This is a genomic window from Bacillus sp. FJAT-25509 (assembly GCF_001420605.1).
GTDB lineage: Bacteria > Bacillota > Bacilli > Bacillales > Bacillaceae_G > Gottfriedia.
This window is the reverse complement of record NZ_LJIZ01000013.1, coordinates 288,358-379,254: the sequence shown is the minus strand read 5'-3', so window position 1 is coordinate 379,254 and position 90,897 is coordinate 288,358. Positions and strand designations below refer to the sequence as shown.

Here is a 90,897-nt window from a genome sequence, read left to right as displayed (position 1 = left end):
TAAGCAGCTAAAGAGAAATTGTTGTTTTTGCCAGTTATTGGCTTTTGCGTTTTAACGAGGCCGACCCCTCGACTCGCGACTTAAGCTCGAACTACCCCTGTCGAATCCGTAACGCCCCCATATAAAATGCTCACATAACTTATTCAGATATGTTCGCTATGAGTGACTTACGAAGCATAAAGCAAAGGCTTCATAATTTATAAAAACTGCACATCGTGCAATTTGTGTTGCTGATTAACTTACAAACTTATTATAGCATATCCAACTCAAGTTGCAATTAACAATTGTTTCTAAAAGAAAAACAGAATTCCAATGCTTCAACAATTATCCAATTAAATTCGTTGACGATCCCTGAATGCACGTTCTACTTCACGTTTTGCTTCTTTTTTCTTTAAATCATCACGTTTATCGTATTGTTTCTTACCTTTACCTAATCCAAGCAATAGCTTAGCATAGCCATTTTTCAAGTAAATTTTTAAAGGTACTAACGTATAACCTGTTTCCTTTGTATAACCAATTAACTTCACGATTTCTCTATTATGTAGTAGTAATTTTCTAGTTCGTAATGGTTCGTGATTATAACGATTTCCTTGTTCATATGGACTAATATGCATATTATGAAGCCATACTTCTCCGCCCTGAACACGTGCAAAGGAATCCTTTAGATTAGCTTTTCCAGCTCGTAATGATTTTATTTCAGTACCTTGTAAAACGATGCCAGTTTCATACGTTTCTTCAATAAAGTAATCATGATACGCTTTTTTATTTTGAGCAATTACTTTCCCTTCACCTTTTGGCATAAATAACACCTCTCTATCTTTACTTATTTTACCATAATTTATGTTTGTATACATAAAGCAGTGGACAAATTTATCCACTGCTTTTTACTTACTATCGTTTTTTATTACCTTTTGCTACTTTTTCGTAAAAAGGCTTGTTCTTTTTACTCTTGCTTTTGCTTTTCGTTGGATTAAAACGATCATCGCGTTTATTTCTCGATGATTTACCACCACGTCCGCTTTCTTTCTCTTCATTTCGAGGTGAACTATCGCCTCGTCTTCCACGAGAACGGCCACTGCGAGAGCTGTCTCCATTTTGATCTGAAGAACCTCTTCCGCGTCCACCTCTTCCTCTGCCGCCACCAGAGCCACCGCCAAGATTAACCGGCCCTCTACCGCCGCTTCTACGAGGTTTGTTCGATTTCATGCCAACAATTTCAAAATCGATTGCTCGTTCCTCTTTATTAACATTCACTACTCGAACAGAAACTTCATCACCGATTCTGAAAATTTTCCCTGTTCTTTCACCAATCATAGCGTACGTACGCTCGTCATAGTTATAGTAGTCATCTGATAAATCAGCAACTCGAACTAATCCTTCAATTGTATTTGGCAGTTCAATAAACATACCGAAATTTGTTACAGAGCTGATAATACCTTCATACTCTTCACCAATTTTATCAAGCATGTACTCTGCTTTTTTCAAATCATCGGTTTCTCTTTCTGCTTCAACTGAGCGACGCTCCATATTTGATGCATGCTCTGCGATTGCAGGTAATTTATCATCCCACTCACGTTTTGTCTCATTATCCATTTTTCCTTCGATTAAATATTTACGAATTAATCGATGAACAATTAAGTCCGGATATCGACGAATCGGTGATGTGAAATGAGTATAATATTCCGCTGCCAAGCCAAAATGGCCAAGATTATCAGCCTCATATTTCGCTTGTTTCATTGAACGAAGCATAACTGTTGAAATGACTGTCTCCTCTGGTTGCCCATGAACCATATCTAGAACTTGTTGCAACGCTCTCGGGTGAATTTCATTTCCAGCACCTTTTACTGTATAACCAAATGATGCAATAAATTCAAAGAATCGTTGTAACTTTTCTTCTTTTGGATCCTCATGAACACGATACATGAACGGTACATTTAACCAATGGAAATGCTCAGCAACTGTTTCATTCGCTACTAGCATAAATTCTTCAATTAGTTTTTCTGCAGTTGAACGCTCGCGTATGACGACATCAGTTGGATGACCATCTTCATCAACTAATACTTTCGATTCTTTAAAATCAAAATCGATTGCTCCACGAGTCATACGTCTATTACGTAAGATTTTCGCTAACTTAGCCATTTCCTCAAACATTGGGACTAACGGTTCGTAACGTTCACGTAATTCAGCATCTTGCTCATCTAATATTTTATTAACATCGCTATATGTCATTCGTTCAGTTGTTTTAATGATACTTTCAAAAATTTCATGCTTAACAACTTCACCTTTTTGGTCAATTTCCATTTCACATGAAAGTGTAAATCGATTTACTTTTGGATTTAATGAACAAATTCCATTAGACAAACGGTGCGGAATCATCGGTATAACTCGGTCAACTAAGTATATACTTGTTCCACGATCATGTGCTTCTTGATCAATCGGTGAGCTATCTGTCACATAGTAAGTAACGTCTGCAATATGTACTCCTAACTTGTAATGACCATTTTCAAGCGCTGTTACTGTAACGGCATCATCTAAGTCCTTTGCATCTGCTCCATCTATCGTTACAATTTGTTCACCACGAAGATCGCGACGAGTGCCAATAGCTGATTCATCAATCTCATCCGGTACTGCATTTGCTTGATCCATTACTTCCTTAGGGAATTCTTGAGGTAAATCAAACTTATGAATAACCGATAGAATATCAACACCAGGATCATTTTTATGTCCAAGTACTTGGACTACAATTCCTTCTGCACTTTTCCCATTCTCTGGAAATTGAGTAAGTTCTACAACAACTTTATGACCTTCTACAGCACCTTGAGAATTGCTCTTTGTAATAAAAATATCGCTTCCGAATCGTTTATCATCAGGAACTACGAAGCCAAAACTTTTCTGAGCCTGGTATGTACCTACCATTTTCGTTTGACCACGTTCAATAATTTTTACAATTGTCCCTTCTCTACGTGCATCACTTTTTTCTTTTGTAATACGAGCTAAAACGATGTCTCCATGTAAAGCACCATTTAAATCTGACGGCGAAATAAATACATCTTCTGCCCCTGCTTCTTCTGGAATGACAAACGCAAAGCCTTTAGCATGGCCAGTTAATTTACCTCTTACTAAATGAGATTGATCAGGTAAGCTGTATTTATTATTTCGAGAACGTACAATATAACCCTCATCTTCTAAAATAACGAGCGTTTTTACTACTTCTCGAAAGTCACTTGCTTCAGTCAGCTCCATAGCCTCTTCAATACCTTGAATATTTAAAGGCTTATAGTCTTCACTTTTCATCAATTCTAATAATTTTTCTTTCCATTGTTGATTCATAATTTTCCCTCCTTTTTTCTAACTCTTAAAGGATATTTAGTTTAAGTTTGTCCAGAAAGATTTCATTCTACCATTCCAATTCATTAAGAAATGCTAGTACATCTTCATGTAACATGTCTTTTTCCTGTCCAAGCGTAATAACATGTGTTGAATTTTCGTACCACTTTAATTTTTTCTGATCAGATTGCACTTCATTATAAATAATATTTGCGCTGTCAGTATTAATCATCTCGTCTACAGTAGATTGTACGACAAACGTTGGTGCATATACTGTATCAACATTTTCACGCACTTCTTTAATTAAACCTTGAAGAGCCTTTAATGTATTCATCGGAGTTTTTTTAAACTCTTCCATTTCTACTTCAATTTGTTCAGGAGATTTCCCTTCACGTTTTTTAAACTCTCTTGTGTAAGCTAAGACACCTTCATACATAATTTCTTCACTTTTTATATACATCGGCGAACACATTGTGACAATACCATTCAAAGGAACAGTATAACCTAGCTTTAGTGCAAATACTCCTCCTAAAGATAGACCTACCGCCGCAATTTTTTGATGTCCTTTATCCTTTAAAAACTGATAAGCTTCCATTACATCCTTCCACCAGTCTTCTGGTCCAGTATGAACAAGCTCATCTGGTGGTACACCATGTCCTTTATAGTGCGGTGCATGACAAGTATAACCTTGTTTTTCTAAAAAACGGCCAAGCATTCGTACATCCGCAGAATGTCCTGTAAATCCATGTAATAATAATACTGCTCGATCTCCACCTTCAAACGTAAATGGCTTCGGCATTGTTACTCTCATATATACTCACTCCAAAACTTTTCTATCCATTTTTCTTTCGTTACTTTTATATTATCTAAAATGATTTTGTTTATTTAAATTAATAATCGATATCTTCAATATAATTAATTGATAATAATATTTAACTAATTTTACGTAAAGAAATTGTTCTTTTATTTTACCTTTCAATTCAATAATTTACCAATAAACAGTTTTTTTAATTAACTAGTTATGATTTAATGAAAGGTGTGGTAATAATAATGTTGGTAATTTAACCAACAAAAGGAGGATACGTTATGTTTAATAATGTTGAAGAATTTATTACTGAATGGAAAATGGAAGAAGCAAACACAATCAAGTTACTAAATGCTATGACAGATGAGTCACTTGATCAATCAATTGGTGAAGATTTTAGCTCTTTAGGAGAATTAGCTTGGCATATAACTACAGCAATTAAAGCGATCATTTCACAATCAGGATTACAATTCGAAGCATCCATGAGCAAGGAAGAGATGCCAGCAACTGCGAAGGAAATTACTGAAAAATACGCAGAAGCAGGTAAAGCAATGGTTGAAGCAGCAGAAAAAGAATGGAAAGAAAAAGACTTAAATCAAATCATTAATGCTTTTGGATTCCTTGAAATGCCTATCCATGCATTACTACGTATGGCAATTTCACATCAAACGCATCACCGCGGCCAAATGACTGTATTAATGCGACAAGCAGGATTAGCTATTCCTGGAATGTACGGTCCAAGTAAAGAAGAATGGGCTGCAATGAAGGGATAATTTTTTGTGGCTAATTGTGGGACGACCTGGTTTTTAGGTTGTCTTTTTTATTACTCCAAATCGAACTACATAGTTTACAATTTTAGAAAAATAAAAAAGCCACCTTTTTGGTAGCTTGTTTTATTACAGTTTAAAATACGTTACAGCAATTGTTAGAATGAAGAATAAAACCGCTACAACAACTGTGATTCGTTGTAAAACTAATTCGAAACCACGAGCTTTTTGCTTGCCAAACAGTTGCTCAGCACCACCAGAGATCGCACCTGATAGGCCGTTACTTTTACTAGATTGAAGTAGAACTAAAACAATCATAAGTACTGAAACAATAATTAATAGTACAGATAAAAACGTATGCATTTCTTCACCTCCACAGTAAAATACTGTTACTTCCTATTCTACTATGAAGAATACTATACTTCAATATGAGAGTACAACACTTATTTAATGTTTTAAGATCGTTTCTTCAATCCAAGTTTTTACATCCTGATGTACTTCATCTTTATTTGTTTCATGAAGCATCTCATGGCGACCTTCTTCATATAATTTCAACTTTACATTTGAACATCCAATATCTTTATATAACCCATATACCTTCTTTACACCTTCACCATTTTGACCAACTGGATCTTTATCTCCTGAAAAAATATAAATTGGCAATGAAGTTGGTGTCTTCGTTACTTCCTCTTTACGATGTATAATTCCGATCCCTTTCAACAGTTCGCGATAATAGCTTGCAGAACAAATAAAACCACAATATGGATCTTTTATATAGCGATCAATCTCAGCTTCATCTCTTGTTAACCAATCATATTTTGTTTTAGGAAACTTAAAATGATTATTGAAGTTTCCAAAGGTTAAAAAGTCTAAAACCTTACTTCTCTTACTAGCTCCAATTAAAAATGCTTCTGCGCTTGAAATAAAAACTCCTAATTTTCTTAGTATTCCTGGATCGCATCCAGTTCCAGAAATAATTAGCCCATCGTATAGTCCCCCATTTAATTGAACAACTCGTCTGCTCAAATAAGATCCCATACTATGCCCAAATAGAATTAAAGGAATATCTTTCAGTTCTTTTCTGATCATCTTACTTATAAAAATGATATCATTAGCAACTTCATCCCAACCGATTTCTTCACCAAAAAAACCTAAATCATCCTCAATAGCCGCTGTTTTTCCATGACCTCTTTGATCATGAACAAAGACTGCAAACTGATTATGAACTAAATATTCAATAAATTTTTCATAAGCTCCACCATGCTCTGCCATTCCATGTACAATTTGAATCACAGCAATTGGTTCAGCAGGAATATATTTTCGCAAATAGATTTTTGTTCGATCCTTCGCCGAAATTAATCCTTCCCAATTATTCATTTTTATGCCCCTTCATCTCATATGTTGTAAAAGATACTAATAAGAAAAAACAAGTGAAATAGATTATTTCTAATCGTATGTAATTAAATGTAAATTCATCACCTAATAGTCTCCAAAAAACAATTACTATTGTAACAATAACAATCATAAATGGAAGTAAATATGTTTTTATAGTATACCAAAGAAAATCTTTTAAGTATGCGAAAAATTTCATAATTATCCTCCCAACTAATTGCCATTCTTATCCATAATTCAATACTAATCCATATTTCCTAATTCTATAGTTTAATTTTTAACAATTTATCATCAATTTGGTGAACTTTTTATGTCAAAGTTAAGCTCATATTTAGGATTTTAAACTAAGCATGTTTTGTATTGAAGTTTGAATTGAGATAAATACAGAATGAATGGGGGATTCGAAATGAAAAGAGGCATTCAAACATTTTTAAGCATTTTCTTTGCTATTCTAATGCTTGTCTTATTCGTCATATTTTTCATAAAAGACGATTCTTATCGCTATCCAATCGCACTAGGTGGCCTCGTTTGTGCACTCGTGCCACTCATATTAGATAAATTTTTTAAAATTCGATTTGCATTTTCGTTTATTCTCTCTTATTTTGCTTTTTTAATAGGGTCCCTATGTCTTGGTTCAATGCTTAGATTTTATAGCTTAGGCTGGTGGGATACGTTTTTACATTTTCTAAGTGGAACACTAGTCGCATTTTTAGCAATTGATTTATTGGGAAAATTGACAACGAAACAGTCTCAAAGCGCAATGTCAGCTGGATTCATTTTTCTATTTGTATTTGCATTCGGAGTATTTTGTGGAGCCTTATGGGAAATTTGGGAATTCAGTAGCGACCAATTTTTTGGAACTAATACCCAAGGCGGTGGTAATTTTGATACGATGACAGATATAATCGCAGACTCAATTGGAGCACTCATTATCGCAATTGGGTTTGCTAGAAGGTCGAGAAAAAATAAGTAGATAGTTTCATTTCATTAAAGAACAGACATAAACTTCATAAAAAGGCCCACAAGATTATTAAATGCTTGTGGGTCTTTATAATATCCTATTCCCTGCTTTTTCTGTCCTTTAAAATGATTTGAATCCTAATCCTACTCTTAATTAGTTACTATTTGGGTCTGTATTATCAAGATAAGTTGAACACTCAGTCTGTGATTACTCTTCATCATCCCACACATTATAAGCCAAATTAAACAATTCACTTTGACTATTATATTTCTCATTTCCAGTACTTTTTACATACTGATATACCCCATTTTCATCTTGCTCACGTGCTTTTGCAGTATCGAAGAGCATCATAAGTAAGATACTCATAATTCGCTTTTTTAGATGATCAGCGAAAATTGGAAAAAAGATTTCAACTCGTTTTTCCATATTACGTGTCATTAAATCAGCAGATGATAAAAAGATTTTCTGCTCCCCATTATGATAAAAATAATAGATTCGACTATGCTCTAAAAATCGCCCAACGATACTAATGACACGAATATTTTCACTCACACCTTTTATTTGAGGACGCAAGCAGCAAGTTCCGCGAACAATTAAGTCAATCTTTACCCCAGCTTTAGATGCTTCATATAGCTTCATAATAATTTGCTTATCAGTTAAAGAATTCATTTTGGCGATGATTCTTCCATTTCCATATTGTTTATGAAAAGCAATTTCCTCATCAATCATTCGAATAAAATCATGACGAATACTATACGGAGCGACAGATAAATGCCTAAAGTCAGGCTTTTCCATAAACCCACTTAAGAAGTTAAAAAAATTTGTAGCATCTACTCCGATTTGTCGATTAGCAGTCATTAGTCCCATATCTGTATAAATTTTTGCTGTTGCATCATTATAGTTGCCAGTGCCCAAGTGGACAAATCGTTCAATTCTTCCATTCTTTTTACGAACAACGAGTGTGATTTTACTATGTGTTTTTAAATGAGTCATTCCATAAATAACATGGCAGCCCTCTTTTTCTAATTCCTTTGCCCAATGTACATTGTTTTCTTCGTCAAAACGAGCTTTTAACTCTACAAGAACAGTTACTTGTTTACCATTTTCTGCTGCACGCTTTAACGCCTCAATTATAGGAGAATCACCACTTACTCGATACAAAGTTTGTTTAATCGCTAAGACGTCAGGATCATTTGCTGCATCTAATACAAAATCTAATACCGGCTCAAATGATTCGTACGGATGATGAAGCAATATATCTTGTTCCAATATTTTTTCAAATATATCCTCATCAGTTTCAAGATCTTGTGGTGGCTGTGGGATTAATGTTTCATATACTAAATGCTCTTTATATTGTTCTAATTCCTTATAAAAACTAAATAAAAAGGTTAAATCTAGTGGACCATCAAGCTTATATACATCCTTACCGTGTACATCAAGCTCATCTAATAAATAGTTTAAAATGTAATCACTCGCGCCAGACTGTCCAATTTCAAGTCGAACCGCCGAACCCCATTTTCGTTTTTTTAACTCTATTTCTATTTCACGAAGTAAGTCCCTCGCACCTTCTTCATGAATCGTCAAATCAGCATTTCTTGTAATTCTAAACTGCGCTACTTCTCGTACGATAAAACCTCGGAACAAAAGATGTATATAAGCAGTAATAGCATCTTCCAATAAAATATAACAATGCTTTTCATCAAGTGTAGGTATTGATATAAATCTTTTTAACAAAGAAGGGACTTGTACAATTGCAAATTTATTGCGCTTTTCTTCCTCCCCTGTCATATCTTCTAAATAAACTGCCAAATTTAAGCTTTTATTTAATAGCATTGGAAATGGTCTATACGCATCGATTGCCATTGGTGTTAATACGGGAAGTACTTGCTCTTCAAAGTAATTTTCTAAATAATCTTTTTGACGATCACTAAGCTCATGATATTTTACTAGATGAACATTCTCCTCTTTTAATTTTGGAATTAATGTTTCTGTAAATGTTTTATATTGTAAATTTACAAGTTCATGACCAACTGTTGAAATTTGTGAAAGTTGCTGTTTTGGTGTTAAACCAGCCTTATTTTCTGGCTTATTAAAACCTGCTTTTACTTGATCCTTTAGGCCAGCAAAACGTACCATAAAAAACTCATCTAAATTCGAACTAAATATTGCCAAAAATTTCAAACGTTCAAGCAAAGGATTATGTACGTCTAAGGCCTCTTCTAAAACACGTTCATTAAAAGCAAGCCAACTTAATTCTCGATTATTATAATATTGTGGATCTGCTAACTCTATTTTTCTACCACTATACTCTTTTGTCGCTATCATCATTTACACCCTTTTTGAACATATTCTAGAAATACGATCTCTTTATTTTTTAATTAATATCTACTCCATAATCCTACAATAATAAAATTTACCCATTATTAACGCCATGTTAATAAATTGTAAATATATGAAAAAATTGTTAATTAATGACAATTTTTAATTAAAATAAAAAAGCACAATCTGATTACTCAGATTTGTGCTTTTCAAAATGGATATATGTTGTTTTATTAAATAGTTTTTCTAATTGCTTTATCTGTTTTTCAGATTCAATTTCTTCAACTGTTGAATCGTCTATACATTTAAGTTGTACGATCAAGTCATCATTGTTTAATTTAAATTCAATATTCTTTACTACTTCTCTTTTCGATGCGTTTAGACTATTAGCAAACTTTAAAAGGATCCCTAAAAAGCGTAGTTTCTTAAGCTCATCCGCTGTAAACCACTCAAGAAACGGTTTAACATATTGCTTAAAGCTATTTTTATTTTTATATGAAGCCATTAAGGCAATTTTTATGCGATCATTATGGCTTAATCCTTCAATTGTACGATTAGATAATAAATAGAAAGTATGCTGACTACTTGATTCTTCGTCTATGTATTGTCCAAGATTATAGACCCGAGTTGCTAGATTTATGTCTAATATATCTCCATACTTTATTTGATATAAATTGTATAAATTTATTTGCTCTACTAATTGGTTTACTAAAACCTTAATATGATTTACGTGATTTATATTTACATCATAATCTTTCTCTAAATCACTAAAACTTTTGTCTAATACATCAGGAAGTAACTTTTCTCCGTTTAATATACACTCTTCCATAAAGATACCATCTCTCAGGCCTTTATTACTGAAAATAAAGCTCTTTGCATTAACAATTGAATAAAGCTCTTTAAAGACCTCAATTGCAGGAAGAATGATATCAGCACGATCTTTTGATAGACCTTCCGTTCTTAAAATATGGTCAAACTCTAATGATGAAAGATGTTTTTTTATGAAGTTTATCTCTTCAAAATTCATCTCATATTGATGTATACCTGTAATCGGGTAATTAACCAAACTTTGATGGATTTGTACTACATTTCGAGCACTTCCCCCAACTGCGACAATCGGAACTTGCTTTTCTCTAAGCCAATCTAAAGATTCAAATTGCTTTTGTATAAATTGAGTAAGTTGCTTCATTTCTTCAGCAGTTGGAATATTGCTTGATATAAAATCCTGCTTTAAAGATAATGCTCCAAATGGAAAACTATGAAAATGGATCATTTCACGATTCTTAAAATAAGTTACCTCTGTGCTACCTCCACCAATATCAATTGTAACTCCCTCTTGTATTGGAGTAGAATTTACAACGGCAAGAAATCCATAAAACGCTTCATCATAACCCGATAAAATTTGTAATGTAAAATCAGTTTTTTCGGCCACTAGTTGAATCAATTCGTCTCGATTAATGGACTGTCTAATCGTTGCAGTCGCTACACATTTAACTTCACTAATTTTATGATGACGAGTGATTTCCTGAAACATCAGAAGTGTTTTAAGTAATATATTCTTTCCTTCAGTATTCAAAACTTCTTGATCATTTAAATATTTACGTAAACGAGCTACCGTTTTAATATTCTCAATTTCTTTTATACGCCCGCTTTTACTTTTTTCATATATAACAAGTCTGATTGTATTTGAACCTATATCAATGATGCCGTATTTCTCTTTCAAACTTCTCATCCTTTATTTAAATATTTAGTAAAATTTCTAGTTCCTCCATTATATCAATAGATAGGCAATAAATAATCCTTTCTTGTTGAATAGGTACTTTTGTCATACTATCAAATAAATTATCTATTCGACTAATTTACCAAGACTCTTTAATATTCAATTTTATTTTAAATTCACACTTGGATTTCAATGGTTATATACTCCTCGAAAGTCACAATAAAAAACCCGATTACTCTTAACGAATAATCAGGCTTTAATTAATAGTTTTCTGATTTTGCCTCAACTATGACATTCTTCATAATCTTGAACATTGGTACCATAATGATGATTCCAATAACAAATAATAATGCTGAAACTTGATAAATAGAGACTAAAGAAAAATGCTCCTTTAAAATCCCTGCCAAGCTCATTGTAATGACCATAGCCCCCATAAATAATGGTGTTAATATACCGTTTACCCTACCTACAAACTTTTCATCAGTATTTTTTAAGATGATTGTATTAATACCAATATGCAATGCAGGCATAAATAATCCGATAAAGAATTCAGCAACTAACGTTAGCCAGAACATCTCAGACCAACCTATTACAAATATTCCAATCGCATTGACCGCCATACCGATTAATAATAAAACATGCGGTGCCAACTTATTAGATATTACCATTATTAGGCCACCACCTATAATCATAGCGGCTCCATTTGCAGCAAATATCCATTGTAAATATTCCTTATCCAATCCTAGTCGCTCAGTTACTAAAAAAATCGCTAATGGATGTATAAGGCCTATACCTAATCCTGCTGCTGCAAATACTCCACCTAAATAAATGAGAATTTTACGAGACCAAACGTATTGGAATCCTGACTTCATCTCTTCCATTAATGATGTTGTATGTTCTGCCTTTTCTTCTTCTTGATCTTTAGGTAACCTTGTTAATACTAGAGCTGACATAAGAAAAGCAATACCTACAATTGCCATCGAGACATGCATTCCAGCTTGTTGAAATACGAACGTACCTAATACTGGGCCTAAAATCATAAAGACTGCCATCATTGTTTGAAATATAGACATACCTGCTTGCATTTGCTCACCTGGTACATGAACTTTAAATAATTTCATATTGGAAGGCTGAGAAAACTGGGACAAGATTGCTGAAACTAATGTAGCAAAAAACACAAACTTCCATGTTCCATATAATAGTGCTAACAAAATAACAAATATCGATACAGCACTTAAAAGATCGCACCAAATCATTGTACGCTTTGGTTTCCAGCGATCGGCAAAAGTTCCACCGATAAAAGAAAATATAAAAATCGGCGCAAATTCAGCAACTGAAATCAGTGATACGGCAGTTGCATCACCATTTGTCTTTTCCACAACAAATAATAATATTGCAAAATTACGAATCCAAATACCAACTTGAATAAACAAACCTGCTGAAAGAATCGTCTGGATAAAAGGATTTTTTAACAAAGAAGCCATTGAAGGATTTGAAGCTGTTGGAGTAGATGTAGACATTTTTTCCCCTCTCTTATTTTTAATTCATTCCGAATTAATCTCAATCAAACACAAGAACTAATGTTCGCGTATTCTTATTTTAACATTAGGATTCTTTAATAATCAATCCTAATTATTACAAATACAAAAATTATCTAACGGATCAATTAAATAGATGATGACACCACTTACATTAAATTTAAACTCATTGAAGAAAGAAAGGAAATTAATATCTGACCAGCAGCCTTACTCATTTTGTATGTATCAATTATTAGTAACCTAATAGATTTCACAGAAACAATTTATTCAACTCATTAATATTGACTTTTTATTGTTACAATTATATTATTACCTCTTTTATACTAAAACTTATCTTCTAACATGCTTTCACCTCTTTTTCTCACCACTCCATAATTTAATAATTTATTTCCTAATTAGACTTTACTTCGATACATTTTCTTAATCTTTTCATACTTGTTTCTAGATAATTAGTAATTAATTTAAGCAATGTACTACTCATTTATCTAGCTTTATTTTGATAGATTTGTGAACGCTTTTTATTGAGGTTTAAATCTTAATAATAATGACCACTTATATTATTAAACATCTTACTAATAAGGGAGGTTATATTTTTTATGAACAACAATAGAAAAAAAGTTTCTCAGTATTTGGAGAATATAGAAGAAAAAAAAAGATTCATAGTTGAAAAGTTTCTCGAAGATAATAAAAACTTTCTATTATTTGTATCATATCTAGAACATCCAGATATAGAAAAACAAAGAATTATAGATTCTTCTTTTAAAAAGTTTTTATTTGAATTTAGAAAGAAAAGTTACTTTAAAAGTCTAATACGCTATAAATCTATAGATTTCGATAAGCGAATAAATAAATTGAATAACAGAAATATATTATCAATAGATAAACCTATAAAACTGGACGTAATAAGTATAAAGAACAATATTATCGTTAATGAAAATCCTAATATCTATAGTAGCTTGGATTCTTTTGAACAAATAGAAAACGATGTCTTAAGAAGTGCAATAAAAACTTTAACACCAAAGCAGCAACAAATTATTAAATTAATATATTTTCATCATTTATCACAAACTGAAGCTGCTAGGATGACAAACTCTTCTCCCCAAAATATCAATAGAATTCATAAAAAAGCTATTGAACAAATTAAGTCTAAATTTAATTCATAAATGTTTGGAGTTGTGCTTTAATGCCTAGTCACGAGGATTTTCAAACTTTATTAGACGATCTCAAATTTTATATTAACAGCCATGTTAGGAAAGTAACTTATGCCAATCAAGAAGATTTAGCGCAGGAAATTAAAATATTAATCTACGAGAAATTTTTAAATATCAATAATATTATCTCTGAACCACCTGGTTTTTTTGAGTTTATAAACGAGCAAAAAATTGACAATGAAAAATAATATAAAGGAGAAAAAGATGCCTGAGATAATACCTAATATTACATTTGTGATTTTCCAATAGTAGTACTTATTTAACTATTATATTGGTTTAAAAAAAGTAGAATTACTAGCACATTTAAAGCAATTAAAGGTAATTATAAACAAAAAGAATTAAGGAGTTAAATTAAATGAAAACTACTAAAACCTCCGAGTTTAGAACTCTATACAAAAAGTTTCAACCAATTTTTTTAAGTTATAACGATATTCAAGACCTATATCATGTATATACAAAGCAACCTCACAATACTAGAGATATAGTAGAAGATTTTGAATCTTTTGGGGAAGAAAGAATCTTACAGATATTATCTGAAACACTCGGAGCAAAATGTAACTTTACAATGTTTCAAGAAATAAATTTATTTAATATTGATGGTATAAAATCAATTTTTTACCATACTCTGAAAGATATAAAAATATATGAGATTTTAAATTTGTTAAAGAAAAAAGGAAAACTAAAATATGTTTTATATGTTTATAATCTTGATTTAAAAAATGGTAATAAGACCGAATTCGAACAAACTATACAAATAGCATATATCTGGTAAGGGTAAGGTATTCATACTAAAAATTTTAGATCCTTATTTAATTAATAAGGTTTTTTTGTTTGTTTACTTTAAAATTAACCTGACTTAAGAAACCCTCAACTATATCTACAACTTCATTATGCGTATTTTTAAATGAACCCAAATCTAGAAACTCTTTTATCTTTCCTCCTGCGGTTACAATCTTTACTAAAATTTTATCTTTTCCATAAATCATTATCGTTGTAACTAATTTACAACCTAAATTAATAGAAAACTTTTCAAGTATAAAAATAACCCCGTCGCTTAGTGCAACTTTTTCGATAATGTTAAAATTTTTAGCTCGAATGCATTCTTCCACATTCTTAAAATTAATATCTTTAAAACAATTAATACTCATAAACTCTTTCTCATATTTCCTCATTATAATACCTCCTATTTATTGTAATTTATATTATTATTTTACTTGATTTTACTAAAGTAATTTAACATCAAAAGTTACAAAAAAATGTCATTGATGTTAATCAATGACATTTTTTACTATTAGATGAATTGTGCAGTTTGTTTTGTTGTATAGCTCCATGCATTACCAGATGCAGAACCTGTAAATGTCTTATAAACCGCAGTTTTTATTCTTAAGTATTTATAGGTTCCACTTTTAAGCTTTGACATATTAGAAGTATATTTTGCATTATCAAGCGCCTTTTTAACACCATCTGCTACCCCTAATAATGTTATTGCAATACCTGCTACTGCATAGATAGCTGCTGCAAAAAATACTCCTATTATCGTTACTACTATACCTGCCCCACCGAGACTTATAGCAGTTACAATATCTTTATAGCCTCCTGAATTTTTTCGAATAAATTCATCATTTAATTGTTTATATGTCTTATCAACATTACTTAAGTTTTTAACAAAAAAAATTTCTCCAGGAACTGGCATTCGAATCTCTCCTATTAATTTAATTTTTTAAAACAAAACATCAAAACCGGTATTTGTGTTTGTATATATAAGTGAAAGATTCAAGGATTTTTTCAACCTATGTGCAATAAATTAAAAAAATTTAAAATTAATCAATAAAAAAAAGAGAAGGTGACGATCCTTCTCTTTTTAACGTGTCTATAATGGATTATGTTTTTTTTGTTAATGCACTTAGTTTTGATTCAATTATTTTCTTAAGTTGTAGAAAGATTTTAATCCTTGGTATACCGCGCTTTCGCCTAACTCGTCTTGAATACGTAATAATTGGTTGTATTTAGCGATACGGTCTGTACGAGAAGCAGAACCTGTTTTAATTTGACCAGCATTTGTAGCAACAGCGATATCAGCGATTGTGCTATCTTCAGTTTCACCAGAACGGTGAGAAACTACTGCTGTGTAACCAGCACGTTTAGCCATTTCGATTGCATCGAAAGTTTCAGTTAATGTACCGATTTGGTTAACTTTGATAAGGATTGAGTTTGCGATACCTTTTTCAATACCTTCAGCTAACTTTTTAGTGTTTGTAACGAATAAATCGTCACCTACTAATTGTACTCGGCTACCTAAACGTTCAGTTAATAATTTGTGACCATCCCAGTCGTTTTCATCTAAACCATCTTCAATTGAAAGGATTGGGAAATCATTGCAAAGTTGCTCGTAGAAATCAACCATTTCAGCTGAAGATACACCAGTGCGTCCTTCACCTGCAAGATCGTATTTACCAGTCTCTTTGTTAAAGAATTCAGAAGAAGCAACGTCCATTCCTAAGAATACTTGCTCTCCAGCTTTATAACCAGATTTATCAATTGCTTCCATGATTACTTCTAAAGCTTCACGGTTTGAACCAAGGTTTGGAGCGAATCCACCTTCGTCACCTACAGCTGTGTTTAAACCTTTATCATGTAATACTGCTTTAAGGTTGTGGAAAATTTCAGTACCCATACGAATTGCTTCTTTAAAGCTTTCAGCACCTACAGGTAAGATCATGAATTCTTGGAAGTCTACGTTATTATCAGCGTGAGAACCACCGTTGATGATGTTCATCATTGGAACTGGTAATTGTTTCGCGTTAAATCCACCAAGGTATTGGTATAATGGTAAACCTAATTCATCAGCTGCTGCACGAGCTACTGCCATAGATACACCTAGGATTGCGTTAGCACCTAATTTACCTTTGTTTTCAGTACCGTCTACTTCAATCATACGACGGTCAATTGAAACTTGATCAGTTACTTCGTATCCAACGATTTCTTCAGCTAAAATATCATTAACGTTAGATACAGCTTTCTCAACACCTTTACCAAGGTAACGAGATTTGTCTCCATCACGTAATTCAACAGCTTCGTATTCACCAGTTGAAGCACCACTTGGTACTAATGCACGGCCAAAGCCGCCATCTTCTGTATAAACTTCTACTTCTACAGTAGGGTTACCACGAGAATCTAATACTTCGCGAGCATAAACATCAATAATCATTGACATAATAAAATCTCTCCTTTTAGTTGCGTTATACGCTTAATTAAAAACTTTTTTATATTAACTGTTCACTTATTTAATAAGTGATTTACCAGTCATTTCTTTTGGTTGTTCTACTTTTAATAAATCAAGAACTGTTGGAGCTAAATCACCTAAAATACCATCTTCACGTAACGTAACACCTTCTTCAGTTACAATAACTGGTACAGGGTTAGTCGTATGAGCTGTCATAGGTTCACCCTCAGGTGTAATTTCTTCATCAGCATTTCCATGGTCAGCAGTAATGATCGCTTTTCCGCCTTTTGCTAGAATTGCATCAACTACTTCTCCTAAACATTCATCAACTGCTTCAATTGCTTTAATTGTCGGCTCAAGTTTTCCTGAATGTCCTACCATATCTGGATTTGCAAAGTTCAAGATGATTACATCATGCTTGTCTGCAGCAATCTCTTTAAGTAATGCATCTTTAACTTCATAAGCACTCATTTCAGGTTGCAGGTCGTATGTTGCAACTTTTGGCGAGTTAATCAAAATACGTTCTTCACCTGGGAACTCTGCTTCACGGCCTCCACTAAAGAAAAATGTAACATGTGGATATTTTTCCGTTTCAGCAATTCGTAATTGATTTAACTTATTTTGAGCAAGTACTTCACCTAATGTGTTATCCAAGTTAGTTGGTTTAAATGCAACATAACCTTGTACTGTTTCACTAAAGTGTGTTAAGCAAACGAAATGAAGATTTTTCGGGAACTTACTTCCACGATCAAAGTCACGGAAATCATCGTTTGTAAATACATTTGAAATTTGTATTGCACGGTCAGGTCGGAAGTTGTAGAAGATAATTGAATCTTCATCACTTATTGTTGCAACTGGAGTTCCATCTTCTTTTACCATTACAGAAGGTAAAACGAATTCATCATGGATACCATTCGCATACGAGTCTTCAATTAATTCATACGGACTTGTATAAGTTGGTCCTTCTCCATATACCATTGCACAATAGCATTTTTCTACGCGATCCCAACGTTTGTCACGGTCCATGGAATAATAACGGCCAGAAATTGTTGCAAATTCTCCGACACCATATTCTTTAAATTTTGCTTCTGTTTGATCGATATATTTTTTAGCTGTAGTTGGACCAACATCTCGTCCATCAAGGAAAGCATGTAAATATACCTTTTTCATACCTTCTTCAGCAGCTAATTTTAATAAAGCAAACATGTGATTAATATGGCTGTGAATACCACCATCAGACAGTAAACCAAAAATATGTAATGCTTTATCTTTTTCTTTTGCACTTTTAATTGCATCGATGAATGTATCATTTTTTTCGAATTCGCCTTCACGAATAGCCTTATTTACACGCGTTAAGCTTTGATAAACAATTCGGCCCGCTCCAATATTCAAATGACCAACTTCAGAATTACCCATTTGTCCTTCAGGTAGCCCTACTGCTTCACCGCTAGCAGTTAATTGCGCATGAGGATATTTATTCCAATATCTATCATAATTTGGTTTCTTCGCTTGTGCAACAGCATTTCCAAATGTTTCATCGCGCAAACCAAATCCATCAAGGATAATTAACGCTACTGGTTGTTTACTCATTACTTAACAGCCTCCAATAATGCAAGGAAAGAAGCTGGTTCTAAACTTGCTCCACCTACTAACGCACCGTCAATATCAGGTTGAGCCATATATTCTTTAATATTTTCAGGTTTTACACTGCCACCATATTGAACACGTACAGATTCTGCAACAGTTTCATCATAAAGACTTGCTACAACATCACGAACAAATTTACATGAATCTTGTGCATCTTTTTCTGTAGCAGATTTTCCTGTTCCAATTGCCCAAATCGGTTCATATGCAATTACTAAATTCTTTACTTGCTCATCTGTAAGACCTGCAAGATCAACTGTTAATTGAGTACGAATAACTTCCTCAAATTTACCGCCTTCACGTTCTTCAAGCGTTTCACCACAGCAAAGTATTGGCGTAAGACCGTGTTCGAAAGCTTTTTTTGTTTTACTATTAATAAACTCATCTGTTTCGCCATAATATTCACGACGCTCAGAATGTCCGATAATCGCATAAGTTACGCCTAAATCTTTAAGTGCTACTGGGCTAATTTCTCCAGTATAAGCACCACTATCTTGATCACTTACATTTTGAGAACCAATTTTTAATTCAGTTCCTTTTGTACCGTATAACATAGGTGCAATAAATAATGCAGGAGCACAAACTGCTGAATCTACTTTATCAGATGATGGAATGCTATTTTTTACTTCTTCAACAAATGTCATCGCTTCGTTAAGCGTCTTATTCATTTTCCAGTTACCTGCGATAATTGGTTTACGCATGAGAAACACCTTCCTACAATTGGTAAGACATAACATCTTACTCTATTTCAATTACTAAATATTGTAAAGCTTTAAGACTTATTTATCGTTTAATACCGCAACTCCAGGAAGCTCTTTACCTTCCATAAATTCTAATGAAGCACCACCACCAGTAGAAATGTGGCTCATTTTATCTGCTAAACCGAATTTTTCAGCAGCAGCAGCTGAGTCTCCACCACCGATAATTGAGTACGCATCAGAATCTGCTAATGCTTGTGCTACTCCTTTAGTACCTTGAGCAAATTTATCGATTTCAAATACACCCATAGGTCCATTCCAAATGACTAATTTAGAGCTATTAATGACATCTGCATAAAGAGCAGTTGTTTTTGGTCCAATATCAAGAGCTTGCCAATCCGCTGGAATACCATCAATATCAACCTGTTGTGTATTAGCATCTTCACCGAATTTGTCAGCAATAATTGCATCAATTGGCATATAAAATTTAACGCCTTTAGCTTCGGCTTTTTGCATAAATTCATTTGCTAAATCAATTTTATCTTCTTCTAAAAGAGATTGACCGATTTCATAGCCTTTAGCTTTTAAGAATGTATAAGCTAGACCTCCACCAATAATTAAGTTATCTACTTTTTCTAATAAGTTTTCAATTACACTAATTTTATCTCGAACTTTCGCTCCACCGATAATAGCTGTAAATGGGCGCTCTGGATTAGAAAGTGCTTTACCTAAAACGCTTATTTCTTTTTCCATTAAGAATCCAGCTACCGCAGGAATAAATTTAGCAATACCAGCAGTTGTAGCATGTGCACGGTGTGCAGCACCAAAAGCATCATTTACATATACATCAGCTAAAGAAGCAAATTCTTTTGCTAGAGCTTCATCATTTTTCTCTTCGCCTGGGTAGAAACGAACGTTTTCTAATAATAAAACATCGCCTTCATTCATTTTGCTAATTGCTTCTTGAACTTTAGGTCCGTATGCTTCATCAGTTTTAATAACGTTTTTACCTAATTTTTCGCTTAAACGTGTAGCAACTGCATTTAAACGCATGTCTTCATTTACTTGTCCTTTTGGACGTCCTAAGTGAGATGCTAAAATAACTTTTGCTCCGTTTTCTATTAAATACTGAATCGTAGGAAGAGCAGCACGAATACGAGTATCATCAGTTACTTCTCCGTTTGCCATCGGTACGTTAAAATCTACACGGCAAAAAACGCGTTTCCCTTTTACATCAATGTCATGTAATGACTTTTTGTTCATAGTAGGTGCCTCCAGTACTGTTTTTATTCATCCATTCAATTTCACTGGTCGATCCGTCTCATACAAAGTCGTATCTATTCTGTGATATTGTCACCGCAATTTTAACAGATTATGTACATCAATTGGAATTTATTTCTAGAGTATTTTTTTATATTGTGTTGGATTAGTGACAAAAGAGGATTTTTATCAAACAAAAGAGGGGAGGAAATTCCCCTCACCCTCATATTAATTTTTATTAAAAATTATAGACCTTTTGAAGCGATGTGAGCTACTAAGTCAACTACACGAGTTGAGTAACCAGTTTCATTATCGTACCAAGAAAGGATTTTAACCATGTTGCCTTCCATAGTCATTGTAGATAATGCATCGATTGTAGAAGAGTTTGTGCAACCGTTATAGTCGATTGATACTAATGGCTCTTCAGAATATCCTAAGATACCTTTTAATTCACCTTCAGAAGCAGCTTTAAATGCAGCATTTACTTCTTCAGCAGTTACTTCAGCGTTTAATTCTACTACTAAGTCAACTAAAGATACGTTAGCAGTTGGTACACGTACAGCACCACCGTTTAATTTACCTTTTAATTGAGGTAATACTAATGAAACTGCTTTAGCAGCACCAGTAGTTGTTGGAATCATGCTCATTGCAGCAGCACGTGCACGACGTAAATCTTTGTGTGGTAAATCTAGAATTTGTTGGTCATTTGTGTATGAGTGAACAGTTGTCATCATACCACGTTTGATACCGAATTTTTCGTCTAATACTTTAGCAAATGGAGCTAAACAGTTAGTTGTACAAGAAGCATTAGAAATTACATTGTGGCTAGCTGCATCGTATTTGTCATCATTTACACCCATTACGATCGTGATATCTTCATTAGAAGCTGGTGCAGAGATGATTACTTTTTTAACTGATCCACCTAAGTGTTTTTCAGCGTCTTTTTTATCTGTGAAACGACCAGTAGATTCTACTACAACTTCTACTCCATAATCGCTCCAAGGTAAAACTGCTGGGTCACGCTCAGCAATTACTTTAATTTCGCTTCCGTTAACAACGATTGAATCGCCATTTACTGCTACATCAGCGTTTACTGAACCGTGTACTGAATCATATTTTAATAAGTGAGCTAAAGTTTTAGCATCTGTTAAGTCATTGATTGCTACAACCTCTACGTTTGGGTTGTTTAAAGCTGCGCGGAAAACCATACGTCCGATACGTCCAAATCCATTAATACCAATTTTAGTTGCCATTTTTAATTTCCTCCTTTTAATAGGTAGAATCTCTTTTTATTTTAAAGGGAACATCCTTTAATTAACTCTTTTGCTGCTCCTTCGTCTGTGACGAGGATGTTTACATGACCTTTCTTTAAGAAAGAAGCCATTGCTTTAGCTTTAGAAGATCCTCCAGATACTGCAAGTACATATGGTATATTCTCCAATTCATTCAGTTGTAAACCAATTGTTCTTACTCTGTAAACAACTTCACCATTCTCATTAAAGTAATATCCAAATGCCTCTCCTACAGCTCTAGATTCAGTTAAGATTTCTAACTGTTCTGATGAAGACTGTCTTCGCTTAGCCATCGTAAATGCATCTCCAATGCCGTGTACAACAATTGAAGAAGATCGAATTAAATTTAGAACCTCTTTTACTCTTGGTTCTTCCATCATAGTGAGATAAGCTTCTTCACTAAGTTCATCTGGTAAATGTAGTAAACGGTAATTACCTTTTGCCATTTCAGCCATTTTTGCACAAATTGTATTTGCTTGATTTCTTACTTCTTCGCCTAAGCCGCCTCGCGCTGGCACAAATAAGGTATTTAATTCTTTAGAGTCATCATTCATCATTTCAGCTACGGCAGCTAGAGTGGAACCACCAGTAACAGCAACAATATTATTTGTTTCTAGCCTTTGGTTTATACAACCTACAGCCGCTCGACCCATCTCCTTTTTTACCCAGTCCAGCTCGTCACTATCGCCTGAAACAACAATCACTTCCTTAAGATTAAATGTTTCCTTAAGCAAGTCTTCGATATTTTTCAGACCGAATAGTTCACGCATTGGTTCTTCTAGGTCTAGAAGTAAGCTTAGTCCTTCATCCGTTAATGTCATGCCCGAAGATGCAACATTAATCAGTCTTTGCTCTTTTAATAAAGCAACTTCTGATCTAAGTACTCTTTCTGTTAAACCTACACTTGCAGACAAATTTCTACGACCGATTGGCTGCATAATTCGTATATATTGTAGGATTTGAAATCTTTTTTGGATAACGGGTATTAGATCAGGTAATAATTTTTGTTGTAGCTTTAAAACTTGGTTCATTTTCATCTCCTCTTTCACAGAGTATTCACTCGGGTCTAAATGTGTCCCACTATGACATATTATGTCCCACTTGTTATAAAAAAATTACAGCGTTTTTCAACGTTGTTTTTTTGAACAAGATTTACTCCAGAAGTGAAATAACCCTGCTACATTTACATTGTAACAGGGTCAATCATTTCTTTCAACTGATAACTACCCATTTATTGCATTTAATATGTCAATTTTATGAATTCTACCGTATGCAACAGTTTCCCCATTCATTTGAATGACTGGAATTATTAGTTGATATTCCTCTAATAATGCATCATCAGAATAAATATCAATTTCATTTACTTCGATTTCATAATCTGATTGGAGCAAATGAATTGCCTCTTTTGCCTCTTCACACAATCCACATTTCTCTTTTGTAAATAAAGTTAACTTAATCGACATCTAATTCTCCTTTTTAACTAAAGCGCTTTCGTTTTGATGAACCAGGAATTCTAAGTATGTCTCTATATTTAGCTACAGTTCTTCTAGAGATTTCCACTCCATGTTTTTCAGCTAATAATTCAACTAGCTTTTGATCTGAAAATGGTTTTTCTTTGTTTTCTTCATCAACTAGCTGCTTAATGAAAACCTGTACACTCGTTGATGCAAGCTCCTCACCATCTACACTTACACCTTGATGGAAGAATTTCTTCATTTCAAACAAACCAAACGGTGTCTGGACATATTTGTTTTTACAAGTACGGCTTATTGTTGACTCGTGTAATGAAAGTTCTTCCGCTATCTCTTTTAAAGTAAGAGTTTTTAAATTTGCAGGACCTTTTTCAAAAAAAGCAATTTGCTTTCGAAGAATACAATTCATTACTGATAACATCGTTGATTTTCGTTCTTCCAAACTTTTCATTAACCAGTTAACTTGAGTATTTTTATCCTTTAAATAAACTGATACTTCTTTCTCATGTTGACCATTTAAAATTGAAGAATATTCATTAAGTACTTTTAAACGTGGCATAATTTTATCATTAATAAGTACAACAAATTCTCCGCCTATTTTTTCGACTGTTAAATCAGGTGCTACATAATTTACCTGGTCTTGGAAATAATTTAAACCTGGTCTTGGCTGAAGGGTTAAAATTAAGTCAATTTCCCTTTGTAAATCAGGCAAGCTAATCTTAAGTTTCTTCGCTATTTCTTTCCAGTTTTTATTAACAAATAGATCAAAATAATCTTTAATGACCTGTTTTGCAATAGTTGTGTCAACTTCAAGGCCATTTAGTTGAATCAATAAGCACTCTTTAACAGATCTTGCTCCAACTCCTGAGGGTTCAAAACGTTGAAGTATTTCAATGCAGATTTGTAACTGAACGAGAGAAATATTTAAATCATGTATAAGCTCTTCATCTGATTCCATCAAAAATCCATTTTTATCTAGGTTATAAATCAAATATTTAATAATTTTATATTCCTCATTATCAATTTTCAACTCATTTAACTGACTAACAAGTTCTTCTTGTAAAGTTTCTGTTCTTCGAGTATATAACTCCATTCCTTGTCCGTTGGAAGTAGTTTGTTGTTTGATTTTTGAAGAAGTGTAATCGTTATAAGGAGTTTCGACTTCAATTAAGGGATTTTCTAATGATTGCTCAAATAAAAAATCAGTAAGTTCTTGGGCATTAAATTGAAGCATTGTAATGGCTTGTCGTAGTTCCTGAGTCATTGCAAGTTTCAATGATTGTTTTTGCATTAAATTCATTTCCATACTACTTCACTCCCTTATTACTATTTTACTCGATATTTAACTTTTTCATAGTACTTGACGAATTGTTATACTAATTTAAATATAGTGAAAACGTTTACTTTTTCCTGTATAGTAAAAGTATACAACTCTTTATGATGGGTGGGCCATTATGAACAGAAAAAATCAGATTTATGAAGTTTTTCTTCAAAGTAAGGAGCAAGGTTTTACCGCTAATGAGATTGCTCAAAACCTTGGTTTAGATAGGGCAAACGTTAGCAGTGATTTAAATAAATTAGTTAAAGAAGAATTATTAATTAAAACAAATTCTAGACCGGTCGTATTTAAACTACTATCTCATACTTTACAACAATCGAATAAATCTCAAATTAAGATAGCAAGTTCGGAGTATAAATATGAATATTTTTACGATGAAAATATTAGTTTAAGACCTGCCATTGAAAAAGCAAGATCAGCTATTCTCTATCCACCAAATGGTATGCATACATTAATACTCGGTGAGACTGGTGTTGGTAAATCTGCTTTTGCTAAAAGAATGCATGATTACGCAATTCGTTCGAATGTTTTAGAAAAGGATTCTCCATTCATTATTTTTAATTGCGCAGACTACGCTAATAATCCTCAACTATTATTAGGTCAGCTATTCGGTGTACGAAAAGGCGCTTATACAGGTGCAACGGAACAAAAAGGTCTACTTGAGAAAGCAAATAACGGAATATTATTTTTAGATGAGGTTCATCGACTTACTCCTGAAGGTCAAGAAATGTTATTTACGTTCATTGATTATAAGTTGTATAGAAGACTAGGAGAGACAGAAAACGAACGAACATCGAATGTTTTAATCATTTCAGCAACAACAGAGGATCCCGAGTCTACTTTATTATCTACGTTTACACGCCGAATCCCTATGGTCATTACATTACCAGCTCTTCGTGATCGAACATACGAAGAGAGATTAACACTGATTAAACGATTTTTCACGGAAGAAAGTGTTCGTCTAGGAAAAGAAATTGTTGTAAGTGCAAATACTATTCGCTCTTTTCTATTTTATCCGTGTCAAAACAATATCGGACAACTTAAAGCCGATATTCAATTAGCTTGTGCAAAGGCTTACGCAGATTTTATTACACATAAACATGACAAAATACGTATTTATAGTACTGATTTGAACTGGTATGTGAAGGAAGGCTTATTCATTGAAAAAAAAGTGAAGCATGCAGTCACACTATTAAACGAGCATTTCGAGTTTTCACCAACAAAGGGTATAACTAGTAACCAACAATTGGATCATTCTGCAGATACAATTTATGACCGAATTGATACGAAATATGAAGAACTTAAACAACGTGGCGTTGCTCAGGACGAGTTATCCTTACTAATGGAAAACGATATCGAAAGCTATTTTACGCATTATTTAACTTCTATTAATCGTAAACTATCTAGTAAAGAAAATGTCCAAAAAATAATCAAGCCTGAAATCGTTACGCTAAGTGAAAAAGTACTAAAACTAGCAGAAGAAAAATTAAGTAAGAGATTTAATGAAAAAATACTTGTTGCTCTTAGCCTACATATACAAACGCTATTACAACGTATACAGTCAAACAAGAAAATTTATCATCCAAATATTACGCAAATCCGTGATCAATATAAGCATGAGTTTTCCGTTTCAATTGAATGTGTAAAAATGATTGAAGATTTTTCAAATGTTTCAATCCCATTTGATGAAGTAGCATTTATAACGATGTTTTTTGTATATGGAAACGAAGATTATAAAGTGCCTAGTTCAAATGTGAAAGTAATAGTTTTAGCTCACGGTAATGGTATTGCTAGAGAGATGGCAAATGTAACAAATGAGCTTCTAGAAAACGAGGAAGTTATCGGAATTGATATGCCATTAAGTGAGCCACCACAAGATTTTTTAATTCGCGTAAAAGATTATATTAAATCATTAGGCAAATTAAATGGAATTCTACTTTGCATCGATATGGGGTCACTATCTTATATCGGTGACATAATTGAAGCCGAATTTTCAATTCCTGTACGAGTGATTCAAATGGTAAGTACCGCACATGTAATCGAAGCTTCTAGAAAAGCAACACTAGGATATAATTTAGACGAGCTTTATCAGGACGTGCGAAACTTAACTACTTTCTTCATCAATTCTCATTCTAATAAAACGAAACAACCTGAATTTAATCGTTCTGTCATTTTAACTGCATGTCTGACTGGTCAGGGAAGTGCAATAGCCATTAAAAATATACTAGCGAATAACTTGGTCTATGATAAAGAGATGCTAGAAATCGTGCCAATTAGCCTTTTAAATAAAAACGAATTACAAAAAATGTTAAATGATATATCTAAAGAACGAAGTATCGTTTGTATTGTTTCGAATTTTGATATAAATGTTCCATTTAATATGTTCCACTTACAGGATGTATTAAATATGAAGGCTACAAAAAAAATACAAGAATTAATTACTTATGAAGAAACGTACTTAAAAATGGCTGAAACATTACAAGATACGATTTCTTTAAAGGATGCTAAAAAAGTAATTAGTGTGATTAGGCGTGCTTTAAATGATATACAAGCTCAGACTAATAAATTTTTCAAGAATGAAGATTTAATGGGAATTGTGATTCATATGAGCTGTATGATTGATCGGATTCAAAACGCTCAACCTCTAATCCCATTTAAAGATAAAGAAGATAAAATAAATAGTGACTATATGCTATATTTAAAAATTAAAAAAATACTGCAGCAAATTGAGGATGCTTGTGACATTATCATACCTGATGATGAAATATGTTACTTAATGGAATTTTATTCTAGACATGATGAAGACAGCATCAAAAGTATAGTAGAAGACATTTATATTAATAATTGAATTGAGTCAAAAAAGCCAGTTACTTCCAAGCGAAGAAACTGGCTTTTTACATTCTATTTTAATATTTTACTAACTCTACTCCCTTTGGAAGTTTGGCGTTCGTTAAGATATCTAGTTCTGTTAATCTTTCAAAGCCATAAGAAGTACCATTTTTCAAATGATTATCTACTAATGCAGGATGTACCATAACTTCTACCGACTCTATACCGTTAGTTATTCTTTCTTCTATTGTCTCAAAATAGTTTGCTGGAATGTCACTTCCATAAAAATCGGTTAATAATTGATCTGTAAAAGGGGTGATCCCGTCTATTTTACTTTTTGGAGAAATACGGACTGGAAGATCATACTTTTTAGATAGTTTTGCAATAACTGGGTGTAGGATTGGAATCATATGCACATGGTGATGACTATCTAGATGTGTAGGCTTCAAACCAAAGGAAAGGAACTTTTGAATTTGCGCATCCCATTCCTTTTCAACTTCTTCTACATTAGCAACCGGATTGTCATACCAATAACTATTTTTAAGGAAAGCACCATTTTGATCTACGATTGTTTGTAAATCTGTTAATAATGGTTTACCCGCTGTTAATACAAGATGTACTCCTAGTCCTAATGAAGGATGTAATTTCGCTAGTTCGATCCCGTGCTCCACAGCATACATATTCATCATCATAGTCGCTGAGTTCACTATTCCATTCAGATGCGTTTCAATAATGCCATAATTTACACCCTTTGAATAGCCGAAATCATCTGCATTCACAATAAGCTTCGTCATCATTCATTCCCCTTTTTCATTTTTGTATGTTAAAAAGGGACGCACTCATTCATTCGAGCTACATCCCTCTTTTTAATCGTTAATTTGCTGCTACTTTTTCATTTTTGAAGAATTGAGGTAAATGCTCTTTGTGAGCTTCTAACATTTCATCTAGAATTTGTTTTGCTAAATTATCAGATCCAACTAATGGGTTAATACACATAGCAAGTAATGCTGTTTTATAATCACCAGTTACTCCAGCTTCCGCAGCAACACGTTCGAATGATTTAATTTGTTGAACTAAACCGCGTACCGCAACTGGCAAGTCACCCATCGTAAGTGGTTTTGGACCGTCTTTTGTAATAACGGCACTTACTTCAACAGCACAATCATCAGGAATTGATGCAATAGCTCCATTATTCATTGTGTTAACAGGTTGGATATCACCTTTATTGTTATATAATGACGAAATTAATCGGCATGCAGCATCACTATAATAAGCCCCGCCGCGTTTTTCTAATTGTGGTGGCTTAATATTTAAATTAGGATCTTTATATAATTCGAATAATGATTCTTCTAATTTTTTTACAACCTCAGCACGCGTACCATCTTTTTTCGCCGCTTCAAGCTCTTCCTCTAACATTACTTTCGTTTGATAGTAGTAGCGATGATACGGACATGGAATCGCTCCAAGTGCTTCAATAAAATCAGGATTCCAATCCATTGCCTTAATATTTTGCATCGTCATACTTTCAGCAGGGCGTGCAAACTCACTTACAACACGACTTGTTACATCTTCACCATCTAATAATACTTTTGTTCCATAAACCATATGATTTAATCCCATAAAATCAATATGCACACGCTCAGATTCTACCCCAAGACCTTTTGCAATGTTCATGTGAATATGAATTGGTACATTACATAAACCAACTACTTTACGGAAATTTGTATATCTTAAAATCGCTTCTGTTAAAATACCTGTAGGATTCGTAAAGTTTACTAGCCAAGCATTTGGACATAGCTCCTCAATATCCTTAACGATATCTAAAATAACTGGAATTGTACGAAGTGCTTTAAACAATCCACCAGGACCATTTGTTTCTTGGCCAATCACCCCATATTTTAAAGGAATACGCTCATCCTTCATACGCGCTTCAAGTAAACCTACACGAAATTGTGTCGTAACAAAGTCAGCATCTTTAAGAGCAGCACGTCGATCAAGGGTTAAATGAATTTCCATTGGTACCCCTGCTTTTTCTACCATTCTTTTCGCAAGATTTCCAACAATTTCAAGTTTCTCTCTACCTTCTTCAATGTCCACTAGCCATAACTCTCTTACAGGTAGTTCATCATAACGTTTAATAAATCCTTCTACTAATTCTGGAGTATAACTTGAACCGCCACCAATTGTTGCAATTTTAATACCGTTTCTCATTTTCTTCACTCCTTCTATATGATAGTAGAAAAGTAGTCCGGTCATTCTAGGAAACTACTTTTCTAGTTTCTCTTATTTATTTAATTTTTCATGTAGGAAAATTATTTCTGTTACTAAATCTCTCATCGTTAATGCATTCATTAAATGATCTTGAGCATGAATTAATAAGATACTTAATGTGACATTCTCTCCACGTGCTTCACCTTGAATTAAAGAAGTCTGTGCATGGTGCGCATGATTTAATTCTACTTTTGCCTCTTCAATCTTACTATTTGCTTCTTCTAAATTACCCGCTCTAGCAGCTTGCATAGCTTCCATTAGTGAGCTTTTTGCGTTTCCTGCGTGTAAGATTAATTGGAATGCTGTTTGCTCGATTGTCGTTACAGTACTCATTTCGTATCCTCCTCAAACTGCATTACATAGCAGCACTTTGATTATTTGCTGCTTCTTTCATTTTTTTAGATTCCATTCGTCTTTGTAGTGCAACGAAAGGTAAATAAATAACCACAGAGATAACTAAGTTAAATGCCGCTAAGGCTGCACCTGTCCAATGTCCCCCTGTAATTAACCACCCACCTAAAATTGGTGGAGTTACCCATGGAATATTCGTAGTTACTGGGTGAACCATACCTAAAGAAATCGCTGAATATGAAATAATTGTTAAGATAATTGGTGTACCAATGAATGGAACTAACCACATTGGATTTAACACGATTGGTAATCCGAAAAGAACTGGTTCATTAATTTGGAATAAACCTGGTGCCCCACCTAATCCAATCATTTGTTTATTACGTTTTCGATTAATTAATATCATTGAAATGATTAACCCTAATGTAGCACCTGATCCACCTAAGAATACAAATGCATCAAAGAACTGGCCTGCCATTACATTGTATTCACTCCACTTTGTAACACCTTTTGCTGCTAAATCAATATTTTCATTTCCTAAAGCTGTAAATAATGGTGTCGTAATTCCACCTAGTATGTTTGGTCCATGTAAGCCAAGCATCCAGAAGAAATGAATAAAGAATGCAATACCGATTGCAAACGGTAAAGAGTCTGCAGCATTCGTTAATGGCTTAACAAGTACTGAGCTTAACCAATCATTAAAATATACTCCATCCGATAAATATAATCTGAATAACAATCCAACAATCGCGATCACCAAGATTGTTAGCATACCTGGCAATAGCTTCGCAAATGCTTTTGATACTGCTGGTGGTACACCATCTGGTAATTTAATAACTAATTGCTTTACTCTTGATAAGCGAACAAAAATTTCTGTTGCGATAATTGCAACGATTATTCCAGTAAAAAGTGCAGTTGAATTAGTATAAGTAGAGTTCACTAATCCCCAAACACTACCAGTTGCTGTTTTTCCATTTTCTAATGTAACCGTTACTGTATTTAATGATTGTGGCACTAGTACAAAATATGACGCTAATGCGACAAGCATTGCTTCAAATCCTTCATCACCATAAGAACGTGCCAATTTATAAGCAATCCCTACAACTGCGAATACAGTCATAAATGCGAAAGTACCCCACCAAATGTCTCCACCTAATGTCTTCCAGTCCACTCCAAAAAGAGCTTCCATCATCTTGTCGTAACCTTTGATTGCTCCACCTAAATTATTGAATAAAACTGCAAACGAACCGACCATTGTAATAGCAATCATACCGATTAACGCATCGCGTATTGCTAATAAATGACGTTGGTTACCGAACTTTGCTGCAGCTGGCATTATGTATCTATCTACAAAATTCATCATTTTTTAAGACTCCCTTTTGTTTAAAAGTTATGCTACGATCATGACTATTTTTTTAAACTAAGTGCTAATTCTAAAACAGCTTCACCATTCATTAGTCCATAATGTACTGGATTGATTACATCAACTGGTATCCCTTTTGGCTCGGCAACTTTTTTCATTTCAGAAGCTAAATAACGAACTTGTGGTCCTAATAAAAGAACATCTGCTTTATCTAAGTTTTCTTTTGCAGCATCACCTGAAACCGCCCAAATCTTTACTTCAATCCCTTTTGCTTTTGCTGCATCCTCCATTTTAGTTACTAGTAAACTAGTAGACATTCCTGCTGAACAAGCTAATAAAATATTCATCGTTATTCCTCCAATATTAAATATAGTGTAGCGCTTACAAATTTGTTTAAAAGTAAAAAACAAGATTCTTAAGCAACTGCAAATTAATTTATTTTGTACACTCTTTATATTGCAAATGGCGTGCCAACTTTTTCTGACTTATAAAAAAATATATAATTTAATTATAGAAACCTTGCCCTATAAGGATTCATAGACATGAAATCTTTTTTCTTTGCTTTAATAGGAAAGTAACTTAAAACGTCTAGTGTGTTAAAGATTGTTCGTAAATCTTCTTAAATTGTTTTAGTGTGTTATTACTCTGTTAGTGTGTCGTGATTTATATACACTATCATGTAGTGTTTTAAAACACTTTCACGATTTTCACTTAAATTATACATTTTGTTCTAGTAATCTATGAAAAAAAGTGATGTAGAATTAGTCTACATCACTTTTTTATCAAGTATTAAAGTGAAATCTTTTCATGCAAGTAAATAATTTCCTCTACTAAATCTCTTGTTGTTAGAGTGTTCATTAAATGATCCTGTGCATGTACTAAAAGAATATTAATTTTGTATTGTTGCCCTCCTGCTTCACTTTGTATAAGTGAAGTTTGTGAATGATGAGCCAGCCTAAGTTCCGCATTCGCTTCGTTTACTTTCCCACGAGCTTCCTCGAACTCTCCATCACGAGCTTTATACATTGCTTCCATTAATAAACTCTTAGCATTACCAGAATGCAATATTAGCTGAAATGCAATTTGTTCATTATTTGTGTCGGTAGGCATTTGCACTCTTCTCCTTCACATTCTATTATACATTTAATGAATTACTACTTGTCGTTTCTGTTGACTTTCTAGCTTCCATTCTTTCAGCTACTACAACGAATGGTAAGTAAATAACAATTGAAATCACTACGTTAACAAGCGCTAATACTGCACCGCTCCAATGACCACCAGTTGCTAAATAGCCACCTATAACTGGTGGAGTTACCCAAGGGATTGTAGAAACAACCGGGAAAACAATATGCGATTGAACAGCTAAATAAGAAATAATCGTTAAAATAATTGGAGTACAGATAAATGGGATTAACCATACTGGGTTTAACACAATTGGTAAACCGAAAATAATCGGTTCATTAATATTAAATAATCCTGGTGGTGTTCCTAAAGCAATCATCTGTTTATGACGTTTACGGTTAACTAAGAACATCGCAATTAGTAAACCGATTGTAGTACCTGATCCACCCATATATACGAATGCATCTAAGAATGGACCTGCTAACACAGAATACTTATCTAAATCTGTCACACCTTTAGCATATAAATCGATGTTATGGTTACCTAGAGTTGTTAATAAAGGAGTTGTAATACCTCCTAAAATATTTGGACCATGTAATCCAATCGCCCAGAAAAAATGTACAAAGAATGCAATCGCAACTGCAAATCCTAATGAATCTGCTGCATCAGTTAATGGTTTTACAAGAACCGAATTTAACCAATCATTAAAGAATACGCCATCCGAAATGTATAATCTAAACAATAAGCCAACTAATGCAACGATAAAAATTGTTAACATACCTGGTAATAACTTCGCAAATGCTTTTGATACTGCTGGCGGAACGCCGTCTGGTAATTTAATAACTAATTGTTTCACTCTAGCTAAGCGTACAAAAATTTCAGTTGCAATAATCGCAACAATAATTCCTGTAAATAAAGCTGTTGAGTTTAATGAATTCCAACTAATAAATCCCCAAGTTCCACCTGTAGCTGTCTTTCCACCATTTAACGTAACAGATACTGCAGCTAATGATTGTGGAACAAGAACAAAATAACAAGCTAATGCAACAAGCATCGCTTCAAAACCTTCATCACCATAAGAACGCGCTAATCTATGTGCGATCCCAACTACGGCAAATACGGTCATAAATGCAAATGTTCCCCACCAAATATCACTACCTAGTGTTTTCCAGTTTGCACCAAAGACTGTTTCCATCATTTTATCGTAGCCATGGATTGCGCCACCTAAGTTATTAATAAGTACAGCAAAAGCTCCAATCATCGTAATGGCAATCATACCAATTAACGCATCACGGATCGCTAACAAATGACGTTGATTACCAAACTTCGCTGCAGCAGGCATTATATACTTCTCAGCAAAACGCATCATTTTAATGCACCTTCTTTTCTCTCTAGATTTTTAATTCCCCGTTTTATTTTTTCAAATTTAAAGCCATTTCTAAAACAGCTTCCCCATTCATCAATCCATAATGTACTGGATTAATCGTATCTACTGGTATTCCTTTAGGTTCAGCCAGCTTCTTCATTTCTGAAGCTAGATAACGAACCTGTGGACCAAGTAGTAATACATCCGCTTTGGCTAAATTTTCTTTTGCCTCATCACCAGCAACAGCCCATATTGTTGCCTGAATTCCTTTTGCCTTAGCTACTTGTTCCATTTTTGTAACTAGTAGACTAGTCGACATTCCTGCAGAACATACCAATAAGATATTCATCCTACACCTCCTCAATTTTCCTCATCGATGAAACGCTTACATTTTTACAAATAATGACAAAAGAATTACGCGTTACAAGGACAAGTTGTGAATCAATTTAAATATTGCAAAATCTGTGCCAATATTCTAAAAAATCTATTTATTTGAAGGCTCAACAAAAAAAACCTTGAAGATCCAAGGTTTTCAAAACATAATATTTTTCCTAAAATAATAGTGTTTTATAAGTGTGTAATCATAATCAGTACTGTGTTTAAAAATTACACAGTAGTGTGTTGCGAAATACCCAATATAGGATATCTTCTAAGCTGAAGTGTGTCATTCAATAACACATTAACATTAATCTTCAACTGTTAAATGGGTTTTACAAAATTTGAATACTTCTTTTTCTTCATCTTCTTCCAAATCAAAATCTAAATACTGATTTGATTCAGCTTCATACAAGTCATATTTAATTAATTTCGACTCGTCACCATTTACTCCGAAAAGCGCTTTTATGTATATACCTTTTTCATTATATAATTCATCATCCTCTGGTACATTGATATAAAGAATAAACTCATATCGATCACCTTCAATGATACCAAATGGATCTTTTATTTCTTCTACAGTGTATTCTGTAATCGTTAACACAAAAACATTCCCTTCAATTATAATATGTACTATTATACACAAAGAAATGAACAAAAAGAAAGACGCCTGCCGCAGCAGACGTCTTGATGCGTTTGAGGCGAGAGACCGGGCGGCCACATCCGCGCGTTTAGCTTGCGCATATCTCTCGTCTTACTCAAATTAGCTCATCGCAAAGAGTAATATAACATATATTTAGAAAAAGGGAAAGAGGAAAAAAATAGAAGTAGCAAAAGAACCGATTAATTTTATAAAAATAAAATCACTCGGCTCTTTTTATAGTAAATTTAAAATGATTTTAAGCATTCTCTAGTTTAAAAACAGAATTTAATGATTTTTAGATCGATGCAGTATTTTTTCTTTTTAGATGTTGAGTACAATTTATAAGTTTCATTAAACTTTAGTTCTCTTTCCATTTCTTCTTTATTAAACCTTGCCATTTCCTCAAGAATCCAAGAATTCATTTCCATATGAATGACCTCCTTTTATTTACTTTAAATATATGAATTTAAGTAAAGGGAACCCATTCTTCATTGGATGGAGTTTTAGTACATCTTTAGTTGTAGGGAAAGGATAGGATTTAGGGCTGAGATTATGTGTTTAACTGAGGAAAAATAAAAACCGAGTGATAGATCTGTAAATTTACAGATTTTATCACTCGGTTTATTCTTTAAGCGCGCTCGACAGGATTCGAACCTGCGACACACGGTACCGGAAACCGATGCTCTATCCAACTGAGCTACGAACGCATGATATTTAAAAGTAAAATATGTATATTGTTTTTGTCGCTCCAATCTAAGTAGATAATTGCAAGGTGTGGCTCGATTGGTGCGCTGATATTTCGCTATGTAGCTTATTCGTAAGTTTATAAGAAAATCTTATATTTTATTATATCGTTAGAATGTTCTGACCGCAATGATTTAGGTTTCTTTTTGATTAGGAAAAAGAAGAAGATGCACTTTGGAATGGTTTGTGTGTGTTTTCTTCTATAAATTTTGATTTATACGTTTTTCTTTTTTGATTTGATGACTTGTTGGTACCGGTAAATGCCTTGAAACTCATCATCCTCTAAATACAGTGGACACCCTGAGATTATATTTAATTCTAATAAACTTTATTAATTGTTTTTTCAGAGGTTAAAAAATTTAGAACAAAGTTTAGATTAATAATTCCAAATGATTAGTTTATAAGTTCTTGTTTGATCTTAATTAAGATACTATTATTTTACGCTAAGTAAAGGATATTAAAGTAGCTTTTTATCGTAAACTTTTTTCGTTGGAAAAGTTGATTGGAACGGAGGGGTGCTCGACTCCTATGGGATAAGCGGGAAGGCTGAGACCCCGCAGGCTTACCGAGGAGGCTCAGGTCTCGCCCCATGGAAAGCGAGCACCCCGTAGTGGAAATCAACATCACTCTACTCCTTTTACGAAAATTAGTAATTTAACATGGCCCTGTTTTCAAACAAGAATATACTCGAATCATTAAGTTATTAGTTTTTTAACTAATCAAAAGAAAAACTACATAAAGTTACGTTTAATAATAGGAAAAGTCGTTAATGATGTTGAAGTATTAGATAAATAGATATGTTATAAAAGGTCAATATTTTTTAGTTAAAATAATACATTAAATATAGCATCTCTTTTATTTGACCTTTTCTGACCTTAAAGGTATTATTGTATTAATCATTCATTTGTTTTAAACAAGGAGGAGAAAAAATGAATTTAATTCCTACAGTTATTGAACAAACAAGTCGTGGTGAGCGTGCGTATGATATATACTCTCGTCTATTAAAAGACCGCATCATCATGTTAGGTAGCGCAATCGATGATAACGTAGCTAACTCAATCGTTTCACAACTTTTATTTTTAGCAGCAGAAGATCCAGATAAGGATATTTCATTATACATAAATAGTCCAGGAGGAAGTATTACTGCTGGTATGGCTATTTATGATACGATGAACTTCATTAAGCCTCAAGTATCTACAATTTGTATTGGTATGGCGGCTTCAATGGGTGCTTTCTTATTATCTGCTGGGGAAAAAGGTAAGAGATATGCTCTTCCAAATGCAGAAGTTATGATTCACCAACCATTAGGTGGTGCTCAAGGTCAAGCTACCGAAATCGAAATTGCAGCTAAGCGAATCTTGTTCTTACGTGATAAATTAAACAAAATTCTTGCAGATCGTACTGGTCAACCATTAGATACGATCGAGCGTGATACAGAGCGTGATAACTTTATGACTGCAGACCGTGCATTAGAATACGGATTAATTGATAAAGTAATTTCTAATACTGCAGCTATTAAATAATAATAAAAAACTAGCCGTAATTTTTCGGCTAGTTTTTTTATTAGAAAAAAAAGTTGGACATCCAACTTGTGAATGTCCAATTACATTAAATTTCTTCCCCAATAAAGTCCATTACTGCTTCCATCGCTTCAACTTCATCGTCGCCAGAAATAGTAATTACTATTTCTTCTCCATGAGGTACAGCTAGACTCATAACACCCATAATACTCTTAACGTTTACTTGTTTACCTTTGTAAGCTAATAATACTTCTGAACGAAATCTCGTAGCAACTTGAACAAATTGCGCTGCTGGACGAGCCTGTATTCCTGTTTCTAATAGTACTCTCCCTTTTTTCTCAATCATTTTTTCTTCCCTCTTAACTTTTATTTTATTTTTATTGATTCTCCCGCTCTTAATTTATCAGCTATTTCATCAATTTTACGTAGTCGATGATTGATTCCTGATTTACTAATTGCACCGCTAGATACCATTTCACCTAACTCTTTTAATGTTACATCCTCATACGCTACTCGAAGTTCTGCAATTTCACGTAGCTTTGGTGGTAATATATCTAAACCAACAGAGTTTTGGATATAACGTATATTTTCAATTTGCCTGAAGGCTGCACTGATCGTTTTATTTAAGTTCGCAGTTTCACAATTTACTAGACGATTAACACTGTTTCTCATATCTCTTACAATGCGGATATCTTCAAACCTTAATAAAGCTGAATGAGCACCAACAACGTTTAAAAACTCAGTAATTTTTTCTGCTTCCTTTAAGTACGTAATATAACCTTTACGTCTCTCCAGTGTTTTAGCATTTAATCCGAATTCATTCATTAGACGACAAATTTCTTCCGTATGCTCTTTATATAGTGAAAAAATTTCTAAATGATATGAAGATGTCTCTGGATTATTTACCGAACCACCAGCTAGAAAAGCACCTCTTAAATAGGAGCGTTTACAACATTTCTTCGCAATTAGCTCTTTCGCTATTTCATTTGTAAAGGTAAATCCTTCACCAGTTATATAAAGATCATTTAAAATATGTTTCGCTTCTTCTTTTATTCGAACAATATATACATTGTTCTTTTTAAGACGCATTTTTTTACGAACGAGCAATTCAACGTCCACATCATAAACACGTTTAATTAATACATATATTCTTCTAGCAATTGCTGCATTTTCAGTAACTACATCTACAATAAATTGGCGATTCGCAATTGATAATGAACCATTCATTCGAATTAAAGAGGATAGCTCAGATTTTGAACAACAATCTTTGATCTCAATCGTTGTTAATTCTTTTTTCGTTTCTGATGCAAAGGACATTTGAATCACCCCCTCCTTCTAGCTCTAAATATTTTTTCATTATTCTTTTATTTTTGTCGGGATTAGGTCACATAAGATTTCAGCTAATTTTACAGTATCATGCCTAATCACATTATCATCATATTTAACGATCGACTTATGAACTATTTCTAGATTTAAAGATTTTAGCTCATTTATATCTAGTTTTACTTGTTGGGCATGTTCTTCTTTATAAAGTTCTAAAATATTTTTTGGCATCATGCCTTCATTTACAATAATTGTATCGATAAAACTTGAGTCTAAATGTTCGTATAGAGCCTTTACATGGTCACTAGCTGTATAATGCAAAGTTTCACCCGCTTGAGTCATCACATTACATACATATACTTTTTTAGCTTTTGAATTTATAACAGCCTTCCCAATTTTAGTAACTAATAGATTAGGAAGGATACTCGTATATAAACTACCCGGTCCAATTACAATTAAGTCAGCACGACTAATTTCATCAAGTGCCTCTTTTAAAGGTTCAACATTTCCTGGTGCTAAAAATACTCTTTTAATCTTCTTACCAGAATAAGGAATTTTTGATTCACCTGAAACAATTGTACCGTCTTCTAATTCAGCTTTTAATACGACACTTTGATTAGCTGCTGGTATAACTTTACCTCTAACATTTAATACCCTTCTCATTTCAATGATTGCACGATAAAAATCACCTGTAATTGCAGTCATTGCACTTAGCATTAAATTACCAAGAGAATGTCCAGAAAGGTCTCCAGATGTAGCAAAGCGATGTTGGAATAATTCTTCCAACATCGGTTCCACATCTGATAACGCGGCAAGTACATTTCGTACATCACCAGGCGGTGGAATTTTTAACTCGTCACGTAATCGTCCAGAGCTACCACCATCATCTGCGACTGTAACGATAGCGGTAATATCAACGGGATGTTTTTTTAACCCGCGAACTAAAACAGATAGTCCAGTTCCGCCTCCAATTATTACTATTTTCGAACGTTGACTAATCATTACTTATGACTCCTTTTTTCAACGTCCCGATGGCTAATATTCGTATCATATTGATCTTTAAAGTAGTTAGCTAAATACTCTGCTAAAGTAACAGAGCGATGCTGTCCACCCGTACATCCGATCGCAATGATTAATTGTCGTTTACCTTCTCTTTTATATTGAGGTAACATAAAACTAATTAAATCAATTAATTTCAGCATAAATTCGGTTGTCTCATTAAATTTAAGAACATAAGAGGATACTTCTTGATCTAAGCCAGTTAAAGGACGCATTGATTCAATGTAAAATGGGTTTGGTAAAAATCGTACGTCAAATACTAAATCCGCATCAATCGGTATTCCGTACTTAAAACCGAATGACTGAATATTTACAGAGAAACCTTCTTGTTCATTTTCTCTAAATTGTTCAATTATTTTTTCTCGTAATATTTTAGGTTTTAAATCTGATGTATCATAAATTAATTGTGCACGCCCTTTTACCTCAGCTAAAAGAGTACGCTCCAACTCAATTCCTTTTAATGGAGATCCCGTTGGAGAAAGGGGATGTGAACGACGAGTTTCTTTGTAGCGAGTAACAAGTGCAGCGTTCGTTGCATCTAAAAATAAAATTTGAGGGATGATTGATGGAGTAGACATTAATTGATCTAATGAATTCCCTAACTGATCAAAAAATTCTCTTCCTCGTAAATCCATAACAAGAGCAACTTTATCTGTTGTATTGTGATCCGGGTCCTTTAATAGCTCTACAAATTTTGGAAGTAGAGCAGGAGGAAGATTATCAACACAGAAATAACCGATATCTTCTAACGCTTGAACAACGACAGTCTTTCCAGCCCCTGACATTCCAGTTATAATAACCATTTTTACATGTGATCTTGTAGGCATTTAACTCAACCCTTTCTATAATTTCGGTTAACTAGGATTTAAACGATATCTTAATAATTCAAAATCCGGTGTATATACAAAGGTACCATGTAAAATTTCTTTACCCTTTAGTAAATAATCAATTATGTGATAGTCTCCTGCTGCCATAGGAAGATTTTTCACTTCATCTATTGCATGCCAGCGAAGAATTCCTTCTTCACACTCATCTTGATTTTCACCGTCAAACTCGGTAGCCAAAAATGAAAACATCATCCATTCATTCACTACCTTAGCATCTTCTTCTATAATAATTGTAAAAACACCTTTTAATTTTGGGTTTTTTAAGTAAACACCTGTTTCTTCACGATATTCACGAACAACTGCTTCTCTAATGTTTTCACCTGGCTCCATCTTACCGCCGGGTGCAACCCACCAGTTTCTTCTAGGTTTTTGTAGCAAGAGGATATTATTTTCATTTACCAAAACACAATGTGTAACTCTTTGCATTTCTTATACCTCACTTACAATTTGGACTTGCAGTTGGTTGAAACTGCCCAATCTATATTATACCGTTAAACTAGTCAGACAACAACTTGTTAAGAATAGGAATTAGGGTAGAAAGGTCCTGACTAAAGGAAAAGATTTTGTAGGTTAAAACTAGGGTTGAGGAACAAAGTCGATCACTTTCGGAGACAAAAAAAGGGAACATGGACAAGCGCATATCCATGTTCCTATATATATTAGGGGGCTCTCTGGTTATTGTCTATATTACAGGAACTATATTTCAAGAGAGTTACACCCTAATTACATATAAGTTTCAGAATATTACAATTTCGTTCACAATTCTAAAACTTAATTTTATAAATCACTTTATCGTTTTTAATTAAGATCAGTTAGTTTTAGATAATTCTTCTTTTAGTTCTTCGATATAATGTTGTACTGCTTGAGCAGCAATACTTCCGTCTCCAGTAGCTGTTACAACTTGACGTAAAGTTTTTTCACGAACATCACCAGCAGCAAAAATACCTGGTACTCTTGTTTCCATTACATCATTTGTTTCGATATATCCATTTTCATTTGTAATGCCTAAATTTAAGAATGGTTTTGTTAATGGAAGCATTCCAATATAGATAAATACTCCATCTGTTTTAAATTCAGATTCTTCACCATTTTTAGTATCTACAAGCGTTACGCTACTTACTTTACCATCAGTTCCGTTAACTTCTTTAATTGTTGAATTCCAAATAAATGAAATCTTTTCATTTGCAAATGCACGGTCTTGAAGGATTTTTTGAGCTCGTAATTGATCTCTACGGTGAACGATTGTAACTTTAGAAGCATATCGAGTTAAATATACGCCTTCTTCTACTGCTGAATCTCCGCCACCTATTACAACTAATTCTTTATCTTTAAAGAATGCCCCATCACAAACAGCACAGTATGATACACCACGTCCTCCAAGCTCTTGCTCACCTGGAACACCAATTTTTTTGTATTCTGCACCAGTTGAAATAATAATTGCGCGTGTTTTGTACTCTTTTTTACCAGCAACTATTGTTTTATATTCTTTACCGTCGATAATTTCTTTAATGTCCCCATAAGCATATTCAGCACCAAATTTTTTCGCATGATCAAACATTTTATTTGATAAATCTGGACCTAAAATACTATCAAAACCTGGGTAGTTTTCAATTTCTTCAGTATTTGCCATCTGTCCACCTGGAATACCACGTTCCATCATTAATGTAGAAAGATTTGCACGAGATGTATATACAGCTGCAGTCATCCCTGCAGGACCAGCTCCAATGATAATAACATCATAAATTTTTTCTTCCATTACTTAATCACTCCTTGTACTTAAATGGCTAATTGCCCTACTTCATTAACTATCACTATCCTAATACGCGAAGACATAAAACAACAAATCATATGCTCATGATAAAGAAAACTCGTCGACTTCCGAGCCTTTTAGGCGAAGATACTACGTAGTGTATGATTTCTTGCTACCAACTTAAACTCACCTTAATGTGAAATAAAGAAAGCTTGCATTAACACCATCTGGTATTAAAACAAGCTTCGAATGGCGCTAATGCCTTTATTTAATAAATAGGTAGAGATATTATAGTTTGCTGCAATTTTCTTTTGTGATACACGTTTCACTTCATTTTCAACAAGATAATGTGTTGCAGCTAATAAAACTTCTTCATTTACAGGTAATTCTTTATATTTTAATGTAAGTTCACAAATAGCGAAAAACCACAATTGAAGATGATTACGTAGTATTATATAATCTTCTTCCCAAGTTGTTTGGACTTTCTTTGCTCCGTTAATCGCAATATTCAATGATGGATGTGGCTCTAAATAACACATATTATTTAGAAGAACTTGTTCTAATTGTTCATCGAGACCAATATTTTCTAATGGATTTAAATCTTGAAGGATCGAACTAAATTTTTGTTCATAATAATATTCCTTCATAAAATAGATTAATCCCCATCTCTCACTATTCGAATTGGAGTATTTTGCTTGGTACTCTGTTTCTGCCATCAATTGTTCGATTTCATTCGATGAATGTTTTTTTTCAGCCCAAGGAGCCAATTCCTCATGATCATCAAATTCACTCGTCATCTCAAAATTCCATATACGCTCCGCTGTTTCAGTTCTTCCAGATTGATAGGCTGCATCACAGAACATATAATAAAACTGTATTTCACGATCTGGTCGTTCCATATAAAGTAAATTAAATAACTTATATGCTTCTTCATACTTCTTGAATTGATAGAAAAGTACACCAAGCTTGTGGCGGTGCTCTTCAGAAATTGGAACAATATTTGATAAGCTTTCCAGATATTGTAGAGCAATTTCTTGTTCATTTAATATTCTTTTTAGCATTGTTAAATGAATTAAAGCTGATAAATTACCTGGATTTTCCTCTAAAACATATTGTAATACTCTTTCAGCTTCCTCAGGATTCCCTAAATGAAGCTCTACTAAAGCTAAATTATTATAAGCTGGCCAAAATTCTTGATACTTATCAACAATACTAAGTAAAGTTGTTTTAGCTGATTTCCAATCATGATTTGCCAAATAGCTTGTAACTCGCTCTTGAAGCACTAATAAATCATCATTAATACTTAAATCATCATCTTCTTCACTATGAATAATATCTAAATAGTCTTCTAGTTCTTCTAATTGCTCTTCATCCGTACCAATTTCTAAATACTTTTGAGCGTACAAATTAGCTTTTTGGAACAATCCTAATTCAAAAAATGCAAATGCTAATAAATAATATACATCCTCATTTGTTGGATATTTATCTAAAATATATTCTAAAATTGTAATCGTAGTTTGATATTGATGTAATGATAAAAGCTTTCTAGAAATATCTATAAGAACTGTTTGATTTTCTTCATTTTCAGCAGCTTTTTTTAAATAATAAATCGCTTGCTCGGAATCGTTACTATTATAAGCTTTCATCCCTTTTTCGTAGAAATAATCTTTCGGTAACGAGAACGAAACGACATTATGAAATTGATTTGTTTGATTCCCCAAATTTTCAGACATTCGATCCTCCAGTTTTTCAAGCTTATCACAGTATATCACATAAAAAGAGGAAATAGTCGCCGTCCAAATTATAAGAATTTTAAACGAACGTACAATTTCCACATTATCTAAATAAGTTGTCAAAGTATTATTTTAACCGAAACAAAAAATATTGAAAACCACTTTTTTAAGAGGTTAAATAGTAGTTTCAGATTGAGGTAATGAAATAATAACCATGGGATTACCTCCTACGAACGCACCTGCTGGAACATCCTTGTTGACAAGTGTTGCAGCTGAAACTTTCGCACCATCACCGATTGTGACACCCGGCAAGATTGTCGTATTTGCACCAATTAACACATTATTACCAATAATGACTTCTCCTAATCGATATTCATTAATTAAATATTCATGCGCCAAGATTGTTGTATTATAGCCGATAATCGAATTCTTACCAATTGAAATTAATTCTGGAAACATTAAATCAGGCGTTACTTTAAACGCAAAGGATGTATACTCTCCTACTTTCATTCCAATAAGATTCCTATACATCCAGTTTTTCAGTCTAAAGAATGGGACATAACGAGCTATTTCAATAACAATGACATTTCGAAATGTTTTCCAAAATGAAACAGTCTTGTACACTTGCCAAAGTGAATTCTCACCTTCAATTAGGTAGCGTTTCGTTTTCCTCAATTCTCATCAATTCCTAGAATTGGTAAGATATCGCTCATCTTTTCAAGCATAAAATCAGGTTTAAAAGTAGCTAAAAAATCTTTTCCCTTTAGTGACCAAGCAACACCTGCTGTTTTCGTTCCAGCATTTTGACCACCTTCAATATCATGGTAATTATCGCCCACCATTATACTCTCTTCGGGAATAGAATTTAATTTTTTTAAAGCTAATTGAATTGGTTCTGGATGTGGCTTTGCATTTTGCACATCATCAATTGTGATAACAGTATCAAAGAATTGCTTTAATCGACCAAAACTTAAGCCCATCTCAACAACATTTCGTGCCTTTGTTGTTACAATTCCAATTTTATAGCCTAATTTGTGTAAAGTTTCAATCGTCTCATAAACCGTTTCATACTCCTCAACAAACTCATCATGCATCTCCATATTAAAACGGCGATATTCCGAGATCAACTCTTCAACTCTTTCTTCATCTACCGTAGAGAAAGATTCAGTTAAAGTTGGACCCATAAAAGGTATAACATGTTCACGTTTATATTGTTCAGGATAATATTTATTCAAAGTATGCAAAAAAGAAGCAATAATTAATTCATTTGTATTGATTAAAGTACCATCTAAATCAAATAGGATCGTATTTATTTTCATAAGAATTTCCTTTCTATTTCACTTCAGTTTTTAAACTTGATTCAGTTTTCCTACCTACTCTTCCTACGATTCTCGCAACTATACAAGTAACAATTAACGCGACAAAGAATCGAATTAAAAATAAGTATAAGACTGGAATCCCTAAAGGAATAAAGAGAAGTGTATCTTCTACTACAGCATGACAAGCTACTAAAAATAAGAAAACGAGGTATAAATCACGTTTCGAAACACCATCTTCTTTAACGGCTTGAATCATAACGCCTGCTCCAAAAGCTAATCCAAAAAACAATCCCGCAGCTAATGTAACTCCAGCTTTTGCTTCAACTCCAATTAATTTAGTAAATGGAGATAATAATTTTGTTATATAATTCATCCACCCAAAATCTTTTGCAATTTGAATAACTAGCATTAATGGAAAAACAATTTTAATAAGGTTTAAAATCCCCATTAATGACGAAATGATGGCAGTATAAACGATATCCCATCCTGTCTGGTTAGCGCTTTCTGCAACTGCAATGCCTTTATGAACAATTTCTGTTCCACCAGACCAAAAGAAATGGATACAAATAGCTGATAAAATTGCAAAACCTATCCTTACTAAAACAACAAAAGATGCTCGAACCCCTACAGCAGTAGCTACTGTCGTTTCAACAAATAGATTATGAGAAAAACTTAACATAACTGCAAGGATCAATGCCTCCTTAACAGTTAAATCCATCGGTAACATTGCTCCAAGAGCTGCATATAGATTTAAAACATTTCCTAAAACTAATACTAATGCCGCATCTCCCTTTAAACCAATAAAACTCATTAATGGTTCAAGAATATGAACAAACCAGTCCATTAGAGCAGTTTCTTTAATAATCGTTAAAATGAAAGAAATAGGGAAAATTATTTTCCCTATTTTCCAAGAAGTTTGTAAACCAACTAGTAACCCTCTCTTTAAAGTTTCCAACGTGCTCCCCACTCCTGTTTTACAAACTTATGCGTCTAAATAACGCTCATTCGATAACCCCTTAACTCTACGATAAACAAGAATGATAATAGATAGTACGATAATCACGACTGAAATAAATTGAGCCATTCTAATAGTACTTGTTAACATTAAACTATCTGTTCTTAATCCTTCAATAAAGTAACGACCAATTGAATACCAAATTAAATATGTTAAAAACATTTCACCACGTCTAAGATTCACTTTTCTCAAAATTAGTAAGAAAATAATCCCTAATAAACTCCATAGAGATTCATATAAAAACGTTGGATGATAATACGTTCCATCAATATACATTTGATTAATAATCCAAGTAGGTAAATGAAGACTTTCTAAAAATGCTCTAGTTACTGGTCCACCATGAGCCTCTTGGTTCATGAAGTTCCCCCAACGTCCAAGCATTTGGCCTACTAAAATACTTGGTGCTGCTATATCTGCAAGCTTCCAAAATGAAATGCCTCTTTTCTTTGCAAAGAAATAACTAGCAATAAATGCTCCAATTAAACCACCGTGAATAGCTAAACCACCATGCCAAATTGCCGGTATTTCACTAACATGCTTAGAATAGTAGTTCCACTCAAAGAGCACATAATAAATTCTAGCCCCTATAATTGCTGAAGGTAGAGCTACTAAAATTAAATCTAAAAATGTATCATCAGGTATTCCACGTCGTTTACTTTCACGAATTGCCAACCATAAACCTAAAACAACTCCTAATCCAATCAATACCCCATACCACTTTATTGAAAGAGGACCTAAGTGTAAAAATACTTTATCTAATGGCTGAATATTTGACTCCATTTCAATTTCCCCACTTTTTCATTAAATTAAATCACTAACATTATTACCGCCTTGAATTACCTTCTCTAAACGATCTGCAAATTGCTGCGCTGCGTTTACACCCATATTTTTCAAACGGAAATTCATCGCTGCTACTTCAATAATAACAGCTAAATTTCGCCCTGGTCGAACAGGTAATGTAATTTTCGAAATATCTGTATCTAATATTCTGAGTTTTTCATCGTCTAAACCAACTCGATCGTAAACCTTTTGAGAGTCCCAAGTCTCTAAATCAATGTTCAACGTAATACGCTTGTAATTTCGTACAGACCCTGCTCCGAAAAGAGTCATTACATTAATAATTCCTAATCCACGAATTTCCAATAAATGTTCAATTAATTCTGGCGATGAACCAATCAGCGTATCCTCATCAGTTTGACGAATCTCTACTGAATCATCTGCTACTAATCGATGACCACGTTTTACTAACTCTAGGGCTGTTTCACTTTTACCTACTCCACTTTTTCCAGTAATTAATACACCGACACCGTAAATATCAACTAGTACACCGTGTAACGCTGTAGTTGGGGCAAGTTTAGCCTCTAAATAACTCGTAAGTCTACTGTACGCTGTAGTTGTCTTACTGTTTGATAGTAAAATAGGTACGCCAGTTTCTTCACCCGCTTCGATTAATTCGGATGGAATTTCTAAACCTCGTGTCACAATGATACAAGGCGTATCATCTGCACAAAGCTTTCTTAATCGCCCCTGTTTTTCTTCGTCAGTTAAGCTATGATAAAAAGTTAATTCTGTTTTCCCTAATATTTGTACTCGATCAGATGGATAGTATGTAAAAAAACCTGCAACCTCTATACCTGGGCGAGATAAGTCAGTCGTGTTAATCGAACGATTCAAACCCGCACTTCCACTAATGACCTCTAATTTAAAATACTCAACTAAATTCTTTGTACGTAATTTAGCCATACAAGCCTCCTAAGGATTAATAATTATGTATTATCTCTCATATTGTACCATTTTTAAACTTTGTGGGAAAATGTCGACAAGTCACTATCTGCGCTAAAACGATTAAAAATCATTAATGTAAAAGTGAATTTATCAACTGAATTTTATAACTAAACAATCAGTTTTAGCATTATAACACCCCTCATCAGTCATATATCAATGGAGTTCACATATAATTCGATTTCCCCACTAATTTAAAAAACAAAAAAAAGAGACTCTCAAAAGTACTTTAACTTAAGAGACTCCTCTTTTTTACCGATGACTATGCTTTTTTTTGTCCTTTGAACCAAACACAAAATATTGAATTAACATACTGAATGTACTAATTAGAATCGATGCAATAATAGCAGTTCCAAAACCATTTACTCGTAGGGCATCCCCTAATAAATAATCAGTAATTTCTAACGTAAATGCATTAATAATAAACAGGAATAATCCCATCGTAAAAATGGTTACAGGTAAAGTTATTAATATTAAGATTGGACGAATAATTGTATTTAAGATCGATAACACCAACGCAGCTATTATAGCTGTTGGAACATTTTTTACATAAAAATCTGGTTGCAGAAATCCTGCTACTACAATAAAAACTAAGCTATTAATAGCTAATGAAAAAAACCATCTCATTTATTTCACGTCACCTTCTTCTGGAACAACAAATATCCAAATTAAATACACAAATAGAAGTGCTCCAAATCCTACGAAGAATAAAATAACAAACAGTAAACGGATTAATGTACTGTCCAAATTAAAATACTTACCTAATCCACCACATACACCCGCAAGCATGGAATCTTTAGAAGATCGATATAGTTTTTTCAAAAAAAATCTCCTCTCTATCGATACGTCCTCATTTTTTTATCATTACTAATTTTTCTATTTCATTATTTATTCTATGTTAAAACATTAAAGAAATGTGGACTACTTTTCAAGTAAAAGGAACTATGAATAACATTAAAATGCCTATATAAAAACAAATACAAAGAAAAGGAGTTTAAGTCCTATTCTTTGTATCTCTTTTTCAATTTATTTTGAGACTATCTTTTTAAGATTAAGACTCCATCAATGCCATTCTTTTTTCCATTCTAGCTTTGTCACGTTCTAATACCACTTTTAAATACTTACCTGTATGAGACGCTTCGACTTTACATAGTTTCTCTGGTGTACCGGTTGCTACGATAGTCCCACCTTTGTCTCCACCTTCTGGTCCTAGATCGATTAGATAGTCGGCTGCTTTAATCACATCTAAGTTATGTTCAATTACAAGTACAGTATCGCCATTATCTACTAGTCTTTGTAAAACAACTAATAATCGTGCAATATCATCAACATGAAGCCCTGTAGTAGGTTCATCTAATATATATAAAGTTCTTCCATTCGTACGTTTATGAAGCTCGGAAGCTAGTTTTACACGCTGTGCTTCCCCGCCAGATAAAGTCGTAGCAGGCTGTCCTAATGTAATATAACCTAAACCTACATCGTATAACGTTTGAAGTTTGCGTTTAATCTTAGGAATATTTTCAAAGAAGGAAACTGCATCCTCAACCGTCATATTTAAAACTTCAGATATCGATTTATCTTTATATTTTACTTCTAACGTTTCTCGATTATATCGTTTACCATGACAAATCTCGCATGGTACGTAAACATCAGGTAAGAAATGCATTTCTATTTTAATAATTCCATCGCCTCGACATGCTTCACATCTTCCACCTTTAACGTTGAAGCTAAACCGACCTTTCTTATAACCACGAACTTTTGACTCATTCGTAGCAGCATATACATCTCGAATATCATCAAATACACCAGTATAAGTAGCCGGATTAGAACGAGGAGTACGACCAATTGGTGATTGATCAATATCAATAACCTTCTCCAATTGTTCAATGCCTTTAATTTCTTTATGCTCCCCTGGACGTACTTTCGAACCATTTAATTTTTGAGCTAATGATTTATATAAAATCTCATTAATTAATGTACTTTTCCCTGATCCTGATACACCCGTTACCGCAACGAACGTACCTAATGGGAATGAAGTTGATACATTTTTTAAATTATTTTCCTTTGCTCCAACAATTTTAATTTCACGTCCATCGCCTTTTCTACGCTCAAGTGGTACAGGAATAAACTTTTCACCTGATAAGTACTTCCCTGTTAATGAATTTTGATCATTCATTACTTCATTTGGAGTTCCTTGTGAAATGACCTGGCCACCGTGAATACCGGCTCCCGGTCCGATATCAATTAAATAATCTGCTGCAAGCATCGTATCTTCATCATGCTCTACAACAATTAAAGTATTTCCGATGTCTCTCATATTTAACAATGTTGAGATTAAACGATCATTATCACGTTGGTGTAATCCAATCGATGGCTCATCTAAAATATATAATACACCAGTTAATCTCGAACCAATTTGAGTCGCCAAACGAATTCGTTGAGCTTCTCCACCAGATAATGTACCTGCAGCTCGGTTCAATGTTAAATAATCCAAACCTACATTTACTAAAAAGCCTAACCGCTCTCTAATTTCTCGAAGGATTAGATTTGCAATTTTTTCTTGTTTTGGCGTTAAATCAAGCGATCCAAAGAAATCAAACGCTTCTTTAACTGACATTTTTGTTACTTCACCAACATGCAAGCCACCAATAAATACTGCAAGAGCCTCTTTTCTTAGACGATGCCCTTTGCAAGTTGGACAATGTTGTTGCGCCATGTACTTTTCCATTTGCTCACGAATAAAATCTGAAGATGTTTCTTTAAAACGTCTCTCTACGTTCGAAATAACACCTTCAAATTCAATCATCGCTTCACGTACATGACCTTGCTCGTTATCATATTTAAAATAGATTTGTTCGCCATTACTACCATAAAGAATTTTATCTTGCAGATCTTTTGGTATGTCTTTAAATGGAATATTCATATCAATGCCGTAATGATTACAAACACTCTCTAGTAATTGAGGATAATACATTGAGCTAATTGATTCCCATGGTGCTATAGCATTTTCTTTAAGTGTTAATTCATCATTTGGGATAACTAAGTTTATATCCACTTCTAATTTTGTTCCTAATCCATCACATGAATGACAAGCTCCAAACGGGCTGTTAAACGAAAACATACGCGGCTCTAATTCCCCAATTGAGAAACCACATAAAGGACATGCATGATGTTCACTAAAAAGTAATTCTTCTTCACCTATTACATCAATGATTACTCGACCTTCTCCTAGTTTTAAAGCTGTTTCAAGAGAATCAGCTAATCGAGACGCTACACCATCTTTTACGACAATACGGTCAATTACAACTTCGATTGAATGCTTCTTATTTTTCTCTAATTCTATTTCATCAGATACATCAAATAGCTCACCATCAACACGAACACGAACGAACCCTTGTTTTTTTATTTCTTCAAATACTTTTACATGTGTCCCTTTACGACCAGATACCACAGGAGCAAGTACTTGAAGTTTCGTTCGTTCAGGATACTCCATTACACGATCTACCATTTGTTCGACTGTTTGAGAAGTAATTTCAATACCGTGATTTGGACAAATCGGCGTTCCAATTCGAGCATACAGAAGTCTTAAATAGTCGTAAATCTCTGTTACAGTACCAACTGTCGAACGGGGATTTCGGCTAGTCGTTTTTTGATCAATTGAAATCGCAGGTGAAAGTCCTTCAATTGAATCAACATCAGGTTTATCCATTTGACCTAAAAATTGACGAGCATACGCAGATAAAGATTCTACATATCTGCGTTGACCTTCTGCATAAATCGTATCGAATGCTAGAGATGACTTACCTGATCCCGATAAACCAGTCACAACTACTAATTGATTGCGAGGGATCGTTACATCGATATTTTTTAAGTTATGCGCTCTGGCCCCTTTAATAATTATTTCATTCATACTTTTCAAGTTCTTCACCTCTCAGACTTCAATTCTAATATTAAGTCACGAAGTTCTGTTGCTCGTTCAAAATCAAGCGCCTTCGCTGCGTCCTTCATTTCCATTTCAATTGATTGAATAAATAAATGACGTTCTTTTTTGTTCATCTTCTTATATTTAGCACTAATGCCGTTTTCATAAACTTCTTCTTCCTCAGCAACAGAAGTAGCTCGAATCACATCACGTACTTGCTTAATAATCGTTTTAGGAGTGATTCCATGTTTTTCGTTATATTCTTCCTGAATCTCACGACGACGTTTTGTTTCATTAATAGCAATATCCATCGAATTCGTCATTTTATCAGCATACATAATAACATGACCATTTGAATTCCTTGCAGCACGACCAATTGTTTGGATTAATGATCGTTCAGATCGTAAAAATCCTTCTTTATCTGCATCTAAAATTACGACTAATGAAACTTCAGGAATATCTATACCTTCACGTAAAAGGTTAATACCAATCAATACATCATATTTACCTAAACGAAGATCACGAATAATTTCAATTCGTTCAAGTGTTTTAATTTCAGAATGTAAATAGTTAACCTTAATTCCGATTTCTTTCAAATAGTCCGTTAAATCTTCAGACATTTTCTTTGTTAGAGTAGTAATAAGTACTCTCTCATTTTTAGCAATACGATTACGAACTTCATCGATCAGATCGTCAATTTGCCCTTCAATCGGACGAACATCTATTGTCGGATCTAGTAGACCTGTTGGACGAATAATTTGCTCTACTTTCTCAGGACATAGTTCTAGCTCATATGGTCCAGGTGTCGCAGTTACGTAAATAGTTTGTTGAACCTTTTCTACAAACTCTGCAAACTTTAAAGGTCGATTATCCAATGCTGAAGGCAGACGGAATCCATGATCTACTAAAACTTGCTTTCGAGCTTGGTCGCCGTTAAACATTCCTCGAATTTGCGGAACCGTAACATGTGACTCGTCAATCACCATTAAGAAATCTTCTGGAAAATAGTCTAATAATGTATAAGGTGTAGAACCAGGTGGTCTCAGCGTCAGATGACGGGAATAGTTTTCAATTCCTGAACAAAATCCCATCTCGTTCATCATTTCTAAATCATATCTAGTTCGCTGCTCGAGCCTTTGAGCTTCTAGTAACTTACCGTTATCTCTCATTTCCTTTAATCGCACTTCTAACTCAGCTTCAATATTTTTAATGGCGATTTTCATTTTTTCTTCACGAGTAACGAAGTGGGAAGCCGGGAAAATTGCAACATGTTCACGGTCACCTAAAATTTCACCAGTTAAAGCATCCACTTCTCTAATTCTCTCAATTTCATCACCAAAAAATTCCACACGAATACAGTGCTCATCACGTGATGCTGGGAATATTTCAACAACATCTCCACGAACTCGGAATGTACCACGTGAGAAGTCAATATCATTACGTGCATACTGAATATCTACTAGTTTATGCAATAGTTCATCTCTACTAATTTCCATTCCAATACGAAGAGAACAAACTAATTCACGATATTCTTCAGGAGAACCTAAACCGTAAATACAAGATACACTCGCTACAATAATGACATCCTTACGTTCAAAAAGGGAGGAAGTCGCAGAGTGACGTAATTTATCAATTTCATCATTAATACTTGAATCTTTTTCAATATAAGTATCCGTTTGAGGTACATAAGCTTCTGGCTGAAAATAATCATAGTAACTAACGAAATACTCAACTGCATTATTAGGAAAGAACTCTTTTAATTCACTATATAATTGCCCTGCTAATGTTTTATTGTGAGCAAATACTAATGTTGGTTTTCCTACTTCTTTAATTACATTTGAAATGGTAAACGTTTTTCCCGTACCTGTAGCACCTAATAAAACTTGATGCTCTTTACCATTTTTAACCCCCTCAACTAACTGCTTAATCGCATTTGGCTGGTCGCCTTGAGGTGAATAATTAGAAACTACCTCGAATTCCTGCTCCATCTTCCCCGCCTCCATTTCCAAAACATACCTATCCTTCTATTTTACCACAAAATTTCAAAAATCAATCAAAAACAGAACAAACGTACTTTAAAAAATAATCATCTTTACATATTATCGATGTTTAAGTACGAATTCAAGTAATTAAACTAGAACGTATATTCCTTAAGTGAAGGATAAGGTAAAGAAAAAAGAACAGGAATAAGAAAGAAGAAGGAGTAGGAAAAGATTTTATAAGTTTTATAAAATCTTTCCCTATAACCAATCTCTTATCTTTTTCCTGTCCTACTTATTCAACCTTAAAATCATATACTTGTAATTTTTTTAATGCTTTACTAGCATTTCCTTTAATATTCTTTACTTCAATCTTACCTTCGAAAACACTTTGTCCATTTGCTAAGTCAGCAATAATGAAATCTTTATTGACCTTCCCTGGATTTTCTATATTATTCGTAATTACATATAGTTTTCTATTAATGATTTTATAATTTGAAAGGTTATTACTATTTACTTTAGAAATAAGTACTGGTTCACCTTCGACTTTTTTATTGTTAAGGTTATACTTTAATACTGAAAGATCTTTATCACCGTTCGTTATAAAATACAAGTTATCGTTTTCAAGGATCACATTACTCTGCATCACTTGTTCTTTTTGTTCATTCGATAAATTTAATGTTTCATCTTTATTATTTTCTAAATTAAATATGACTACTTCATTTCTAAGTTCTTCAGTTGTTGTTTCACCATTTGTTTGAACTGTATCTTTTAGTTTTGTCTTTTTGAATACATTGTATTTAGAAGGAACGGTTTCATCTGATTCTTGTATCAGATTTTGTATGTCAGTATGTGTATGAGTCTTTTGGTCATTGGATGATTTATTAATAACTTTACGATCAACAATTTTCTTTTGGTTTACATTAATTCGATACATAACCAGTTCAGTTTGATCGATATTTACATCTGAATTTGTATTATCCATGGTTTTATTTTGATAAGTAGTAACAACTAATTCTTTTCCGATTAATTGTACATCTTCTACACTAATATATGAGTAGTTTTCTTCCTCTGGAATATCGAGTTTAAATTTAAAACGGTCTTTATTTTGAAGATCAAGACCATCTATATACATTTTAAAGTGATTATTTTTATGCTCATAAGTGCCACCAATTTTTCCACCTTTTACATCAGCGTACCATGCATAATCTTTATCGATATAAAATTGAGAAGAAGAAATTTTTCCGCGCATAAAGTTTCTTTCTTTCTTTTTTAAATCATTTAATTTCTTTAAATTAAAGTAGTCACTATCAAGCTCACTAAACATTGAATTACTGTCTTTATATACACTTCCATCAGTTGTAATACTTAAACTTCTACCGTCTAATTGTCCATATCCAGCGCTCATAGTTAAATCTTTAACGTATTTTTCATCTCCACTTTCTGTCTTTAAATAAAATTTAGGCAACTTACTTTCTGACATAGCTACTTTCGTAAAAAACGTACCTAAACTAATTGTCGTGACAACGGCTATTACTGCCAAATTACGATATCGCTTCATTCTAACTCCTCCTTACACCGACACTTTGTTTTTTAATAAATATTTACTAAATAAGATTGAACCTGTAATGATGATTGTAATAAGGCCTAATTCCATATAGAACACTTCACTAGGATAAAATGAAAAATCATCTCCAAACAAATAGGATTCAATAAAAGCTGGTATAAGAAGTACACCTGCAATTGCAATCACGTATAAAATCCCAAAAACTATGCCCTTCCAACGATAACTACGCTCCAATAATATGAATGTAAACAGGGCAAATACTAGTCCCATTCCTATAAGATACCTAAAAATGAAATCCATAAAATTACTTGGTAATATCATTGTAAAAATAGTAGTACTCCTAAAAAGGTCAATCGTACTCATTTTTCCTAAAAGCTCACTCGGAACTATTTGTTGAAATACTTTTATTTCAATCGGTATAAGTATTAGTTGAAAAGCAAGTAAACTCAACACCATAATTAAGATCGTAGTCGCTTTAGCAAAGTAAATTGTCATTCTTGAAGTTGGAAGCATAAATAAACGGTAAATAAACGTATTTTTTCCGAAATAATCTCTGTACCAAATGATAAAAACATAGAACATCATTAAAGCGATACTGATCACAATTGGACCAATAAATAATGCATGATTAGCAACGTGGTTAAAGCTTAGCAATCCATTTGATGCAATGAATTCCTCGGTTGCTTTCATAGAGCTTGCGTAATTTGCATCATTCGCCATTTTCATATAAGAAGACTTTACTAAAAATAAACTTACGAACTGCGAAATTGCTACTATAATAAGTAATCCTATATATAATTTAAAAAATCGATTAACTTCAAAATTAACTAGTTTCAAATATCGATTCACGACTCATACACCTCTCTCATTACATCCATCACTGATTTACCTTCTTCTAATCGAATTTCTTCTGTATAAAACTCTTTCAGAATCTCGCCGTTATCTAATAAAACGACCTTATCGATTAAGTGCTCAATATCACTAATTTCGTGCGTAGTTATAATCACGCCTCGATCCTCAATTAAGTGACTTGTAAACACTTTTGCAATTTGCTCTCTACTAAACATATCGATACCAGAAAAAGGTTCATCCATCAGAACATAATCTACATCTAGTCCTAAACCAAAAAGTAAATTAGCTTTTGCAGCATTCCCTTTTGAAAGCTCACCTAATTTCTCATCTTCCTTTAAACGGAAAAATCCAAGTAATTCTTTTGCACGCTCTGGATTCCAATTTACATAAAAGTCTTTCATAAACTGCATTGCTTCTCCAACTGTAAAACTAGGAAGCATTGTAAGTGTATCTGGTATAAAGGTGATATTTTCGTACATTGTATGATTCATTTTCTTATCATCTATTAATATTTCACCGCGATCGATTGGCGTAATCCCCATAATCGCCTTCATCGTTGTCGACTTACCAACACCATTAATACCAATTAAACAAGTGATTTCTCCTTTATTTGCAGTGAAAGAAATATCACGCAAAACATTTTTTCGACCATATTTTTTTGAAACATTTTTTACTTGGATCATTTAAGCATCTCCTTTCTTTTCTTCTTTTATCTTTTGTTCATAGTTTTGTTTAACCATTGTAAGTAATTCTTCTACAGGAACATTTATTACTTTAATTGAATCGACGAATTCATTTACAGCTTCCATAATCAATTCATTTCGTACACCATTTAACACTTTTATATCAGTCGTAATCTTACTAGGGAAATTTCGTTCAGTCGTAATCAATCCTTGTTCCTCCATTTCCTTGTATGCTTTTTGTACAGTATTTGGATTTATATTAAATTGAACAGCTAATTCTCTTCTTGATGGTATTTCTTGACCAGCTTCTAATAGTCTTTTGGCAATTTGTTGTTTAAAATGCCTAACGACCTGTAAATAAACGGGTTCACGGTTATTCACTATAAATTCCATCAATCCACCTCCTCGTTCTTAATACAATTTAATTAGTATGTGTGTGTACTACTTAGTTCATACACCTAATCCATAACAATGCGTGTCACTCGGTTAATACACCTTATACGTGTACTATACAGGTAATACACTAAAATTGTCAAACATAAAATTAAAAAATACTAGACTTAATTGAACCGTTCCAATTAGTCTAGTATTTGTACGCTATCCTTAATTTAGTTTTTTTCGATCTTTTCGAACAACTAAAAAGTAAAAGAAGATACTAGGCCAAGGAAATTGGATCATACCTAACAGCCCCCATAACCAGGCTGAACGATTTCTCTTTTTAGCTTTTGTAAAAAGTGTGATACTTTGAATTATTAAAATTGTGAAGACTAAAACTAATATGATAATATTTTCTGTTGTCCATTCCACTTTAAATCCACTCACTTTCTATTTTCTTTTTATCTCGTTTAAAAATAATTGGTAGTACAATAAAGCCTAAACCTTGAATAATAACAATACTCACTGGTGCTTCTAACGCTATAAGTAGTGTACCTATAAATAAACTGCATGCTACACAAATGAATATTATTAATTCCTTAAGAAAAATCGTTTTCTTTTTTTCTTGATGACTTTTAATCTTTTCTGTAATTGCGTTGATTGAAGGTTCTTGAATATTCGTTAATTCATCAAACTGCTTAAATGCCGAAACAATTTCTTCTTTATCCATCTTGCATTAACTCCTTTCTTAACTCCTTCATTCCATTATGAATTCTTGATTTAACCGTTCCTTCTCGAATTTCCATCATATTTCCAATTTCTTCGTTCGTATAGCCGTAGTAATGCTTTAATAATATGGCCGCTCGCACTTCCGATTTAAGCTTTTCAAAACCCTCCATAATATCACTCCACTCAAACCCTTTATAAGCCAACTGCCAATTTAAGGAACGGGATAATTCTACAGACTCATTTTTTTGCCAAAACCATTCGCGCTTTTTCTTTCTTTGTTGATCTAAATAAAGTCTAGTAGCGATTGTTATTAGCCAAGTTGAAAATTTTGATTGACCATTGTATTTCTTTATATTGTCATAACCTTTCAGCATCGTATCCTGCACTAAATCTTCTGCAGTTTGTTGATTTAACGTTATCTTCAATACGTATTTATATAAAAAGGAATAATGGATTTGAAAAAGTTTAGCAAATGCATCTTGGTCACCTTGCTGAGCATCCTTAATAATTTCTAATTCATCTAAATCAGCCATTTCTTCCTCCTTCCTAGCTAACTTATTCAATATTTATTTAGTTTTCATTTGTTATACGATTAGGTTCTGCAAATCGTTCATTTTTCTTTTAATTTTTTTCAAAAAAAAAGTGAGGGGTAAATTCGACTTTACCCTTCACTCTTATTAAACTTATTTAGGACGATCAATCGTAAACATTTCTCCAACTTTAGCATAATCATTCCCTGCTAAACGACTAACTGCTTTTAAGCCATCTGCATCGATCCGTCCATTTTCATAAATTTCATCTTCTATATGAAAATAAACAACCTTGCCTATTAATAAGTCGCAAGCCTCATTATCTTTTCCTAATGGAATTGCTTGCTCTAAAATGCATTCCATTCGAATTTTTGACTCCTTCACTCCTGGAACTGAAACCATTACACTTTCTACTGGGGTTAACCCTGCTAATTTAACTTCGCTCTCAGTAGGTGGCAATGCAGCAGCTGTTTTATTAATCGCTTCAACATTTGATTCATCAACAATATGGACAACGAACTCTTTTTTCTCAATCGCATTTCTAGCTGTATCTTTTTGTTTACCGTTTTGTCGCTGAACTGATACAGATATCATAGGTGGATTAGACGTTACGATGTTGAAATAGCTAAATGGTGCTCCATTTAAGACATTCTCATTTGATTCAGTTGTAACAAAAGCAATTGGTCTTGGAATAATCCCACCAATTAAGAACTTATAATTATCACGATCACTTAAATCCGCTGGAGAAAAAGATTTCATCATTATTGCATACTCCTTAAAAGTTATTTTTGTACCAATCAGCTGCTGCTTCAATTTCCGATCTAGTTAAGCTATGCCCCATGTTTTCCCAATGAGTAACGACTTTTGCGCCAGCCCCGTCTAACAATGATGCTAATTCTTCCGTTTCTTGTGGTAAACAAATTGGATCATTTTTTCCTGCACCAATGAAGACTGACACATCTTTCATATTTGGTAATTCTAGATCACGAATCGGTACCATCGGATGCAATAGCATTGCTCCTTTAAATACATTTTCATAATGGAACAGTAAGCTACCTGCAATGTTTGCACCGTTTGAATAACCAATTGCGATCATATTGTTTGGTTCAAATCCATGTTCTGCGGAAGCCGATTCAATAAACTCTTTTAATTCTTTTGTACGGAAAACTAAATCTTCCATATCAAATACACCTTCAGCTAATCGCTTAAAAAAACGTGGCATTCCATTTTCGCTCACATTACCTCTTACAGATAAAACAGAAGCTTCATCATCGATCATACCTGCGATAGGTAATAGATCCAGTTCATTTCCACCTGTACCATGTAATAATAAAAATGTTGGTTTTGATGGATTACTTCCTCTATTAAATACGTGCTTCATCGTCATTCTCCTTTCACTTCTCTAACAACAATTGGTTGTAAGTGATTTTCTATTATTTCACGATGTGGTTCCTGCCACTTTGGTAGCATTAACTGTTCTCCTAAATGGTCAATATCCTCATCAATCATAAATCCTGGTGGATCAGTTGCAATTTCAAATAATAGGCCACCATTTTCACGAAAATAAATAGCATTAAAATAATTTCGATCTTTTACTTCAGTAACTCCATAATGATTGTCATATAACTTATCTTGCCATTTTACATGTTCTTCATCATTACTTGCCCTCCATGCAATATGATGGACAGTTCCTACTCCCATAGCGCCTCTTCCTACTGCTGCTAATTCAATATCGATAATATTTCCAATATCACCAGCAGCCTTAAAACGTAAATAGTTACCCTCTTGACCTAAGCATTCTAATTCCATTACGTTTTCCAATAATTCAGCTGTTTTATTTGGTGCTCCAGAATATAAAACTGCACCACCAAACCCTTTAATTGCTACATCCTTTGTAACACCATTAAATTCCCAAGTATTTTCCTGGCCAGCATCCCTTCCTACTAATTCAAGCTGTAAGCCATGAAAGTCTTCAAATTGAAGAAATGTTTCTCCAAATCGACTTACTTTTTTTGTTTGAATTTTAAAAGATGCTAAACGATTTTCCCAAAATCCCATTGAGTTAGCTGGGATTAAAAATGTTGTGATTCCTACTTGCCCACTTCCTACTTTTCCTCTATATGCATTAGCCCAAGGGAAAAAAGTCATGATCGTTCCTGGTTTTGCAGATTCATCTCCAAAATAAAAGTGATACGTACCTGGATCATCAAAATTAATTGTTTTTTTCACAAAGCGTAAGCCTAAAATCCCAGCGTAGAAATCCATATTTTCTTGTGGATCACCAACTATCGCAGTGATATGATGTATACCTTTCATTTTTTCCATAAACTCTCCTCCGTTCTAATTCATTATTTATTTAATTTCCTTAATAAAGTAAGTAATTGTAATTGCTCTTCTTCAGTTAATTTACTGAATTGAGCTTGTTGAAACTCATCCTGTGTAGGAACGATTTCTTCATACATTTTGTGACCGATCTCTGTTAAAGAGAGATATTTGTTTTTCCATTCTACTTCTCTTTTAATCCATTGAAGCTCTTCCATTTTCTTTAATAGATGAGTCACATTTCCTTTTGTAACAACTAATTTATCGGCTAATTCTTGCTGAGTAAGACGCTTATTTCGCCCAACATGGACTATTACATCAAATTGAGCAGTCGTCAGTCCCCATTTTTTCAATTGATTATTTGATTCTCTAACATTTTTAAGATAAAAACGAGCTAATCGAAACCAAAGTAATACTGCTAAATTTTTTGATTTGTTTGCAGAAGCTTCATTATGACTATTTAACATTTTTTCACCTCTTTGATTCGATCTTGTTATCAGTTTAATACTAAACTGATAACTTTGCAAGTAGATTGTTTTTTATCTAAATAAAAACCTATTTTCTAAAATTACTTTCGAATTCATATCTATTTCATACCTTAAAATACTGTATTACACTACTTCTTCCATTAATCTTAAATTCCCTTTAATTTCCTTCTTTTATTCTTTTTTTAATTAGTGATGTTATAATTATGTTTAATTTCAATAACTAGAAAGACAGGTAAATTGATGAAAAAAAGATTACTTAAGATAAGTGCAAGTATTCTAATTTTGTTTCTGATCTTATTTGGATCGTACAAGCTAATGAATGCAAGATCTTTTCAGCTTTTTGGTGGGTTAACAAACGAAGTACACACTAACCAAAAAGTAGTGGCTTTAACATTTGACGACGGTCCAACCAAAAACGTTGATAACATTCTTCCACTTTTAGATCAATACAATGCAAAAGCTACTTTTTTTCTAATCGGTAATGAAATTGAAAAGAATCCCGAGGAAACTAAAAAAATTGTGGATGCGGGACAACAAGTTGGAAATCATACATATTCTCACGAAAGAATGGTGCTAAAATCACCTTCATTTATCAAAAATGAAATAGAAAAGACAGATAAACTAATTCGAAAAGTTGGCTATAAAGGGGATATTGAGTTCCGTCCACCAAATGGTAAAAAACTATTTGGGTTACCGTATTACATGCATAAACATAACCGAGAAACGATTACATGGAATTTGGAGCCAGATACTTTTTACACAAATCCTGAAGACAAAATAAACTACGTAAAGAAAAATATTAAACCGGGTTCAATTATTTTAATTCATCCGATGTACGATAAAACTGGTAAAGAATTAGCAACAATTAAGGGGATATTGGATTTATTATCGAAAGATGGATATAAATTTGTGACAGTGAAAGAGCTTCAGAAGTTACAAAAAGACAAGTAGCATCAAGCTCCTTGTCTTTTTATATATTGATTATCGTTTTTCTTCTTTATGGAAAATTTAGTGCTTAAACTAAAGACTAAAACTCCTAACACAGTGCCAAATGTATTTAATAATATATCATCAATGTCGCATGATCGATAATTGTATCCGAGGAAAATTCCTGTGGTTCCTTGGATTATTTCAATCCCTAAACTTACAGTAAAACCAACTAATATCGTTTTACTTTTCATAATTTTAGGATATAGGACTCGCAAAGCAAATCCTAATGGCATAAATAATACAATATTTCCGCCAACTTGCTTGAGAGCAATTGAAAATGATCCATATCTTATTGAATCTACAACTACTTTTAAAGGGACAAAATTATTTGTATATCCCAAGTGATCCTCAATCATGACCTGAATTAGATATTTTTGATAAGGAAATGGAAACAAAGTAATATCGACGATACATGTAATGTAGATTCCAAAGATGATCCAATATAAATATTTTAGTAGAGTAATGTAACCTTTAAAGTATCTATAACCAAAAAATAAAATGATTACAGTCATGATAAAGATACTTGGATATAAATAATTTAACAATACTTTCCTCCCCTTCACCTTCCAAGGAATAAGAAACATCTTGCAGTGTTTCGTTTTTACCATTTTTTACCACAATTTATTATACTATATCAAAATCACTTTATTTTATATAGTTCATCGAATCAATTTTGATATTTCCATATAAGTCAGGTGCTTATTATTACTTTCACAATTGAGATAAATATAAAACTTTGAATATTACTTGAAAAAAAATCCAAAATAATACTGGTACATTTTGAAAACATTTCAAAGGAGACATCTAGATGAAGAAACAATTACTAAAATTCACATCTCTATTTTTATGTTTTGCACTAATTTTATCCCCTATTAAATCCAGTGCCGAACAAATGGATACTCGAGCTCATGGAAGATGCATAAGTAACTCAGCATGTAATTTCAAAGCTGATATGAGAAAGCTTTGGATGGATCATTTAATATGGACTAGTAAGTATATTGTTAGTGCTGTTGCTGGAATGCCAGATAAGGAAGTAGTACTTGCAAGACTATTAAGAAATCAACAAGATATTGGGAATGCAATTAAACCATATTATGGTGCTGCCGCTGGAGATCAACTTGCTAAACTATTAACCGAACATATTGTACTGGCTGGTAAAATTGTTGATGCTGCGAAAGCGAATGATATGGCAACTTTAAAAACATTAAACGATCAATGGTTTAAAAATGCAGATGACATTGCTGCATTTTTGAGTAAAGCAAATCCAAATTGGACAAATCAAGCTTTAAAAGACTTACTATATACACATTTAAAAATGGTAACAAATGAAGCTGTAACTAGAATAAAAATGGACTGGGACGGCAATGTGAAAGCATTTGATGCTGGTCTTCAACATATGATTCCTATAGCTGATACTATTTCTTCAGGCATTATTAAGCAATTCCCGAATAAATTTAAATCTTAAACAAACGTTTGATTAATTAACAAAAAAGATGAATTTAGCTCTAAACTAAATTCATCTTTTTTCTGCTTATTTTAAATCATGCAATCTTTCCATGATCCGTCTTTTTTTATAAAGCATTCTACCAGCCTCGCCAACATCTTCAATTGCTTGTTTATTTACATATGCACCAAATATTAAACCTGCAATTGGGACCATTTGAAACAGTTTCTTCCAGCCCATGTTATCTCGATATGTATAAAATACTTCTCTCCAACCTTCAATTTGAGAAAAGGCTTTTTTTCCTTCAATATTTGTTAACTCTTCTAATATAGCCTTTTTACCAACTATATCAGCAGATGTAAATTGCAAGCATTTAATAATGAAGACTCTCTCCATTTGATCATTTGGATCATAACCATAAGAAATCGCTATTTCTTGAAGTGTCTTTAATGTAAGTCCTAATAAAATTGGTATATCAATCGCAATCGTAAACATTCCACCAAAACCTGTTGTCGCTCCTTGGACCTTTGCAAATTGTTTACGACTAGCAATAAAACCATTCGAAACAAGATCCATTTGTTCAAGACTAAGTTGATTGACCATTTCCATTTCGGTTAATTCTTGAATAGAAAGCTCCTTACTCATCCTAGTTAGAGTTGAAGGAACACTTACTAAATATTGACCACCAGCATTCACATACTTAGATAGCTCATCTAAAATAACTCCAATCTTATCATGAATGAACTTAGGTGTAATTTTATCCAAAATCATAAATGGAATTCTACCAATTTTCTCCCAAAAAAATACGCTTTTTTGATCTTTTTCCCATTTTTCAATTTCATTAAGCTGCATTATTAGATACTCTTTCGTTTCCATAAACACTCCTAAAATTTTTAATCTGAACATAGTGACTACTAAAACTATAAAGCTTTTTGTGAAAAAAACCAAAAATAAAAAAGGGCTGTTCTTAGACTTACCCCTTTTACTCTTTTGAGTTAGTATTTTTCTTATTTTTGCTATTTTACTTACTCATGAGCACCTTATGAGTTAGCTTTTTTCTTATTTTTGCTTTTGTACTTACTCATCAACCCTCTAAGAGTTACTAAATTCCTCATTTTCACATTTTTACTTACTCATGAACCCTCTATAAGTAAGATGCTTTCATTTTCTTACCTCTAAAAAACAAGGTATCCCATAAAAAGTGGGACACCCTGTTCTAATGTTTAAAATGATCTTCATAATCAACCTAATAATCTTATCTTATCCGGGTTTCGAAGCATATAAATACTTCGATAACGATCTCCTTCTATTTCAAAACAAATTACGGTTGGCTCCTCGCCTTCACTTTTAACAATTAATCCAATTTGATTATTGATCAAAGCAATTTCGATTTCGGATGGAGAGTTTATCTTCTTCCTCACTCCAACAAGGAATGCAATAACATTTTTCTGTAGGTTGATTGGGCGAAGTGCAGCTTTCGTTTTGCCACCAGCGTCAGTAATTAGTACGATATCTTCCGTTAAAAGTGATATTAGCATTTCTAAATTACCTGTTTCAGCAGCTTCTATAAATCGTTTTGCAATGGTTAGCTCTTGATTTAGATTACGTTTTTCAACTCCATCCTTACTTTGGACTTTGCGTTGAAGTCTACTGAATATTTTACGGCAATTCAATTCGGTTTTATTTAAAATATTTGCGATTGTACGAAAGTCAAACTGAAAAGCTTCACGTAATACAAATACTGCCCTTTCGATTGGATTTAGCTGTTCAAGTAAAACTAAAAATGCATAGGTTATCGTTTCATCTAAAATCATCTTTTCCATCGGATCATCATGTAAATCTTCAGGTAAGTTCTGAATAATCGGTTCTGGAAGCCACGGTCCTATATAAACTTCACGTTTATTTTTTGAGGATTTTAATAAATCCAAGCAACGGTTTGTCATAACTTTACATAAAAATGCTTTTATATTATTCGGCTCTTCTTTTGTGATGGATTGATTCATCTTATGAACTGTGAGAAAAGTATCCTGTACCAAATCCTCCGAATCCTCAACCGAACCTAGCATACTATATCCTATTGAAAATAAAAGTGGTTTATATTGAGAATATAGATAATCTACTTCCATGGAGTATCTTCTCCTCTATCTTAAATTAGTTGAAGTTCGAGCTTCTCATTTATAAGTTTAGTAGCATTTTTAGCGCTCTTTAGTGATGCATTCAATAGAAGTTCTGTCTCCCCTACCCAATCCCCTGCAACGTAAATACCTTCTATGCCCAATTCATTATTTGATAAATTGTTGCCTAATTTATCAAATGGCTTTTTTATGTCGTTGGATACAATAAGCTTAGGAAGATAGCGACGTGAAATGACGTACTCTCTCCAACCTGGTTGAACTAAATCAAGTAAACTTTCAAGCTCTTCCTCATCTTTTGCAGAATCTGTTTCGTTGACCGAGTTTAAATATTTCATTATATGGACTACACTTTCGCCTTCTTTCGATAATTTAGCTACTGTTGAATGATTTGAAAAATACCATGGTTGATCTACACCTAAAGCAAAGTTGAGTTTTGGATTCGGTAAACCATTCATCACAAGGTCAAGGCATGCAGCTTTTACTGGCACCATTTGATTACATTTTTGTAAAAATGAATCTGAGACTGGCTCATCTATTAACTTAACTAAATCAATTGGGTTAATAGTTGATAACAAACAGCTAGTGTTGATCCTAGTATCATTTTTCAAGATAAGATTTATGTTTGGATAAGAGCCAGTAATTTTAGATACTACTGCACTATTTTGAATCGTAACACCAAGTTGATTCGCCTTTTTAATTAGGTCGTTAACAATTGATTGCCATCCGTCATTTATATACAATACTTTAGCACTACGAAGCTGGCCAATTGCCACTCCTGCACTTATCATTTCTGAATTACTTGTAAAGGTAGATACGCGTACAAAGGCTAAAATTAAATTCTTTATACGGTGACTTGTTATTTTTCTATTTAAATATTCTTCTAAAGTAATATGATTGATCTCATCTAAGTCCATTTTACGAATATGTCGGTAAAATCGAATAAATTCCATTTTTTCTTTCCATTTTAAATGATTACCCAAAAATAAATTAATTGCCTCTATTATTTTCATTTGTTTAGATTGATCTCCAAGAATAAATGCCCCACTCAATTTTGGAAGTTTGCCTGAAACAGTAACACCTACTTCATTTAAAATTTCGATACAGTTTGTATATAGTGCGTGTGCTCCAAGATTTAAATGTGCATCGCCAATTGTATTAGAAATACCTCTCCCACCTAATTTAGATGCTTTATCCAATAGAAGTACTTTTTTACCTGCTTGAGCTAAGTAGATCGAAGCAGTTAACCCCGCAATACCACCACCTAATACAGTAACATCCCATTTTTGATGACCATCTATTTGATTTAAATTCATAATATTATCTCTCCCTTTCCTTTTCTTCATTAATTAAGACGAATGAAATACAAAAAATGTGACATATAGTAGAGCAGGACAAAGAAAAAATAATTATTTTATATTAGCTTCGGACGGGCTTATTTCATTTCTCTCGAATAGTGATAAACAGAATTACATAAAATTACTTTGACAGATAGAGTAATTATTGTTAACATTACTCTATCAGATAGAATAATATTATAGAAGGTGGATTTATGGTTAGAAGTGATATCATACGCGGGCATCTTGACTCAATCATATTAAAGCTCATTTCTGAGAAAGACCGCTACGGATATGAGATTTCTCAAGAAATTGGTTTACGGACAGACAATCGGTTTCAAATAAAAGAAGCAACATTATACGCTGTATTTCAGCGCTTAGAAAAAAAAGAATTAGTGGAAGCTTATTTTGGCGATATTACACACGGTGGAAAAAGAAAATATTACAAAATTACTTCATTAGGTAAAGCATATTTAAGTGAATTAGTAAAAGAATGGCAGGAAGTAAAAGAAATAATTGATTTATTCATGGAGGAGATATAATGAAAAAAATTAGAAATCATATTGAAGAACTATTTAAAGATGTTCCTAAAACTGAACAATCAGAAATAGTTAAGCAAGAGATCATTCAAAACTTAGAAGAAAAAGTCATGTTTTTAATGGAAAATGGTAAGGAAGAAGAAGACGCTATAAACAAAGCAATTGTAGAATTTGGTGATATTGAGGAATTAAAGAGTGAACTTGGTGTTAGAAAACCAGATAGCAAAAAGTCAAATTTTGCAAAGCTAAATTTATCTTACTCAATTTGGGGTAGTGGTTTACTAATCGCTTTTTTCTTATTTATTAATTTTTACTATACTCCAAAGACTATATGGTTTGTGTATCCAACCTTTGGATTATTATGGTGGCCCCTTTCAATGTATTTCTACTGGCAACGTAAAAAGTGAGGTGAATATCAGTGAAAAATTATATCGGTTTTGCAACTGCAGGCTGTATTATGACAATGGTCTTTTTTATGCTCGTAAATTTTATTACATCTCCTAACACGATTTGGTTCATTTACCCATGTTTTTTCATTTTATTTTGGCCAATTAGTTTATACTTCATTGGAAAAAGATCGATGAAGCAATTCTCACTCTTTGGCAGTATCGTACTCTTAGCATTCTTGTTAACGGAAAACTTAATTCACTCACCTGATTATCTTTGGTTTTTCTATGCTGCTTTCCCTATTATTAGTTGGCCAGTCTTCATGTATTTAGGTAAAAATGCTAGAACTTTACCGATTGCTCTCCTTGGCAGTATCATTACAATCGCATATTATGGGTTATTGAATTTTATCGCTTCTCCAGAATATCCTTGGGTCATTTATCCGGCATTCGCAATTATTTGGTGGCCATTATCAATTTATCATGCAAAAAGAAAAGCGTTTGTAGCTTTTTCTTTTACAGCTAGCATTCTAATTAGTATTTTCTTTATCATTGTAAATCTCATTTCATCCCCAGATACAATTTGGGCTGTATATCCAATATTTGCAGTTATTTGGTGGCCTCTAAGTATGTATTTTTATAGTTATAAAAAGAAACAAATATAGATATTAATTGTACGCTCCTGAGCTTGGTGGACTTCAAATTATGCGGTCCTTTTTATTTTTATAAAGAGCAAAAAGCGATTCTAATAAAGAATCGCTTCATAGACAAAAGCTTATTCTGCTTCAGAAACCAATGTAAATCGTTCATTTAAGTGTTGAGGATTTTCAATTTCGTCTAGTAATGCAATTGCATAGTCAGCATAACTTACGTAGCTATTACCTTTTTTATTAACAATAAAATTGTCTTTTCCTTTTTGATAAGCTCCAGTACGCTTACCATTCGGATCAAAAAATGCCGCTGGACTAATAAACGTCCACTTAATATCAGTTGTTTTTTGTAAGTCGTGAAGATGTTTTGTCATATTTGATGCAGTTGCATAATATTCTTTTGGAAATTCAGGTGTGTCCACTAATTGAATCGTTTTGTCTTCATCAACATACAAGCTTCCTGCTCCACCAACTACGATTAATTTTGTATCTTTGGCATCTTTTAACGCATTTATTAAGACATTCCCAGCTTCAATATAAAGATGCTCTTGACCTTCCGCTGCTTTAAATGCATTTACAACAACATCAAATTGCTTTAAGTCATTTGAATTTAAATCTAATAAATCCTTTTCCAACACTGGTACTTCTTTATTCGTTAATTTAGAAGCACTTCTTACGATTGCTGTTACCTCATGGCCTCTTTCTACCGCTTCTTTTAAAATAAGATTTCCTGCTTTTCCTGTTGCTCCAATTATACCAATTTTCATCTTTTTTCTTCCTCCTAAAATTTAAGTTATTTTGACCTCACAGTTGTAACAAAGGAGGTTACAACCACTTTAAAAAAATATAAATAATATACAGATGTAACAAATCTAGTTACATCGTTAACAAAAAAAATTGAATGATATTATCCAATTTTTTTGCTTAATACTGTAACTAATTCTTCCATAGTAACTTCGTCCAGTATTTTTTCCATTGCTTCTTGTGCTCGATTTAAGATCAGCTCTAACACTGCTTGAATATTTGCACCGACTGGACAATTCGGATTCGGTTTATCATGAAATTGAAAAAGTTCTCCTTCATCTACAACTTCAACCGCTCTATAAACATCTAAAAGTGTAATTTCACTTAAAGGCTTATGAAGTGAAGCTCCACCAGTTCCTCGACGGACTTGAATTAACCCAGCATTCTTAAGTTTTCCCATTACTCTTCTAATTACGACTGGATTCGTATTTACACTTCCTGCAATCCATTCGGAAGTACAAAGCGTGCTATTCTCCATCGTAACTAAAGATAAAATATGAACAGCAACGGTAAAACGACTACTGATTTTCATAGGATTCAACCTCCGATGTAACCATTATAGTTACAACAATTATTATATGTCAATACTATTTATTTTACACAAACTTATGATCAATTTATATTTTTTTATTTAATAAAGCCAAGTTAAACAGCAGAAAATCGTTAACAGCTACTATTAGAGGTAAACTTACACCAGTGCCATAGTAGTTAAAATTTATTCAAAAATGGATAAAAATGGTTGAACAATTATAATAGCTAACTTATCCTTAAGTTATTAAGAAACATTAATAAAAGGGTGAAGAAAATGAATGGAAATGATCTTGCTTATCTAATTTGCTTTACGATTATAGGTTTGTTTTTACTTGGTTTTGGTATCATGTATAAAAAAGAAGCTCATGCAGATTTAAAAAACAGTGGTGTTGGAGGAAATGGCGTAAGCGGAATAGGTGCTATCTTGTTCTTCCTACCTCATTGGGTATATAAGGCAATATTTATCGCATTAGGAGCATTCCTAACGATTGGAATTTGGTATGTTGTGTTTTTTTACAATAAATAAAAGACTTTCCATTCAAATCTAAAGAGCACAAAGAACCAATAAGAAGGGAGCTATTAGTATATAGCTTCCTCCTTTACTTAATAAGTGACATAATTCCTAAAACACCAATCATTAAACCCGCTATTTACTAATCCTAAGTGAAATTTCACATTAATCCATACAAAGCTATACCACCAAAAATAATAATAATCATACCTGATAAACGGTTAATTAATGTTAAAGACCGATCATTGATTCGAGATCTAAATAGCCCTACCCCACTGCTTAATATTACCCACCATAAACTTGAACCACAAAAAACACCTAATACTAAAATGATGGACGAAGCAATATTGCTATCTGAATTCGAAATTCCTAATCCTGCAAAAATGGCGATAAATGATAGAATCGTCATTGGGTTTGTCAGCGTTAAAAATAAAACCGATAAAAATGCATTAATCATATTTTTCTTCTGTGTATCAGATTGAGTATAGCTGGCTTTTGAAATAATTGTTTTTACACCTAAATAACATAGGAATATACCACCGATTAACTGAATCCAAAAATGTTGACCAATTAAAAAATTCATAATGATAGTTAATCCAAAGCCTGCAACTAAACCATAAATACCATCAGCAGTAGCAGCCCCAAGTCCAGAAGCTAAACCAACCATTCTTCCATACGCTAAAGTTCTACGGATACACAGTACCCCAATTGGGCCAACAGGTGCAGCAATTGATAGACCAATTAATAAGCCTTTAATATAAAATTCCAGATTCATGTTGCCCTCCCTACTCTATAGAAAATTTATGCTTTTGCAATGGCAGTCGAAAGGTTTCTTTCGTTGTATCTATTACAATCGTTGTTTTTGTTCTTATTACGCCCTTTAACCCTTTTATTTCATGACTAATTACTCGGTCCAAGTCTTTTGTATTTCTACTTCTTATTTTTAGTAAATAATCATCTTCACCTGCAATATGGTGACATTCCTGTACCTCATCTAATTGATTAACAAGTTCTAAAAAAGGAGCTCGATTTTCAGGTCGCTCAAGCGAGACAGCTACAAACGCAGTTAATTCACTTCCAACTTTTTCTGAATCAACTAGAACACCAAATCCTTTAATCACACCTTGTTCAACTAGTCGGTTAACACGTTCAGCAGTAGCCGGAGCTGACAAGCCAACCTCACTAGCTAAATCCGCCCACTTTATTCTAGAATTATCCATTAAATGATTAATAATTTTTAAATCGTAAGAATCCATACATATCTACCTTCTTTTTATAAGTATTAACTATATTTTACTTATTTTATGAAAGTAATTCAATAATTTAAAATAAAAAAACATCTAAATATTAACGTTTAATAAACATATTTATTTACTGGTACTAATAAGATGAAAAAGGAAGACAATCTTTATCGAAGGGGGCGTCAATTTATGAAAAGAGACCCGTTTGAATATCGAAAAAGACTAAGGGAAAGAGAACGAGAAAGAGAAAGAGAGCTAAATGAAGAAAATGAAAGAGAGCCTAATGAAGAGAAAGAAGTAAAACCCAAAGAAGAAAAGCCTCAAACACATGTACATGAGTTCGTAGCAAGTACTAAACTTGCAGAAGAAGGTGAAGACCGACATAATCATCGTTTTGCTGGAGTTACAAGCGAAGTCATTCCAGTAGGAAGACACAGTCATATACATCGAATTATAGTAAATACAGATTTTCTAGATCATCATCACGAGGTTATTATTGAAACTGGACCTCCTATTCCAGTAGGAAACGGTAAGCATGTTCACTTTGTCAAAGGAATGACAACGATCATTGATAATCATGAACACGATCTTGAATTCGCTACCTTAATCGATAGACCATTAGTTTAAGCCAATTGTAAAATTCAATTTATGTATATTTCTTTCACAATAATATACATAAGTCTATACCGAATTAATTAAGAGGGAGTCTCATAAGTCAGGTTAACTGACTTATGGACGCCCTCTTCAGTGTGTTTTATATTTAAAACTTAAAATAAAATCCTAAGTATTCCTCAATCCTTCAGTATTCATTAACACAATTCTCCATCCATCCGGGTCTTCAAATGTAGTACCTTTTCCGAGCCAATAAGGATTCTCAGGTTCAACGTCAATATAACCCATATTATTTAATCGGTTTTTGACAAGATTTATTTCAGCTTTATGAGGTATATAAAATACTAAAAGATTATCCTTTGTTGGGGCAGGACATGGGCTTCCATCAATATGTTGAGTAAATTCTAAATGGTATTCAACATCAGGTAATCCAAACATGATCCCATCATACCCATTATGATTTTGAAAACTGCCCACTTTTTTTAATCCAAGCCCTTCACCATAGAATTTACTTATTTCAGCTAATTGGTTTGTAGGTCTTGCAATTCTAAATTGAACCCAGTTTTTCATTGTCATCACCTTATCCTTTAATAATTTGATGCTACCCATTCTTCATTTAGCTTTTTTGTTATTTGTGTATAGAGCTTCAATTCTTGAAATAAGCTATCAACTGAATATGATGTGTTTTCTTCTAACGCAGTACCTTCTGAAATAAAATCTGATGGATCAATCACAACTTGTTTCGATAAAACATTTGCATACAATGCTCTTAAAACAATTCTCATATTGTTAAGTGCATTAATTCCACCCTTTCCTCCACCGGATACAGCCAATATTGCAACTGGCTTATCTTTAAAATGCTTACTACCTAAAAAGTCAAAAGCATTTTTTAATGCGCCGCTCATTCCACCATGATATTCCGGTGTTGCAATGATCATAGCATCAGCATTTTCTAGCTGTGATCTTAGCTTTTGGATATTTGCTATTTCATTTTGTTCTTCTTGACCATTATAAATAGGTAATACCAGTTCACTTAAATCAATTGTTTTTACATTGTATTTTTTCGAGATGATTGTAGTTAATTTACCTGTACGCCCTTCTTTTCTAGGGCTACCATTTATCATTATAATATTCATATTTTCCACTCCTTTAATCTGTACCTTTAGTATAGTCAATTACTAACGTCCAAACTTCAGTCGTTTGATAGAACTTTTCTACACGTTTAGGAGTATATAAAAATAAAAAAAATCTACAACTAAAGTTGTAGATTTCAAACAGATAAACGGTCAGTTTCTCGATTACTACGATCTTGATTCATTTTTTGATAAACTTTAATATTTTGATAAACTAATTCAAGTAATTTAGCAGTTATACCCTTTTCCTTTGCAAGTTCTAGTAAATACCCTTGCAAATGATCCCCTTCTACTAAGGAACCTTTTTCCATATCCCTCTGCAAAGAGGACTTCATATCATATCCAAGTGCATCGATTGATTTCATATGCTCATCCACAATACTTTCAGAAATCGGTGCACCATGGGACCTCATAATATTAGCGCATTCTTCAAATAATTCACGGATCGTAGCTCTTCCACCATCACTTTCTCTAATTGGACCAATAGGAGCACGCATAAGTGATGTAACACCAGACATTACAGTAATAAACAAATATTTATGCCACATATCACGTTCAATCTGTTTACTATGGACAAATTCAGCTTTTGAACCGTTAAATGCATCAGCAATTCTTTTAATACGGTCAGTTTCTTTACTTAAGAATTCACCAAATACAAGTCTAGATGCTTTACTTGTTTGAGCAACTTCCCCAGCTTCATTCAAAGTTGTTTCAATAAAACATAAACCGCCTATAACCTTTGCTTCACCAAAGGCCTGTTTTAAAGGATTTAGATGAGCAATCCCATTCAAAAGAGGTAAAATAACAGTTTGATCACCTACAAACGGTTTTACATCCAAAATAGCATCGCTTAAATGATATGACTTAGTCGAGAAAAGCACAATATCAAAAATCTCTGCAGGACTCTTTGCCGAAATTAGATTCGGTTGAAATGAAAAATCACCATTAACACTACGAATGACCAAACCATTTTCCTCTAGCTGCTTTTTCCGATTAGCTCGTACTAGAAATGTAACATCTTCACCCTTTTCTACTAAGCGTCCTCCAAAATAGCCGCCAATTCCTCCAGCTCCTAATACAAGAATTCGCATCAAACTCTTCCTTTCTATTAAAAATTAAAAATCTGAACTTGCTAATGTCTATTTCAAAATCCCATTTCGAACTGCGTAAAGTGCCAGTTGAGTTCGATCTTGAAGCTGAGTCTTTGCTAAAATATTCGAAACATGAGTTTTTACAGTTTTTTCTGTAATAAATAAAGATGCTGCTATTTCTTTATTACTTTTTCCCCTCGTTATTTCCTTCAATACATCCATTTCTCGTTTTGTTAATTTATCTTGAAATGACTCATCGTTCTTCGTTTCTATCTTCCCAGTTAAAGCAGAAACTAATTGCGTCGTAACCTTTGAATGAAACTGTTTTTCCCCATCATGTATCTTTCGGATTGCGGAAACGAGCTCATCTGGGTCACTATCTTTTAAATAATAACCAGCTGCACCCGCTTCAATAGCAGGTAAAATATGATCTTGATCATAAAAACTAGTTAATATCATTACTTTTACAGCTAAACCCTCTATTTTTATTCTTTTGGTTGCCTCAATTCCATCTAGAACTGGCATCGCTAAATCCATGATAACAATATCAGGTCTTAACTCTTTTACTAAGCTTAATGCCTCTTCTCCGTTCGATGCTTCTCCGATAACCTCAATATCATCTTGCGTATTTAAGAAGAAAATAAGTCCTCTCCTAACTACATGATGATCATCAGCAATTAATATTTTAATAGACATAAAACTCTCCTTCTTAAAAAGGGATATTCGTCGTAATTTTTGTTCCTTTATTCAAATCACTTTCAACTAAAAACGACCCTTTTATCGATTCGACTCTTTCCTTCATGCTTTTCAAACCTAATGTTGGGATTTGTACGTCCTTTGGGCATATAAAACCTACACCCTGATCTCGAATCGTCATTTTTGCTTTCTTAGTACTGATTGATAACTGTAAATATACCGTATTTTGTCCTGAATGTTTTCTACAATTATTAAACGCTTCCTGACCTACACGCCATAACGTTTCTTCTATTTTAGAAGGTAAGATCGTTGTTCCTTTTATATTAGTAATTACTTTTAATCCTAGCATTTCACCATAGTTAATTAATGCGCTAACTATTCCTTTTTCAATACCATGTGGCCTAAGCTGCCATATTAAAGCTTTCATTTCTGCTTGCGCTTCTTGGGCAATTTGTTGAATATGATTAAAAGTATCCTTTAACTTCGGACTGTCGGATACATTTGCACCTGCTTTAGCAGTTACATTAATTGAAAACAATAATTGACTAACTGAGTCGTGTAAGTCCTTAGCAAGACGATTTCGTTCTTGAATCAACTCAAACTCTTTTACCTTTTCAGTTAATTGAATTCGTTTAATTGCCGTTCCAATTTGCAACGCAACTGCACCTAGTAAATTCAATTCTTCCTGATCAAATTTTAATTTATTAGAAGCAGCAACATTTAATAAACCAAAAGATTCTTCACCTGCTTGCAGTGGTACAGTCGCATGATGGGTGACACCATTTGTTTCTCCCCAATTATGAATAATTGAGTCTTCTAATCTTTTACATTCCATAATGTTTGATGCCTTATTAAGTCTGCCTGTATTATATTTATTTACACACCAACAATCTCCATTGCACATTGGCTTAGCTTCTTCGTTCATGAGAGCTGGGGGTAATTCATGTGAAGCGACTAATTCAAAATCTCCATTTTTATCAATTAAAAAAATCCATCCTGTATCTAGACCCGTAACTTGAACTAATTTGGCTAAGGCACAATTGAGGGTACTGTGTAAATCAGTACCCTCGTTTAATATTTCTGCAATTTCTTTTAATACTTGTAGCTCTAAAAGAAATGATTCTTTTTTCATACTTATGCTAATTCCTTCATTCGACGATCAAGTTGTTCAAGCACCATCGGCCACGCTTGCTCGTGTTGGTCTCTTGATAATTCATCTGGGAATCCCGCATGTGTCAATTTAATAACTGCTGCTCCACTTTCATCTGTAGAAAACTCTACAGTGACTACAGTCTCTGCTTTTGATCCTGAAGTGAACCAAGTAATCTCTACAAGTTGATTGTGCTCAAGCTTTAAAAAGCGACCATAATGAGGATGACGTTTATCTTCAAAATGCGTCTCAAAGAAAAATACAGAATTAACCTCTGCCTTCATAATCACCGAACCTGGCGCAGCAAACCAATCTCCAAATCTTTTTGTCCAAGCCTCATACAATACATCTATTGAATTTTCCATTACTCGTTCCACAGTGAGACTATGTGGTCTATTCGATAAATCTGGATAACTAATAATATTCATATTAATCCCTCCAAAAAGTTAGATAGTTATTCATTTTCATTAATAATAGCTAGCATTTGGTGATCTTCCCACTTCCCATTTATACGGACATTTTTCTTGGCAATGCCCTCTTTATGGAAACCAGCCTTTTCTAATACCCTAATTGAACCAATATTATGAGGCATTACACCTGCTTCAATGCGATGTAATTTTAATTCATTAAAGGCATATTCTACAACTAACTTTGCAGCTTCAGTTGTATATCCTTTACCATTTTGTTGTTCATCTAAAGAATAACCAACAAAACAACTTTGTAAATCTCCTCTTAAAACCTCTGCTAGCATCGTAAAACCTATAAAAGCATTTGTTTCCTTTAAAAAGATACCAAAGCCATAATACAGATCATTGTCGCTTTTCTCTTTATATGACTTAATGCGATCCTGCTGAGCTTCCAAAGTATAGAAACTCTCGTCTTTTATATATGTAAAAGGTTTAAAAAACTCTCTATTTCGAACTTCGTATGATAAAAAATCCTCAGCATCTGCGACTTCTAACTGTCTTAAATATATATTATTACCAACTAATTGCATCTGTTTCCTACACTCCCTAATTTCCCTGCTTTTCCTGACCCATTAAACGCCTGTTGCCCATATTATTCTTGGATCAATCTTACGGACTAGACGGTACGCTATCGGTTTAAAACCATTTTTTGGCCAGAATCTCGAGGATTCTAAATTCGTTATTCTCCAATCTGTTTCGCACAGTTTATAGCCTTCTTTGTCAGTAAACGTAAGTCCATGCTGTAGTAAGGCCGTGCTAACGCCCATTCCGCGAGAAGTTTCGACCGTTGCTCCCACTACTAAACTAATGCAAGATTCAGGTGTTAATAAATTCTCATCAGATGCTGCCGCTGATTCAAATACTTGAAAACCTACAATCTCATTTTTATAGAGAGCTAACCATAAAGTTGCGGCTTCATCATTAATGATTTCTGCGTAACCTTCCTGATAGTCCTCTCTTTCTTCAATAAACCCTGGTGCAAATACCGGTGATTTTGCTTGGTGTTCCATGATCACAGTTGCTAATTCACGTACTCTTTTTTCATCTTCACTAGTAGCCACTCGAATCTGTATATCTTCAAATACTCTTTCCGACGAAACTGACAAATCACGTATTCCATGAACCTGCTCATAAGCAAATCCTAAGTGAAACCATGCATCTAAAGTCGACTTATTTCCACTTGGAACCATTACATAATGATTAAACGAACCAAGCTCTACCATTTTCTTCGCAAACTCTACATATAACTCACGATATAATTCTGCATCTTCACTTTCTGCTATCGCCATCCCTGCATACTTAATCCAAGTATGACGTTCTCGATTTTTATCTGTTTGAATTGACCCAATCATATAGCCAACTAACTCCGAATCATTCATCGCTGCAATACCAAAACTATCCTTTTCATTAAAAAGCGCCTCAATAGCTTTCTTAGCATATGTAGCCTCTTCAAATTTAGATGGTAATTCAGAGTTTATACTTCGGTCATACATATGACGGATAGCCAAGAGACTAGCCGCTTCATCTAAGTGTATATTTTCGAATGCGATAAATTTCATAACAAACCTCCTTGCAACTTTTACAAGTGTAACTACTTAATAATTCCGACTATTTAAATTATCATTTCATTCACTCATTACTAGTTCCATAAAAAGTTCACTACTTCCTGCTTATAGCTGGATATGCTCTCTTTCATCTAGTAAAATTCAGCAACAATCCCATGTGTATAGGACATTAGTAAAATCCTTTTTTAACAAATCCTCTTTTTTAATAAAGAAATTCGCTACACCAACATCGCCAAACATACATTCAATCGTATCATCACTATCAATTTGTAATAACAAGATAGAGTGATTTTCAGTTTTTTTAACATAATCTCTTGGATCTGACTGAGTAAAGTATGGATACCCTCCAATTCGATGACCATCTCCACTAAAGTATTCAAAATAAAGCTCACCTAGCTCTTCATAATCCTCATGATCAATTTCTGCGTCAAACGGTACGTCAAAGTCGATTTTCTCAAAGTCCATTGCTTCAGGGGATATTGGTTGAGCTGTTAATTCAAAATGCATTGCTGCTTCTATTCCAATTGGAAATTCATCTTCTACAGTTATAAAAGAGAAGTCTTCAATTAGGTTTGTTTCATTTAAATTTTCATGATAGATAACCCTAAAGCTTTTTTGACTTGTTGGATGTTCAAAATCTTGCCCATACAGATCATCAATCGCTATATAAAATTGAAGTAACCCCGATGTTGGAAAATTTTCTATTTTAGGTAACTCAGAAAAATTAATCTGAGCAAGTAATTTCATAGGCTCCTCGTTTTCATCCTTTGGATACTCCATACTAGATGGAAAATAAGGGTCTCCTGAAAATTTACTTTCTATTAAAGAAGTCTTTCTTACGATTGGTTCAATTTCAACTGAATCTTTAAAAGTAGACTCAATTGTTTCTTTATAAATCTGTAACTCTTTCGGTAACTTTAATTGTTTAACCACGGGGCACCTTCTTTTGTATTTGATAATTAAATCATATCAATTTTAACAATTTAATTCTCGATAAATCTCTGATTAAAAGTAAAAAACCACTGTTTATATACAGTGGTTAGCAATTATTTCTTAATGAAATTCTAAAAACTCGACTCTGTTCCCAAATGGATCATTAACAAAAAAGCGAGTACGACCTTCTATTGGTGGTTCCTCTTTGATTTCAAAGTTGAGTTGAAGGAGTTGCTCTCTTAATGCCTCTATGTTTGTAACAATTAAACCAGGATGAGCTTTTTTAGGTGCTATAAAATCTTCTTGAATACTAATATGAATTTCTTGATTACCACAAATAAACCAGCATCCACCTCTGCCTTTTAAATTTTCCGGCTTTGGCAATTCCTTCATTCCTAAAATTCCATTATAAAATTTTCTAGCTTCGTCCTCTCCACCCTTTGGACAAACTAATTGAATATGGTCAATTCCTTTTACTTCAAATGCCATTGATTAGCACCTCTCTCATTATGAAAAGTTTATATCTTTAGATTACCAGAACTAAAAAATAAGAAAAGCATTACCTCTATAGAAGTAACGCTTTTCCCAATATTCCAACTTATCAAACTAACTTTAAGCCATTTGTAATAAGATTCTTTAAAGAATCTTCTTTTCTTAATGCTTCCAATTCAGCTTTTAATGGTTCAACAATTTGCGCTAATTTAGCATTAACTGTAGCTATTTCAAGTAATTCTAATCGTAATAACCAATCACTTTGGTGTTCACGATTAAGTTCGTTATGCACAGCAATTAGTTTAGAAATACAGTCATCACAGAATGTATTCTTTTCTCTAATTACTCTAACTTCTTTATATAATTTTTCTAATTCAGTTAATTGAGCTGGTGTTTCCATTACGAACTCTACTTCTTTAATTGAATCACTAAAGTAAGCCGTTGGATCTGCTGCACCAGGGTATGCTGATTCAACTCGAGAACCAACTGCCATATCAAAAGTTCCCCACTCTTTTTTGAATAATTCTTTTCCTTCGTAAGTAACAGTGCAGTCTTCAAATGAGATTAATGCAACTTTATCTTCATTTTTAATGATATTCACAATTCTTCCGGAAGCGCTTACATTGCTTAAGAATTCTAAATCAACAAAGTTCCCTATGACAATACCTAAATTTTTAAGTGCAGCATCATTACATTCTTCTAATTCAATATTTCCTTTTAGAAGTCCAATTGGCGTACCAAATCCTTTAGCATGGTAGTCTTTTCCGTGACCTTCTAATTGCTTATTGTTTATTGAAAGTGCTGTTTCGCCAGTTGTATTAACGTAAATTGCTTCACCATTTTCGTCTTTAACGATTGCATGAACAATACCAGTTACACTTAATCCAGAATTTAATTCAAATGTAGCAACAGTTTTCGATTTAAGAGCTTTATCTAAACTTTCAGTGCCACCTACACGGAATGCCATAGTGCTTGCTAATTCCTCAGCACCTTGCATTAATTCATCGAAATCTTTGCATACAAATAATTGTGCTTGCATTTCAGTTATATTTTTCGGTTGTAATGTAGAAGCTTCAATAGAGAAAGGTAATCTTTCAACTGCATCTGTAAAGCAATGTGTGCTTTCACCTACTGATGATAATAAACCAGCACCGTAAATTTTTGGATTATCTAGTTCACCTATTAAACCATATTCAACTGTTCTCCAGAATACGCGTGAAATTTTTTCAGCTTCTGAAATTCCAACAATTGCTTTTTGTCTTTCTTCAACTAATCTTTGTGCAGCAGCTTTTTCTTCTGGAGTCGATTTTGGATCTTCCATTACAATCGTTAAATTTCTAACTGCTTCAAATAGTTCTTGTTTTTCTTTTGTAGCAAATGCCTTTGCACCAATTGATCCAATTTTTTGTACGTACTCTCTAAATACAGGATCAAATAATATTGGCGCGTGTCCTGCAGCCTCATGAATAATATCCGGAGCAGGTGTATATTCTATATTCGTTATTTGTCTAATTTCAGTTGCGATTGGTAAAATACCATTTGCTAATAGTTCAAAAAATGCAGCGCCTGGAATTAATCCATTAACGATTCCTGCGCCCCAACCGATTTTTGAAAGGCTCTCGTTCATTTCAGCTACATTTGGAATTTTTTCCGTTTCAATTCCTGACATTTTTAGTCCATCGACAAATGCAGAATGTGCTTTATCTTTTAATGCGTGATGATTTTGTCTCATTACATAGCGCCATACAGCATGATCAATTGGCGTGTAAAGATCATAATTTTGCTCCGATAAGTATTGTTTCAAATGAGGTGGTATTATTTTTGTTTCAAAGGCTGCTTCTTTCATGTCATCAATTCCCCTTTTTAAAATTATTTCACTTAAAAATCTATTACTCTACTTTCTTAAAAATACCCGTTCTATCTATATCTTGCTAAAAGCTTTTTTGAGCATTTTTAAGCAAGTTTCCATCATTTAACCATTTCTACTTTTTCCAAATTACTCCTTCTTTCTACAAAATCTTTTTTTTTTCGGTATACATAGTCATAATCAACCAAACACATCACTCCTTTCAAACACGAAATGTGGAAGGCGTTTGCTAAAGCCCCGACAAGCATAAGACAAAGGCCGATAAAGGTTGGTTTTTACCTTATTGGACTTTGGCTTATGACCTCGAGGGGCTAACGCCTGGAACTAGACAACACGAAATGTGGAAGGCGTTTGCTCAGCCCCGACAAGCATAAGACAAAGGCCGGTAAAGGTTGGTTTTTACCTTTATTGGACTTTGGCTTATGACCTCGAGGGGCTAACGCCTGGAACTAGACAACTCAAAAAAGACAAGCTTATGTTTTACCTTAGTTCTTCTCACACTAGTAGCATATTCCGTTACATCTATACATGAATCCAAGATTTTTGAACATAAAAAAATCCCTACTGTTTGCACAGTAGGGACGAACTTTAAATTCGCGGTACCACCCTAGTTATTAGCTGTTTTACTAAAACTTACTAATATCTTCATTTCATAACGGCTCTTCACCGTCTTCCCCTCACAATTTGTTTCGAAGAAGAAGCTCGTGGATTGTAATTCATGACGTTTTATGTACTGATTTGCACCAACCATCAGCTCTCTGTTACAGGGAAAACTTCACTACTTTAGTTCCATTCATTGCTTATTATTATTTAATTAAATTATATTCTTAAAATAAAAAAGTCCCTACTGTTTGCACAGTAGGGACGAAATATTCGCGGTACCACCCTAAATTATTAGTATTAAAAACGATACTAATATCTTCATTTCATAACGGCTCTTCACCGTCTTCCCCTCACAATTCGTTTCGAGGAAGATGCTCTAGGATCGTAATTCATGTGTTCTATGTACTGGTTTGCAGCAACCACCAGCTCTCTGTTACAGGGAAAACTACACTAATAAAATTCCTATCATTGCTTTTCGCGATTCAATTAATACATACTTTATTCCTATTTTCCGTAAATGTCAACACTTTTTAATGTCCATTTTTCCAGAAGCTTTATTATCCGGATATAGTTTCAAATCATTATCTTTAGAAAAGACTGTTCAAAATGCACCATTTAACCCCATAAACTTATTCAAGAATTCGTATCCTAATTTATATAAAAACAACACATTTACCCTTTCGTTCTGTACAATCTAAACAATGATTTAACAATTAACATATTTAAAAAGTTATATTTACTTTTTTATATTTATTTCATGCTCACATAGAACTAACAAAAAAACATTATATTAATATATTTCATTCCGAGCGCACTTAATAACTTCTCTTATAAATGGTTCTTTTTTCTTTGTATAAGTTTGACGATCATATTGATATTCCTTAACGAGACTCTTTTTTAGATACAAATAATCTTCGGCAATTTTAGGATTCTCTCTCAAGTAATCTCTAAATAATAATTTTTCAATCCATTCTTTACTTGTATGTTCGCAAATATGTAAATGACAAGTACCTTGTCCCCATAAACCCTTTCTAAAAAACCTTCTATCTGTAAGTTCCGGCTTTGGTACATATTCAAAATCAATTGTGCTTAACGGTTGAATTAGCTCTTCAAAATCTTCTAATTTAGTTACCCCAATCATAATATCAATTATTGGTTTTGCTCCTAATCCTTTAATTGAAGTACTTCCAATATGTTCAATTTGAATTATTTTTTGGGGTATGGCGGATAGAATTTTCCCCTTTTCTTCTTCAAATTGTAGTTCCCAATTAGGATCATAATTTTTTATCAAGACATTTGCTCTTGTCACGTTTACACCTCTTCATCATTAATTTTTTTCTATTCTTAAATAAATTTTACCTTTAGATTCATACATATTGACAATCTTCTTATATAAAATATAATTAATTTATAATATGTTAACTAACAAATGAAATAAGTTAACATACAGAGAGGGAGATATAGTAATGCAACAAGAAAGATTAAAAATGCTTATTAATTCAGCTTTATTTGCAGCAATTATTGGTATACTATCTCAAGTATCTATTCCTTTACCCTTTTCTCCTGTTCCAATCACAGGACAAACATTAGCAATTGGCTTAGCGGCTACGATTTTAGGTAAAAAATACGGAACAATCTCGTTACTTCTTTATTTAGCACTTGGAGCAATCGGAATTCCGGTTTTCGCAGGTGGTGCTGCGGGATTTGGCGTACTAGTCGGTTCAACGGGCGGTTATTTAATTGGATTTATTCCAACTATTTTCATCATCGCTTACTATATCGAAAAAACTAAGTTCACAGTCTTAAATGCAATGATTGCAAACATAATCGGAATGTTTGTTACATTAATTTTTGGTACTGTGTGGTTAAAAATTGCAGCTTCTCTAAGCTGGCACGATGCAATGGCTTTCGGTTTTTATCCTTTCATTATTCTTGGATTAGTTAAAGCATATGTAGCATCTGCATTAGGTGTTATTATTGGAAAACGTTTAGCAAAAGCTAATTTATTAAAACGTGATGAAATTTCAGCGTAATACAAAAAGAGCTCATTTTTATGATGTGAGCTCTTTTTATATTGTTGAAAGGGAGTTTAGAAATAGAATTCTTCAATACATTTTAGATGTATTAACCCTTTGTTTATTCTTCAAATTAAAAATCAATTTTATTATTTTCAAAACTAAATAACCTAATCCACCGCCAAGTGTATTTAATATCAAATCATCAACATCAAAGCTACCTAGCCCAAATAATAACTGAAGTATTTCATAAGTTAAACTTAAAATGAAAGTCGCTTTTAAAATTGATTTCAAACGATCATACTTCTTAACTATTAACGGCAACAAGAAGCCAAATGGCATAAACCCGATAATATTGCCAGCCAAATTACTAATTCTAATATCAAAATTAATATCAGCCAAAAACAAATAAAAAGTAATCGTTTTGAATGGAATAAAGTTATTTGATCTCCACCAATGATCTCTAGTGAAATTAAATTCTAAATGGCTAATAAATTGTGATACTGGTAAATATTTAAATAGAATTCTTTCAGTAAGAATCATTAAATACAAACAGATTAATAGTAATAATATTATTTTTATAATTTTATTCATCTTTTAAAATCTCCGTCATTTTACACATTAAATAATACCACATATTTCCATTTTTTATAGATGGTTTCTCAATTAATATGTCTTAAATTCAAAATCCATTTAGTTTTACTGCAAAACTCATTAAAGTTACTAAAAAAATAACCACTCAATTGAGTGGTTGCTTCATTGTACATCAACAGCTTTAACGACTGATCGATCTCCCTTTTGTTGGACTGTAACAATATACTTAGACCCACCTTTATTGTATTTGTCCATTTGGCTTTCAGGAATGTAAAAACGACTTAGATTATGGTTGATTACAATTTCTTTTTCTTCTCCCATATATGTGTATTGAATCGTTGCTTTAATGTATTTTGAATGCTTTGGACGATGATCCGTTACATAATTTAATTGATAAATATCGTTTTGACCCTTTTGAAAAACAATATAAACGTTTTCCCCTTCTTTCGGCTTACCATTACCTTTCCAATCCTTCATAGTTATTGAGTCAAAATCATATGAAAGGGCTGCATAATGTCCTAATAAAGGTTCTACTGGATCCAAACTCTGTGAATTTATTTTAAACGTATCGGCTGATTGCTTAAAGTACATTATGTTTCCAAGTAAAGCTAGTAATAAAACAAATTGAATGATTGAAAGCAAAAGTAATTTCTTCTTATTTTGCATGTTCATCACCTCTTGCTTTTTTCGATTGGGTATAGACAAAATATAAAATTACTGCAAGGATAATAAACACAATTGATTTACTTATAAACGAAACGGCAAATCCTGTATAAATTCCAATTACGAGTGTAGCAAATGTGATAAAGCCTATAATAATGCTTCCTTTTTCCTGACCTGATACACCTTTAAATAAACGTATACATGAATAAGCAAATAATATTAATACCCCTACAATCATATTTGCTAATTTATCTTGAACTCCTAGAATCGGTAATAAGAATATAAATAAGAAGATCCAAAGATAATTATTAAACGATATATTGTCCTTCCATTTCTTGTAAACAGTATAGATTGCTAGTAAAAGGATTAATAGAATGATCGTATCAAACAGTGGTACTGCAATCGGCTTTAAAAATCCATGCGAAAATTCCTTTTGCATCTCGTGAACTGCATCATATGATCCTCCAAAAATTGAAGTAATAAAAGTAAATAGCCATACAAATATTGTAAATACAGGTAGAAGAACATAATCTATAACGCCGCGCTCATTTAAGAACCAAAGAATAAACACTACTACAATAATCGGCGTTATATATTGGCGATCTGAAAATGTTTGGAAAAACATAATGACAATATATCCCATAAATGAATAATTAAAGCTGGCATTCCACCTGTTCTTCATGATTTTCAAGAAATAAATTGAGCAAAGTAACAATGGAATTTGAAGAAGATAAACATGTGCCGTTTCTAATCCAGCACTATAGCTCAAACTAAAAAATCCGATTCCTAAGAAAAGATAATAAAACATTTTATGCTTTAACACATAATAGTAAAGAAACGCGAGCATTGTCCAAGTGATCAAAAATACTGGACTGTTACTTGTAAATTGATACATTTGTACAATTAAAACAAATGCACATGCGTACCCAATTACATTAATAAAGTTTAAACAATGTCCAAACAATTCTTTTCCCTTTTGATAGCTTATAAAAGCAACTGCATGGAAAACTAATAATGTTATAAAAATAATGACTAATCTCATGGTTTGGCTAAAGTCGTTCCAGTTACTACCCACAAGCGCTAAAATTGAAAATGCTACAAGTAAGGCAATTAAAAATGGCACAATATCCCCTAAAAATGATTGCTTTTCAGCTTTAGCCCGGTGCCTTTCATACTCAACTATTCGATTTAATGATTCTTCATCTAGTAAGTTATTCTCGTGCCATTCTTTTAGCTTCTGATCTAATTTACTCATGTAATCCCCCCCCCTTTTAGTAGCAGTATATAAAAATACTTCCATTACTATTATAATTTCTTAATAAAACATAAATTACCTCTAAATCTAAAATTTTAGGAGAATATGTTTAATCAAACGTTTGTTTAAATTATAAGATTTCCCACTAAGAGCTTTATAAAAAACAGCCCTATCTCTAGGGCTGTTTCATCATCTTTTATACAGGATAAACACCATGTTTTTTCGTAGCAGGAGTTTCATATGATTCTGAGTAGTATGCAAAGCGTTTAATTAGCTCTGTACGCAGTTCTTCTGGTTGAATGACTACATCTACCACTAGCTCAGATGCTAAACGGTAAATATCGATGTCCTCAGCATACTCTTTACGTTTTTCTTGGATAAAGGCAGCTTGTTCTTCTTTTGGTAAGCTTGCAATTTTATTTGCATATACTGCGTTTACAGCAGCTTCAGGACCCATTACAGCAATTTGAGCAGATGGGAATGCAATTACACAGTCTGTTTCAAATGCTGGGCCTGCCATTGCATAAAGTCCAGCACCGTAAGCTTTACGAACGATAACTGAGATTTTTGGAACAGAAGCATTACTCATGCTATAAAGCATTTTTGCTCCATGGCGGATAATTCCTGCACGCTCTACTTTAGTACCAATCATGAAGCCAGGTACATCCATTAAGAATAATAAAGGAATATGGTAAGCATCACATAAATTAATAAATTTAGCTGCTTTATCAGCTGAATCATGGAATAATACGCCACCTTTAACTCTCGGTTGGTTAGCGATAATCCCTACGCTACGTCCATCTAATCTAGCAAAACCAGTCACTAGTTCAGGTGCAAATAGCTTTTTAATTTCGAAGAATGAATCTTCATCAACTACTCGGTCAATAAATTCATAAATAGAAAATGGTACGTTTTGATTGCTTGGAATAATTTCTGCTAAAGACTTCTCCTTTTGTACAGGATTTTTCGCCTCAACAACAGGTGCCCCTTGCTTGAAATTAGTCGGTAAGTAAGATAAATAATCTTTTAACTTAGCAATCGCTTCTTCTTCTGACTCACATAATACATCTCCACAGCCTGAAACTGAACAGTGCATTCTAGCTCCACCCATTTCATCGAGCGTAACTTTTTCACCAATTACCATTTCAGCCATACGAGGTGATCCTAAGTACATTGAAGAATTACCTTCAACCATAAATACAGAATCACAAAATGCAGGAATATAAGCTCCACCTGCAGCAGAAGGTCCAAATAATAAACAAATTTGAGGTACTTGACCTGATAGCTTAATTTGGTTGTGGAATATACGTCCAGCACCACGTCTACCTGGGAACATAAATACTTGATCGGTAATACGTGCACCTGCAGAGTCCACTAAATAAATTAGAGGTACAAGCATTTTTAAACATGTTTCTTGAATGCGGATAATCTTTTCTACTGTTTTTTCGCCCCATGAACCTGCTTTTACAGTCGAATCATTCGCCATTACACAAACAGTACGGCCATTAATTTTACCGATTCCTGTTACGATGCCATCTGCTGGAAATTCGTCATTCATACAGTTTGCAAAGAAACCATCTTCTACAAAACTGTCTTTATCTAAAAGTTGATTAATTCTTTCTCTTGCAAAGAGCTTACCAATTTTGGCATTGCTCTCATGATATTTTTCTTTCCCACCAGAAAGTATTTGTTCTTTTCGAGCTTGATATGTTGCTTCGTTTGACATGCAATTACTCTCCTTTATATTGCGGCTTACGCTTTTCTTGAAATGCTACTAAACCTTCCATACGGTCGTTTGTATGCAGTAAAGTTTCATATTCATAAGTTTCTAATCTTAGTCCTAAATCTAAAGGAAGATCGAAACCGCGTTGAATCGCCTTTTTTGCTGCACGGATTGCAAGAGGACCTTTACTTGCGATTGTTTCGCACATTTCAAGCGCCTTATTTTGTAATTCATCTATTTCAACAACATGTTCTAGAATTCCGTAGCCTTCAGCTTCAAGTGCATTTAAACGATTGCCAGTAAAGATTAGTTCCTTCGCTCTTCCAAGTCCAATTAAACGTGGAAGCCTTTGTGTACCACCAGCACCTGGAATAATCGCTAAAGATGTTTCTGGTAAACCAACGATTGCTTCTTTATGAGCAATTCTTAAATCACATGCTAAAGCAAGTTCTAGTCCACCACCTAAGGCAACTCCATTGATTGCTGCTATTGTTGGCATAGGTAATCTTTCAACTTTTTCAAAAAGTGTCCCGATTTTTTCAACAGTTTCTCGAGCCTCACTCTCAGTCATGCCTCTTCTTTCTTTTAAATCAGCACCACTACAGAAATAAGATGATCCACTACCAGTAAATATGACAGCACGTACAGATGATTTCTTTAACTCATCCATTTGGCTATGAAGAGCATCTAGTAACTCACGTGATAATGAATTAGCTGCATTTGTACGATTTAATGTAAGAATTCTAATATGACCGATATCACTTACTAATAAACTTGATTCCATTTAAATACTCTCCTTTGAACCATTCCATACGGAAAATAGCTTACTAACTGGTGTTAAGTTCATTTGTTCAGAGATATATGAAGTAGCTTGTTGAAGTTTCTTTTCATCCACATTAGATGTAATTCCTAAATTATGTAGTAATGAAACAACATCTTCAGTAGCTACATTTCCACTAGCTCCTGGTGCGTATGGACAACCACCTAGTCCACCATTTGATGAATCAAATTTTTCAATTCCAAATAGTAAAGAAGTATATAAGTTTGCAATAGCACGACCATAAGTATCATGGAAATGCATAGCAATTCGATTAATTGGTACTTCTTTAACTAGATTTTCTAAAAATTGATTTACCTGAAGAGGATTAGCAATTCCAATTGTGTCGCCTAAGGAAATTTCATCTACTCCACATTCAAGTAATTGGTTTGCAAGTTTGATCACCTTTTTTTGGTCTACAGCACCCTCATATGGGCAACCAAAGACAGTTGAAATATATGCTCTAGTGGTCTTTTTATTATTTTTACATTCTGTAATCATAGAGCGAATATCGTTCATTGAATGCTCGATACTCGCGTTCTTGTTTTTTAAATTATGTGTTTCGCTAGCAGATACAAAGAAATTAATTTCATCTGCATCTACTTCAAATGCACTCATTAGCCCTCTTTTATTAGGAACAAGAGCTGCATAAGTGACCCCATCTTTTTTCTTAAGCTTAGTAAATAGATCTACCGAGTCACTTAATTGAGGAATCCAGTCTGGTCTCACAAATGAAGAAACTTCAATATAAGACAAACCACTCTCTACTAATAAATTGATCCACTCAAGCTT

The 90,897-nt window shown here is 33.3% G+C and carries 97 protein-coding genes, 1 tRNA gene, 1 other RNA gene and 2 other annotated features (1 of these 101 only partly in view); of the genes, 15 read left to right on the top strand and 84 right to left on the bottom strand.

What is annotated here, in order from left to right:
* The 4 genes from ssrA to AN960_RS09140 form a co-directional block, all read right to left on the bottom strand.
* Nucleotides 1-119: a transfer-messenger RNA gene (gene ssrA, locus AN960_RS23975) on the bottom strand; the annotation flags it as partial.
* 213 nt (nt 120-332) lie between these two features.
* Nucleotides 333-800, bottom strand: a complete 468-nt coding sequence (gene smpB, locus AN960_RS09150) for an SsrA-binding protein SmpB (protein WP_056469927.1) — start codon at nt 798-800, stop codon at nt 333-335.
* Between the two features lie 91 nt (nt 801-891).
* Nucleotides 892-3,330, bottom strand: a complete 2,439-nt coding sequence (gene rnr, locus AN960_RS09145; RefSeq protein ID WP_082459447.1) for a ribonuclease R — start codon at nt 3,328-3,330, stop codon at nt 892-894.
* A 67-nt stretch (nt 3,331-3,397) separates the two neighbouring features.
* On the bottom strand, nt 3,398-4,138 hold the full coding sequence (locus AN960_RS09140) for an alpha/beta hydrolase (protein ID WP_056469924.1): 741 nt from the start codon (nt 4,136-4,138) through the stop codon (nt 3,398-3,400).
* Between the two features lie 275 nt (nt 4,139-4,413).
* Between AN960_RS09140 and AN960_RS09135 the strand changes: the two genes are divergently transcribed.
* On the top strand, nt 4,414-4,905 hold the full coding sequence (locus AN960_RS09135; protein WP_056469921.1) for a DinB family protein: 492 nt from the start codon (nt 4,414-4,416) through the stop codon (nt 4,903-4,905).
* 123 nt (nt 4,906-5,028) lie between these two features.
* Here AN960_RS09135 and secG read toward each other — a convergent pair whose 3' ends face one another.
* From secG to AN960_RS09120, 3 genes are all read right to left on the bottom strand, one after another.
* Nucleotides 5,029-5,262 carry a preprotein translocase subunit SecG gene (secG, locus tag AN960_RS09130; RefSeq protein ID WP_025569105.1) on the bottom strand — a complete coding sequence of 78 codons (234 nt, stop codon included), beginning with the start codon at nt 5,260-5,262 and terminating at the stop codon, nt 5,029-5,031.
* Between the two features lie 84 nt (nt 5,263-5,346).
* Nucleotides 5,347-6,276 (bottom strand): alpha/beta fold hydrolase, encoded by a 930-nt coding sequence (locus AN960_RS09125; RefSeq protein ID WP_056469918.1) that lies wholly within the window; start codon nt 6,274-6,276, stop codon nt 5,347-5,349.
* On the bottom strand, nt 6,269-6,490 hold the full coding sequence (locus AN960_RS09120; RefSeq protein WP_056469914.1) for a hypothetical protein: 222 nt from the start codon (nt 6,488-6,490) through the stop codon (nt 6,269-6,271). Before AN960_RS09120 ends, AN960_RS09125 begins: the two co-directional genes overlap by 8 nt.
* 207 nt (nt 6,491-6,697) lie before the next feature.
* Here AN960_RS09120 and AN960_RS09115 point away from each other — a divergent pair, with 207 nt between their 5' ends.
* The gene (locus AN960_RS09115; RefSeq protein WP_056469911.1) at nt 6,698-7,264 is read left to right on the top strand and encodes a DUF2238 domain-containing protein; all 567 of its coding nucleotides are present in this window, start codon (nt 6,698-6,700) and stop codon (nt 7,262-7,264) included.
* A gap of 195 nt (nt 7,265-7,459) precedes the next feature.
* Here AN960_RS09115 and AN960_RS09110 read toward each other — a convergent pair whose 3' ends face one another.
* From AN960_RS09110 to AN960_RS09100, 3 genes are all read right to left on the bottom strand, one after another.
* Nucleotides 7,460-9,577 (bottom strand): RNA degradosome polyphosphate kinase, encoded by a 2,118-nt coding sequence (locus AN960_RS09110; RefSeq protein ID WP_156339648.1) that lies wholly within the window; start codon nt 9,575-9,577, stop codon nt 7,460-7,462.
* Nucleotides 9,578-9,761: 184 nt separating this feature from the next.
* On the bottom strand, nt 9,762-11,294 hold the full coding sequence (locus AN960_RS09105) for a Ppx/GppA phosphatase family protein (RefSeq protein WP_502692533.1): 1,533 nt from the start codon (nt 11,292-11,294) through the stop codon (nt 9,762-9,764).
* A 257-nt stretch (nt 11,295-11,551) separates the two neighbouring features.
* Nucleotides 11,552-12,811, bottom strand: coding sequence for an MFS transporter (locus tag AN960_RS09100; RefSeq protein ID WP_056469900.1), 1,260 nt, complete (start codon nt 12,809-12,811; stop codon nt 11,552-11,554).
* Nucleotides 12,812-13,425: 614 nt separating this feature from the next.
* On the opposite strand from AN960_RS09100, the gene AN960_RS09095 reads away from it, so the two are divergent.
* The 3 genes from AN960_RS09095 (at nt 13,426) to AN960_RS09085 (ending at nt 14,812) form a co-directional block, all read left to right on the top strand.
* Nucleotides 13,426-13,992, top strand: a complete 567-nt coding sequence (locus tag AN960_RS09095; protein WP_056469897.1) for a sigma-70 family RNA polymerase sigma factor — start codon at nt 13,426-13,428, stop codon at nt 13,990-13,992.
* 20 nt (nt 13,993-14,012) lie between these two features.
* Nucleotides 14,013-14,228: a hypothetical protein gene (locus AN960_RS09090; protein ID WP_056469894.1), complete on the top strand. Its 216-nt coding sequence runs from the start codon at nt 14,013-14,015 to the stop codon at nt 14,226-14,228.
* A 167-nt stretch (nt 14,229-14,395) separates the two neighbouring features.
* Nucleotides 14,396-14,812, top strand: coding sequence for a hypothetical protein (locus AN960_RS09085; RefSeq protein WP_056469892.1), 417 nt, complete (start codon nt 14,396-14,398; stop codon nt 14,810-14,812).
* Nucleotides 14,813-14,849: 37 nt separating this feature from the next.
* Here AN960_RS09085 and AN960_RS09080 read toward each other — a convergent pair whose 3' ends face one another.
* The 10 genes from AN960_RS09080 to rpoN form a co-directional block, all read right to left on the bottom strand.
* Complete coding sequence (locus AN960_RS09080; RefSeq protein WP_056469890.1) at nt 14,850-15,212, bottom strand: hypothetical protein; 363 nt, start codon at nt 15,210-15,212, stop codon at nt 14,850-14,852.
* A gap of 119 nt (nt 15,213-15,331) precedes the next feature.
* Complete coding sequence (locus AN960_RS09075) at nt 15,332-15,733, bottom strand: hypothetical protein (protein ID WP_056469887.1); 402 nt, start codon at nt 15,731-15,733, stop codon at nt 15,332-15,334.
* Nucleotides 15,734-15,958: 225 nt separating this feature from the next.
* On the bottom strand, nt 15,959-17,254 hold the full coding sequence (gene eno, locus AN960_RS09070) for a phosphopyruvate hydratase (RefSeq protein ID WP_056469884.1): 1,296 nt from the start codon (nt 17,252-17,254) through the stop codon (nt 15,959-15,961).
* Nucleotides 17,255-17,320: 66 nt separating this feature from the next.
* The gene (gpmI, locus tag AN960_RS09065) at nt 17,321-18,853 is read right to left on the bottom strand and encodes a 2,3-bisphosphoglycerate-independent phosphoglycerate mutase (protein ID WP_056469881.1); all 1,533 of its coding nucleotides are present in this window, start codon (nt 18,851-18,853) and stop codon (nt 17,321-17,323) included.
* Entirely contained in the window at nt 18,853-19,608 is a 756-nt protein-coding gene (gene tpiA / locus AN960_RS09060) for a triose-phosphate isomerase (protein ID WP_056469880.1), read from the bottom strand. The genes gpmI and tpiA overlap by 1 nt, the downstream gene beginning before the upstream one ends.
* 78 nt (nt 19,609-19,686) lie before the next feature.
* A complete protein-coding gene (locus AN960_RS09055; protein ID WP_056469877.1) occupies nt 19,687-20,868 on the bottom strand; it encodes a phosphoglycerate kinase in 1,182 nt (393 codons plus the stop codon).
* A gap of 242 nt (nt 20,869-21,110) precedes the next feature.
* The gene (gap, locus tag AN960_RS09050; RefSeq protein ID WP_056469875.1) at nt 21,111-22,118 is read right to left on the bottom strand and encodes a type I glyceraldehyde-3-phosphate dehydrogenase; all 1,008 of its coding nucleotides are present in this window, start codon (nt 22,116-22,118) and stop codon (nt 21,111-21,113) included.
* Nucleotides 22,119-22,159: 41 nt separating this feature from the next.
* Nucleotides 22,160-23,188 carry a sugar-binding transcriptional regulator gene (locus AN960_RS09045; protein WP_056469873.1) on the bottom strand — a complete coding sequence of 343 codons (1,029 nt, stop codon included), beginning with the start codon at nt 23,186-23,188 and terminating at the stop codon, nt 22,160-22,162.
* A 192-nt stretch (nt 23,189-23,380) separates the two neighbouring features.
* Nucleotides 23,381-23,620: a glutaredoxin family protein gene (locus AN960_RS09040; protein WP_429898851.1), complete on the bottom strand. Its 240-nt coding sequence runs from the start codon at nt 23,618-23,620 to the stop codon at nt 23,381-23,383.
* Nucleotides 23,621-23,633: 13 nt separating this feature from the next.
* Nucleotides 23,634-24,935: an RNA polymerase factor sigma-54 gene (gene rpoN / locus AN960_RS09035; protein ID WP_056469872.1), complete on the bottom strand. Its 1,302-nt coding sequence runs from the start codon at nt 24,933-24,935 to the stop codon at nt 23,634-23,636.
* A gap of 148 nt (nt 24,936-25,083) precedes the next feature.
* Here rpoN and AN960_RS09030 point away from each other — a divergent pair, with 148 nt between their 5' ends.
* Nucleotides 25,084-27,816: a sigma-54-dependent transcriptional regulator gene (locus AN960_RS09030; protein WP_056469870.1), complete on the top strand. Its 2,733-nt coding sequence runs from the start codon at nt 25,084-25,086 to the stop codon at nt 27,814-27,816.
* 58 nt (nt 27,817-27,874) lie between these two features.
* Here AN960_RS09030 and chbG read toward each other — a convergent pair whose 3' ends face one another.
* The 11 genes from chbG to AN960_RS08980 form a co-directional block, all read right to left on the bottom strand.
* Nucleotides 27,875-28,591, bottom strand: a complete 717-nt coding sequence (chbG, locus tag AN960_RS09025; protein WP_056469868.1) for a chitin disaccharide deacetylase — start codon at nt 28,589-28,591, stop codon at nt 27,875-27,877.
* Between the two features lie 79 nt (nt 28,592-28,670).
* A complete protein-coding gene (locus AN960_RS09020) occupies nt 28,671-30,008 on the bottom strand; it encodes a 6-phospho-beta-glucosidase (protein ID WP_056469865.1) in 1,338 nt (445 codons plus the stop codon).
* Between the two features lie 72 nt (nt 30,009-30,080).
* Nucleotides 30,081-30,401, bottom strand: coding sequence for a PTS sugar transporter subunit IIA (locus AN960_RS09015; protein WP_056469863.1), 321 nt, complete (start codon nt 30,399-30,401; stop codon nt 30,081-30,083).
* 22 nt (nt 30,402-30,423) lie between these two features.
* Entirely contained in the window at nt 30,424-31,779 is a 1,356-nt protein-coding gene (locus AN960_RS09010) for a PTS sugar transporter subunit IIC (protein ID WP_056469860.1), read from the bottom strand.
* A 44-nt stretch (nt 31,780-31,823) separates the two neighbouring features.
* Entirely contained in the window at nt 31,824-32,126 is a 303-nt protein-coding gene (locus AN960_RS09005; RefSeq protein ID WP_056469857.1) for a PTS sugar transporter subunit IIB, read from the bottom strand.
* Nucleotides 32,127-32,568: 442 nt separating this feature from the next.
* Nucleotides 32,569-32,889 (bottom strand): PTS lactose/cellobiose transporter subunit IIA, encoded by a 321-nt coding sequence (locus tag AN960_RS09000; RefSeq protein WP_056469854.1) that lies wholly within the window; start codon nt 32,887-32,889, stop codon nt 32,569-32,571.
* A gap of 25 nt (nt 32,890-32,914) precedes the next feature.
* The gene (locus AN960_RS08995; protein ID WP_056469850.1) at nt 32,915-34,270 is read right to left on the bottom strand and encodes a PTS sugar transporter subunit IIC; all 1,356 of its coding nucleotides are present in this window, start codon (nt 34,268-34,270) and stop codon (nt 32,915-32,917) included.
* Nucleotides 34,271-34,313: 43 nt separating this feature from the next.
* Nucleotides 34,314-34,616 carry a PTS sugar transporter subunit IIB gene (locus AN960_RS08990; RefSeq protein WP_056469848.1) on the bottom strand — a complete coding sequence of 101 codons (303 nt, stop codon included), beginning with the start codon at nt 34,614-34,616 and terminating at the stop codon, nt 34,314-34,316.
* A gap of 336 nt (nt 34,617-34,952) precedes the next feature.
* On the bottom strand, nt 34,953-35,246 hold the full coding sequence (locus AN960_RS08985; protein ID WP_056469845.1) for a DUF6509 family protein: 294 nt from the start codon (nt 35,244-35,246) through the stop codon (nt 34,953-34,955).
* 311 nt (nt 35,247-35,557) lie between these two features.
* The gene (locus AN960_RS24415) at nt 35,558-35,713 is read right to left on the bottom strand and encodes a hypothetical protein (protein ID WP_156339647.1); all 156 of its coding nucleotides are present in this window, start codon (nt 35,711-35,713) and stop codon (nt 35,558-35,560) included.
* A 205-nt stretch (nt 35,714-35,918) separates the two neighbouring features.
* Nucleotides 35,919-35,992: transfer RNA gene (locus AN960_RS08980), tRNA-Arg, on the bottom strand.
* A 966-nt stretch (nt 35,993-36,958) separates the two neighbouring features.
* On the opposite strand from AN960_RS08980, the gene clpP reads away from it, so the two are divergent.
* On the top strand, nt 36,959-37,552 hold the full coding sequence (gene clpP, locus AN960_RS08975) for an ATP-dependent Clp endopeptidase proteolytic subunit ClpP (protein WP_025568718.1): 594 nt from the start codon (nt 36,959-36,961) through the stop codon (nt 37,550-37,552).
* 85 nt (nt 37,553-37,637) lie between these two features.
* Here clpP and AN960_RS08970 read toward each other — a convergent pair whose 3' ends face one another.
* The 27 genes from AN960_RS08970 to AN960_RS08840 all read right to left on the bottom strand — a co-directional run bounded on the left by AN960_RS08970 (nt 37,638) and on the right by AN960_RS08840 (nt 61,843).
* Entirely contained in the window at nt 37,638-37,895 is a 258-nt protein-coding gene (locus tag AN960_RS08970) for an HPr family phosphocarrier protein (protein ID WP_056469843.1), read from the bottom strand.
* 20 nt (nt 37,896-37,915) lie between these two features.
* The gene (gene whiA / locus AN960_RS08965) at nt 37,916-38,866 is read right to left on the bottom strand and encodes a DNA-binding protein WhiA (protein ID WP_056469831.1); all 951 of its coding nucleotides are present in this window, start codon (nt 38,864-38,866) and stop codon (nt 37,916-37,918) included.
* 39 nt (nt 38,867-38,905) lie between these two features.
* Nucleotides 38,906-39,874 carry a gluconeogenesis morphogenetic factor MgfK gene (gene mgfK / locus AN960_RS08960; RefSeq protein ID WP_056469830.1) on the bottom strand — a complete coding sequence of 323 codons (969 nt, stop codon included), beginning with the start codon at nt 39,872-39,874 and terminating at the stop codon, nt 38,906-38,908.
* Entirely contained in the window at nt 39,874-40,758 is an 885-nt protein-coding gene (gene rapZ, locus AN960_RS08955) for an RNase adapter RapZ (protein ID WP_056469828.1), read from the bottom strand. The genes mgfK and rapZ overlap by 1 nt, the downstream gene beginning before the upstream one ends.
* Before the next feature lie 27 nt (nt 40,759-40,785).
* A complete protein-coding gene (locus tag AN960_RS08950) occupies nt 40,786-41,244 on the bottom strand; it encodes an NUDIX hydrolase (RefSeq protein WP_056469826.1) in 459 nt (152 codons plus the stop codon).
* A gap of 382 nt (nt 41,245-41,626) precedes the next feature.
* The gene (trxB, locus tag AN960_RS08945) at nt 41,627-42,574 is read right to left on the bottom strand and encodes a thioredoxin-disulfide reductase (RefSeq protein WP_056469823.1); all 948 of its coding nucleotides are present in this window, start codon (nt 42,572-42,574) and stop codon (nt 41,627-41,629) included.
* 227 nt (nt 42,575-42,801) lie between these two features.
* Nucleotides 42,802-44,301, bottom strand: a complete 1,500-nt coding sequence (locus tag AN960_RS08940) for a tetratricopeptide repeat protein (protein ID WP_056469819.1) — start codon at nt 44,299-44,301, stop codon at nt 42,802-42,804.
* 174 nt (nt 44,302-44,475) lie between these two features.
* Nucleotides 44,476-44,976, bottom strand: a complete 501-nt coding sequence (locus tag AN960_RS08935) for an acyltransferase (RefSeq protein ID WP_056469817.1) — start codon at nt 44,974-44,976, stop codon at nt 44,476-44,478.
* The gene (gene ppaX / locus AN960_RS08930; RefSeq protein WP_056469814.1) at nt 44,973-45,620 is read right to left on the bottom strand and encodes a pyrophosphatase PpaX; all 648 of its coding nucleotides are present in this window, start codon (nt 45,618-45,620) and stop codon (nt 44,973-44,975) included. Before ppaX ends, AN960_RS08935 begins: the two co-directional genes overlap by 4 nt.
* 13 nt (nt 45,621-45,633) lie before the next feature.
* A complete protein-coding gene (locus AN960_RS08925) occupies nt 45,634-46,575 on the bottom strand; it encodes a nucleoside recognition domain-containing protein (protein ID WP_056469812.1) in 942 nt (313 codons plus the stop codon).
* Between the two features lie 27 nt (nt 46,576-46,602).
* Nucleotides 46,603-47,415, bottom strand: coding sequence for a prolipoprotein diacylglyceryl transferase (gene lgt / locus AN960_RS08920; RefSeq protein ID WP_056469810.1), 813 nt, complete (start codon nt 47,413-47,415; stop codon nt 46,603-46,605).
* A 21-nt stretch (nt 47,416-47,436) separates the two neighbouring features.
* Nucleotides 47,437-48,378, bottom strand: coding sequence for an HPr(Ser) kinase/phosphatase (gene hprK, locus AN960_RS08915; protein ID WP_056469807.1), 942 nt, complete (start codon nt 48,376-48,378; stop codon nt 47,437-47,439).
* A gap of 291 nt (nt 48,379-48,669) precedes the next feature.
* Entirely contained in the window at nt 48,670-49,044 is a 375-nt protein-coding gene (locus AN960_RS08910) for a phage holin family protein (RefSeq protein WP_056469805.1), read from the bottom strand.
* Nucleotides 49,045-49,239, bottom strand: a complete 195-nt coding sequence (locus tag AN960_RS08905) for a PspC domain-containing protein (RefSeq protein ID WP_025568734.1) — start codon at nt 49,237-49,239, stop codon at nt 49,045-49,047.
* A gap of 229 nt (nt 49,240-49,468) precedes the next feature.
* Nucleotides 49,469-52,327, bottom strand: coding sequence for an excinuclease ABC subunit UvrA (gene uvrA, locus AN960_RS08900; protein ID WP_056469992.1), 2,859 nt, complete (start codon nt 52,325-52,327; stop codon nt 49,469-49,471).
* A 14-nt stretch (nt 52,328-52,341) separates the two neighbouring features.
* Nucleotides 52,342-54,327, bottom strand: a complete 1,986-nt coding sequence (uvrB, locus tag AN960_RS08895) for an excinuclease ABC subunit UvrB (protein WP_056469802.1) — start codon at nt 54,325-54,327, stop codon at nt 52,342-52,344.
* 286 nt (nt 54,328-54,613) lie between these two features.
* Nucleotides 54,614-55,879: a hypothetical protein gene (locus tag AN960_RS08890; RefSeq protein WP_056469797.1), complete on the bottom strand. Its 1,266-nt coding sequence runs from the start codon at nt 55,877-55,879 to the stop codon at nt 54,614-54,616.
* 12 nt (nt 55,880-55,891) lie between these two features.
* On the bottom strand, nt 55,892-56,734 hold the full coding sequence (locus AN960_RS08885) for a hypothetical protein (protein ID WP_056469794.1): 843 nt from the start codon (nt 56,732-56,734) through the stop codon (nt 55,892-55,894).
* Nucleotides 56,731-57,420, bottom strand: a complete 690-nt coding sequence (locus AN960_RS08880; RefSeq protein WP_056469792.1) for an ABC transporter ATP-binding protein — start codon at nt 57,418-57,420, stop codon at nt 56,731-56,733. Before AN960_RS08880 ends, AN960_RS08885 begins: the two co-directional genes overlap by 4 nt.
* Complete coding sequence (locus tag AN960_RS08875) at nt 57,421-57,813, bottom strand: GntR family transcriptional regulator (RefSeq protein WP_056469789.1); 393 nt, start codon at nt 57,811-57,813, stop codon at nt 57,421-57,423.
* A gap of 210 nt (nt 57,814-58,023) precedes the next feature.
* Nucleotides 58,024-58,227, bottom strand: a complete 204-nt coding sequence (locus AN960_RS08870; protein WP_286131656.1) for a transcriptional regulator — start codon at nt 58,225-58,227, stop codon at nt 58,024-58,026.
* A 1-nt stretch (nt 58,228) separates the two neighbouring features.
* Nucleotides 58,229-58,525, bottom strand: a complete 297-nt coding sequence (locus AN960_RS08865; protein ID WP_056469788.1) for a YxlC family protein — start codon at nt 58,523-58,525, stop codon at nt 58,229-58,231.
* Entirely contained in the window at nt 58,518-59,057 is a 540-nt protein-coding gene (gene sigY, locus AN960_RS08860; RefSeq protein WP_056469786.1) for an RNA polymerase sigma factor SigY, read from the bottom strand. Before sigY ends, AN960_RS08865 begins: the two co-directional genes overlap by 8 nt.
* 150 nt (nt 59,058-59,207) lie before the next feature.
* Nucleotides 59,208-59,813 carry a flavin reductase family protein gene (locus AN960_RS08855; protein ID WP_056469986.1) on the bottom strand — a complete coding sequence of 202 codons (606 nt, stop codon included), beginning with the start codon at nt 59,811-59,813 and terminating at the stop codon, nt 59,208-59,210.
* Nucleotides 59,814-59,829: 16 nt separating this feature from the next.
* A complete protein-coding gene (locus tag AN960_RS08850; protein ID WP_056469783.1) occupies nt 59,830-60,435 on the bottom strand; it encodes an alpha/beta hydrolase in 606 nt (201 codons plus the stop codon).
* Between the two features lie 2 nt (nt 60,436-60,437).
* Nucleotides 60,438-61,379, bottom strand: coding sequence for a ring-cleaving dioxygenase (locus AN960_RS08845; protein WP_056469780.1), 942 nt, complete (start codon nt 61,377-61,379; stop codon nt 60,438-60,440).
* 23 nt (nt 61,380-61,402) lie between these two features.
* A complete protein-coding gene (locus AN960_RS08840; protein WP_056469776.1) occupies nt 61,403-61,843 on the bottom strand; it encodes a MarR family winged helix-turn-helix transcriptional regulator in 441 nt (146 codons plus the stop codon).
* A gap of 261 nt (nt 61,844-62,104) precedes the next feature.
* Between AN960_RS08840 and AN960_RS08835 the strand changes: the two genes are divergently transcribed.
* A complete protein-coding gene (locus tag AN960_RS08835) occupies nt 62,105-62,815 on the top strand; it encodes a polysaccharide deacetylase family protein (RefSeq protein ID WP_056469763.1) in 711 nt (236 codons plus the stop codon).
* 2 nt (nt 62,816-62,817) lie between these two features.
* On the opposite strand, the gene AN960_RS08830 is transcribed toward AN960_RS08835, so the two are convergent.
* A complete protein-coding gene (locus tag AN960_RS08830; protein WP_056469760.1) occupies nt 62,818-63,399 on the bottom strand; it encodes a VanZ family protein in 582 nt (193 codons plus the stop codon).
* Between the two features lie 263 nt (nt 63,400-63,662).
* Here AN960_RS08830 and AN960_RS08825 point away from each other — a divergent pair, with 263 nt between their 5' ends.
* A complete protein-coding gene (locus AN960_RS08825; RefSeq protein ID WP_056469757.1) occupies nt 63,663-64,319 on the top strand; it encodes a hypothetical protein in 657 nt (218 codons plus the stop codon).
* A 66-nt stretch (nt 64,320-64,385) separates the two neighbouring features.
* Here AN960_RS08825 and AN960_RS08820 read toward each other — a convergent pair whose 3' ends face one another.
* The 3 genes from AN960_RS08820 to AN960_RS08810 form a co-directional block, all read right to left on the bottom strand.
* Nucleotides 64,386-65,174 (bottom strand): EcsC family protein, encoded by a 789-nt coding sequence (locus AN960_RS08820; RefSeq protein WP_056469754.1) that lies wholly within the window; start codon nt 65,172-65,174, stop codon nt 64,386-64,388.
* A gap of 365 nt (nt 65,175-65,539) precedes the next feature.
* Complete coding sequence (gene sigJ / locus AN960_RS08815) at nt 65,540-66,424, bottom strand: RNA polymerase sigma factor SigJ (protein WP_056469752.1); 885 nt, start codon at nt 66,422-66,424, stop codon at nt 65,540-65,542.
* 20 nt (nt 66,425-66,444) lie between these two features.
* Complete coding sequence (locus AN960_RS08810) at nt 66,445-67,746, bottom strand: FAD-dependent oxidoreductase (RefSeq protein ID WP_056469749.1); 1,302 nt, start codon at nt 67,744-67,746, stop codon at nt 66,445-66,447.
* Between the two features lie 236 nt (nt 67,747-67,982).
* On the opposite strand from AN960_RS08810, the gene AN960_RS08805 reads away from it, so the two are divergent.
* The 3 genes from AN960_RS08805 to AN960_RS08795 are packed head-to-tail and all read left to right on the top strand — an operon-like array spanning nt 67,983 to nt 69,357.
* Nucleotides 67,983-68,309, top strand: coding sequence for a PadR family transcriptional regulator (locus AN960_RS08805; protein WP_056469746.1), 327 nt, complete (start codon nt 67,983-67,985; stop codon nt 68,307-68,309).
* Complete coding sequence (locus AN960_RS08800) at nt 68,309-68,713, top strand: permease prefix domain 1-containing protein (protein WP_056469743.1); 405 nt, start codon at nt 68,309-68,311, stop codon at nt 68,711-68,713. Before AN960_RS08805 ends, AN960_RS08800 begins: the two co-directional genes overlap by 1 nt.
* Before the next feature lie 11 nt (nt 68,714-68,724).
* Nucleotides 68,725-69,357, top strand: coding sequence for a hypothetical protein (locus AN960_RS08795; RefSeq protein ID WP_056469740.1), 633 nt, complete (start codon nt 68,725-68,727; stop codon nt 69,355-69,357).
* Nucleotides 69,358-69,467: 110 nt separating this feature from the next.
* Here the strand turns inward: AN960_RS08795 and AN960_RS08790 are convergent, their stop codons facing one another.
* Together AN960_RS08790 and AN960_RS08785 are read right to left on the bottom strand one after the other, a co-directional pair.
* Nucleotides 69,468-70,109 carry an NAD(P)-dependent oxidoreductase gene (locus AN960_RS08790; protein WP_056469737.1) on the bottom strand — a complete coding sequence of 214 codons (642 nt, stop codon included), beginning with the start codon at nt 70,107-70,109 and terminating at the stop codon, nt 69,468-69,470.
* A 140-nt stretch (nt 70,110-70,249) separates the two neighbouring features.
* Nucleotides 70,250-70,678 (bottom strand): Rrf2 family transcriptional regulator, encoded by a 429-nt coding sequence (locus AN960_RS08785; protein WP_056469736.1) that lies wholly within the window; start codon nt 70,676-70,678, stop codon nt 70,250-70,252.
* Between the two features lie 273 nt (nt 70,679-70,951).
* Here AN960_RS08785 and AN960_RS08780 point away from each other — a divergent pair, with 273 nt between their 5' ends.
* On the top strand, nt 70,952-71,203 hold the full coding sequence (locus tag AN960_RS08780; protein ID WP_056469733.1) for a hypothetical protein: 252 nt from the start codon (nt 70,952-70,954) through the stop codon (nt 71,201-71,203).
* Between the two features lie 145 nt (nt 71,204-71,348).
* Here the strand turns inward: AN960_RS08780 and AN960_RS08775 are convergent, their stop codons facing one another.
* Both AN960_RS08775 and AN960_RS08770 read right to left on the bottom strand, forming a co-directional pair.
* Nucleotides 71,349-71,963, bottom strand: coding sequence for a LysE family translocator (locus AN960_RS08775; protein ID WP_056469730.1), 615 nt, complete (start codon nt 71,961-71,963; stop codon nt 71,349-71,351).
* Nucleotides 71,964-71,973: 10 nt separating this feature from the next.
* Entirely contained in the window at nt 71,974-72,444 is a 471-nt protein-coding gene (locus AN960_RS08770; protein WP_056469727.1) for an Lrp/AsnC family transcriptional regulator, read from the bottom strand.
* 174 nt (nt 72,445-72,618) lie between these two features.
* Between AN960_RS08770 and AN960_RS08765 the strand changes: the two genes are divergently transcribed.
* Nucleotides 72,619-73,056, top strand: a complete 438-nt coding sequence (locus AN960_RS08765) for a YmaF family protein (protein WP_082459443.1) — start codon at nt 72,619-72,621, stop codon at nt 73,054-73,056.
* A gap of 153 nt (nt 73,057-73,209) precedes the next feature.
* Here the strand turns inward: AN960_RS08765 and AN960_RS08760 are convergent, their stop codons facing one another.
* The 12 genes from AN960_RS08760 to AN960_RS08705 all read right to left on the bottom strand — a co-directional run bounded on the left by AN960_RS08760 (nt 73,210) and on the right by AN960_RS08705 (nt 84,347).
* On the bottom strand, nt 73,210-73,611 hold the full coding sequence (locus tag AN960_RS08760) for a VOC family protein (protein WP_056469717.1): 402 nt from the start codon (nt 73,609-73,611) through the stop codon (nt 73,210-73,212).
* A gap of 17 nt (nt 73,612-73,628) precedes the next feature.
* Complete coding sequence (locus AN960_RS08755; protein WP_056469714.1) at nt 73,629-74,177, bottom strand: NADPH-dependent FMN reductase; 549 nt, start codon at nt 74,175-74,177, stop codon at nt 73,629-73,631.
* Nucleotides 74,178-74,311: 134 nt separating this feature from the next.
* A complete protein-coding gene (gene panE, locus AN960_RS08750) occupies nt 74,312-75,265 on the bottom strand; it encodes a 2-dehydropantoate 2-reductase (RefSeq protein WP_056469711.1) in 954 nt (317 codons plus the stop codon).
* 48 nt (nt 75,266-75,313) lie between these two features.
* Nucleotides 75,314-75,961 carry a response regulator gene (locus AN960_RS08745; RefSeq protein ID WP_056469707.1) on the bottom strand — a complete coding sequence of 216 codons (648 nt, stop codon included), beginning with the start codon at nt 75,959-75,961 and terminating at the stop codon, nt 75,314-75,316.
* A 13-nt stretch (nt 75,962-75,974) separates the two neighbouring features.
* On the bottom strand, nt 75,975-77,093 hold the full coding sequence (locus tag AN960_RS08740) for a GAF domain-containing sensor histidine kinase (protein ID WP_056469705.1): 1,119 nt from the start codon (nt 77,091-77,093) through the stop codon (nt 75,975-75,977).
* A gap of 2 nt (nt 77,094-77,095) precedes the next feature.
* Nucleotides 77,096-77,539: an SRPBCC family protein gene (locus tag AN960_RS08735; RefSeq protein ID WP_056469704.1), complete on the bottom strand. Its 444-nt coding sequence runs from the start codon at nt 77,537-77,539 to the stop codon at nt 77,096-77,098.
* A 26-nt stretch (nt 77,540-77,565) separates the two neighbouring features.
* Nucleotides 77,566-78,108 (bottom strand): GNAT family N-acetyltransferase, encoded by a 543-nt coding sequence (locus AN960_RS08730; protein WP_056469703.1) that lies wholly within the window; start codon nt 78,106-78,108, stop codon nt 77,566-77,568.
* Nucleotides 78,109-78,150: 42 nt separating this feature from the next.
* On the bottom strand, nt 78,151-79,137 hold the full coding sequence (locus AN960_RS08725) for a GNAT family N-acetyltransferase (protein ID WP_056469702.1): 987 nt from the start codon (nt 79,135-79,137) through the stop codon (nt 78,151-78,153).
* Between the two features lie 147 nt (nt 79,138-79,284).
* Nucleotides 79,285-80,076 carry a YwqG family protein gene (locus AN960_RS08720; protein ID WP_056469701.1) on the bottom strand — a complete coding sequence of 264 codons (792 nt, stop codon included), beginning with the start codon at nt 80,074-80,076 and terminating at the stop codon, nt 79,285-79,287.
* Between the two features lie 120 nt (nt 80,077-80,196).
* Complete coding sequence (locus tag AN960_RS08715; protein WP_025568995.1) at nt 80,197-80,565, bottom strand: VOC family protein; 369 nt, start codon at nt 80,563-80,565, stop codon at nt 80,197-80,199.
* Between the two features lie 112 nt (nt 80,566-80,677).
* A complete protein-coding gene (locus AN960_RS08710) occupies nt 80,678-82,414 on the bottom strand; it encodes an aromatic amino acid hydroxylase (RefSeq protein WP_056469696.1) in 1,737 nt (578 codons plus the stop codon).
* 595 nt (nt 82,415-83,009) lie between these two features.
* Nucleotides 83,010-83,241 (bottom strand) — a binding site (T-box leader).
* A 51-nt stretch (nt 83,242-83,292) separates the two neighbouring features.
* Nucleotides 83,293-83,516 (bottom strand) — a binding site (T-box leader).
* Between the two features lie 312 nt (nt 83,517-83,828).
* On the bottom strand, nt 83,829-84,347 hold the full coding sequence (locus AN960_RS08705; RefSeq protein WP_056469695.1) for a GrpB family protein: 519 nt from the start codon (nt 84,345-84,347) through the stop codon (nt 83,829-83,831).
* A 157-nt stretch (nt 84,348-84,504) separates the two neighbouring features.
* Between AN960_RS08705 and AN960_RS08700 the strand changes: the two genes are divergently transcribed.
* The gene (locus tag AN960_RS08700; protein WP_056469694.1) at nt 84,505-85,071 is read left to right on the top strand and encodes a biotin transporter BioY; all 567 of its coding nucleotides are present in this window, start codon (nt 84,505-84,507) and stop codon (nt 85,069-85,071) included.
* Between the two features lie 72 nt (nt 85,072-85,143).
* Here the strand turns inward: AN960_RS08700 and AN960_RS08695 are convergent, their stop codons facing one another.
* The 6 genes from AN960_RS08695 to AN960_RS08670 form a co-directional block, all read right to left on the bottom strand.
* Nucleotides 85,144-85,647 carry a VanZ family protein gene (locus AN960_RS08695; protein WP_056469693.1) on the bottom strand — a complete coding sequence of 168 codons (504 nt, stop codon included), beginning with the start codon at nt 85,645-85,647 and terminating at the stop codon, nt 85,144-85,146.
* Nucleotides 85,648-85,809: 162 nt separating this feature from the next.
* On the bottom strand, nt 85,810-86,313 hold the full coding sequence (locus AN960_RS08690; RefSeq protein ID WP_056469692.1) for a GDYXXLXY domain-containing protein: 504 nt from the start codon (nt 86,311-86,313) through the stop codon (nt 85,810-85,812).
* Nucleotides 86,303-87,565 (bottom strand): DUF2157 domain-containing protein, encoded by a 1,263-nt coding sequence (locus AN960_RS08685; RefSeq protein ID WP_056469691.1) that lies wholly within the window; start codon nt 87,563-87,565, stop codon nt 86,303-86,305. The genes AN960_RS08690 and AN960_RS08685 overlap by 11 nt, the downstream gene beginning before the upstream one ends.
* Nucleotides 87,566-87,761: 196 nt before the next feature.
* Nucleotides 87,762-89,291, bottom strand: coding sequence for an acyl-CoA carboxylase subunit beta (locus AN960_RS08680; RefSeq protein ID WP_056469690.1), 1,530 nt, complete (start codon nt 89,289-89,291; stop codon nt 87,762-87,764).
* 4 nt (nt 89,292-89,295) lie between these two features.
* The gene (locus AN960_RS08675; RefSeq protein WP_056469684.1) at nt 89,296-90,072 is read right to left on the bottom strand and encodes an enoyl-CoA hydratase-related protein; all 777 of its coding nucleotides are present in this window, start codon (nt 90,070-90,072) and stop codon (nt 89,296-89,298) included.
* Nucleotides 90,073-90,897 carry the 3' portion of a hydroxymethylglutaryl-CoA lyase gene (locus AN960_RS08670; RefSeq protein WP_056469681.1) on the bottom strand. It continues 87 nt past the right edge of the window, so the window shows 825 of its 912 coding nt (coding positions 88-912); the start codon falls outside the window, past its right edge; the stop codon is at nt 90,073-90,075. It lies immediately after the preceding gene.

What these genes read in the sequence shown, in the direction of transcription:
- mgfK (WP_056469830.1), bottom strand. Translation starts at nt 39,874, where the DNA reads ATGATTAGTCAACGTTCGAAAATAGTAATAATTGGAGGCGGAACTGGA.
- AN960_RS09055 (WP_056469877.1), bottom strand. Translation starts at nt 20,868, where the DNA reads ATGAACAAAAAGTCATTACATGACATTGATGTAAAAGGGAAACGCGTT.
- AN960_RS08760 (WP_056469717.1), bottom strand. Translation starts at nt 73,611, where the DNA reads ATGAAAAACTGGGTTCAATTTAGAATTGCAAGACCTACAAACCAATTA.
- AN960_RS08730 (WP_056469703.1), bottom strand. Translation starts at nt 78,108, where the DNA reads ATGCAATTAGTTGGTAATAATATATATTTAAGACAGTTAGAAGTCGCA.
- AN960_RS08875 (WP_056469789.1), bottom strand. Translation starts at nt 57,813, where the DNA reads ATGGAATTTATAGTGAATAACCGTGAACCCGTTTATTTACAGGTCGTT.
- AN960_RS09075 (WP_056469887.1), bottom strand. Translation starts at nt 15,733, where the DNA reads ATGCCAGTTCCTGGAGAAATTTTTTTTGTTAAAAACTTAAGTAATGTT.
- AN960_RS09100 (WP_056469900.1), bottom strand. Translation starts at nt 12,811, where the DNA reads ATGTCTACATCTACTCCAACAGCTTCAAATCCTTCAATGGCTTCTTTG.
- AN960_RS09000 (WP_056469854.1), bottom strand. Translation starts at nt 32,889, where the DNA reads ATGCCTACCGACACAAATAATGAACAAATTGCATTTCAGCTAATATTG.
- AN960_RS09080 (WP_056469890.1), bottom strand. Translation starts at nt 15,212, where the DNA reads ATGAGGAAATATGAGAAAGAGTTTATGAGTATTAATTGTTTTAAAGAT.
- AN960_RS08700 (WP_056469694.1), top strand. Translation starts at nt 84,505, where the DNA reads ATGCAACAAGAAAGATTAAAAATGCTTATTAATTCAGCTTTATTTGCA.
- AN960_RS08845 (WP_056469780.1), bottom strand. Translation starts at nt 61,379, where the DNA reads ATGGAAAAAATGAAAGGTATACATCATATCACTGCGATAGTTGGTGAT.
- chbG (WP_056469868.1), bottom strand. Translation starts at nt 28,591, where the DNA reads ATGACGAAGCTTATTGTGAATGCAGATGATTTCGGCTATTCAAAGGGT.
- sigJ (WP_056469752.1), bottom strand. Translation starts at nt 66,424, where the DNA reads ATGGAAGTAGATTATCTATATTCTCAATATAAACCACTTTTATTTTCA.
- AN960_RS08880 (WP_056469792.1), bottom strand. Translation starts at nt 57,420, where the DNA reads ATGATCCAAGTAAAAAATGTTTCAAAAAAATATGGTCGAAAAAATGTT.
- trxB (WP_056469823.1), bottom strand. Translation starts at nt 42,574, where the DNA reads ATGGAAGAAAAAATTTATGATGTTATTATCATTGGAGCTGGTCCTGCA.
- AN960_RS09010 (WP_056469860.1), bottom strand. Translation starts at nt 31,779, where the DNA reads ATGATGAATTTTGTAGATAGATACATAATGCCAGCTGCAGCAAAGTTC.
- AN960_RS09015 (WP_056469863.1), bottom strand. Translation starts at nt 30,401, where the DNA reads ATGAGTACTGTAACGACAATCGAGCAAACAGCATTCCAATTAATCTTA.
- AN960_RS09125 (WP_056469918.1), bottom strand. Translation starts at nt 6,276, where the DNA reads ATGAATAATTGGGAAGGATTAATTTCGGCGAAGGATCGAACAAAAATC.
- AN960_RS08865 (WP_056469788.1), bottom strand. Translation starts at nt 58,525, where the DNA reads ATGGATAAAGAAGAAATTGTTTCGGCATTTAAGCAGTTTGATGAATTA.
- uvrA (WP_056469992.1), bottom strand. Translation starts at nt 52,327, where the DNA reads ATGAATGAAATAATTATTAAAGGGGCCAGAGCGCATAACTTAAAAAAT.
- AN960_RS08755 (WP_056469714.1), bottom strand. Translation starts at nt 74,177, where the DNA reads ATGAATATTATAATGATAAATGGTAGCCCTAGAAAAGAAGGGCGTACA.
- AN960_RS09090 (WP_056469894.1), top strand. Translation starts at nt 14,013, where the DNA reads ATGCCTAGTCACGAGGATTTTCAAACTTTATTAGACGATCTCAAATTT.
- AN960_RS08850 (WP_056469783.1), bottom strand. Translation starts at nt 60,435, where the DNA reads ATGAAGCACGTATTTAATAGAGGAAGTAATCCATCAAAACCAACATTT.
- AN960_RS08735 (WP_056469704.1), bottom strand. Translation starts at nt 77,539, where the DNA reads ATGAATATTATTAGTTATCCAGATTTATCGAATAGACCACATAGTCTC.
- AN960_RS08970 (WP_056469843.1), bottom strand. Translation starts at nt 37,895, where the DNA reads ATGATTGAGAAAAAAGGGAGAGTACTATTAGAAACAGGAATACAGGCT.
- AN960_RS08810 (WP_056469749.1), bottom strand. Translation starts at nt 67,746, where the DNA reads ATGAATTTAAATCAAATAGATGGTCATCAAAAATGGGATGTTACTGTA.
- AN960_RS08800 (WP_056469743.1), top strand. Translation starts at nt 68,309, where the DNA reads ATGAAAAAAATTAGAAATCATATTGAAGAACTATTTAAAGATGTTCCT.
- clpP (WP_025568718.1), top strand. Translation starts at nt 36,959, where the DNA reads ATGAATTTAATTCCTACAGTTATTGAACAAACAAGTCGTGGTGAGCGT.
- AN960_RS08785 (WP_056469736.1), bottom strand. Translation starts at nt 70,678, where the DNA reads ATGAAAATCAGTAGTCGTTTTACCGTTGCTGTTCATATTTTATCTTTA.
- tpiA (WP_056469880.1), bottom strand. Translation starts at nt 19,608, where the DNA reads ATGCGTAAACCAATTATCGCAGGTAACTGGAAAATGAATAAGACGCTT.
- AN960_RS24415 (WP_156339647.1), bottom strand. Translation starts at nt 35,713, where the DNA reads ATGGAAATGAATTCTTGGATTCTTGAGGAAATGGCAAGGTTTAATAAA.
- AN960_RS08910 (WP_056469805.1), bottom strand. Translation starts at nt 49,044, where the DNA reads ATGAGATGGTTTTTTTCATTAGCTATTAATAGCTTAGTTTTTATTGTA.
- AN960_RS08740 (WP_056469705.1), bottom strand. Translation starts at nt 77,093, where the DNA reads ATGAAAAAAGAATCATTTCTTTTAGAGCTACAAGTATTAAAAGAAATT.
- AN960_RS08770 (WP_056469727.1), bottom strand. Translation starts at nt 72,444, where the DNA reads ATGGATTCTTACGATTTAAAAATTATTAATCATTTAATGGATAATTCT.
- gap (WP_056469875.1), bottom strand. Translation starts at nt 22,118, where the DNA reads ATGGCAACTAAAATTGGTATTAATGGATTTGGACGTATCGGACGTATG.
- rnr (WP_082459447.1), bottom strand. Translation starts at nt 3,330, where the DNA reads ATGAATCAACAATGGAAAGAAAAATTATTAGAATTGATGAAAAGTGAA.
- secG (WP_025569105.1), bottom strand. Translation starts at nt 5,262, where the DNA reads ATGCATACGTTTTTATCTGTACTATTAATTATTGTTTCAGTACTTATG.
- AN960_RS08950 (WP_056469826.1), bottom strand. Translation starts at nt 41,244, where the DNA reads ATGCAAAGAGTTACACATTGTGTTTTGGTAAATGAAAATAATATCCTC.
- eno (WP_056469884.1), bottom strand. Translation starts at nt 17,254, where the DNA reads ATGTCAATGATTATTGATGTTTATGCTCGCGAAGTATTAGATTCTCGT.
- hprK (WP_056469807.1), bottom strand. Translation starts at nt 48,378, where the DNA reads ATGGCTAAATTACGTACAAAGAATTTAGTTGAGTATTTTAAATTAGAG.
- AN960_RS08765 (WP_082459443.1), top strand. Translation starts at nt 72,619, where the DNA reads ATGAAAAGAGACCCGTTTGAATATCGAAAAAGACTAAGGGAAAGAGAA.
- AN960_RS08690 (WP_056469692.1), bottom strand. Translation starts at nt 86,313, where the DNA reads ATGCAAAATAAGAAGAAATTACTTTTGCTTTCAATCATTCAATTTGTT.
- AN960_RS08675 (WP_056469684.1), bottom strand. Translation starts at nt 90,072, where the DNA reads ATGGAATCAAGTTTATTAGTAAGTGATATCGGTCATATTAGAATTCTT.
- whiA (WP_056469831.1), bottom strand. Translation starts at nt 38,866, where the DNA reads ATGTCCTTTGCATCAGAAACGAAAAAAGAATTAACAACGATTGAGATC.
- AN960_RS09030 (WP_056469870.1), top strand. Translation starts at nt 25,084, where the DNA reads ATGAACAGAAAAAATCAGATTTATGAAGTTTTTCTTCAAAGTAAGGAG.
- AN960_RS08835 (WP_056469763.1), top strand. Translation starts at nt 62,105, where the DNA reads ATGAAAAAAAGATTACTTAAGATAAGTGCAAGTATTCTAATTTTGTTT.
- AN960_RS08820 (WP_056469754.1), bottom strand. Translation starts at nt 65,174, where the DNA reads ATGGAAACGAAAGAGTATCTAATAATGCAGCTTAATGAAATTGAAAAA.
- gpmI (WP_056469881.1), bottom strand. Translation starts at nt 18,853, where the DNA reads ATGAGTAAACAACCAGTAGCGTTAATTATCCTTGATGGATTTGGTTTG.
- panE (WP_056469711.1), bottom strand. Translation starts at nt 75,265, where the DNA reads ATGCGAATTCTTGTATTAGGAGCTGGAGGAATTGGCGGCTATTTTGGA.
- uvrB (WP_056469802.1), bottom strand. Translation starts at nt 54,327, where the DNA reads ATGGAGCAGGAATTCGAGGTAGTTTCTAATTATTCACCTCAAGGCGAC.
- smpB (WP_056469927.1), bottom strand. Translation starts at nt 800, where the DNA reads ATGCCAAAAGGTGAAGGGAAAGTAATTGCTCAAAATAAAAAAGCGTAT.
- AN960_RS08745 (WP_056469707.1), bottom strand. Translation starts at nt 75,961, where the DNA reads ATGTCTATTAAAATATTAATTGCTGATGATCATCATGTAGTTAGGAGA.
- AN960_RS09040 (WP_429898851.1), bottom strand. Translation starts at nt 23,620, where the DNA reads ATGTCGATTAAGTTAACTTTATTTACAAAAGAGAAATGTGGATTGTGT.
- AN960_RS08725 (WP_056469702.1), bottom strand. Translation starts at nt 79,137, where the DNA reads ATGAAATTTATCGCATTCGAAAATATACACTTAGATGAAGCGGCTAGT.
- AN960_RS08840 (WP_056469776.1), bottom strand. Translation starts at nt 61,843, where the DNA reads ATGTTAAATAGTCATAATGAAGCTTCTGCAAACAAATCAAAAAATTTA.
- AN960_RS08680 (WP_056469690.1), bottom strand. Translation starts at nt 89,291, where the DNA reads ATGTCAAACGAAGCAACATATCAAGCTCGAAAAGAACAAATACTTTCT.
- AN960_RS09115 (WP_056469911.1), top strand. Translation starts at nt 6,698, where the DNA reads ATGAAAAGAGGCATTCAAACATTTTTAAGCATTTTCTTTGCTATTCTA.
- AN960_RS09095 (WP_056469897.1), top strand. Translation starts at nt 13,426, where the DNA reads ATGAACAACAATAGAAAAAAAGTTTCTCAGTATTTGGAGAATATAGAA.
- AN960_RS09045 (WP_056469873.1), bottom strand. Translation starts at nt 23,188, where the DNA reads ATGAACCAAGTTTTAAAGCTACAACAAAAATTATTACCTGATCTAATA.
- AN960_RS09135 (WP_056469921.1), top strand. Translation starts at nt 4,414, where the DNA reads ATGTTTAATAATGTTGAAGAATTTATTACTGAATGGAAAATGGAAGAA.
- AN960_RS08990 (WP_056469848.1), bottom strand. Translation starts at nt 34,616, where the DNA reads ATGAATATCTTATTGGTATGTTCTGCAGGAATGTCGACTAGTCTACTA.
- AN960_RS08890 (WP_056469797.1), bottom strand. Translation starts at nt 55,879, where the DNA reads ATGAAGCGATATCGTAATTTGGCAGTAATAGCCGTTGTCACGACAATT.
- AN960_RS09120 (WP_056469914.1), bottom strand. Translation starts at nt 6,490, where the DNA reads ATGAAATTTTTCGCATACTTAAAAGATTTTCTTTGGTATACTATAAAA.
- AN960_RS08940 (WP_056469819.1), bottom strand. Translation starts at nt 44,301, where the DNA reads ATGTCTGAAAATTTGGGGAATCAAACAAATCAATTTCATAATGTCGTT.
- AN960_RS08805 (WP_056469746.1), top strand. Translation starts at nt 67,983, where the DNA reads ATGGTTAGAAGTGATATCATACGCGGGCATCTTGACTCAATCATATTA.
- sigY (WP_056469786.1), bottom strand. Translation starts at nt 59,057, where the DNA reads ATGGCTGATTTAGATGAATTAGAAATTATTAAGGATGCTCAGCAAGGT.
- AN960_RS09110 (WP_156339648.1), bottom strand. Translation starts at nt 9,577, where the DNA reads ATGATAGCGACAAAAGAGTATAGTGGTAGAAAAATAGAGTTAGCAGAT.
- AN960_RS09020 (WP_056469865.1), bottom strand. Translation starts at nt 30,008, where the DNA reads ATGAGAAACGGTATTAAAATTGCAACAATTGGTGGCGGTTCAAGTTAT.
- AN960_RS09005 (WP_056469857.1), bottom strand. Translation starts at nt 32,126, where the DNA reads ATGAATATTTTATTAGCTTGTTCAGCAGGAATGTCTACTAGTTTACTA.
- AN960_RS08790 (WP_056469737.1), bottom strand. Translation starts at nt 70,109, where the DNA reads ATGAAAATTGGTATAATTGGAGCAACAGGAAAAGCAGGAAATCTTATT.
- AN960_RS09085 (WP_056469892.1), top strand. Translation starts at nt 14,396, where the DNA reads ATGAAAACTACTAAAACCTCCGAGTTTAGAACTCTATACAAAAAGTTT.
- AN960_RS08780 (WP_056469733.1), top strand. Translation starts at nt 70,952, where the DNA reads ATGAATGGAAATGATCTTGCTTATCTAATTTGCTTTACGATTATAGGT.
- rpoN (WP_056469872.1), bottom strand. Translation starts at nt 24,935, where the DNA reads ATGGAAATGAATTTAATGCAAAAACAATCATTGAAACTTGCAATGACT.
- lgt (WP_056469810.1), bottom strand. Translation starts at nt 47,415, where the DNA reads ATGGAGTCAAATATTCAGCCATTAGATAAAGTATTTTTACACTTAGGT.
- AN960_RS08685 (WP_056469691.1), bottom strand. Translation starts at nt 87,565, where the DNA reads ATGAGTAAATTAGATCAGAAGCTAAAAGAATGGCACGAGAATAACTTA.
- rapZ (WP_056469828.1), bottom strand. Translation starts at nt 40,758, where the DNA reads ATGCCTACAAGATCACATGTAAAAATGGTTATTATAACTGGAATGTCA.
- AN960_RS08695 (WP_056469693.1), bottom strand. Translation starts at nt 85,647, where the DNA reads ATGAATAAAATTATAAAAATAATATTATTACTATTAATCTGTTTGTAT.
- AN960_RS08715 (WP_025568995.1), bottom strand. Translation starts at nt 80,565, where the DNA reads ATGGCATTTGAAGTAAAAGGAATTGACCATATTCAATTAGTTTGTCCA.
- AN960_RS08995 (WP_056469850.1), bottom strand. Translation starts at nt 34,270, where the DNA reads ATGATGCGTTTTGCTGAGAAGTATATAATGCCTGCTGCAGCGAAGTTT.
- AN960_RS08775 (WP_056469730.1), bottom strand. Translation starts at nt 71,963, where the DNA reads ATGAATCTGGAATTTTATATTAAAGGCTTATTAATTGGTCTATCAATT.
- AN960_RS09140 (WP_056469924.1), bottom strand. Translation starts at nt 4,138, where the DNA reads ATGAGAGTAACAATGCCGAAGCCATTTACGTTTGAAGGTGGAGATCGA.
- AN960_RS08825 (WP_056469757.1), top strand. Translation starts at nt 63,663, where the DNA reads ATGAAGAAACAATTACTAAAATTCACATCTCTATTTTTATGTTTTGCA.
- ppaX (WP_056469814.1), bottom strand. Translation starts at nt 45,620, where the DNA reads ATGAAAATAAATACGATCCTATTTGATTTAGATGGTACTTTAATCAAT.
- AN960_RS08710 (WP_056469696.1), bottom strand. Translation starts at nt 82,414, where the DNA reads ATGAAAGAAGCAGCCTTTGAAACAAAAATAATACCACCTCATTTGAAA.
- AN960_RS08855 (WP_056469986.1), bottom strand. Translation starts at nt 59,813, where the DNA reads ATGAAATCTTTTTCTCCAGCGGATTTAAGTGATCGTGATAATTATAAG.